This window comes from Sphingomonas sp. BL-S-29 (assembly GCF_055521495.1).
On sequence record NZ_CM145482.1, the window covers coordinates 4,874,697 to 4,990,039 of the forward strand.

Annotated in this window: 95 protein-coding genes, 1 tRNA gene and 1 pseudogene (1 of these 97 only partly in view); 50 read left to right on the forward strand and 47 right to left on the reverse strand. The window is 63.0% G+C overall.

The window, feature by feature from the left end; translation table 11 throughout:
* Positions 1-43: 43 nt before the first annotated feature.
* A complete protein-coding gene (locus ACZ1I2_RS23070; protein ID WP_465175694.1) occupies positions 44-361 on the reverse strand; it encodes a hypothetical protein in 318 nt (105 codons plus the stop codon).
* A 578-nt stretch (positions 362-939) separates the two neighbouring features.
* Here ACZ1I2_RS23070 and ACZ1I2_RS23075 point away from each other — a divergent pair.
* The 3 genes from ACZ1I2_RS23075 to ACZ1I2_RS23085 all read left to right on the forward strand — a co-directional run bounded on the left by ACZ1I2_RS23075 (position 940) and on the right by ACZ1I2_RS23085 (position 5,176).
* Positions 940-3,123, forward strand: a complete 2,184-nt coding sequence (locus ACZ1I2_RS23075; RefSeq protein ID WP_465175693.1) for an AAA domain-containing protein — start codon at positions 940-942, stop codon at positions 3,121-3,123.
* The gene (locus ACZ1I2_RS23080) at positions 3,123-4,157 is read left to right on the forward strand and encodes a DEAD/DEAH box helicase (protein WP_465175692.1); all 1,035 of its coding nucleotides are present in this window, start codon (positions 3,123-3,125) and stop codon (positions 4,155-4,157) included. The genes ACZ1I2_RS23075 and ACZ1I2_RS23080 overlap by 1 nt, the downstream gene beginning before the upstream one ends.
* A 245-nt stretch (positions 4,158-4,402) precedes the next feature.
* Positions 4,403-5,176, forward strand: a complete 774-nt coding sequence (locus ACZ1I2_RS23085; RefSeq protein ID WP_465175691.1) for a hypothetical protein — start codon at positions 4,403-4,405, stop codon at positions 5,174-5,176.
* Between the two features lie 25 nt (positions 5,177-5,201).
* Here the strand turns inward: ACZ1I2_RS23085 and ACZ1I2_RS23090 are convergent, their stop codons facing one another.
* The 7 genes from ACZ1I2_RS23090 to ACZ1I2_RS23120 all read right to left on the reverse strand — a co-directional run bounded on the left by ACZ1I2_RS23090 (position 5,202) and on the right by ACZ1I2_RS23120 (position 16,159).
* Positions 5,202-6,818: an alpha-L-fucosidase gene (locus tag ACZ1I2_RS23090; RefSeq protein ID WP_465175690.1), complete on the reverse strand. Its 1,617-nt coding sequence runs from the start codon at positions 6,816-6,818 to the stop codon at positions 5,202-5,204.
* Entirely contained in the window at positions 6,815-8,113 is a 1,299-nt protein-coding gene (locus ACZ1I2_RS23095) for an L-fuconate dehydratase (RefSeq protein WP_465175688.1), read from the reverse strand. The genes ACZ1I2_RS23090 and ACZ1I2_RS23095 overlap by 4 nt, the downstream gene beginning before the upstream one ends.
* Positions 8,114-8,388: 275 nt before the next feature.
* Positions 8,389-9,180: an IclR family transcriptional regulator gene (locus ACZ1I2_RS23100; RefSeq protein ID WP_465171840.1), complete on the reverse strand. Its 792-nt coding sequence runs from the start codon at positions 9,178-9,180 to the stop codon at positions 8,389-8,391.
* An 85-nt stretch (positions 9,181-9,265) separates the two neighbouring features.
* Positions 9,266-9,925 carry a hypothetical protein gene (locus tag ACZ1I2_RS23105; RefSeq protein ID WP_465175687.1) on the reverse strand — a complete coding sequence of 220 codons (660 nt, stop codon included), beginning with the start codon at positions 9,923-9,925 and terminating at the stop codon, positions 9,266-9,268.
* Between the two features lie 10 nt (positions 9,926-9,935).
* On the reverse strand, positions 9,936-11,441 hold the full coding sequence (locus tag ACZ1I2_RS23110) for a tryptophan halogenase family protein (protein ID WP_465175686.1): 1,506 nt from the start codon (positions 11,439-11,441) through the stop codon (positions 9,936-9,938).
* Entirely contained in the window at positions 11,438-12,949 is a 1,512-nt protein-coding gene (locus tag ACZ1I2_RS23115) for a tryptophan halogenase family protein (RefSeq protein ID WP_465175685.1), read from the reverse strand. Before ACZ1I2_RS23115 ends, ACZ1I2_RS23110 begins: the two co-directional genes overlap by 4 nt.
* A gap of 84 nt (positions 12,950-13,033) precedes the next feature.
* Positions 13,034-16,159, reverse strand: a complete 3,126-nt coding sequence (locus tag ACZ1I2_RS23120) for a TonB-dependent receptor (protein WP_465175684.1) — start codon at positions 16,157-16,159, stop codon at positions 13,034-13,036.
* 531 nt (positions 16,160-16,690) lie between these two features.
* On the opposite strand from ACZ1I2_RS23120, the gene ACZ1I2_RS23125 reads away from it, so the two are divergent.
* Positions 16,691-17,650 carry a cupin-like domain-containing protein gene (locus ACZ1I2_RS23125; protein WP_465175683.1) on the forward strand — a complete coding sequence of 320 codons (960 nt, stop codon included), beginning with the start codon at positions 16,691-16,693 and terminating at the stop codon, positions 17,648-17,650.
* A gap of 6 nt (positions 17,651-17,656) precedes the next feature.
* On the opposite strand, the gene ACZ1I2_RS23130 is transcribed toward ACZ1I2_RS23125, so the two are convergent.
* Together ACZ1I2_RS23130 and ACZ1I2_RS23135 are read right to left on the reverse strand one after the other, a co-directional pair.
* A complete protein-coding gene (locus tag ACZ1I2_RS23130) occupies positions 17,657-18,451 on the reverse strand; it encodes a GDSL-type esterase/lipase family protein (protein WP_465175682.1) in 795 nt (264 codons plus the stop codon).
* The gene (locus tag ACZ1I2_RS23135) at positions 18,448-19,416 is read right to left on the reverse strand and encodes an alpha/beta hydrolase (protein WP_465175681.1); all 969 of its coding nucleotides are present in this window, start codon (positions 19,414-19,416) and stop codon (positions 18,448-18,450) included. The genes ACZ1I2_RS23130 and ACZ1I2_RS23135 overlap by 4 nt, the downstream gene beginning before the upstream one ends.
* Before the next feature lie 191 nt (positions 19,417-19,607).
* Here ACZ1I2_RS23135 and fucP point away from each other — a divergent pair, with 191 nt between their 5' ends.
* From fucP to ACZ1I2_RS23165, 6 genes are all read left to right on the forward strand, one after another.
* Positions 19,608-20,879, forward strand: a complete 1,272-nt coding sequence (fucP, locus tag ACZ1I2_RS23140) for an L-fucose:H+ symporter permease (protein ID WP_465175680.1) — start codon at positions 19,608-19,610, stop codon at positions 20,877-20,879.
* Complete coding sequence (locus tag ACZ1I2_RS23145; protein ID WP_465175679.1) at positions 20,876-21,694, forward strand: amidohydrolase family protein; 819 nt, start codon at positions 20,876-20,878, stop codon at positions 21,692-21,694. The genes fucP and ACZ1I2_RS23145 overlap by 4 nt, the downstream gene beginning before the upstream one ends.
* Positions 21,691-22,662 carry an aldo/keto reductase gene (locus ACZ1I2_RS23150; protein ID WP_465175678.1) on the forward strand — a complete coding sequence of 324 codons (972 nt, stop codon included), beginning with the start codon at positions 21,691-21,693 and terminating at the stop codon, positions 22,660-22,662. The genes ACZ1I2_RS23145 and ACZ1I2_RS23150 overlap by 4 nt, the downstream gene beginning before the upstream one ends.
* Positions 22,659-23,390, forward strand: a complete 732-nt coding sequence (locus ACZ1I2_RS23155) for an SDR family oxidoreductase (protein WP_465175677.1) — start codon at positions 22,659-22,661, stop codon at positions 23,388-23,390. The genes ACZ1I2_RS23150 and ACZ1I2_RS23155 overlap by 4 nt, the downstream gene beginning before the upstream one ends.
* Positions 23,391-23,735 carry an L-rhamnose mutarotase gene (locus ACZ1I2_RS23160; protein ID WP_465175676.1) on the forward strand — a complete coding sequence of 115 codons (345 nt, stop codon included), beginning with the start codon at positions 23,391-23,393 and terminating at the stop codon, positions 23,733-23,735.
* A 103-nt stretch (positions 23,736-23,838) separates the two neighbouring features.
* Positions 23,839-26,322, forward strand: coding sequence for a PAS domain-containing protein (locus ACZ1I2_RS23165; RefSeq protein ID WP_465175675.1), 2,484 nt, complete (start codon positions 23,839-23,841; stop codon positions 26,320-26,322).
* Positions 26,323-26,392: 70 nt separating this feature from the next.
* Here ACZ1I2_RS23165 and ACZ1I2_RS23170 read toward each other — a convergent pair whose 3' ends face one another.
* A complete protein-coding gene (locus ACZ1I2_RS23170; RefSeq protein WP_465181542.1) occupies positions 26,393-26,719 on the reverse strand; it encodes a hypothetical protein in 327 nt (108 codons plus the stop codon).
* 14 nt (positions 26,720-26,733) lie between these two features.
* The gene (gene kdsA, locus ACZ1I2_RS23175) at positions 26,734-27,582 is read right to left on the reverse strand and encodes a 3-deoxy-8-phosphooctulonate synthase (protein WP_465175674.1); all 849 of its coding nucleotides are present in this window, start codon (positions 27,580-27,582) and stop codon (positions 26,734-26,736) included.
* A 158-nt stretch (positions 27,583-27,740) separates the two neighbouring features.
* On the opposite strand from kdsA, the gene ACZ1I2_RS23180 reads away from it, so the two are divergent.
* The 5 genes from ACZ1I2_RS23180 to ACZ1I2_RS23200 all read left to right on the forward strand — a co-directional run bounded on the left by ACZ1I2_RS23180 (position 27,741) and on the right by ACZ1I2_RS23200 (position 33,168).
* The gene (locus ACZ1I2_RS23180; RefSeq protein WP_465173869.1) at positions 27,741-28,736 is read left to right on the forward strand and encodes a KpsF/GutQ family sugar-phosphate isomerase; all 996 of its coding nucleotides are present in this window, start codon (positions 27,741-27,743) and stop codon (positions 28,734-28,736) included.
* Positions 28,729-29,559, forward strand: a complete 831-nt coding sequence (locus tag ACZ1I2_RS23185; RefSeq protein WP_465175673.1) for a 3-deoxy-manno-octulosonate cytidylyltransferase family protein — start codon at positions 28,729-28,731, stop codon at positions 29,557-29,559. The genes ACZ1I2_RS23180 and ACZ1I2_RS23185 overlap by 8 nt, the downstream gene beginning before the upstream one ends.
* The gene (locus tag ACZ1I2_RS23190) at positions 29,550-30,158 is read left to right on the forward strand and encodes a histidine phosphatase family protein (protein WP_465175672.1); all 609 of its coding nucleotides are present in this window, start codon (positions 29,550-29,552) and stop codon (positions 30,156-30,158) included. Before ACZ1I2_RS23185 ends, ACZ1I2_RS23190 begins: the two co-directional genes overlap by 10 nt.
* A gap of 143 nt (positions 30,159-30,301) precedes the next feature.
* Positions 30,302-31,975: a capsular polysaccharide export protein, LipB/KpsS family gene (locus ACZ1I2_RS23195; RefSeq protein WP_465175671.1), complete on the forward strand. Its 1,674-nt coding sequence runs from the start codon at positions 30,302-30,304 to the stop codon at positions 31,973-31,975.
* On the forward strand, positions 31,975-33,168 hold the full coding sequence (locus ACZ1I2_RS23200; RefSeq protein ID WP_465177094.1) for a glycosyltransferase family 4 protein: 1,194 nt from the start codon (positions 31,975-31,977) through the stop codon (positions 33,166-33,168). The genes ACZ1I2_RS23195 and ACZ1I2_RS23200 overlap by 1 nt, the downstream gene beginning before the upstream one ends.
* A 21-nt stretch (positions 33,169-33,189) precedes the next feature.
* Here the strand turns inward: ACZ1I2_RS23200 and ACZ1I2_RS23205 are convergent, their stop codons facing one another.
* Positions 33,190-33,801, reverse strand: coding sequence for a sterol desaturase family protein (locus ACZ1I2_RS23205; RefSeq protein WP_465181543.1), 612 nt, complete (start codon positions 33,799-33,801; stop codon positions 33,190-33,192).
* A gap of 148 nt (positions 33,802-33,949) precedes the next feature.
* On the opposite strand from ACZ1I2_RS23205, the gene ACZ1I2_RS23210 reads away from it, so the two are divergent.
* Positions 33,950-34,726: an SDR family NAD(P)-dependent oxidoreductase gene (locus tag ACZ1I2_RS23210; protein ID WP_465171821.1), complete on the forward strand. Its 777-nt coding sequence runs from the start codon at positions 33,950-33,952 to the stop codon at positions 34,724-34,726.
* On the opposite strand, the gene ACZ1I2_RS23215 is transcribed toward ACZ1I2_RS23210, so the two are convergent.
* A complete protein-coding gene (locus ACZ1I2_RS23215; protein ID WP_465175669.1) occupies positions 34,707-36,164 on the reverse strand; it encodes an LTA synthase family protein in 1,458 nt (485 codons plus the stop codon). The two genes, ACZ1I2_RS23210 and ACZ1I2_RS23215, sit on opposite strands and share 20 nt — an antisense overlap.
* Before the next feature lie 243 nt (positions 36,165-36,407).
* On the opposite strand from ACZ1I2_RS23215, the gene ACZ1I2_RS23220 reads away from it, so the two are divergent.
* Together ACZ1I2_RS23220 and ACZ1I2_RS23225 are read left to right on the forward strand one after the other, a co-directional pair.
* Positions 36,408-37,751: a capsule biosynthesis protein gene (locus ACZ1I2_RS23220; protein WP_465171819.1), complete on the forward strand. Its 1,344-nt coding sequence runs from the start codon at positions 36,408-36,410 to the stop codon at positions 37,749-37,751.
* Positions 37,752-37,817: 66 nt separating this feature from the next.
* Positions 37,818-38,633 (forward strand): aspartyl/asparaginyl beta-hydroxylase domain-containing protein, encoded by an 816-nt coding sequence (locus ACZ1I2_RS23225; RefSeq protein ID WP_465171818.1) that lies wholly within the window; start codon positions 37,818-37,820, stop codon positions 38,631-38,633.
* 15 nt (positions 38,634-38,648) lie between these two features.
* On the opposite strand, the gene ACZ1I2_RS23230 is transcribed toward ACZ1I2_RS23225, so the two are convergent.
* The 3 genes from ACZ1I2_RS23230 to ACZ1I2_RS23240 all read right to left on the reverse strand — a co-directional run bounded on the left by ACZ1I2_RS23230 (position 38,649) and on the right by ACZ1I2_RS23240 (position 42,312).
* Positions 38,649-39,449, reverse strand: coding sequence for a DUF5672 family protein (locus ACZ1I2_RS23230; RefSeq protein WP_465171817.1), 801 nt, complete (start codon positions 39,447-39,449; stop codon positions 38,649-38,651).
* Positions 39,431-40,900: a glycosyltransferase family 2 protein gene (locus ACZ1I2_RS23235; RefSeq protein WP_465175668.1), complete on the reverse strand. Its 1,470-nt coding sequence runs from the start codon at positions 40,898-40,900 to the stop codon at positions 39,431-39,433. Before ACZ1I2_RS23235 ends, ACZ1I2_RS23230 begins: the two co-directional genes overlap by 19 nt.
* Before the next feature lie 167 nt (positions 40,901-41,067).
* A complete protein-coding gene (locus tag ACZ1I2_RS23240; RefSeq protein WP_465171815.1) occupies positions 41,068-42,312 on the reverse strand; it encodes a polysaccharide biosynthesis/export family protein in 1,245 nt (414 codons plus the stop codon).
* A 119-nt stretch (positions 42,313-42,431) separates the two neighbouring features.
* Here ACZ1I2_RS23240 and ACZ1I2_RS23245 point away from each other — a divergent pair, with 119 nt between their 5' ends.
* From ACZ1I2_RS23245 to ACZ1I2_RS23270, 6 genes and pseudogenes are all read left to right on the forward strand, one after another.
* Positions 42,432-43,601, forward strand: a complete 1,170-nt coding sequence (locus tag ACZ1I2_RS23245) for a KpsE/RkpR family capsule polysaccharide export protein (RefSeq protein WP_465171814.1) — start codon at positions 42,432-42,434, stop codon at positions 43,599-43,601.
* Complete coding sequence (locus ACZ1I2_RS23250; protein WP_465171813.1) at positions 43,601-44,383, forward strand: ABC transporter permease; 783 nt, start codon at positions 43,601-43,603, stop codon at positions 44,381-44,383. Before ACZ1I2_RS23245 ends, ACZ1I2_RS23250 begins: the two co-directional genes overlap by 1 nt.
* A complete protein-coding gene (locus tag ACZ1I2_RS23255; RefSeq protein WP_465171812.1) occupies positions 44,380-45,027 on the forward strand; it encodes an ABC transporter ATP-binding protein in 648 nt (215 codons plus the stop codon). The genes ACZ1I2_RS23250 and ACZ1I2_RS23255 overlap by 4 nt, the downstream gene beginning before the upstream one ends.
* A 328-nt stretch (positions 45,028-45,355) precedes the next feature.
* Positions 45,356-46,315: a phytanoyl-CoA dioxygenase family protein gene (locus ACZ1I2_RS23260; protein ID WP_465171811.1), complete on the forward strand. Its 960-nt coding sequence runs from the start codon at positions 45,356-45,358 to the stop codon at positions 46,313-46,315.
* Positions 46,316-46,381: 66 nt separating this feature from the next.
* Positions 46,382-48,220, forward strand: coding sequence for a glycosyltransferase family 2 protein (locus ACZ1I2_RS23265; RefSeq protein ID WP_465171810.1), 1,839 nt, complete (start codon positions 46,382-46,384; stop codon positions 48,218-48,220).
* Positions 48,221-48,478: 258 nt separating this feature from the next.
* Positions 48,479-49,023, forward strand: a pseudogene (locus ACZ1I2_RS23270) (IS5 family transposase); the annotation flags it as partial.
* 116 nt (positions 49,024-49,139) lie between these two features.
* On the opposite strand, the gene ACZ1I2_RS23275 reads toward ACZ1I2_RS23270, so the two are convergent.
* The 4 genes from ACZ1I2_RS23275 to ACZ1I2_RS23290 form a co-directional block, all read right to left on the reverse strand.
* Positions 49,140-50,171 (reverse strand): hypothetical protein, encoded by a 1,032-nt coding sequence (locus ACZ1I2_RS23275; protein ID WP_465171809.1) that lies wholly within the window; start codon positions 50,169-50,171, stop codon positions 49,140-49,142.
* A complete protein-coding gene (locus ACZ1I2_RS23280) occupies positions 50,168-52,048 on the reverse strand; it encodes a glycosyltransferase family protein (RefSeq protein ID WP_465175667.1) in 1,881 nt (626 codons plus the stop codon). Before ACZ1I2_RS23280 ends, ACZ1I2_RS23275 begins: the two co-directional genes overlap by 4 nt.
* Before the next feature lie 22 nt (positions 52,049-52,070).
* The gene (locus ACZ1I2_RS23285; protein ID WP_465175666.1) at positions 52,071-54,530 is read right to left on the reverse strand and encodes a hypothetical protein; all 2,460 of its coding nucleotides are present in this window, start codon (positions 54,528-54,530) and stop codon (positions 52,071-52,073) included.
* A gap of 285 nt (positions 54,531-54,815) precedes the next feature.
* On the reverse strand, positions 54,816-55,037 hold the full coding sequence (locus ACZ1I2_RS23290) for a hypothetical protein (RefSeq protein WP_465171806.1): 222 nt from the start codon (positions 55,035-55,037) through the stop codon (positions 54,816-54,818).
* 302 nt (positions 55,038-55,339) lie between these two features.
* Here ACZ1I2_RS23290 and ACZ1I2_RS23295 point away from each other — a divergent pair, with 302 nt between their 5' ends.
* Positions 55,340-56,080 (forward strand): class I SAM-dependent methyltransferase, encoded by a 741-nt coding sequence (locus ACZ1I2_RS23295; RefSeq protein ID WP_465171805.1) that lies wholly within the window; start codon positions 55,340-55,342, stop codon positions 56,078-56,080.
* Positions 56,081-56,725: 645 nt separating this feature from the next.
* Here ACZ1I2_RS23295 and ACZ1I2_RS23300 read toward each other — a convergent pair.
* The gene (locus ACZ1I2_RS23300; protein ID WP_465175665.1) at positions 56,726-57,838 is read right to left on the reverse strand and encodes a hypothetical protein; all 1,113 of its coding nucleotides are present in this window, start codon (positions 57,836-57,838) and stop codon (positions 56,726-56,728) included.
* Between the two features lie 142 nt (positions 57,839-57,980).
* Positions 57,981-58,523, reverse strand: coding sequence for a hypothetical protein (locus ACZ1I2_RS23305; RefSeq protein WP_465175664.1), 543 nt, complete (start codon positions 58,521-58,523; stop codon positions 57,981-57,983).
* Between the two features lie 348 nt (positions 58,524-58,871).
* On the opposite strand from ACZ1I2_RS23305, the gene ACZ1I2_RS23310 reads away from it, so the two are divergent.
* Both ACZ1I2_RS23310 and ACZ1I2_RS23315 read left to right on the forward strand, forming a co-directional pair.
* Positions 58,872-59,111 (forward strand): DUF551 domain-containing protein, encoded by a 240-nt coding sequence (locus ACZ1I2_RS23310; RefSeq protein ID WP_465181673.1) that lies wholly within the window; start codon positions 58,872-58,874, stop codon positions 59,109-59,111.
* 76 nt (positions 59,112-59,187) lie between these two features.
* Positions 59,188-59,883, forward strand: coding sequence for a hypothetical protein (locus ACZ1I2_RS23315; protein WP_465175662.1), 696 nt, complete (start codon positions 59,188-59,190; stop codon positions 59,881-59,883).
* Positions 59,884-59,961: 78 nt separating this feature from the next.
* Here the strand turns inward: ACZ1I2_RS23315 and ACZ1I2_RS23320 are convergent, their stop codons facing one another.
* Positions 59,962-60,528 carry a hypothetical protein gene (locus tag ACZ1I2_RS23320; RefSeq protein WP_465175661.1) on the reverse strand — a complete coding sequence of 189 codons (567 nt, stop codon included), beginning with the start codon at positions 60,526-60,528 and terminating at the stop codon, positions 59,962-59,964.
* A 194-nt stretch (positions 60,529-60,722) separates the two neighbouring features.
* Here ACZ1I2_RS23320 and ACZ1I2_RS23325 point away from each other — a divergent pair, with 194 nt between their 5' ends.
* Positions 60,723-61,313 (forward strand): hypothetical protein, encoded by a 591-nt coding sequence (locus ACZ1I2_RS23325; protein ID WP_465175660.1) that lies wholly within the window; start codon positions 60,723-60,725, stop codon positions 61,311-61,313.
* A 157-nt stretch (positions 61,314-61,470) separates the two neighbouring features.
* On the opposite strand, the gene ACZ1I2_RS23330 is transcribed toward ACZ1I2_RS23325, so the two are convergent.
* The 3 genes from ACZ1I2_RS23330 to ACZ1I2_RS23340 all read right to left on the reverse strand — a co-directional run bounded on the left by ACZ1I2_RS23330 (position 61,471) and on the right by ACZ1I2_RS23340 (position 64,874).
* On the reverse strand, positions 61,471-61,797 hold the full coding sequence (locus ACZ1I2_RS23330; RefSeq protein ID WP_465175659.1) for a hypothetical protein: 327 nt from the start codon (positions 61,795-61,797) through the stop codon (positions 61,471-61,473).
* A gap of 98 nt (positions 61,798-61,895) precedes the next feature.
* The gene (locus tag ACZ1I2_RS23335) at positions 61,896-63,068 is read right to left on the reverse strand and encodes a tyrosine-type recombinase/integrase (protein WP_465175658.1); all 1,173 of its coding nucleotides are present in this window, start codon (positions 63,066-63,068) and stop codon (positions 61,896-61,898) included.
* Positions 63,069-63,356: 288 nt separating this feature from the next.
* The gene (locus tag ACZ1I2_RS23340; RefSeq protein WP_465175657.1) at positions 63,357-64,874 is read right to left on the reverse strand and encodes an AAA family ATPase; all 1,518 of its coding nucleotides are present in this window, start codon (positions 64,872-64,874) and stop codon (positions 63,357-63,359) included.
* A 249-nt stretch (positions 64,875-65,123) separates the two neighbouring features.
* Between ACZ1I2_RS23340 and ACZ1I2_RS23345 the strand changes: the two genes are divergently transcribed.
* Positions 65,124-65,333, forward strand: a complete 210-nt coding sequence (locus ACZ1I2_RS23345; RefSeq protein ID WP_465175656.1) for a hypothetical protein — start codon at positions 65,124-65,126, stop codon at positions 65,331-65,333.
* Between the two features lie 1,158 nt (positions 65,334-66,491).
* Here the strand turns inward: ACZ1I2_RS23345 and ACZ1I2_RS23350 are convergent.
* The 4 genes from ACZ1I2_RS23350 to ACZ1I2_RS23365 all read right to left on the reverse strand — a co-directional run bounded on the left by ACZ1I2_RS23350 (position 66,492) and on the right by ACZ1I2_RS23365 (position 68,206).
* Positions 66,492-66,902: a hypothetical protein gene (locus ACZ1I2_RS23350; RefSeq protein ID WP_465175655.1), complete on the reverse strand. Its 411-nt coding sequence runs from the start codon at positions 66,900-66,902 to the stop codon at positions 66,492-66,494.
* Between the two features lie 157 nt (positions 66,903-67,059).
* The gene (locus ACZ1I2_RS23355) at positions 67,060-67,443 is read right to left on the reverse strand and encodes a hypothetical protein (RefSeq protein ID WP_465175654.1); all 384 of its coding nucleotides are present in this window, start codon (positions 67,441-67,443) and stop codon (positions 67,060-67,062) included.
* A 79-nt stretch (positions 67,444-67,522) separates the two neighbouring features.
* Positions 67,523-67,789, reverse strand: coding sequence for a hypothetical protein (locus ACZ1I2_RS23360; RefSeq protein WP_465175653.1), 267 nt, complete (start codon positions 67,787-67,789; stop codon positions 67,523-67,525).
* A gap of 111 nt (positions 67,790-67,900) precedes the next feature.
* Positions 67,901-68,206 carry a hypothetical protein gene (locus ACZ1I2_RS23365; protein ID WP_465175652.1) on the reverse strand — a complete coding sequence of 102 codons (306 nt, stop codon included), beginning with the start codon at positions 68,204-68,206 and terminating at the stop codon, positions 67,901-67,903.
* Positions 68,207-68,358: 152 nt separating this feature from the next.
* On the opposite strand from ACZ1I2_RS23365, the gene ACZ1I2_RS23370 reads away from it, so the two are divergent.
* The 8 genes from ACZ1I2_RS23370 (at position 68,359) to ACZ1I2_RS23405 (ending at position 79,223) form a co-directional block, all read left to right on the forward strand.
* The gene (locus ACZ1I2_RS23370; RefSeq protein ID WP_465175651.1) at positions 68,359-68,577 is read left to right on the forward strand and encodes a helix-turn-helix domain-containing protein; all 219 of its coding nucleotides are present in this window, start codon (positions 68,359-68,361) and stop codon (positions 68,575-68,577) included.
* A gap of 118 nt (positions 68,578-68,695) precedes the next feature.
* Positions 68,696-68,986 (forward strand): HigA family addiction module antitoxin, encoded by a 291-nt coding sequence (locus ACZ1I2_RS23375; protein WP_465175650.1) that lies wholly within the window; start codon positions 68,696-68,698, stop codon positions 68,984-68,986.
* Entirely contained in the window at positions 68,986-71,715 is a 2,730-nt protein-coding gene (locus ACZ1I2_RS23380; RefSeq protein WP_465175649.1) for a DUF499 domain-containing protein, read from the forward strand. The genes ACZ1I2_RS23375 and ACZ1I2_RS23380 overlap by 1 nt, the downstream gene beginning before the upstream one ends.
* The gene (locus ACZ1I2_RS23385; RefSeq protein ID WP_465175648.1) at positions 71,715-72,704 is read left to right on the forward strand and encodes a hypothetical protein; all 990 of its coding nucleotides are present in this window, start codon (positions 71,715-71,717) and stop codon (positions 72,702-72,704) included. Before ACZ1I2_RS23380 ends, ACZ1I2_RS23385 begins: the two co-directional genes overlap by 1 nt.
* A gap of 14 nt (positions 72,705-72,718) precedes the next feature.
* A complete protein-coding gene (locus tag ACZ1I2_RS23390) occupies positions 72,719-73,471 on the forward strand; it encodes a hypothetical protein (RefSeq protein WP_465175647.1) in 753 nt (250 codons plus the stop codon).
* Positions 73,468-75,942: a hypothetical protein gene (locus tag ACZ1I2_RS23395; protein ID WP_465175646.1), complete on the forward strand. Its 2,475-nt coding sequence runs from the start codon at positions 73,468-73,470 to the stop codon at positions 75,940-75,942. Before ACZ1I2_RS23390 ends, ACZ1I2_RS23395 begins: the two co-directional genes overlap by 4 nt.
* On the forward strand, positions 75,939-76,436 hold the full coding sequence (locus ACZ1I2_RS23400) for a hypothetical protein (RefSeq protein ID WP_465175645.1): 498 nt from the start codon (positions 75,939-75,941) through the stop codon (positions 76,434-76,436). Before ACZ1I2_RS23395 ends, ACZ1I2_RS23400 begins: the two co-directional genes overlap by 4 nt.
* Before the next feature lie 9 nt (positions 76,437-76,445).
* Entirely contained in the window at positions 76,446-79,223 is a 2,778-nt protein-coding gene (locus ACZ1I2_RS23405) for a DEAD/DEAH box helicase (protein WP_465175644.1), read from the forward strand.
* Between the two features lie 38 nt (positions 79,224-79,261).
* On the opposite strand, the gene ACZ1I2_RS23410 is transcribed toward ACZ1I2_RS23405, so the two are convergent.
* Genes ACZ1I2_RS23410 through ACZ1I2_RS23420 form a run of 3 tightly spaced genes read right to left on the reverse strand, consistent with a single transcriptional unit; the run spans position 79,262 to position 82,753 of the window.
* Positions 79,262-81,118, reverse strand: coding sequence for an Hsp70 family protein (locus ACZ1I2_RS23410; RefSeq protein WP_465175643.1), 1,857 nt, complete (start codon positions 81,116-81,118; stop codon positions 79,262-79,264).
* Positions 81,100-82,119: a hypothetical protein gene (locus ACZ1I2_RS23415; protein WP_465175642.1), complete on the reverse strand. Its 1,020-nt coding sequence runs from the start codon at positions 82,117-82,119 to the stop codon at positions 81,100-81,102. Before ACZ1I2_RS23415 ends, ACZ1I2_RS23410 begins: the two co-directional genes overlap by 19 nt.
* Positions 82,112-82,753, reverse strand: coding sequence for a hypothetical protein (locus ACZ1I2_RS23420; RefSeq protein WP_465175641.1), 642 nt, complete (start codon positions 82,751-82,753; stop codon positions 82,112-82,114). Before ACZ1I2_RS23420 ends, ACZ1I2_RS23415 begins: the two co-directional genes overlap by 8 nt.
* Before the next feature lie 33 nt (positions 82,754-82,786).
* On the opposite strand from ACZ1I2_RS23420, the gene ACZ1I2_RS23425 reads away from it, so the two are divergent.
* On the forward strand, positions 82,787-83,107 hold the full coding sequence (locus ACZ1I2_RS23425; protein ID WP_465175640.1) for a hypothetical protein: 321 nt from the start codon (positions 82,787-82,789) through the stop codon (positions 83,105-83,107).
* Between the two features lie 412 nt (positions 83,108-83,519).
* Here ACZ1I2_RS23425 and ACZ1I2_RS23430 read toward each other — a convergent pair.
* Positions 83,520-83,595, reverse strand: a tRNA-Thr gene (locus tag ACZ1I2_RS23430).
* Positions 83,596-83,771: 176 nt separating this feature from the next.
* Between ACZ1I2_RS23430 and ACZ1I2_RS23435 the strand changes: the two genes are divergently transcribed.
* On the forward strand, positions 83,772-84,875 hold the full coding sequence (locus tag ACZ1I2_RS23435) for a PAS domain-containing protein (protein WP_465175639.1): 1,104 nt from the start codon (positions 83,772-83,774) through the stop codon (positions 84,873-84,875).
* Here ACZ1I2_RS23435 and ACZ1I2_RS23440 read toward each other — a convergent pair.
* The gene (locus ACZ1I2_RS23440) at positions 84,868-85,827 is read right to left on the reverse strand and encodes a hypothetical protein (RefSeq protein WP_465175638.1); all 960 of its coding nucleotides are present in this window, start codon (positions 85,825-85,827) and stop codon (positions 84,868-84,870) included. The genes ACZ1I2_RS23435 and ACZ1I2_RS23440 overlap by 8 nt on opposite strands.
* A gap of 194 nt (positions 85,828-86,021) precedes the next feature.
* Between ACZ1I2_RS23440 and ACZ1I2_RS23445 the strand changes: the two genes are divergently transcribed.
* The 4 genes from ACZ1I2_RS23445 to ACZ1I2_RS23460 all read left to right on the forward strand — a co-directional run bounded on the left by ACZ1I2_RS23445 (position 86,022) and on the right by ACZ1I2_RS23460 (position 90,842).
* Positions 86,022-87,692, forward strand: a complete 1,671-nt coding sequence (locus tag ACZ1I2_RS23445) for an MFS transporter (protein ID WP_465175637.1) — start codon at positions 86,022-86,024, stop codon at positions 87,690-87,692.
* A 1-nt stretch (position 87,693) separates the two neighbouring features.
* Positions 87,694-88,824, forward strand: a complete 1,131-nt coding sequence (locus ACZ1I2_RS23450) for an HlyD family secretion protein (protein ID WP_465175636.1) — start codon at positions 87,694-87,696, stop codon at positions 88,822-88,824.
* On the forward strand, positions 88,824-90,245 hold the full coding sequence (locus ACZ1I2_RS23455; RefSeq protein WP_465175635.1) for an efflux transporter outer membrane subunit: 1,422 nt from the start codon (positions 88,824-88,826) through the stop codon (positions 90,243-90,245). Before ACZ1I2_RS23450 ends, ACZ1I2_RS23455 begins: the two co-directional genes overlap by 1 nt.
* A gap of 63 nt (positions 90,246-90,308) precedes the next feature.
* Positions 90,309-90,842, forward strand: a complete 534-nt coding sequence (locus ACZ1I2_RS23460) for a DUF6438 domain-containing protein (RefSeq protein WP_465175634.1) — start codon at positions 90,309-90,311, stop codon at positions 90,840-90,842.
* 15 nt (positions 90,843-90,857) lie between these two features.
* Here the strand turns inward: ACZ1I2_RS23460 and mazF are convergent, their stop codons facing one another.
* Positions 90,858-91,244, reverse strand: coding sequence for an endoribonuclease MazF (gene mazF, locus ACZ1I2_RS23465; protein ID WP_465177093.1), 387 nt, complete (start codon positions 91,242-91,244; stop codon positions 90,858-90,860).
* Positions 91,241-91,483, reverse strand: coding sequence for an AbrB/MazE/SpoVT family DNA-binding domain-containing protein (locus tag ACZ1I2_RS23470; protein WP_465175633.1), 243 nt, complete (start codon positions 91,481-91,483; stop codon positions 91,241-91,243). The genes mazF and ACZ1I2_RS23470 overlap by 4 nt, the downstream gene beginning before the upstream one ends.
* A 775-nt stretch (positions 91,484-92,258) precedes the next feature.
* Between ACZ1I2_RS23470 and ACZ1I2_RS23475 the strand changes: the two genes are divergently transcribed.
* Together ACZ1I2_RS23475 and ACZ1I2_RS23480 are read left to right on the forward strand one after the other, a co-directional pair.
* Positions 92,259-92,528 carry a hypothetical protein gene (locus ACZ1I2_RS23475; protein WP_465175632.1) on the forward strand — a complete coding sequence of 90 codons (270 nt, stop codon included), beginning with the start codon at positions 92,259-92,261 and terminating at the stop codon, positions 92,526-92,528.
* The gene (locus ACZ1I2_RS23480) at positions 92,518-92,961 is read left to right on the forward strand and encodes a type II toxin-antitoxin system VapC family toxin (protein WP_465175631.1); all 444 of its coding nucleotides are present in this window, start codon (positions 92,518-92,520) and stop codon (positions 92,959-92,961) included. The genes ACZ1I2_RS23475 and ACZ1I2_RS23480 overlap by 11 nt, the downstream gene beginning before the upstream one ends.
* 38 nt (positions 92,962-92,999) lie before the next feature.
* Here the strand turns inward: ACZ1I2_RS23480 and ACZ1I2_RS23485 are convergent, their stop codons facing one another.
* Genes ACZ1I2_RS23485 through ACZ1I2_RS23495 form a run of 3 tightly spaced genes read right to left on the reverse strand, consistent with a single transcriptional unit; the run spans position 93,000 to position 98,964 of the window.
* A complete protein-coding gene (locus ACZ1I2_RS23485; protein ID WP_465175630.1) occupies positions 93,000-96,221 on the reverse strand; it encodes a type I restriction endonuclease subunit R in 3,222 nt (1,073 codons plus the stop codon).
* Positions 96,218-97,423 (reverse strand): restriction endonuclease subunit S, encoded by a 1,206-nt coding sequence (locus ACZ1I2_RS23490; RefSeq protein WP_465175629.1) that lies wholly within the window; start codon positions 97,421-97,423, stop codon positions 96,218-96,220. Before ACZ1I2_RS23490 ends, ACZ1I2_RS23485 begins: the two co-directional genes overlap by 4 nt.
* Complete coding sequence (locus ACZ1I2_RS23495) at positions 97,420-98,964, reverse strand: type I restriction-modification system subunit M (protein WP_465181544.1); 1,545 nt, start codon at positions 98,962-98,964, stop codon at positions 97,420-97,422. The genes ACZ1I2_RS23490 and ACZ1I2_RS23495 overlap by 4 nt, the downstream gene beginning before the upstream one ends.
* Before the next feature lie 232 nt (positions 98,965-99,196).
* On the opposite strand from ACZ1I2_RS23495, the gene ACZ1I2_RS23500 reads away from it, so the two are divergent.
* The 4 genes from ACZ1I2_RS23500 (at position 99,197) to ACZ1I2_RS23515 (ending at position 108,314) form a co-directional block, all read left to right on the forward strand.
* A complete protein-coding gene (locus tag ACZ1I2_RS23500; RefSeq protein WP_465175627.1) occupies positions 99,197-100,939 on the forward strand; it encodes a DUF262 domain-containing protein in 1,743 nt (580 codons plus the stop codon).
* A gap of 454 nt (positions 100,940-101,393) precedes the next feature.
* Positions 101,394-101,939 (forward strand): helix-turn-helix domain-containing protein, encoded by a 546-nt coding sequence (locus ACZ1I2_RS23505; RefSeq protein ID WP_465175626.1) that lies wholly within the window; start codon positions 101,394-101,396, stop codon positions 101,937-101,939.
* Positions 101,932-103,497, forward strand: a complete 1,566-nt coding sequence (locus tag ACZ1I2_RS23510; protein WP_465175625.1) for a terminase — start codon at positions 101,932-101,934, stop codon at positions 103,495-103,497. The genes ACZ1I2_RS23505 and ACZ1I2_RS23510 overlap by 8 nt, the downstream gene beginning before the upstream one ends.
* Before the next feature lie 206 nt (positions 103,498-103,703).
* Positions 103,704-108,314, forward strand: a complete 4,611-nt coding sequence (locus ACZ1I2_RS23515; protein ID WP_465175624.1) for an NAD-glutamate dehydrogenase — start codon at positions 103,704-103,706, stop codon at positions 108,312-108,314.
* Here ACZ1I2_RS23515 and ACZ1I2_RS23520 read toward each other — a convergent pair.
* Genes ACZ1I2_RS23520 through ACZ1I2_RS23530 form a run of 3 tightly spaced genes read right to left on the reverse strand, consistent with a single transcriptional unit; the run spans position 108,311 to position 111,841 of the window.
* Positions 108,311-108,466: a hypothetical protein gene (locus tag ACZ1I2_RS23520; RefSeq protein WP_465171790.1), complete on the reverse strand. Its 156-nt coding sequence runs from the start codon at positions 108,464-108,466 to the stop codon at positions 108,311-108,313. The genes ACZ1I2_RS23515 and ACZ1I2_RS23520 overlap by 4 nt on opposite strands.
* 46 nt (positions 108,467-108,512) lie before the next feature.
* Positions 108,513-109,265, reverse strand: a complete 753-nt coding sequence (locus ACZ1I2_RS23525) for a tetratricopeptide repeat protein (RefSeq protein WP_465175623.1) — start codon at positions 109,263-109,265, stop codon at positions 108,513-108,515.
* Positions 109,265-111,841 carry a TonB-dependent receptor gene (locus ACZ1I2_RS23530; RefSeq protein ID WP_465175622.1) on the reverse strand — a complete coding sequence of 859 codons (2,577 nt, stop codon included), beginning with the start codon at positions 111,839-111,841 and terminating at the stop codon, positions 109,265-109,267. Before ACZ1I2_RS23530 ends, ACZ1I2_RS23525 begins: the two co-directional genes overlap by 1 nt.
* Before the next feature lie 336 nt (positions 111,842-112,177).
* Here ACZ1I2_RS23530 and ACZ1I2_RS23535 point away from each other — a divergent pair, with 336 nt between their 5' ends.
* Complete coding sequence (locus ACZ1I2_RS23535) at positions 112,178-112,753, forward strand: manganese efflux pump MntP (protein WP_465175621.1); 576 nt, start codon at positions 112,178-112,180, stop codon at positions 112,751-112,753.
* Positions 112,754-112,803: 50 nt separating this feature from the next.
* Here the strand turns inward: ACZ1I2_RS23535 and ACZ1I2_RS23540 are convergent, their stop codons facing one another.
* The 3 genes in view from ACZ1I2_RS23540 to ACZ1I2_RS23550 are tightly spaced (at most 14 nt apart) and all read right to left on the reverse strand, a layout consistent with a single transcriptional unit that may run on beyond the window.
* On the reverse strand, positions 112,804-113,043 hold the full coding sequence (locus ACZ1I2_RS23540; RefSeq protein WP_465171786.1) for a ribbon-helix-helix domain-containing protein: 240 nt from the start codon (positions 113,041-113,043) through the stop codon (positions 112,804-112,806).
* Between the two features lie 14 nt (positions 113,044-113,057).
* Entirely contained in the window at positions 113,058-114,887 is a 1,830-nt protein-coding gene (gene cobT, locus ACZ1I2_RS23545) for a cobaltochelatase subunit CobT (protein WP_465175620.1), read from the reverse strand.
* Positions 114,884-115,343, reverse strand: partial view of a hypothetical protein gene (locus tag ACZ1I2_RS23550; RefSeq protein WP_465175619.1) — the 3' portion only. 320 nt of this gene lie beyond the right edge of the window; only the last 460 of its 780 coding nucleotides appear in the window; its start codon lies beyond the right edge, outside the window — the gene reads right to left on this strand; the stop codon is at positions 114,884-114,886. The genes cobT and ACZ1I2_RS23550 overlap by 4 nt, the downstream gene beginning before the upstream one ends.

Genomic DNA, 115,343 nt, shown 5'->3' on the forward strand with positions numbered 1-115,343 from the left:
GCTTCGTTGATCCAGGGGACGCACTCCACCACATTGGCTAGCATCAAGCGCTCGGTTCCGGCGAGGCGATCCACTCGATTGTCTCAATGCCGCGCGCTACCTCTTGACCGCGCCTCGTCAACCGCAGCACGTGGTAGCGCTCGACCATCTCAGACGTGATAAGTGTCTCGCCCTCTAGCCGACTTAGCAAGTCGATGAGATCAGGCAACGCCACTGTGAGCCCAATCTCCTCAAGCCAGCGATAAAAGATGTTATCATTTCCCTTTCCGCCATTCGCATTTAGTTTCTCAAGGATCTCTCGGGCCTGCAGCGATTGGCGAATCACATTGAATGGGTCGGGTTGATTCGAAAGTCTAAGCATCCTCGCTATCTAAGTGTTATAACGTTGGCCGCAAACGCCGTTCTGGTGCGGGCGCAACAACCGCTCTTTCTCGAACACCGGTGCGGCCTGCCCGCGCATCATCGGGGTACGGCTGACAAGCAGAGGCCTTCCAGACCGTACGTTACCGCCAAGCTGGAAACGGGGGAGTACCCCACTCAAATATATCGGGCTAAGCTTGATGGGGTCTCGGGGAGGTTTGTTTGGCTAGTTCTGTGGTTCGACCTTATTTTAAAAGCTCCATCGCAGAGCTCGAGACATTATTCGCTGCCTCGATAGCCGACGAGAAGCTACTCAATGCGCTTCGGCACGAGTTGCGGCACCGAGATACTCACAGGGCCAAGGGCCTTCACACAAAGGTGGACGCCGCCCTACGAAATGCCCGCGAATCGGCGAGCCCGCATAACCGTCGCGCTGCGATTAAATATTCCCCTGAATCGACACAACCTCCCTCGCCTGCGGGTCAACCGCCCGAGCGTGCGAAGGAAGCGCCGATATCGAGTCCGCGGCCCATTTCGCGACCGACCACCAGACCGTCGAGGCCAAATACGCCCGAAGGGGTGCTGGCCGCGTGGATCGCGCTGGAGGCTCTTTCCCCACAGACCTTCCGGCACCCGGGGGACTTGGCGGCGGGCGATCACCGGTGTGTAGCGGATATCTCGCGCGGCGCGCTGCCATGGACGTTAAATGAAAGGTCTCGGCCTAAGCGACAACTCTATTATCAAATCATCCTCGGCACCGTTCCGATGGACCGGGCAACTGAAGCGCTAACGCGAGCCTTCGGCGAAAATGAGGAGCAAGTATCCCGCATCCGGGAAAAGGCGGCCATCGCCGCAATTCTCGTGGACAAGCAGGGTGTGCCTCTCGAAGACAATGCCATCGCGATTTCGAGCTTCGCCTGGGCGCTGCCGCTGGCGCTCGATCTCAAACTTGGCGAACTCGGGGCCTGGCCCGGTGTCGAACCACGCCTTGTCGAGGGTCTCGATAAGATCGTGCGTCGCACGGACGCTAATGGTCGCCCCATCCCAATAGATGTTCAGACGGTTTCGCGGGCTTTCGACTGGTTGCGCGCCGAGCTGCGGCTATCCGAAGCTATGTCCTTACCACCGTCATTCGCGCTACGGGTGTACCACTATTACAGGGCGAAGAACCCGCCTGAGGTTTCGCTGCTGAACTCATTCTTCCTCCGCGACCTCTCGCGCTCGGCAGATCTTATGGCGAAAGGAACGCTGCCGAAGGGTCTGCGGCGCTATCTGGGCATTGAGAAGCCCGAGGCGACAGTCAGTCTCTCAGACAACGCTGCTGCCGTCGAAGCCTCAGTGGCACCAGCCATGATGCCTCAGTCGCGCTGGCCGAGCGCCGGCGGCCATCCACTGGTTCTGCTCCAGCAGGCCGCCGTCAACCTCGCAAGAGCCCAGTCGGCGAATAATGACGGCATCATAGCGGTGAACGGACCGCCCGGTACCGGCAAGACTACGCTTCTACGTGATATCGTGGCGGCCGCGGTGCTGGACCGCGCCATGGCGATGGCAGCCTTCGTTGATCCCGAAGAGGCATTCAGACCGTCTGGCGAGCGGGTCGCGTCCGGCGAAAATGCGTTTTTCCATCTCTATAGCCTTGCCCCTAGCCTGAAGGGACATGAAGTCCTCGTTGCATCCAGCAACAACAAGGCGGTGGAAAATGTCAGCCGCGAGTTGCCGGCGGCTAGGGCCATTGGCCGCGATGTGAGCTATTTTCGAAGTGTAAGCGACCTCGTGCATGCCGCGCGCGATGAAGCGGACGATGAAGAACGCGCGGTCGTACACGTCGAACCGATCGAAACGTGGGGCCTCATTGCGGCGGTGCTGGGTAATGCGCGCAATCGCGCGACATTCCAGCAGCGCTTCTGGTGGGACAACGAGTTGGCATTCCGGCTCTATCTGAAGGCAGCGAAGGGCGATTCCGTCGTCCGGGAAATCAAGGACGAGAGCGGTAAGGTAATCGAACGGCGCACCCCCGCCATTGTGATCAAAGAACGCCCGCCAACGCCGCGGATGGCGAAGGCAAACTGGCGACAAGCGCGGGAGAAGCTGCTGGCGCTCAAGCGCGACATAGATGCCGATCTCAAATCGCTTGAGACCATCCGACAACAATGCCTGAACCTAGCCGAGCTGCGAAAAGAGATCGCAGAGGAGGAAGCCTCAATCGCGCAGTATCGAGCAGTTGAGACTCAGTTTGCCGAACAGAGGGCCACGGCCGAATCCGAACTCAGTGCAGCGGGAAACGAAGAAGAGCGACATGCAGAAGCGGTTCGGCACCATCAGCTGACGCGGCCCGGCTTTTTTGCACGGCTATTCCGGTCGGCCTCTTGGAGGAGCTGGAAAGCTGAGCACGCACCTTTAGCCGAGGCACTGGCGATTGCGCGACATCTCATGCGCGAGGCTGAAGCCAGAACGGTGCAGGCCGCCACCGCCATCGCTTCCGTCGCGGACAATCTTAAATCCGCCGACGCCAGACTGGGTGATTTGCGCACCAAGGAAGAAGAACTTGCCAAACTCGTCGCGCAATACCGTGCGCGGCTCGGCGGCCGGCTGGTTGACAAGGACTTTTTCGCACGAGGGCACGAAGCGTCCAATCTCTCGGCGCCTTGGTTGCCTGTCGCAGTTCATCGCAAGCGTGAGGAGCTGTTCGCGGCTTCAATGGAAGTCCACCGGGCTTCATTGATGCATCGGCCCAGAAGGTCCTGCACAATCTCAGCATCCTGATGGATGTCTTCTCCGGCGGAACGCCTGCCGATCCGACGAAGCGCAAGTTGCTACCGGATCTCTGGTCGACGCTGTTCATGGTGGTACCAGTGTTGTCGACCACCTTTGCCTCCGTCGATCGAATGCTTGGCGAACTACCATCGGAAAGCTTTGGCTGGTTGTTGATCGACGAAGCAGGACAGGCTCTGCCTCAGGCAGTTGTCGGCGCGATCATGCGGGCGCGCCACACGATCGTGGTCGGCGATCCGTTTCAGATTCCGCCGGTGGTGAGCCTGCCCGAGCGGTTGAATGCTGGCATCTGCGAATTCTTCCGGGTGGATCAGGTAGCGTGGGCCGCGCCCGAAGCTTCGGCTCAGACACTCGCCGACAGTGTTTCGCGTTTCCAGGGCTCATTCCGGGGAGATCACGGTGACAGAATCGTGGGAATACCGCTTCTGGTGCACCGCCGCTGCCAGGAGCCAATGTTCGGCATCTCGAATAGAATAGCGTATGATGATCAGATGGTGCATGCGGTGGCGCCCGCCGATCCCGGTCGCATGGGCGAAGTGCTCGGACCTTCGGCTTGGTTTGATGTGGATGCCGATGCCGATAGCAAATGGTGCCCGGCGGAAGGCGAGTTCGTGGTGGAGATGCTGAAGGCGCTCGCGTCTGGCGGTATCCGGAATCCCGATCTGTTCATCATCACGCCTTTTCGTATCGTCGCGCAAGAATTGCGCCGACGCCTAAGCGAAGAAAAAGCGCTATTTGCTGAACTCGGCATCGCACTCAGCGAGTGGCTAAAGGACCGAGTGGGCACTATTCACACCGTGCAAGGTCGCGAGGCTGATACGGTGTTTTTGGTGCTGGGCGCGCCTAAAGCAGCGCAGAACGGCGCGAGGAATTGGGCCGCAGGCACACCCAATATCTTCAATGTCGCCGTCTCACGTGCAAAGCAGAATCTCTATTTGATTGGCTCTCATGGGGCATGGGCGGGTGTGGCGCACGCACGCGAGATGGCGTCTGCGTTGCCTAGATTCACAGAGATGCGACGATGAAGGTGAATGAGAAGGAGGCTCATGTACGTGATAGTCTTGCTACATGCCTCAAGAAGCTGGGAATTCCGGTGAGGGAATTCCGGTGACAGTGCACTCGATTGCCCACACGCATTCATGAGAATGGCGTAATATCATACACTTATCGTCTTCTCACCCCATCCAAAAAAATGTCAGCGACCCTCATGACATTCTGACCACCCACCCCATCGATTCAAACCTCACCTCACCGCCGCTATTCCGGCACCATGATCTACAAACCAGAATTCGCCGATCAGGCCCGTCTCCTGTGCCGCCTCGGCGCCACCGACGAGGAACTCGCCGAGCATTTCGGCGCCTGTGTCCGCACCATCTATCGCTGGCGCAACGCGCATGAGGCATTCGCCGAGGCCGTCGTCGTCGGCAAGGGCAACGCCGATGACCGCGTCGAGCGCGCGCTCTATGCCCGCGCCGTCGGCTGCACGGTCGAGCGCACCAAAGTCTTCAAGAGCGCTGGCGAAGACCCGGTCTATGCCACCTACCAGCATCATTTGCCGCCCGACACCACCGCCGCGCTGAACTGGCTTCGCGTCCGTCGGCCAAAGAAATGGCGCATGGCCGAAAAGGAGGAGGAGATGAGCGAGAGCCGGATGGCCCTTGCGGCGTTCGTCCGCCGCTGCGAGGCCAGAGACGAAGAGAAAAGGCTGGCGCAACAGCGGGAGCAGCAGGCGTCGGCACCACCGCCGCCGTCAGAAGCCCCGGATACGGACCCCGATCTGGAGCCCGACCCTGACCTGGACACCTGTCCGGATGACGAGCCGGCCCAGGGGCCCTGCTCATCCCCGGACGAAGAGCCGGCCTCCTATGCACGGCCGGCTGCGCCGTCGACGCCAGGCCTCTGGGAGCCGACACCGACGCCGAATCCGCCACGGCCGCCGCTCTCGCCGCCCCCTTTCGCACCCGCACAGCCACCGGTCGCCGCCCCACAACCGGTCGCACCCCGCTTCCCGGTCCTTAACTTTACTCCTCGTGGCTATCGTTAGCCCCACCGCCCGTCCCGGCCGCGCGTCAGACCAGCCCCGCACCCTCCAGCGCAATCACCGGCACCATATCCCCCGCTCCCGCGCGCGGCAGGGTCAGCCTCAGCCCCGAGCCATCCCGCTCGAACGCGACCGGGCCGCCGCCGACCAGGCTCGCCCGCTCGATCCGCGCGCCCGGCATCGCGCGTGCCCCCAGCGCGGCGATCGTCACCGGCCCCTCGGGCCAGCGCAGCAGCGCGGCGAACAGCGTGCCGTTCTTCACCGTGAAGCGCACATCCCGCGCGGTGAAGGCGCCGGCCTTACCTTCGTTCATATGGCCCGCGCTGAGTTGAGTCGGCCCCTCGCCATAGAGGCGCCAGGGCCGCGATCCGTAAATCGCCGCGTCGCCATTGCGCGCCATCCAGCGCGTGATGCCGGCGACGATCGTCTCTTCCTCGCTGTCGATCGTCCCGTCGCCGCGCATCGGGATGGAGAGCAGCAGGTTGCCGTTCTTCGACACCACGTCGCACAGCCGCTGGATCACCTGCTCGGCGGGCACGTAGCTTTTGTTGTCGAAGCGGGCGCGGTTGTAATGCCAGTCGCCGATGCAGGTGCAGGTCTGCCACGGCTCGGGGCGCAGCCGGTCGCTGAAGCCGCGCTCCACATCCTCCACCATCGCACGCCGCTGATAGGGGGTGAGCAGCTTGCCCGTCGCGACCACGTCGATGCTGCCATGCTCGCGCTGCGACTGAGCGTAAAAATGCGCCAGCGCCTCGACCCCGGTCGCGCCGAACGGCAGGCCGGTATCGTCGAAATAGACCATGTCGGGGCGGTATTTCTCGACCAGCTCCTTCTGCCGGAGCAGCCAGGTGGCGACAAAGGTCGGCGGCGCGGGCGGCGATCCTTCCATCCAGCGCCCGTCATGCACTTCGTGCCACGCGTCCATCGCCGCGATCGAGCCGATGCCGTCGGGCGGCACGAAGCTGGGGCCGACATAGAGCGCCTGCGGGTCGAGCCCGTCCCACCAGCTGCCCGTGCCCTGGCTCTTGCGCAGTCTGAACGCGTCGTACCGCTGCCCGGCGCGCGGGCCGACCGCGTCATAGCCATAGGCCGTCTGCCACCAGTGCCAGGCATGCGCGCTATGGTTACTCACCCCGAAGCGCAGCCCCTCGCGGCGCACGATCTTCTCCCACGTCCCGATGATGTCGCGTTTCGGCCCGACCCGCAGCGTGTTCCAGGCGTGGTGGCTGCTGTCGAACGTGTCGAGATTGTCGTGGTGATTGGCGATCGCCATGAAATATCGAGCGCCGGCTTTCTTGTAGAGCGCGATCAGCGCCTCGGGGTCCCAATGCTCCGCCTTCCAGCGGTTCTCGATCTCCATGAAGCCGGTGTCGGCCGGGTGGCCATAGGTCTTCAGGTGATGCTCGTAGAACGGGTTGCCCTGCACGTACATCAGCCGGCCGTACCAGTCGCCGAACTCGGGCACGCACTGCGCGCTCCAATGCGCCCAGATGCCGAACTTCGCGTCGCTGAACCAGCGCGGCGTCTCATAGTCGCGGATGATCGAGGACCAGTTGGCCTCGACCTGCTTGGCCTGCGCCGTCGCGGTCAGCGAGGCTCCCGCCAGGCCGGCCGCCCCGCCGAGAAAGCCGCGCCGGTCGATCATGCCGCCGAGGCCGTGCCGACCGGGCTGAAGGCGAAGCCCGCCAGGGTCGCGGGCTTCATCTCGATCGAGAAGCCCGGCGCGGTCGGCGGCATGTACGCCGCGCCCTTCACCACACAGGGCGTCACGAAATGCTCATGCAGATGATCGACATATTCCGCCACCCTGCCCTCGGTCGTGCCCGAAAAGCAGAGATAGTCGATCATCGACAGATGCTGGACATATTCGCACAGCCCGACGCCGCCGGCATGCGGGCACACCGCAAGCCCCTGTTTGGCCGCCATCAGCAGCACCGCCAGCACTTCGTTCACCCCGCCCAGCCGGCACGCGTCGATCTGCACCACGTCGATCGCGCCGCGGCTGATGAACTGTTTGAACATCACCCGGTTCTGGCACATCTCGCCGCTCGCCACTTCGATCGGCGCGATCGCCTCGCGGATGCGGCGATGCCCCTCGATATCGTCGGGGCTGGTCGGCTCCTCGATGAACCACGGGTCGGCAAAGGCGAGCGCCTTCACCCGCTCGATCGCTTCGTCCACGTCCCAGATCTGGTTGGCGTCGATCATCAGCTTGACGTCCGGCCCGATCACCTCGCGCGCGATCGTCACGCGGCGGCGGTCGTCCTCCGGGTTCGCGCCGACCTTCAGCTTGATATGGCCGAAGCCGTCGCTCACCGCCCTGGCGCACAGCCGCCGCAGCTTCTCGTCCGAATAGCCGAGCCAGCCCGCCGAGGTGGTGTAGCAGGGATAGCCCGTGGCCCTGAGCGTCTCGACCCGCTCCGCCTTGCCGGCCGATCGCTCCTCGAGCAGCGCCACCGCTTCCTCGGGCGTGATGAAGTCGGTGATGTAGCGGAAGTCGATCAGCCCGACGATCTCGGCCGGGCTCATCTCCGCGATCAGCTGCCACAACGGCTTGCCCGATTGCTTGGCCAGCAGGTCCCACACCGCATTGACGATCGCGCCGGTCGCGAGATGGATCACGCCCTTTTCCGGCCCGATCCAGCGCAACTGGCTGTCGCTCGTCACATGCCGCCAGAATCGCGCGCCGTCCTCGCGGATCCAGTCGAGGTCGAGCCCCACCACCAGCGGCGCCAGCGCCGCGATCGCCGCGCAACAGATCTCGTTGCCGCGCCCGATGGTGAAGGTCAGCCCATGGCCGCTCAGCCCCGGCTCGTCGGTGTCGAGGATGCAGTAAGCGGCGGAATAATCGGGGTCGGGATTCATCGCATCCGACCCGTCGAGCATCAGCGCGGTGGGAAAACGCAGGTCGACGATCCGGACGCCGGTGATGGTCGTCATGCGCGGCCCCGATACGCGGAACGGCGGTCACTGCAACACCTCACTCGACCCCTCCCCGGCACGCCGTACCAGCCCCTCTCTTGCCCGACACTTCGTTCGCGGGTGATGAGCATTTTCATAGGTGGGAATAGATCGAAGCGCAAGCGCACAGTGGCGAGAGTGGCGCTTTGATGGTCTTGTGCTCCCGCGAAGGCGGGAGCCCAGACTGGGCTCCCGCCTTCGCGGGAGCACAAGGAAGTATGGAGCGGCCTCAGCGTCCCGAGGCCCCACGAAAATCAGATCCGGCTATCGCCCTCGACCAGCTGATCCGAGATCCGGTCCGCCGCCGCACGCACATAGGCGCCGGCATCGGCCCGCGGCAGATGCGGCCCCAGCTTCTTCAGGAACGGCACGGTCAGCGCCGCCGCCGCCACGCCGCCGCGCATCACCGGCGCGGAGATGTCGGTCACGCCCGCCACGAACTTGCTCGGCGTCAGCTCGACGCGGCGCTTGCGCACCTCGTCGGCATGCGCGCGAAAGCTGGCCAGTTCCTCGTCGCCGAGCGGCGGGCTGAGCAGCTTTTCCCAGCGCCGGCGCACATCCTCGGGCTGAAAGGCATAGAGCACTGCGCCCGATGCCGCCTGGTGCAGCGGCCGCCGGTAGCCGACGCGCACCGAGAAGCCGAGTTGCTCGCTCGACTCCATCCGCGCCACCACCACCATCTCGCCCAGCGTGTGCACCGCGAGATGGCAGGACTGGCCGAGATCGAGCGACAGCTGGCGCATCACCGGCAGCGCCAGCTCGACCAGGCTGTACATCCGCGGCTGCTGCATGCCGAGCGAGAACAGCCGGTCAGTCAGCAGATAGCCCTCCGCCGCCGAATCCTGCTCGATATAGCCGCGGAACTCGAGCACCTGGACCATGCGGAACAGCTCGCCATGCGACCGGCCCAGCTCGTTGACGATGCCGGTCAGGGTCATCGGCCCCCGCGCGGTCGCCAGCAACTCAAGGATGTCGAGCCCCTTCTCCAGCGCGGGCGCCTTGTAGCGGCGGTCGTCGTCGTCGATGGTGGTCTCGTCTGATGGCACGCCGCGCCTCGCTGCTCGATCGGGGGATGCGATCAGATAGGACCGTCGATGGTCGGGCGGCAACCGTTTCGTCACGGGGGTCCGCTCAGCGCCTCGGCACCGCGATCTCGAACCGGTGCGGCTCGCCCGCGACCAGGATCGTCGCGGTGACCATGGCGGTCTTGCCGCGCTTCAGCTTCGTGGTGACGACCTGCCCGCCATCGGCCGCGCCCGGCTTCAGCGTGATCGGCTTGAGCAGCACGGCGTCGAGCGCCGCCACCGCCGCCTCGGCCCTGGGGTCGCGCCGCTTCGACCGGTCGATCGTCCCCTGCGGCACGCCGGCGGTGGTCGTGCCCATGCCGCCGGTGAAGCCGGTGACGTCGGTCTGCCCGTTGGGCGTGACCAGCAACGCGGCGCCGGCATGGCCCTGGCTGGTGTCCTCGGTCGCGCTGCCCGGCCGGCCGCCGCCCTGCTCCGCCAGCAGGGTCGCGCGCGGCACCAGCGGCACGGGCGTGCCGTCCGCCGTCGCCACCGCGACATCGCCCGGCCCGAAGCTCAGCGGCGCCGTGCCCCGGTTCAGCACGACGATGCGCAACACCAGCCGCCCGTCCGACAGCGTCGGATCGGCCACGACATGCACCTCGCCGCTCGCCCGGCGCGACACCAGCTCGGCGCCCGCCTCTCCGCGCACCGGCGCGGCGTCCTGCGCCACCACCGGCGCGGCGCATCCCAGCGCCACCGCGAATGCCCATCCAGCCTGTCTCATCCGTCTCTCCTCACCCGGCGCGGCAATGGCGGTCGATGAACTGGGCATGCCCCGGCATGCCCGCCGCCGTGGTCGCGATCACCTTGCGCATCCCGCCCAGCACTGCCCGCGCCTCGTTCAGCGGCACCACTTCGGCCAGCGTGTCGTAGCGTTCGGGGCTGATGCCCTGGCCGAGCAGCACCGCGAGCCAGCTCGCTTCGTGGAACAGGTCCTTGTCGCGCTCGATCAGCCGGCCGCTATGGCGGAACATCTCGATCTTCGCGGCCAGCGTGTCGGGAATGTCCATTTCGCGGCATCCCTGCCAGAACGGTCCCTCGCGCTCGGTCGCCCGGTAATGCAGCACCAAGAAATCGCGCACTGATTCAAATTCCCGCGCGACCAGGCGATTATATTCGTGCCGGACGCGCGGATCGAAATCGCGGTCGGGAAACCAGGCGAGCAATTTGGTGATGCCGCTCTGGACGAGGTGAAGGCTGGTCGATTCGAGCGGCTCGAGGAAGCCCGAGGCGAGCCCGAGGGTGACCACGTTGCGTTCCCAGGCGACCTTGCGCTGCCCGGTGGTGAAGCGCAGCCGGCGCGGATCGCCGGTCGCGGGCGTGTCGAGACTGGCGAGCAGGATGCGCTCGGCCTCGTCATCGTCCATATGGCGGCTGCAATAGACATGGCCGTTGCCGGTGCGATGCTGCAGCGGGATGCGCCATTGCCACCCTGCCGGCCGCGCGGTCGACCTGGTATAGGGCGGCAGGTCCGCCATGCGTTCGCTCGGCACCGCGATCGCCCGGTCGCACGGCAGCCACTGGCTCCAGTCGTCGTATCCCACTCCCAGCGCCCCACCGATCAGCAGCGCGCGAAAGCCGGTGCAGTCGAGGAACAGCTCGGCCTCCAGCCGCCGCCCGTCCTCCAGCACCAGCGCCTCGACGAACCCCGTCTCCGGCGTCAGCGCCACCTCGGCGATCTTGCCCTCTACCCGGACCACTCCCCGTGCCTCGGCATAGGCGCGCAGATAGGCGGCATAGAGCCCGGCGTCGAAGTGATAGGCATAGGAGAAAGTCGAGAAGACCGAGCGCGGATCATTGGGCGGCCGGTCGAACCGGTTGAGGTACGCCGCGGCCTCAGTCAGCGAATAGGCCGAGAGCGGGGTCGCATCGCCCTCGGCCCGCGCGCGCAGCCATTGCTGGTGGAACGGCGTCATCCCGAAATCGTCGCCATAGCGCCCGAACGGATGGAAATAGCGATGCCCCGGCCGCAGCCAGTCGGCAAACTCGATGCCGAGCTTGAACGTCCCCTGCGTCGCGCGGACGAACGCCGCCTCGTCGATGCCGAGGATGCGGTTGAACGCCTGGATCGGCGGGATGGTCGCCTCGCCCACCCCGACGGTGCCGATCTCCTCGGACTCCACCAGGGTGATGCGGCAACCGGTGCCGACCAGCGCGGCGGACAGGGCCGCCGCCGCCATCCACCCCGCACTGCCGCCGCCCGCGACCAGGATCGAGCGGATGGCGTTGCCGTCGCTCATGCGGCCAGCGGCGCCGGGCAGCAGCGGGCGAGGAAGGTCGCATGATCGGGCATCGTCTCCGCCGCCCGGGCGATCGCCGCGCGCCGCTGCGCCATGCCGCCGCGCAGATGCTCGAGCGGCAGCTGGTCGACGATCGGGTCATAGCGCCGCGGCAGCACGCCATTGCCGAGGAAGATCGAGACCCAGCTCGGCTCCTGATAGGATTCCTCGCTGTAGAGCGGCACCTTGCCGCCCGCTTCCCACACCGCGATCTTGCGCGCGAGCGTCTCCGGGATCTCGGCCGCGCGGCACTGCGACCACATCGCCTCCGGCCGGCGGCTGCGGCAATAATGCAGGATCAGGAAGTCGCGGATCCGCTCATATTCGTTCGCGGTGACGCGGTTATACTCGTCGATCAGTACCGGATCGAAGCGCTTGTCGGGCAGCATCTCCACGAGCCGCGCGAGTCCGGTCTGGATCAGCTGGATGCTCGAGGATTCGAGCGGCTCCAGGAACCCGGCGGCGAGCCCGATCGCGACGACGTTGCGATGCCAGAATTGCGCGCGTCGCCCGGTGGTGAAGCGCAGCAGCCGAGGCTCGCCGAGCGCGGCGCCGTCGAGATTGTCGAGCAGGGTAGCCACCGCCTCGTCATCGGAGATAAAGGCGCTGGCGTAGACGTGCCCGTTGCCGATCCGGTGCTGCAGCGGGATGCGCCATTGCCAGCCCGCGGCGCGCGCGGTCGACCGGGTGAACGGGGTCATCCGCCCCCGCCGTTCGGACCCCACCGCGACAGCCCGGTCGCACGGCAGCAGATGCGACCAGTCGACATAACCGACGCCGAGCGCCCGCGCGATCAGCAAGCCGGCAAAGCCGGTGCAGTCGATGAAGAAATCCCCGGCAATGGCCTCGCCGCCATCCTGCATCGTCAGGCTGGCGACATTCCCGGTCTCAGGATCGAGCACGACATCGCCGATCCGCCCCTCGCGCCGCCGCACGCCCCGCGCCTCGGCATAGCCGCGCAGGTAGCGGGCATAGAGGCTAGCGTCGAAATGATAGGCATATTTGTAGAACGCCGCTTCGCCCCGCATCGCCTCGGGCGGCGCGAAGCGGTCGCGGCGCGCGGCCGCATAGGGCATCGACCAGTCCTCGATCGGCGCGGTCTCGCCCGCCTCGTGCAGCTTCAGCCAATGGTGATGCGGCGCCACGCCCTGGATGGCGTCGCCATAATCGCCAAAGCCATGGAAATGGACATTGCCCGCCTCGCCCCAGTCGCGGAACTCGATGCCCAGCTTGAAGGTGCCGTTGGTCTTCGCGACGAAGTCGGGCTCGTCGATGCCGAGCAGCCCGTTATACTGGGTGATCAGCGGTACCGTCGCCTCACCCACGCCGATCGTGCCGATCTCGTCGGACTCCACCAGCACGATCTCGGCAAAGGGCGGCGGCATCAGCCGCGCGAGCAACGCGGCCGCCATCCAGCCCGCGGTCCCGCCGCCGGCGATCACGATCCTGCGGACGGGCGCCTCACTCATGGAAACGGTCTACGCAATCAGGAGGGTCATAGTAGCCAAAAAACGCCCCCGGATCGCTCCGGGGGCGCAAGGTTACAGGAGGGGCTAGAAAACGCCACGCACAAGGAATGCGAACCGTCTATCGGTGTCCGTCCAGCTGTAGCGCGGCTTGAGATCGGGATCGCCGACATCAAGGAAAGTCCGCGCGTTCAGCAGGTTCGTGCCCTGCACACCAATCTTGAAATGCTTGTCGATCGAATAGAGGATCGACCCGTCGAGCTGGCCGTATTTCTCCGACCAGACCGGGAAGTTGATGTTCGCCGCCGAGGTCGTCAGCAGATAGCTCGACCGCCAGTTATAGGCGAGCCGCGCCGATATCCCGTATTTCTCGTAGATGCCCGCCACGTTGAACGAGTATTTGGAAAGGCCCTCGAGCGGCAGGTTCGGCCTGATCGCATTGGTCGTCTGGTTCGAATCGAACACATTGACCGCGGTATTCCTGCCGCCGGAGCTGTCGACATAGGTGAAGTTGCCCTGGAAGCCGAGGCCGCTGAGCGGCCCGGGCAGCATGTCGAAAAACTGGGTATAGGCGACCTCGAAACCCTTGATCTTGCCGTGCGCGCCATTCGTCTGTTGGGTCACGTCGAAGGTCAGCGTCTGCCCGCCGCTCGTATAGGTCTGCGAGGCGACGCCCGCGAAGATATAGTTGCTGATGTCCTTGTAGAAGCCCGCCAGGGTCAGGCTGTTCGATTTCGAGAAATACCATTCCAGGCTGACGTCGAACTGGTTCGATCGTGTCGGCCTGAGATCGGGATTCCCCGCCGTGCCGGTGAAAGCCGTCACCCGGCCGCCCGCGCCCGTGCCGTTGGCGATGCCAGTGGCGGAGTCGAAACTGAACCCGAGGGTGGTGAAGGGATTGAGCTGCGCGAAGGTCGGACGGACGATCGCCTGGGCGGCCGCCAGGCGGAGCTGCAGATTGTCCTGGAGGAAGAAGCGCAGATTCAGACTGGGCAGTACATCGGTGTAAGAACCGCTATGCGCCTGAGTCAGTCCGCCGATATTGCCGCCGGAAAAGGCGACGGCGCTGGCCAGCAGGTTGCAATCGGCCTGGGTGACCGTCTGCCCCGCCCTCGGCCCCGACGTGATCGGAGTCCCGACGGTGCAGCCCGCCGTGGGTGCCGCGACCCGGATCGCCGAACCGGTCGCGCCGGTGTCGGTGTTGACGACGCGAACGCCGATATTGCCATCGAAATGAAGGCCGCCATCCGAGCCGAAACGGAGCAGGGCGTAACCGGCCCTGGTCTTCTCGCTCTGGTTGTTGATGCCACCGCTGACATTGTCGGCGCCCGGCGCGGCGAGCGAATAATCGCTGCTGAGCGGGGTCCAGCCCCAGCCGCCGGATTCAGTGCTCTTCAGGTAATTATAGGCATTGGCGGTGCCGTTGCTGACCAGCGCGTTGCTCGGGAACCAGAAACTGCTACCGATGGCCGGCACCTTGCCGCGGAAGAAATTGCTGTAGGTGAACAGTTCCGACTGGCCCGGAAGACCCGGCGCCTTGGGGCCGCCGGCATAGCCTGTCTGGTTGAGATAGACCGGGTTGCCGGTCGCGCCCCAATATTGCTCGCTGAGCAGCGCCCAATTGTAGCCGGTCTGGCGGGTGATCGCGGTACGATCGGTGCCGCGCGCGCCCAGCCGGAAGGATTTCAGGAACGGGTTGTCGATGAAGCTATATTCCACATCGGCGCGCTCGGCCCATTCATGCGCCTCATTGTCCTCGATATGGTCCATCGCCGCGGCCCACCAATAGCTGCTCTGGTTGGCCCAGGTGCCGAAGCTGGCGCCCGGCCCGGCGGTGGGCGTGACGGTCAGCGAGGGGTCGTCGCCGCGGAAATCGAACTTGAAGGTGCCGAGCGTGTTGGTCTGGGTGAAGGCGGTCATGCTCACCACCTGCGCCGTCGACTTCACATATTGGACATCGGCGCTGAACGCCCAATGCTCGTCGGGCGTCCAGCGCAGATTGAGCGAATAATCCTGCGTCTTCTTGTGCTGCGACCCGAACCGCGTATCCGGATTGATCTGGCGATTGGTGATCGTGCCCGAGGAGAGCTCGCGGTTCGGACCGAAAGTATAGGTTCCGATGTCGGGTGAATTGGCCGCGACCGACGGCCCGGCATAATCGCCGACCGCATGTTCGATATCATGCGGGTCCGCCTGGCTGATCAACGCTTCGCCGGTCAGCAGCAAGGTCTCGCTCGGTTTCCACTGCACCGATCCGACAAAGGCCGTCCGCTTCTGCTCCCAGTCGATCTGGCGGAAACCCATGCCGTTGGGAACAAAAACGGTCGTCCCCGCGGGCACGCCGTCCTGCGCCTTGCCGAGGGGCGCCGCATCGTAACGGCCGGCCGAGATGCTGTCGGTGCGATTTCCGATATTGCCGATACTGTACGACAGCAGCACGCCGATCTCGCCGAGCGGCGTCGACCAGCGATCGCTGGCCAGCACATTGCCCGACCAGAAACCTTTTTTCCGAAGATCGGCATAATTATAGTCGCCCGACGCCGCGAGGACGAGGCCTGTGGAATCGAACGGCTTGCGCGTGCGCAGGTTGACGATGCCGCCGATGCCGCCCTCGACCAGTTCGGCCGATGGGTTCTTGTACACGTCGACGCCGGCGAGCAGGTCCGACGATACATCCTCGAAGCTCAGCCCGCGACCGTTGTTCGCCGAGAAGACGTCACGGCCGTTGAGCTCGGACCGCACCCAGGAAAGACCACGGATGAACACGCCGCCGCCTTCGGACGACAGGCGGGCAGGGTCGCGATTCTCGTTGGTGCGCTGGAGCGTGATGCCGGCGATACGCTGCAACGCTTCCGACACCGAACGGTCCGGCAGCGCGCCGATATCCTGCGCGGTGATCGAATCGACGATCTGCTCGGCATTCTGCTTGCGCGCCTGGGCAGTCTGCAGCGAGGCGCGAATGCCGGTGACGACGATATCGCCCTTGGTGTCGGTCGAGAGCGCCGAGTCCTGCTCGGACGCCTGGGCATCGGGGCCCTGGCCTGCGCCACCCCCGGCGCCGGCCTGGCCGGCGGCATCGGCGATGGCAGTCTGCGCCAGGGCAGGCATCGGCAGCATCATCGCCGCGATCACCAGCGAGGACGCGCCGAGATGCCGGCGCCTGGAGGCACCCATCGACCGGGCCGGTCCAGAAGCGATTTCATCGAATACCATCAAAAGGGTCCCCTCCCCGTGAAGTCGGCGCCGTTCGCGACGCCCGTCATCCATTGGTCTCGTCGACAGGATCGTTGCGATCGAAGCACGTCCGTCCACCGGAACCCGTCCGGCGCATCTGACAGCGGCAATTCGATTGAGCCTTCGATCCTCCCGATATGCGACGCTTGAGCGCTCTTTCTGCCCGCATTGTCTAGCACTGGTAAAAATGATTTTCAAGCATGAGACGTACGTTGTCATATTGCAGCGCAGCAAAATTGAGCCGCCGCAATGCAGCAGACTGCATACCGGGAAATGTCCAAGGACACCGGTGTCTATCCCATGGCTGAGCGATTCATCGCGAAAAATAGCTCGCATGTGCAGCATAGCTGAATATGCGATTATTTTTACATGTGCGTGTCTTTTTCACAGAATTGCGCAGGTTTTCTGGCGAAATTCATTCCGAAGGAGCTATGTTCGTCCATCACGAGTCCCGGGCAAAAACCGGGAGGGAGCAGGATCATCAGGGCAATCCGCGAAGTCGACCCGGCCATGTTCCGATCGGTGATCGCCGAGGCGCGGCCCGCCGTGCTGCGCGGGCTGGTCGCCAACTGGCCGGCCGTCGCCGAGGGTCGGCGCGGCGCCGCCGACCTCGCCCGTTATCTGTCGGCGATGGACAGCGGCAAGTCGGCCGGCTGCGTGGTGGGAGCGCCCGCTATCGGCGGCCGCTTCTTCTACCGCGACGACATGGCCGGTTTCAATTTCGGGCGGCGCGATGCCCGGGTGAGCGACGTGGTCGGCCAGTTGCTCCACCAGGCGGCCACCGCCGAACCGCTCGCCATCGCAATGCAGTCGGCGCCGACTGACGAGGTGCTCCCCGGTTTTGCCGACGCGAATCCGATGCCGCTTCTGCCAGAGGTGCGCCCGAGGATCTGGATCGGCAACGCAGTCCAGGTCGCGACGCACTATGACTCCAACGACAATCTGGCCTGCGTCGTCGGCGGGCGGCGGCGCTTCACGCTGTTCCCGCCCGATCAGATCGCGAACCTCTATGTCGGCCCGCTCGAGATGACGCCAGCCGGCGCGCCGGTCAGCATGGTCGATGTCGAGGCGCCCGATCTCGACCGCTATCCGCGTTTCGCCCAGGCGCTGGAGGCAGCGGAGACGGCGGAGCTCGCGCCCGGCGACGCGATCTTCATCCCCTATTTCTGGTGGCATGCGGTACGCTCGCTCGATCCGCTGAGCGTGCTGATCAACTATTGGTGGAACGACATCCGCGAAGCAGCCTCACCGCTGAACGCGCTGCTTCACGCGCTCCTTGCGATGGGAGATCTGCCGGCGGAACGGCGCGCGATCTGGAAGGGCATGTTCGATCATCTCGTCTTCCACGCGAACGGCGACCCGGCCGGGCATCTGCCCGAGCATGTGCGCGGCGTGTTCGGCACGCTCAGCCCGGAGCAGCGCCGTGACCTTACCGCTCACCTCGCCCGCTCGCTGGCAGACAAGCCCTGACGGCGCTCAACGGCGCGTGCGGGCAAGAACGCGGTCGATCGCCGCCTGCGCGATCGGTACCATGCGGGCATAGCCGTTCGGCAGCGGATGAAGGCCATCGCGCGTCAGGTCGCGCTGAAGCAGGCCATGCCCGTCAGTCATCGCAGCATGATAATCGGCAAAGCCATAGCCGCGCGTCCGGCAGAACGCCTTCAGCCAGGCGTTGAGCGCGCGGATCACCGCAGGATCGCGTTCCTTCAGCATGTCGCGCGCATTGTCCGTGTAGTTGTTCACCGGCATGACCGATCCGAACACGACTGCGATGCCGTGCCGGTCGGCGAGGTCGGCCATCGCCTCGTAATTGACTTCGATCTGTTGCTCGGTCTCCTGCTGCAGCACGCCGTGCAGATCGTTGACGCCCGCGAGGATCACTACCGCCGAGGGGCGCAGCGCGATGACATCCTGATGGAAGCGCAACAGCATCTGCGCGGTGACCTGGCTGCCGATGCCGCGATTGACATAGGGCTTGCCGGGAAAGGCCCTGGAGAGGTCCCAGAGATCCGTGATTGAATCCCCGAGGAACACCACACGATGCTCGCCCGGCCGGGGCGGCGGCAGCGCGCGGTTCGCCGCGGCGTAGAGATAGCGCTCACTGAAATCCTGCATCAGGCTCGGCACCAGCTTCGCGCGGAATGGGCCGAGCCAGGGGCCCCAGTCCTTCTCGACGACCGTCCGTCGTTCGGGCGAGCTCTGATAATGGTCCTGCGCCGACACCGGCGCCGCGATCGCCAGCGCGGCCGCCAGCCAGACCAGCATCCTCATGCCGGGAACACGCCCTTGCGCGCGGCATAGGTGGCGAGCAGCCGCGGCCAGCTCATCACGGGCAGGGCCTGAGGAGCACGCACGCCGAAGCCGTGCCCGCCTTCGTCGAACACATGCAGCTCGGCCGGGCGCCCCGCCGCGAGCAGAGCCGCGTACAGCGCCAGGCTGTTCTGGACCGGGACCAGCCCGTCGTCCGAGGCATGGACGAGGAAGGTGGGCGGCGTGCGTGCATCGACCCGCATCTCGATCGAATGGCGCTCCCGCTCGGCGACCGAAGCGCCCTTGCCCAGCAGATCGTCTCGCGATTCGATATGCGTAAAGGATGCGGCCATCGACAGCACCGGATAGATCAGCGCGGCGAGATCGGGGCGCGCCGGCAGCCGGTCAGCCTCATCCACTGGTTTGTAGAGCGGTTCGGCATGGCGTGTCGCGAGCGACCCGGCGAGGTGACCGCCCGCCGAGAATCCCAGCACCGCAACCCGCGCGGGATCGATCCCGAAACGCTGCGCCCCGGCGCGGATGATGCGCATCGCGCGCTGCGCATCCTGCAGTGGCACCTCGCTGCGGCCATTCCATCCCTCCACCGGCAGGCGGTAGCGCAGGATGAAAGCAGTCACGCCGCGCTCGTTGAGCCAGCGCGCCTGCGATATGCCTTCATTGTCATAAGCGAGGAATCGGTAGCTGCCGCCCGGTACTACCAGCACTGCGGCGCCATTGGGCCGGGCCGGACGGCACACCACCAGCACCGGGCGGTCGACCCCGGTCAGCCAGCGGTCGGGATGCGCCGGGTCCTTCGACTGATCGTCAGTCTTCGGCCAGATCACGATACCCCGATCGCCCGGGATCGCGCCGGGCCACAAAGGCACCGTCTCTTCTCCGGCAAAGGGCTGGCCGATGGCGGCGCCGGGCAGCAGCGCAAGCGTCGCCCCGGCTTGCAGCACGACACGGCGTGACATGTCGACCATCCCATCTCTCCCCTTCGCCGCGCCTGGATGCGCGCTTGTCGTGGCGTTTGATAGGGCAGACGCACCGCGCGCCGCAACGCATTTAATCACTGGTGAAAACATGTTTCACATTTCACAATGACGAAACGATCGGCTATCACTGGTCAAAGCACGCCGCCGCGACCGGCGAGCAGGCATGGGGAGGATTGAGCATGCCGTTGTCAGGCACCACCATCGACGGAACGGCCCCGTCGATCGCCGTGGCCTCGGACACCACCGACACCACCAGCCGCCGCGCGCTGATCCTGGTGATCGGGCTGTTCTTCCTCTGGGGCGTCGCGAACAATCTCAACGACGTACTCATCGCGCATTTCCGCCACGTCTTCTCGCTCGGCGATTTCCAGTCGGGGCTGGTGCAGTCGGCCTTCTATCTCGGCTATTTCTGCTTCGCGATTCCGGCCGCCCTGTTCATGCAGCGCTTCGGCTACAAGGCCGCGGTGATCTTCGGGCTTGGCCTGTTCGGGCTGGGCGCGCTGCTGTTCTGGCCGGCCTCGACCGCGCTCAGCTATCGCTTTTTCCTGCTCGCCCTGTTCGTGATCGCAAGCGGGCTCGCCTTTCTCGAGACCGCGGCGAACCCGATGGTGGCGGAGCTTGGTCCAGCCGAAAGCGCCGAGCGCCGGCTGACCTTCGCCCAGGCCTTCAACCCGCTCGGCTCGATCACCGGCGTGACGCTCGGCGCCTTGCTGATCCTGCCCGCCGGCGACAGCGCGCAATCGGCCATCGCCGACGCCCAGGCGGTGCGGCTGCCCTATATGCTGATCGCAGCCGTCGTGCTCGGCTGGGCGGCGTTGCTGGCGATCACCCGTTTCCCAACCCGGGCGTTGCGCCCGCGCGAAACCGGGCCCGGCAGCCTCGCCGGCTATCGCGCCCTGCTCGGACGGCCGCACTATCTGTTCGGGGTCGCGGCGCAGTTCTTCTATGTCGGCGCGCAGGTCGGGGTGTGGAGCTATCTGATCCGCTATGTCGATGCGGCCCTGCCTGGTTTCGGTCAGCGCAACGCCGCCTGGCTGCTGACTGCCTCGCTTGCCTTGTTCATGCTCGGCCGTTTCGTCGGCAGCGCGCTGCTCGCGCGGATCAGCGGGGCGCGGTTGATGCTCGGCTTCGCGGGGATCAACGCCCTGCTCTGCCTGCTCGCCACCGTGATCGGCGGGCCGGTCGGCGTCGCCGCGCTGGTCGCCACCAGCTTCTTCATGTCGGTCATGTACCCGACGATCTTCGTGCTGGCGCTGCGCGACCTCGGGCCGCTGACCAAGCCCGGCGCGTCGCTGGTGGTGATGGCGATCATCGGCGGGGCGGTCATCACGGCACTGATGGGCGTCGCCTCGGACCAGGCCGGCACGATCCGCGCGGCGATGGTGGTGCCGGCGCTGTGCTTCGCGGTGGTGGCGCTGTTCGCGCGGAGCCATCTGGGTGACCGCGTTTGATCGACGCTCATGTCCATATCTGGCGCCTCGGCCGCAACGACTGCACCTGGCCGACCGCCGATCTCGCCGCGATCCACCGCGATCACGAGCTGGCTGAGATCGGGCGGCTGGCTGTGCCGCTCGGCGTAACCGCCGCGATCCTGGTCCAGAGCCAGGCGAGCGACCGCGATACCGACTGGCTGCTCGATCAGGCGGCGGCCTCGCCGTTCATTACGGGAATCGTCGGCTGGGCCGATCTCGCCTCGACCGATATCGGGGCCCGGCTCGACGCGCTGATCGCGGCGGGGCCGCTGGTCGGGATTCGGCCGATGATGCAGGATCTGCCCGCCAATGCCTATGACGATCCGGCGCTGGATGCGGGGCTGACGGCGCTCGCCGATCGGGACCTGACCCTCGACGCGCTGATCCGGCCCGGACACCTGCCGGCGCTCGACCGTCTCGCCGATCGGCATCCGCGCCTGCGCATCGTGATCGATCATGCCGCCAAGCCCGAGATCGGCGCTGGCGGCCATGACCGCTGGCATGAGGCGATCGCGCCGCTGGCCCGGCATCCCCGGATCGCCTGCAAGCTTTCCGGCCTGCTGACCGAGACGGCCCCGGACCAGCCCCCCGAGGCCGTGCTTGACTATATCCGCGCGGTCCATGCGCTGTTCGGCGGCGACCGGCTGATCTGGGGCAGCGACTGGCCGGTGCTCAACCTGCGCGGCGACTATGCCGCCTGGCTGGCGCTCGCCCGGGGTGCGATCCCGACCAGCGAGCATGATGCCGTCTTCGGCCGCAACGCGCGCGCCTTCTATCCCCGGATACGGGCATGAGCATCGCCCTCCCCCGCCTCGGCATGGGCACTGCGGCGATCGGCAATCTCTATCGCGCCGTCTCAGACGAAGAGGCGCACGCGACCGTCAGCGCAGCCCTCGGGGCCGGCATCGGCTATTTCGACACCGCGCCGCATTACGGCTTCGGCCTGGCCGAACGGCGGCTGGGTGCAGCGCTCGCCGGGAATGATGCAATCGTCTCGACCAAGGTCGGCCGTCTGCTCGAGCCAACCTCTGCTCGCGGTACGCGGCACGGGTTCGTCGATGCCGATCCGTTCGAGCCCGTGTTCGATTACAGCGCCGACGGCATCCGGCGATCGCATGAGGCGAGCCTGAAACGCCTGCGCCGCGACCGGGTCGAAATCCTGCTGGCGCACGATCTCGGCGTGGTGACTCATGGCGACCGGCACGAGCATCACCGCCGCGCCTTTCTCGACGGCGGTTATGCGGCAATGCGCGCGCTACGCGATACCGGTGCGGTCGACGCGATCGGCATCGGCGTCAACGAAGTCGCGATCTGCCTCGACCTGCTGCCGCGCGTCGCGCTGGACGTGATCCTGCTCGCCGGCCGCTATTCGCTGCTCGATCGCGGCGCCGATGCACTATTCGCGCTGTGCGCCGAGCACGGTGTCCGCGTGATCATCGGCGGCCCGTACAATAGCGGTATTCTCGCGCGCCATGATCTCGGCGACGGCGGTGGATTGCATTACGACTATGCGCCGCCTTCGCCCGACATGCTGGCACACGCTCGACAACTGGCGGCGATGTGCGCGGCGCACGGTGTGCCGCTTCCCGCCGCGGCGTTGCAATTCCCGCTTCGCCATCCGCAGGTCGCGACGGTTATCCCGGGTATTGTCGGCGTCCCCCAGTTGCGCGACACGCTGGTGCGGCTGGCCACGCCGATCCCCGAGGCGCTGTGGACGGCGCTCGACCAGGCAGACATCCCCCTTCGACAAGAGGCATCATGACTCAGCGACTAGCCGGAAAGACCGCCCTCATCACTGCCGCCGGACAGGGCATCGGACGCGCTTCGGCCCTGTTGTTCGCCGCGGAAGGCGCGACCGTGATCGCGACCGATCGCGACCCCGCCACCCTGGCCGGGCTGGACGGCATCGACTGCCGCGCGCTCGACGTGACCGATCCCGCCGCGATCCTGGCATTGCGCGATGCGATCGGGCCAGTCGACATACTGTTTAACGTCGCCGGCGTCGTGCAGGGCGGCACCATCCTCGACTGCAACGAAGCCGCCTGGGCCTTTTCGATCGATCTCAACATGACCGCGATGTACCGCACGATCCGCGCCTTTCTGCCGGGCATGCTCGACAGGGGCGGGGGGGCGATCGTCAACATATCGTCGATCGCCAGCTCGGTGAAGGGCATCCCCGATCGCTTCGCCTATGGCGCGACCAAGGCCGGCGTGATCGGCCTCACCAAGGCCGTCGCCGCCGATTTCGTCGGCCGCGGCATCCGCTGCAACGCGATCTGCCCCGGCACGGTCGACACGCCCTCGCTCCAGCAGCGGCTGCACGACACGGGCGATTATGAGGCAGCACACCGCGCCTTTATCGGTCGCCAGCCGATGGGCCGGCTCGGCCGCGCCGAGGAGATCGCCGCGCTGGCGCTCTACCTCGCCAGCGACGAGGCGAGCTTCACCACCGGGGCGGTGCATGTCATCGACGGCGGCTGGATCAACTAGGTGCGTCACGTCCTGCTGATCGACCTGATCGACGAGGCGGAAGCGATCGCGCGGTACGAGGCATGGCATGCGGCCGGTGCCCTGCCGCCGCCCATCGGCGAGAGCATAAGGCGGTCCGGCATCTCAGATATGGAGATATATCGCACTGGCAACCGCCTGGTCATGGTGATGGAGACCAATGCCGATTTCGATCCCGCGGCCAAGGCGGCGGCGGACACCATCGATGCTGCGGTACAAGCCTGGGAAACGCGGATGGACAGTGTCCAGCGCCCGCTATCCTGGGCCAGCGACGGCGCCAAATGGACGACCGCCACGCGCATCTTTTCGCTGGCTGAGCAGCCCTGACGGATTCGTGACGCGGCGCTGGCGCAACCAAAACAGTCAATTTAGGTTAAGCACGCTGGCTGGCCGTCGAGGCCGGTGAAAACAAGGGGCGGTCGCTTTACCGATGAATGATGTCGTCGCGGATTCAGAACAGCGCCGGCGCGAGGCCCTGGCGCGGTACGACATTCTGGACACGCCCCCCGAAGCGATCTTCGACGACGTCGCGCGGCTCGCCGCCGACCTGTGCGAAACGCCGATCGCGGTCGTCAACCTGATCGGCGAGGGCCGGCAGTTCTTCAAGGCCGAGGTCGGGCTCGGCGTGCGCGAGACCCCGCTGGAAACCTCCTTTTGCGTCCACGGCCTGCTCGAGGAGGATTTCCTGCTGGTACCGGATACCAGCGCCGATCCGCGCTTCGCCGGCAACCCGCTGGTGACAGGCGCGCCGCATCTGCGCTTCTATGCCGGCGCGCTGCTGAAGACGCCCGACGGCCATGCGATCGGCACGCTGTGCGTCCTCGACACGAAACCCCGCGCGCTTAGCGACCTGCAGCAGCGCACGCTGAAGGTCCTGGCTGGGCAGGTGATGAGCCAGCTCGACCTACGGCTCGCGCTGCGCCAGCGCGACGAGAAGGAAGGCCAGTACCGCACCCTGTTCGATTCGATGGACGAGGGGTTTTGCATCATCGAATTCCTCGACGGGCCGCACGGACCGCTCAGCGACTATGTCCATGTCGAGGCCAATGCCGCTTATGCCCGGCATGCCGGCATTCCCGATGTCGTCGGGCAGAAGGTCCGCGACATGGTGCCGCTCGAAGCCGGCGACTGGGTGGCGCGCTATGGCACGGTGCTCGAAACCGGCGCGCCGATCCGCTTCGAGCGCGAGCTGGAGGCGACCGCGCGTTATCTGTCGCTGTCGGCTTTCCGGATCGAGCCGCCGGAGCGCCGTCAGGTCGCGGTGCTGTTCCAGGACATCACCGCCCGCCGCGCGGCGGAGGTCGAGCTGGTGCGGCTCAACGCCACGCTTGAATCGCGGGTCGACGACGCGCTGGCCGAACGCAAGATCCTGGCCGACATCGTCGAGGGCACCAATGCCTTCGTCCAGGTGGTCGATGCGGACTATCGCCTGCTGGCCGTCAACGGCGCCTCGGCGGCCGAGTTCGAGCGCGTCTTCGGCATCTATCCCAAGGTCGGCGACAGCCTGCTCGATCTCCTCGCCGACCAGCCCGAGAGCCAGGCCGCCGTACAGGCGATGTGGAGCCGGGCGCTTGCCGGCGACGAGTTCACCGCCGTCGCCGAGTTCGGCGATCCCGGTCGTGATCGGCGCCATTACGAGATGCGCTTCAACGCGCTGCGCGACAAGGACGGGCGCCAGATCGGCGCCTATCAGTTCGTCCATGACGTGAGTGAACGACTGCGCGAACAGGACCGACTGCGCGATGCCGAGGAAGCGCTGCGTCAGGCGCAGAAGATGGAAGCGGTCGGCCAGCTGACCGGCGGCCTGGCGCATGACTTCAACAATCTGCTCGCCGGCATCTCGGGTGCGTTCGAGATGATCGGGACGCGGCTGGCGCAGGGGCGTGGCAGCGATGTCGAGCGCTATCTGTCCGCCGGCCAGGGCGCCACGCGGCGGGCGGCGGCGCTGACTCACCGGCTGCTCGCCTTCTCCCGCCGCCAGACCCTGTCGCCCAGGCCGGTCGTCATCAACCGCCTCATGGCGGAGCTGGCCGAACTGGTGCGCCGCACGGTCGGCCCCTCGATCGCGGTCGAGACGGTCGCGGCGGGCGGTCTCTGGCCGAGCCTGGTCGATGCCAACCAGCTCGAGAACGCAATCCTCAACCTGTGCATCAACGCCCGCGACGCCATGCCCGACGGCGGCAGGATCACGATCGAGACTGGCAACAAATGGCTCGACGCGCGCTCCGCCGCCGAGCGCGGGCTTGTTCCCGGACAATATGTCACGGTGTGCGTCAGCGACACCGGGACCGGCATCGAGAAGGACGTGCTCGACCGCGTGTTCGACCCCTTCTTCACCACCAAGCCGGTCGGCGAGGGAACCGGCCTTGGCCTCTCGATGGTCTATGGTTTTGCCCGCCAGTCGCACGGCCATGTCCGCATCTATTCCGAGGTGGGCCAGGGGACGATGGTATGCATCTATCTTCCCCGCCATTTCGGCGAGGAAGACGTGCAGGGTGACGAGAGCGACGCGGCCGGCTCCCCGCAGGGCAGCGGCGAGCGGATCCTCGTCGTCGACGACGAACCGACGATTCGCATGCTCGTCGTCGATGCGCTTGGCGAGCTCGGCTATCACTGCGCCGAGGCGGCCGACGGTCCGGAAGGTCTCAGGGTGCTGCAGTCGAGCGACCGGTTCGACCTGCTGATCACGGATGTCGGCCTGCCCGGCGGGCTGAACGGCCGCCAGGTGGCCGACGCGGCGCGCGCGCTTCGTCCCGATCTGCGCGTCCTGTTCATCACCGGCTATGCCGAAAACGCGGTGCTCAATCACGGCCATGTCGAGCGCGGCATGGAGATTCTCACCAAGCCGTTCGCGGTGAGCGATCTTGTCGCACGAGTCGAACGACTGCTGCGCGGGGTGTTGCCGAGGGCTTGAGTTGGGTAGGTGAGCGGCCGAGATCAGGCAACGAAGTCAGTCCACGCTCCGCTGTCAGGCCATCGCAGTCCTAGGCGCGCTTGCCCACGATTACCGCCAAGGTAACGGACGCGGCAATCGCGACGATCGTTTCCGAAATAGAATGGCTGTTCCATTCCCAGACTTCGAGGCCAGCAAAGGCCGGCATATTTGCGCGGCGGCCGCCCCCGAACTGTTCAATCCATTGATATTCGCGCTGGGTTATCTCACGCATGACGCAGACAGCGGCACCGGCGAAGCAACCGATCCAGATCGACGCCCTGGCAGGTGCCCGGAACAGATGGCCTATGCCCCAACACGCCAGCTGGATACCAATCGAGATCGGAACATGTGCGAGCATGTCAATCGAACGCCTCATCGCAGTGGGTTGCACTATGGAAACATATCGGTTCCGCCATCCTTGACCAGCGCGTCGATCGCCACCAGTCCTTCCAGCAGTCCTTCCAGCCGATCGAGCGGCCAGCTATTAGGTCCGTCGGATAGCGCGCGATCGGGATCGGGGTGGGTTTCCATGAAAAGGCCCGATATCCCAGCCGCCACCGCCGCTCGGGCGAGAAGCGGCACGAATTCGCGCTGGCCACCCGAGCGATCGCCCTGCCCGCCCGGAAGCTGCACCGAGTGAGTCGCGTCGAATACCACCGGGCATCCGGTGTCCCGCATGATCGCGAGGCTGCGCATGTCCGACACGAGGTTGTTGTAGCCAAAGCTGGCACCGCGTTCGCACACCATGAAATTATCGGTCGGAACACGCGCTGCTTCGGCAGCGGCGCGTGCCTTGGCAACGACATGAACCATGTCTCCGGGAGCAAGGAACTGCGCCTTCTTGATATTGACCGGCTTGCCCGATGCCGCGACCGCCGCGATGAAATCGGTCTGCCGCGCCAGAAAGGCGGGCGTCTGCAGCACGTCGACGACATCCGCCGCCATCCTGACCTGATCCTCCGTATGGACATCAGTCAGGACGGGAAGTCCTGTTTCCTCCCGCACCTTCTCCAGGATGCGCAGCCCTTCTTCGATGCCAGGGCCGCGAAAGGACGTTCCTGAACTGCGATTGGCCTTGTCGAAGGAGCTCTTGTAGATCAGCAGAACGCCCAGCCTGTCGGCAATTCCGGCAAGCTTCGTCGCCGTTTCAAGCGCGAAGACCTCGCTTTCGATGGCACAGGGGCCGGCGATGAAAAAAATGCGCCGATTTGGACCAATCTCTTTCCCGCACAGACGCATGTTACCCCCTTCTCGCTTGCCCGCAGGTGGCCTGTCTCTTTAGAGCAACAAGCGATCGCGTTGCGAGGCCTTGCGCTGCAGAAACACTGGAAGTCAACGTGATAGCACTTTAGAAGGTGACCGATCGGTTTGCTGCGCTGTGGGTTTTGGGGAGTTTTATGCAGGCGACGGCTGCAAGTATATTAGACGAGTCGGGTTTGCTTTCCGCACTCCGTACAACGCGGATTGAGATTGATGCGCTTCAGGCCTTTGCTGAGGCGTTGCGCGCGCCGCCGCTACGTTATGGCTTTGTCAACGCAATATCCGCGATCAGCGCCTTGTCGGGACGCCTGATCGTCACCGGCATGGGGAAGAGCGGATTGGTCGGCCGCAAAATTGCAGCGACCATGACATCGACCGGCACGCCTTCGCTGTTCCTGCATTCCAGTGAAGCGAGCCATGGCGATCTCGGGATGATCGGCCTCGACGATATCGTGTTCGCCTTGAGCTGGTCGGGCGAGACGACCGAGCTCGGCGATATCATTGCCTATTGCCGGCGCTTCGGCGTGAAGCTGATCGTCGCGACCGCAAATGCAGACAGCACAGCAGGCCGGGCGGCCGATATCTGCCTCGCCCTGCCCTCGGTTCGCGAGGCATGCCCGAACGAGCTGGCGCCAACATCGTCGACCACGGTCCAGGCGGTGCTTGGCGATGCACTTGCCGTGGCGCTCATTGAGCGGCGCGGCTTCACCCGGTCCGATTTCCTGACGTTCCATCCCGGCGGCCGGCTCGGCGCGCAATTGACAACGGTTGCGCAGTTGATGGCGCGGGGCGACAATGTGCCGATGGTACGGGGCGGCGCCACCCTGCTCGATGCGACGTTCGAGATGAGCCGCAAGCGCTATGGGTGCACCGCAGTCGTCGACGATGACGACCACCTCGTCGGTGCTTTTACCGATGGCGACCTGCGACGCAGCTTCGCGAGCAAACACCTCGGCGACGATATCCGCGAGCATATGAATGCGTCGCCGATCTCGGTAGGCCCGGAAACGCTGACATCGGATGCCCTTCGAATCCTTAACGACAACGCTGTGTCAGTCCTTTTCGTTTGCGAGAATATGCGTCTGGTCGGGGTGATTCATCTCCACGACATCCTGCGTGCGGGCGTTGCCTGACAGCATTTCGCCCGACCTGATTGTGGTCCCCGCGCGGTTCGCGTCCCAGCGGCTGCCGGGCAAGCCGCTTATCCAGATCGCGGGTCGGACCTTGCTGTCGAGGGTTGTGGCCGTCGCCCAGGAGGGCGCACGCCGCGTCGGCAACACCGATGTCATCGTGGCCACCGATGACGTTCGCATCCTGGACCATGCCCGAAGCCTGGGCTGCGACGCCGTCCTGACCGATGCTGCGATCAGCTCCGGTTCTGGGCGCGCCTGGGCGGTGGCGCGCGATCGCGAGATCGCGCCCGCGATTGTCGTGAACTTGCAGGGTGACGCACCCTTCGCGCAGCCGGTGATGATTGCCGCGCTCATCGCAGCGCTGCGTCGTTCGAGCTGTGCGGTGGCGACGCCCGTCGTGCAGCTTTCCTGGGACGCGCTCGATGCGCTACGCGGGCACAAACTGGCCTCCCCTTTCAGCGGCACGACCTGCGTGCGGCACGCGGACGGCCGCGCATTGTGGTTTTCGAAGTCGGTAATTCCCTCGATCCGCGGCGAAACGCAGCTCCGGGACCAGAACCCGCTTTCGCCCGTGTTCCGGCATGTCGGGCTCTATGCGTATCGCTTCTCGGCATTGGACCGCTTCGAAAACACCGCGCCGACGCCGTACGAACTGCTTGAAGGCCTTGAGCAGCTGCGCTTCCTCGAGACGGGCGAAGATATTCTGACAGTAGAAGTAGCCGCATCTCCGCACACCATGTCCGGCATCGACACCAGGGATGATGTCGCTTTGGCGGAAAGCCTCATCGCGCAGCATGGCGAACCTTCTCAATCATGGATCTGATCGTCACGATCGTCCGACATGGCAACACGTTCGGCTCCGATGAGGCCCCCCGCAGGATCGGCGCGCGCACTGACCTGCCGCTCGTGCCGAGCGGTCATGAGCAGGCACATGCGCTCGGCGCGTCGTTCGCCCGGCAGGGCCGTCGATTCGACCGCGCCCTGGCGGCAGCGCTGGAGCGGACTCAGGCGACGATCGCCGACATTCTCGCTCATCTGCCGGATACTCCCGTCGTCGAGTCCGCCCATTGGCTGACGGAGATCGATCATGGCCCGGATGAGGGGCAGACCGAGGACAATGTCGTCAGCAGGATCGGGCACGAAGCGCTCTCTGCCTGGGATGCGGAGGCAAAAGCGCCAGATGGGTGGATCGTCGATGCCGACCAGCGGATCCAGGGCTGGCAGGATTTGTGGCGAGCGGGCGAAGGCCAGGTGTTGATCGTGACCAGCAATGGCGCGGCGCGCTTTGCGTTGCTATCCGATCCGGCGCTGGCGAGTCAGGCGGCTGGGCTTCCCTCACTCAAGCTGCGAACCGGCGCCTATGGCCTGATCGCCCGTGAACGAGGCAAGCTCCGACTCCTCGCCTGGGATCAGCGACCCTGACCATAGCTTGCATCGGAAGCAGCATTGCGGGAAAGCTGGGCGATGACACGCGCCCGATCCCTGCCATCGACGTTATGGACTCGCCGTCGTCCGCAGCGAGGCGCCTGCGCGTGAGCGCGGCGGGACCAGTGCGAGCCGCTGTGATGGAGACGAGCAGGCCGCTGCTTCGCGCGCCGCCATTTCCCGGAGCGGATGCGTCGGTCACCCAGCCATGCGGAGCCGTCACCGCGGACCTCACGCCCGACGCGATCGACCAACTCTTTGCGGTGATCCGCGATGCGCGCGTCGGGGGAGCCTTCTGGGCACCACATAGCCAGGACAGCAGGGCGACCTTGATCCTCCGCGCCCGCTCGTCGACCGAAGTCGATTCCACGCTGGCGGCACTGCCGGAGGCGGAGCGCGCCTCAACATTGTGGGTTCCTCCAGCCAGTGACGCCGGCCGAGTCGTTCCCACCCCCGCCGTTTCCCAGGGGTTCGTTGCGACCGGGCCGATCGACCCCTGGTCCGTCCTGGACCGCGGAGTCGCGCTGGTTGCCCATGGTGACGACGAGTGGGTCGCGCTTGGGGTGATTGCTGGTGCGCGGGTGCATCTCCTGTCAGAGGGCCGGTTCGGCGCGCCTGGCGACGACGTCGCCCGGCTGCGAAGCATTGTCGCCGGAGACCTGATGTGCGTCCGTTATCGGGACCCCTTTTTCGCAAGGGAAACGAGTATCGAGGCGGTGGTGGCATTGCTCTCCGAATGGCGCGGAATGTTCGAAGCCAATCGCACGATCATCGCGGCATGCGGATTCAGCTGGTGGAAGCGTCCGGAAATTGCGCGGTTCCTGTGGACACCCGAGCACGCGCTGCGGTTCTTCTGGTCCGAAAGGCGAGCACTCGCTTACGCCGCCCGGCATGGCGGTGCGGTCGCGATATGGCCGTCGCGCGTATCCGGTAACATGGCCGCGACGGCGGCGGCGAAGAGCGTGGCGTTGATCCGCGTCGAGGACGGATTCATTCGGTCGGCGGGCCTTGGCAGCAATCTCGTGCCGCCGTCCTCGGTCGCGGTCGATCGGCGCGGCATCCATTATGATCCGGGTGGGCCGAGCGACCTCGAAGCCCTTCTCGCCGACTCAGACTTCCCGCCCGCGTTGCTCGCCCGGGCCGCGCGATTGCGTACGACGATTCTGGAGGCGGGAATCAGCAAATATGGCAGCGACGCCGGCCATGCCTTCCCTGCTCGCCGGAATGGAAGCCGAGTGGTACTCGTACCGGGTCAGGTTGAAGACGACATGTCGGTCCGCCTGGGCGGCGGGGGGGTGTCGACCAATCTGGAGCTGTTGCGCCGCGCCCGCGCGCGGGAGCCCGATGCGGAAATCTGGTTCCGTCCACACCCCGACGTGATTGCGGGGCATCGCAAAGGCGCAGTCAGCGAAGCGGATGCGCTCGAATATGCCGACCGCATCGTCCAGGGCGGCGGTATGGCCGCGTTATTGGATCAGGTCGACGCCGTCCACGTACTGACGTCGCTGACCGGATTCGAGGCGTTGCTGCGCGGGCGCGAGGTGGCGTGCCACGGTACGCCCTTCTATGCCGGCTGGGGACTGACCCGCGATTTCGCACCTGTGCCAGGTCGGCGCGGACGTCATCTGACGCTGGAGCAACTGATCGCAGCGGTGCTGATCGTCTATCCGCGCTATCTCGACCCGGTGACCGGCCTGCCCTGCGCGCCCGAGGTCCTGATTCAACGCATCGGCCAGGGAGCGGCCCGCAATCGCCTGGGGTGGGTGACGCGTTTTCGTCAGATGCAGGGCCGGTTGCGGGGGCAACGGGCCTGATGGCCAGGCAAGTCGTCCTCGACCTGTCTCGCCTGGTGTCGCGTGCGCGGCATCACACGCCATCGGGCGTCGATCGCGTTGAGATGGCCTATGCGCGCGGGCTGCACGCGCGGCTCGGCGACGGGCTCCGCTTTGCGGCGGTGCACCCGTTTGGCCTGTATGGCAGGCTGCCGAATCCAAAGGCACTGCGCTTTCTCGACACGTTGGAAAGGCGCTGGGAAAATCAGGAGGGTGGCGTCGAGAGGCGTCCGCTCGTTGAAGTGCTCCCGACATTGCTGGGACTTTTGCCGGAGGTGGCACGCGGATCGCCCGGAAGCGTCTATGTTCAGGCGTCGCCCCATCATCTTACCAGGCCGGCGTTGGTCAGGCGCATTCTGGCGCGGGAACGGGCGCGATTCCTCTGCCTGGTGCATGATTTGATTCCGATCGAATATCCCGAATATGCGCGTACCGACGGCGCCAGGTTGCACAGGCGCCGGATCGAGACGATCGCAGAGCTTGCCGATAGCGTCATCGTAAATTCGGGCGCGACGGGCGAGTCGCTGCGCCCTTGGCTCGATCGGACCGGCCGAAATGTCGCGATGCGCGTCGCGCTGCTCGGCACGCACGACATTCCCATTCCTTCGCTTACCCCGGCAACGCCGACCGAGCCCTATTTCATTTGCGTGGGCACGATCGAGCCGCGCAAGAATCACCTGCTGTTGCTCAACTTGTGGCGGGCATTGGCGGTCGCGCTGCCGCCGGGCAGCGTCCCGCGCCTGATCATCGTCGGCCGACGCGGCTGGGAGAATGAGCAGGTAATCGATATGCTCGAACGCTGCACCGCGCTCCAGGGACATGTTGAGGAGCTCAACGGGTGTTCAGACCAGCGCATGCGGGCACTGCTGCGCGGCGCGCGCGCGCTGCTGCTGCCCTCCTTCGCGGAAGGCTATGGGATGCCGGTCGCCGAGGCATTGTCGATGGGGACGCCGGTGATCTGCAGCGATCTGCCCGCGCTGCGCGAGGCAGGGGGCGGAGTGCCCGACTTTCTCGATCCGCTGGATGGCCCAGCCTGGAGCGCACACATTCTCGATCACTTCCGTGCTGGCCCGCTCCATGCCGCACAGATGCAGCGCCTGGTGCCGTGGCGCGCGCCCACTTGGGATGATCACATCGCCACCGTGTGCGATGCCATCCGGGAACTGCAGCAGTGAGCGATCGCCCGGTGCGTTCGCTCAGGGCCGTTTTGCTGGAATGTCCGTTCCGAAGACACGATCCCAGAATGTGGCCGTGATCGAGAAATTGCCTTCCTGCTTGGCGTAATGGTGCCGGATATGGTGGCGTCGCAGCTGGCGCAGCACTGGGCTCCGCATCGGCAGCTGGTGGCATGCATAATGAATGGCGTCGTACACGACATAGCCGATCCCGAAGCCCAGATAGACCACTGATCCCGGCGGTCCCAGGAGCATCCAGAATCCGAGCCAGATCAGGGCAGACAGGACGACGCTGACCATCGGCGGCATGATGTTGCGGTATCGATCGCCCGGAGCCTCATGGTGGTTGCCATGCGTCAGAAAAATCAACCAGCGCCCAAATTCCGACTTCAGCTTCAGATGGAAGATGAAACGGTGCATCGCATATTCGAACAGGGTCCAGATCAGACCGCCAAGAAGCACGAGCGCGAGTGACGCCGGCAAGTTCGCGACCCCCCAGCTCGCATAGAATGCAAGGCCGAGAAATACCGTCCACGTCAGCGCGAACGCAAGCGGCGATACCAGGGTCAGTCGTTCCAGCAAATCGTTGCGAAACAACCTGATACGCGGTGAGGCAGACCTGTACTTCATCATTCGCAGGTCTCGTTTTCTCCCGTCGGAACATCGGCATGCGCACAGGGGCACGGCCGCTGTCAAGTTTCAATGCGTCGGAAACTGCCGCATCTGCGAAAAAGCGGCAGATTGCCTGGAAGCCTTGCCGCGAGACCGCCATAAGCTTCTCATGAGGGCCCCCGAACCGAATCGAATCCTGATCACGGGCGCTTCAGGCGGCCTGGGTGGAGCACTCGCGCTTCACTATGCGCAACCGGGCCGAACATTACTGCTTTGGGGTCGGGACCATAAGAAGCTGGAGACGATCGCCGTTGCGTGTCGCGCGGCGGGCGCAGCAGCGATCCCGCGCTCGCTCGATCTTTCCGATGGCGCGACAGCCGTCGCCGCACTCGAGCAGGAGGACGATGCAGGCGCGATCGGCCTGGCGCTGTTCGTCGCAGGCGCCGGCGATGTACAGGCATCGGGCGACTTAGTGGAGGACCCGACGCAGGTCGTGCGACTGGGGATGGTGAATTTCGTAACTGCCAGCGCCATGGCCGCGGCCCTGGCGGGGCGCATGGCGCAACGCCGGCAAGGCCGGATCGTCCTTGTCGGATCCGCGTCCGCCTTTCACACCCTGCCCTTCGCTGCAGCCTATGCAGCGTCCAAGGCCGGCCTTGCCCATTTCGCCCAGGCCCTTCGGATCGGCGTGAAGCAATATGGTGTGCAGGTCACGTTGGTCTCACCCGGATTTGTCGATACTGATGCGGGGCGACGGGTGGTCGGCCCCAGGCCGTTCCTGCTCCAACCGTCGGACGCCGCGACTCGAATCGCCCGGGCGGCCTCCCGGGGCAAGTCTCATCTCATCTTTCCCTGGCCGTTCGCGCTGCTACGCTGGATCGATCTCCTCCTACCGGCGGGAATACGCGATCGGCTCCTGCTCGGGCTCAGACCTCCGAGCGACTGAACATGGTCGCGCCGTCCTCCTGCACGCAGCGAAGAATGGCGTGATGAAGCGCAGCCGGAGAAAGATCTGTGCGGCCCGGGCCGCCCTCCCATAGCGATCCGCCGGCACCGAATCGAACGATCACATAAGGCGTATGGCGCGCTCCGCCTGGCGCCGTCGCGCCAGGGATGCTCGGCCGGTGGTCGCCGAAAAACACGAGCAGCGCGGACCGGCCGTCCTTGCCGAGTCGCTCGACCAAGCCGCTCAGCATGGCGTCGCTGCTCTGGAGACGGTGGAGATAGGCTTCCAGCCGCCCGCGGGCGTCGCGCGCATTGTCGCTGTCCCAAGGCCCGTGGTTCTCCATGGTCACGGCGTAGATCAGCGTGGGGCCAGCGGCCTTGTCCAGAAGCTCGGCCAGCGACGCACCGAGAGTGCGGTCATCGACATAGCGGCCACCTCGCGACGAGGTCGGCGGGAACCCTTCTTCGCCTATCATCCGATCGAAACCGAGCGCAGGCATCAACCTGTCGCGATTGTAGAATCGCAGGTCGTGCGGATGGACAAAGGAACAATGATAGCCGGCCTCTCGCACCCGCGCCGGCAGCGCATAGGACGTTTCGCCCTGCGCGCTCAAAAACGGGTCGTAGCGACGGAAACCAAGCTCGTCCTCGCTGCGGCCAAACAGGACCCCATATTCCGTGCGCATCGTATAGGCACCGAAGCCGCTGACATCGAGGTCGCCCCATTGCCACGCGACCTTCCGCGCGCTGGCAAGGCCGGGCAGCGCGTGGTGCGCCTCGCCGGTAATCTCCACCGGATCTCCGAACGACTCGCATTGCACGATGACGATCAGTTCGGGGGGGGCGGGATCGGTTTCCCAGGTGACGCTGAGCGGAGGACAGGGTTGCGGGTCCGGACTATGCCGCCAGCGCCGCCAATAGAGAAACAGACTGGCGATTAATCCATATCGGACAAAGTCGCCTGCAAGGTCGGGCGTCTGAGCCACTGACTCGAGCCATTTACTGCGAGCGAGCAATAGCGCTGCTCCGCTCCCTACCGCCAGCAGCACGGCCCCCACAAGGTGAGGTTGAAACGACATCGAGAACAGCAAGAGCAGAACGATGAGCGCGATCGCCGCGCCGATCGCCAGTAGGGCGCGCTGGCGCACTGAAAGCGCGGTAAAATAGAAGCGGGGATGCCGAAACACGGCAATTATTAGCGCCAAATCGGAGAAGATTAGCGGCTCGCCCAGCATTTTGTGCTTGGCATTGGAAGCGCCCGCAAGGAGCGCCATCAAGGCGCTCGCCAGAATGGCCGCGACCGGGGCATTGCCGGAGACTGCGAGCCAGAAGCCGAAAAGAGCCGTCATGACCAGCAGGTGCAACGCAAGCCCGCGCCGGTCCCGCAGATACGCGCGCGGCCGCACGGCCGCGTCGAGCATCAGCGATGCGACCAGCATCGCCAGGAGAGAGATCACACCATTCGCCACAGAGAGTCGCCGCGTTGCCAGTCTCGATTAAGCCGTGCCCTCTGGCCGCGAAAATGAATCGTGACCTCGTCCTCTAGCGGAGCTTCGCGGCACTGTCACTGTCCCGGCGCATCACACCGCAACTTGGAAAAATCCAACGCGATCTGTATGCGTTGTCGGAATGGCGGTCTGGTTGACGAGGCCGCCATTGGAACCCGAAAGTGAAATTCGCGAATGCCAGACATGTTTGCCGAAGGCCCGGTCCTGATGCCGCAAGTCGCAGCACCAGGACCCGCGCAGCCGCTGGCGAACCGCAACATCTTGCTGCTCCAAGGATTGATGGGTCCGTTGTTCCACAAACTCGGTCGGGCGCTGCGGCGAGACGGCTATGGGGTCCACAAGGTCAATTTCAACGGCGGCGACCGGCTGTTCTGGCGCCTCCCGAACGGAATCGATTACCGCGGCTCACTGGCGGAATGGCCGGATGCGCTGAGGCAGTTGATCGCCGATCGCGAGATCACGGATGTCGTGCTGTTCGGCGACTGCCGCCCGATCCACATGGCGGCCACCGCCGTTTGCCGGGACCTGCATGTGCCGGTCCACGTATTCGAGGAAGGATATATCCGCCCGGACTGGGTCACGCTCGAACTGGGCGGCGTGAACGGCCATTCGACATTGCCGCGCGACCCCGCCTGGTATCGCGCCGAAGCCGCAGCGCTGCCGCCGGCGCCGGAACATCATCCGGTGCCCTCCTCTTTCCGCCGCCGCGCGACTGAAGGCGTGATCTACAATGCCGCCGATGTGCTGACACGGTGGCACTATCCCTATTGGGACAATCATCGGCCATGGCACCCGCTGATCGAAGGGATGGGATGGGCGCGTCGGCTGTTGCGACGCAAGGCCGCGGCAGCAAGGACGGCTGATGTCCTCATAAGGCTCGAGTCAAGCGACGCGCCCTACATGATCTTCCCGCTGCAGCTCGATTCGGACGCGCAGATCCGACTGCATTCCTCCTTCGCAGGCATCGCTGACGCCCTCCGGCTGGTAATCGCGTCGTTCGCTGCCAATGCGCCGCCTGAGATGCGGCTGGTGGTGAAGGAACACCCGCTCGACAACGGCGTACGCGACTGGCGGCTCGAAACGCAGGCGCTCGCCGAACTTTATGGGGTGGACGGCCGGATAGACTATCTCGAAGGCGGCGACATCGTCCCGGTCGCGCAACGCTCCAGGGGCATGGTGACGATCAACAGTACCAGCGGCACCCTGGCGCTCGCGCTCGACGTGCCGGTGATCGCGCTCGGCCAGGCGGTCTATGATATCGAGGGGATCACCTTTCAGGGCGGGCTCGACAATTTCTGGCGCGATCCGGGAAAGCCCGATGCCGAGACCTTCGCCGCTTTCCGCCGCGTGCTCATCGATCGCTGCCTCGTGGCGGGTGGCTTTTTCTCGGACGAGGCACTCACCAAGGTGACTGAAGGCGTGATCGCGCGTCTGGAGGCGGCAAGTCCGCTTAAACTTGCGTCCGGCGGTCAGAAGAGCGTTCCCAAATCCTGGAAAAGGGTTCTGGTCCGGGATTGAGTGGATTGATTTCGTCCGGTAGGACGCAAGACATCAGGCGCCGGGCGCCTTGACACTCCGGCGTGGATGCTGACGGAGGAAGGTTTGAGCTGGAACGACACGGTTAACGCGCGCGGGTGGAAAGTCCCTTTCGTGCGCAAATCCCCGTACCAGATCGGCAAGGAATTGCGCCCCCGGATCGATGCGATCATCATGCGTCGGTCACCGGTTCCGGACGAACCGATCATCGACAAGGCATTTTTCCCCTGGATTCCAATTCTTGAAAGCCGCTGGCGCGACATCCGAACCGAAGCGACCCGAATCCGGACCGAGGATATCCCTTCACTCGGTGACATCTCGTTCGACCATGGCCGGATCGCAAAGGATCGCCGTTGGAAGTCGTTCTTTCTCAAAGGCTATGGCTACCGGCTGGAAGGAAATTGCGCGCGTGCGCCGATTACAGCGTCCCTGATCGAACAGGTGCCTGGCCTCGTTACCGCGACATTCTCGGTTCTCGAGGCCGGCGGCCATATTCCGCGCCATACTGGCATGACGAAAGGAATGCTGACCTATCACCTCGCGCTCAAGACGCCCGTCGAGCGCGAGAAATGCCGCATGAACATCGAAGGCGCCGACCAGCTTCACGTTTTGCCGTGGGAGGAGGGCCAGTCCTTCGTCTTCGATGACCTGTACAACCACGAGGTGTGGAACGAGACGAGCGAGGATCGCTACATTCTCCTGATTCAGGTCAAACGCCCCTGTCGCGGACTGGGCAATTTCATCCAGAACCTGTTTCTGTTCTGCGTGCGCTACTCGCGCTTCGTTCAGGATATCGTGCGCAATATCAATGATGCGGGTCATAAGCTCTCGACCACGGGAGCTCCGGCGTCGCCCGTGCATTGATCGCGTGTCCAGGCGTCAGCGTCGCCGCGCCTCCCGATGGCGCAATCGTTTCCAGACCACCCACGCAAGGCGCAGGTTCCGCCTGCTGAGAGCCTGGCGAAAAATCTCCTGGTGCTCGCGTCGATTCAGGAGACCGGGTTCGATGCCCTTGAAAAGCGCGACGAGCTCATCGGGCGATACGTGGTCGAGCATATTGAGCGCACCATGAAAGCCGAACTCGTCGCCCGTCGGTATCATGCGCTCATAGGCAAAGCGCCGCGCCACCTCTTCGGGCGCAAAGCGTAACCCGAAGCGCTCCTCCAGCAACCGGCGATGGGTGCGGCAAATTGCAATATCTTCGGGCTCTTCGGAAATCGGAAGCGCCGCGCAGGCCTCAATAAGCCTACGAGATCGCAGGGAAAATCCCCCGTTTCCGACCCGCGGTCCATCAGCGAAATGAGGCCAGGGCGCACCGATATAGTCATAGTCGAGAAAGGCGGAGTCCCACCGGGTCGAGTCGAGAACATAGCCGTCCCACTGCACACAAAGGGCATGTGGGGTCGTGAGATGCGCCGCGAGCTGATGCAACATAAAGCGCGAATATCCGGCTCGCGAACCGAGGGGCGGAATTGGCCTCCACTCGGCCCGCGTACCCGGCGGCGGTGGACGATCGCTCAGGAACAATACTTCGCCGAAGCGTAGCCCTCGCTGCGAGAGCTCCAGCGCATGCGCGGTCGCCGCCAGGCCGACGTCCGTCACCGTGAGCAGAGTTACCTCCGGCAAGGGGCGAGTCGGCGGCACCGCCGCTTCCTGCGAGGTCAGAATGCCAGCAGGCATCGTTCGGATTGTCGGCGAAACAAGGTGCTGTGGTACGGATCGACAGCCGTTTCCGTGCCCCAGCGGGAACGCAAGGCGCCAAGTTCGCGCTCGAATCGAACAAGGCTGGCGCCCCGGCGTATCTTGCCGCGTGAGCGGGACTCATGATGGATCAGCGTCGCGTGCGCGCAATATACCGTTCGCCATCCTCGCGCGGCCAGTCTCAGGCACAGATCGACATCGTTGAAATCAATTGCGAAGTGTCGTTCGTCCATACCGCCGACCGCGACGAACTTTGCCCGGTCGACGAGCAGGCACGCGCCGGTGACAGCGGATACGGTGCGGGTTTCGTCATGCCAGGGCGCGAACTTTCCCGGAACGGGCCGAACCCCCTTGTCGACATGCCCGGCGGCGCCGCCGATCCCCAGCGCGACTCCGGCATGTTGAATCGCGCCGTCGGGATATAGCAGCCTGGCACCTACTGCGCCGACCTCATCGCGCAACGCCAATACCGTCATCTGTTCAAGCCAGTCGGACGAAGCAATTTCGATGTCGTTGTTGAGCAAGCAGACCATATCCCCGCTCGCCGAGGCGACGCCGACATTGGCCAGCGCCGCGAAGTTGAAGGGACCTGGCTGTGCGACGATACGCGCGGCTCCCGTTGCCTCCAACTGCTCGAACAGCACCCTCGTGCGGGGTTCCCTGCTATCATTGTCGACGATGATGATTTCGCGGGCACCAGGAAACCTGGTTCTTGACAGGCCGTCCAGGCAGATTTCCAGCAGATCCGCCCCGTCGCGCGTCGGAATGATCACGCTGATCGCGACTGGCGACGCGGCGGCCGGGGGGCATATGGAAGTCATGCGCGCCCCTCGCCGGTGTGTCAGGACGAGCGGAAGATGAAGCGGGGCACCGTCCCTCTCCGCAATGTCCCGCAAAAGTGCAGCCCAGTCCTCGACCTGCCCAGCGATCACCGCATCCGCCCGCACCGCGCAACTGCCGACCAGACCATCATGCGCTTGAAAAAGCAGCGAGTCCCAATCAGGCTTGATCCAGGGCGCGCACCGGCGGCCCGAATCCAGCTGATCCTCGTCCCAATAAACGAGCTGCGAGTCACAGCTCTTCAAGCGCGTAGCCAGCACAGCGCCCAGTGCAGGGGCCACGCAGTCCCCAGCGCGGATCGGCAGGAGCCAGGGCGGATGGCCGGATAGGGGAAAATCGGTGGACGCGTTGAAAATCGGGAGATCGTGACCGAAGGATGCGGTGAGGCTCGCGCGCGTCACGGCACTGTCGCCGTCCAGCAGGACCGCGCCGACACGATCGGACACGGCACTGTCCCTGGGTGGCAACATCCCCGGTTCGACCGCCTTGATCCAGGCGTCATAATGGCCAGGGTGCTCGGCGGCGGCCAGGCAAAGCCGATTCCAGCCCCGCACCCTTAGGCCACGCAACAGCGCGTAGAGCCCGCTCAACGCCAGGCCCGGCCTGGCCGCAAGCGCAAGGCGCAGAACCGTCAGCCACGCCCGCGGCACTGTTCCAGCTGGCGCAGCTGGCATGTTCCTAAACGTGGCCGCCCATCATAACGCGTCGAATCGCTGAGGCGTGATGCTGGGGGCGGTGTCACACTTGGTCATTGTGATCACTTTAGCAGCTGAACCGCGCTCGTGGCTGTCACGATCGGCGAGAACAACTGACTGATAATCTGAACGAGCTTGCTCGGCTGATTCGCGCGCGCATTGCCAATATACAGTACATCTTTGTCCTGCGTCATGAACCGCTGCGCCAGGAAATAGCTGCCGGCTTTCATCATGTTCACGTGATAGACGACGGGGCGCAATACGCCATCCTTGTCGAGAACGTAGCGAAATACGAAGATGGCAGCGGGGTCGCCGAATGCTGGGCTGGAACCGCCCGCTTGCGCCACGGCTTCGACCAGAGAAATATTGGGTGCGCCGAACGGAAAAAGCTGGACCTGCCCAGGCGCGCCCATCACCGAAAAGCTTCGCGGCGCGCGAACAATCGACAAGCGGTCGCCGGGATAGACCCGAAGCTCCGCTTGAATGCCGCTCACCGCATCGCTCAGGCGAAACTCTTCGGTCACGTTTTGACGTTGCAGCCGGACGGCAAGATCCTTCACGTCGCCGCGGTATCCACCAGCAAGCGCGATCGCGTCTGCGACAGTCTCACGATTCGTCGGCAGCACCAGGCGACCAGGCCTGTTCACCTCGCCGCCGACGATGACGCTGTTGGTGATCACGTCGCGCATCGTGACGAGGACTTGCGGATTCTGGGAATAACCCTGCAGCGCACCGCGGATCTGTCGGGCTACCTCGCCGACCGTACGCCCGGCCACGTGCAAGCGACCGGCATAGGGAACCTGGATATCGCCGGAATCGTCCACACGGCTACCCGGCAGACGCTCCACCTTCGCGGAGGAATCGAACGACGCCGTATCGGACGAAAGCTTCGTCGCACCGCCGCCGAACAACGTCACCCCGGACTCGTAGACGGATATATCGAGAACGTCGCCAGGTCCGACCAGATCGGTGGGCGGGGGCGCCAGGTTCATCAGCGCCAATGGTGTAGGGACCGGAGGGGGCGGCAATGATGATGCGTCTTCGAGCTCGACCAACTGGATGCCCGAGTCCGGCGCGGCGACGGCACGTTCGATCTGATGGCCAGTCGGGCCGCTCGACGGCAGCGTCGCGCACGCCGACAGACCGATCACGCTGAGCGTCGCCAGAGCGGACCTGTTCAGGCCGCAAGCCCATCTAAAATTTCGAGAAAAACTCATGAGCTCCAGGCAGTCAGGTGTATGCGCCATTATGGGCACAGGCCCTAGCACCTCCATTTGGCCCAAGGCAATGATGTGCAGGATCGGCATCGAATACGGGATGGGCCGAAGCGATGCCAGAGTTGCCCGCCACGCCGCTTGCCCCTAGAGCGATCGTCATCGACGTGGCCCGTCTTCTGGATGTGTCCGTCCTACCGAGGTGCGTACGAATGTTGATGGAAGCTTTGGATGCAAGTGCCGCTACGGAGCGCGAGCCGGGACTCGGCGCGCGTACGCGGCGATGGATCAGCCGGCAGCGATGGTTCATCCTGCTGGTTGTGCTTCCGGTTCTGGCCAGCACGATTTATTATGGTTTCATCGCATCGGACATCTACGTCTCCGAGGCCCGCTTCGTCATCAAGTCGCCCGACCAGAAGCGGTCGACATCATCGACACTTGCGAATCTGATCCAGACAACCGGACTGTCGGCCGGCGAGGAGCAGACCAACGAGGTGCTCGATTATGTTCGTTCGCGCAATGCGCTCGGTGATTTGTCCAAGACCATTAACGTACGCGCTGCGTTCGCGCGGCCCGAAGCGGACTGGTTGAGCGGTTATCCGCCAGTGTTCCGGCGCGATTCATTCGAGAGCTTGTATAAATATTACAACCATATGGTCGGTGCCAATCTCGATCATGATACCAACCTGGCCGTCCTGAAGGTAAAGGCCTTCACGCCACGGGACGCGCACGCCATGGCCGCTGGCCTCCTCGATCTTAGCGAAAACCTTGTCAATCGTCTCAACATGAGAGCGCAGGCCAAGCAGATCGCCGAGGCGGAGGGACGCGTGCGCGAGGCGGAAGGGCGGGTTCGCAAAGCCCGCATCGCCATGCGCCAATATCGCAACACGGAGCGCCTGCTCGACCCGAGCAAGGAAGCCACCGGCGTCCTGCAGGTCTCGACGGAACTCACCGCACAGCGGGCGGCCCTTCAGGCACAGTTGCAGACGATACAGGCCGCCGCGCCTCGCAATCCTTCCATTCCGGCATTGCGGAGCCGGATCGCGGCAATCGACACCCAGATCAGCGGGCAGGCCGGGCGTGCAACGGGTACGTCCAGCGGACTTGCCAGCAAGCTCTCCCAATATGAAAATCTGCTCGTCGAGCAGGAGTTCGCGACGCAGATGTTCAGCACGGCCAATGCTTCGCTAGAGCAATCCCGCGCTGAGGCGCTTCGGCAGCAATTCTATCTCGAACGCGTGGTGGAGCCGCACACCCCCGACATGGCGCTCCTGCCCAACCGCCTGACCTCGATTCTCACCGTGGCGGGCGTCTGCCTGTGTCTCTATATGGTCGGCTGGATGCTTGTCGTCGGCATCCTCGAGCACAGGCCCGAGAGCTGATGTCGGCGCTTAGCGAAGGCTGGGAAAGCCAGGTCAGGGTCGTCAAAGCCCTCATGATCCGGGAGCTGACGACGCGTTTTGGACGTGAGAATATCGGCTTTCTGTGGATCATGGCCGAGCCATTGCTGTTCGCCGTGCTGGTGGGCGTTATGTGGACGTACCTCAAGGGGCCTGAGGAACACGGCGTGGGCATTATTGCCTTCGTTGCGAGCGGCTATATTCCGCTGACCTTCCTGCGCTCATCGTTCACCAGGAGCACCAGTATTTTTTTAGTCAACGGCAGCCTGCTGTATCATCGCCAGGTTAAGATAACGGACTTCATCCTGGTGCGTGTGATAATTGAATTCATCGGTGCGACAATGGCGTGGCTCTTCATCGCGCTTGCCCTGGGCCTCTTGGGATATATTCCGGCCCCGGCCAACCCAGGTATGATGGTCGCGGGGTGGGCGCTCTACGGCATACTCATCCTGTCGATCTGCTTCGTACTCGCGCCGCTTTCCGTGATGTCCGAAGTCGTCGAAAAGATCATGCCGGTTTCAGTTTATATTGCCATCCCGCTTTCCGGTACCTTCACCATGGTTTCGTGGGCTCCTCCATCCATTCGCGAGTATCTCCTGATGTCGCCGATGGTGAACACGATGGAGATGATCCGCTACGGCTTGTTCGGCGACTATGTGGAGCCCTATTACGACGTTTGGAATCCAATCCTCGTGTCAATCGTGTTCATGATGATCGGCCTCGCTCTGTGCCGGCGGGTCCGCCGGGATTTGGTGGTAGAATGATCGCCTGTGAATCGCTCTACAAATCGTACCGCGCCGGTCATGGGCGGAAGCGTGTGCTGGAAAACATCAACCTCACGTTCAATCGCGGTGATCGCGTCGGCTTGCTGGGTCGCAACGGCGCCGGCAAGACGACGCTGATCAAGATGATCGGCGGTGTCGAAATGCCGACGTCGGGCAGAATTTTGCGCAAGATGAGTTGTTCGTGGCCACTCGGGTTCAATGGCGGTTTCCAGGGCAGCCTCACAGGATATGACAACGCCCGCTTCATTGCCCGTATCTACGGCCGGGATTACAAGGATCTGCGGAGTTTCGTCGAAGACTTTACGGAACTCGGTGCGCAATTGCGCGCGCCGGTAAAGACCTATTCCGCGGGCATGCGCGCGCGCCTGGCCTTCGGCCTTTCGTTGGCAATCGAATTCGATTGCTACCTGATCGACGAGGTTATCATGGTGGGCGACCGCAATTTCCAGTTGAAATGCCACGCCGAGATTTTTGAGAAGCGGCACGATCGCGCCTTGGTGCTCGCCACACACGGCGTGGATTATATTCGTGAGTATTGCAATCTGGCGGTGGTTTTACGCAACGGCCAGGCGGAAGTTTACGAGGACATCGAAGAGGCACTGGCGATCTACCAAGCGTTGTAGAAGCCCGCACCTTAATCCAGTACCGCGCCAAGGTTGACGAGAGGCGTCTCCGCAGTTCATTCACGACAAGAATCATAACCCAGCCACGACGCCAATCCAGTCGCGTGTAACACCGGCCCGGGCGGCGAAGTCGACTCGGGGTACTGTTATCGCACGACGCTTTGCCCGGTTGCTAGCGACGGCGCTTGCACCTAGAAAGGGTTCGGAAAAGCGACGCATTTCAAGATAATGACGGCACCTCCGGATGCCGGGCGATGTCGGTGCAAGCTTAGGATGCGATTGTCGGCAGTGGGTAATTCCCCTGGCGGCTTCAGATTAGACGGCGGGCATGAACGAGACGGTTTATAAGTCGGCATTGCCCGGCGTCCCTAGAATCGAGTCGCCGGCCTTCCGCGCCGAACTCCCGCATCTCGGCCTGTCTGAAGCCGAACAGGCGATTGCGACCAAGCTGCATGTCGATGGCTTCGCCGTCGTAGATTTCGAGGATGTCGAATTCGACCATCGGGTGGATCGAATCCGCGCGTCGCTGATTCCTCGCTTGGGCGCCCATCTGAACGACCCGGAAAGCGACAAGACCCAAGGCCTGAGACGCATCCAGGATGCGTGGAAGTTCGACGAGGATGTCCGGGCGATCGCAGTGAATCCTGCCATCCTGGATTTGCTCTCGCGTCTCTATGGCCGTCGCGCATTCCCTTTCCAGACGCTCAACTTTCCCGTCGGCACGCAACAGGCAGTGCATGCCGACGCGGTTCATTTTTCAAGTCTGCCAGAGCGATTCATGTGTGGCGTCTGGGTCGCTATGGAAGATGTACCTGCCGAGGCGGGACCGCTCTTCTATGCACCGGGATCGCATCGCTGGCCGATCGTCAGCAATTCCATGATCGGACGCCGCGGCTATGCCAGCCATCTGGAATCGGCGCAGGACCCCTATGCGGACGCGTGGAACGCAATGATGGCGGCCAACGGCACACCCACCGAAACTTTTCTGGCGCGCAAGGGCCAGGCGCTGATATGGTGCGCAAACCTGCTTCACGGCGGCGCGCTGCAGTCCGATCCACGCCTGACCCGCTGGTCGCAAGTCACGCATTATTATTTCGAGGATTGCATATATTATACCCCGGCCTTCTCGGATGAGACGCTTGGTCAGTTACAACTGCGCGACATCGTCGGGATCGACGATGGTAAGCTACGCCCGAACTCCTATCTCGGTGTGCCACTGCCATCACAGCGAAAGCGCTCCCGGATGGGTCAGATGCTTCGTAAGCTCGATCCCTGGCGCAACGATTGATCGCAAAGTATCGTTGACGCGCGCCTCGTCGTCGCGCGTTGCACGGAAAGGGACGCTGCAGCGGTGATGATCGCGACGGTCCTGGAATCATTGCTGCTGCTGTTGCTGAGCCCCGGGAAGGCGCTGAAGATCATTTATTGGCGAATCACCGGCAGACGCTTGCGCGCGCGCCTGCAATTCGGAGAAGCAGTCGCGGCTCTGCCCTTTGCCTATGCGCAATGGAATGGCCGATGTGCGCGCGCCGATCGTCCTGCGCTGGCGTCGGTCGTCGCCGAGGCGAACGCTATCGCTGTGCATCTGCATTTTGCCCGGTCAGTCTTACCAGGGGACTTCGCCCGCGCCGTGCGATCGGTTATCCGCCAGACATGGCCGCACTGGCGCCTGCTCGTCACGAGCCAGGACGGGAATGTGCCCGACTTGCCGGATGATCCGCGCATTTCGGCGCTCGATGGCGCATTCGACAGCTATGGAGCTGGGCTCAAGGCCGCGTTGTCCTCGGCGGAAACGCGGTATCTGGTGCCGTTGCGGCGGGATTGCCGCCTGCCGCGCATGGCGCTGGCCGCCTATGGCATTCATCTGAGCACGATGCCCGCCGGCCATTTTCCGATCCTCTATGGCGATCAGGATGAGTTCGACCGGTTCGGCTGGAGGCGCAATCCCTGGTTCAAGCCGGCATGGGATCCGGAAATGTTTCTCGCCCAGGATTATCTTTCGGCAGCAATCGCCGTTCCAGTTGCCATAGCACGTGAGCTTCGCGTCGATGAGAGCGACGAGGCTGCAATTTACGGAATGCTGCTCCGCGCGACGCTGCGGCAAGGTCAGGCGGTGCAGCATCTCCACCGGATAACCGCATCGACTCCGCCGTGCCATTGGCGGCGCCCCGATGCGAGGCGGCTCGCATTGCTGCGCGACGCATTGGCGGGGGTGAATGGAACCGCGGTCGTCGCAGGCCCTTTCGGCACCGCATCGATTCGCTGGCCACTGCCCGTATCGGCGCCGCTGGTCAGCATCATCGTACCCACACGCGATCAGGTCGCCTTGCTGAAGACCTGTATCCGGGGCCTGCTTGACCGGACACGCTATCCCAATCTTGAAATCGTGATCGCCGACAATGACAGCCACGAGCCGGCGACCCACGCCTTTTTGTCCGAAATCTGTGCCGATCCCCGGGTGCGGGTGGTGACCTGGTCGCATCCGTTCAATTATTCGGCGATCAACAATTTCGCCGTCAAAGCAGCGCGCGGCGCGTATCTCTGCCTGCTCAACAACGACATCGAGATCATCGACGACCACTGGCTCTGCGAACTCATGCGTTACGCGGTGCGGTCCGACGCGGGGGCGATCGGCGCCCGGTTACTCTATCCCGATCGCACCATTCAACATGCTGGCGTAACCGTGGGAATGGGCAACGCTGCGGGCCATGCGCATCGCGGCCTTCCCGAACACGCCGCAGGTCATTTCGCGCATGCCCTAATCGCGCACCGCGCGATCGCCGTCACGGCCGCCTGCCTCCTCGTGCGGCGCGACAGGTTCGAAGCGGTGGGCGGATTCGACGAGGTGGCGCTTCGTATTGCCTATAACGATGTCGATCTGTGCCTGAAGTTGCACCATGCCGGCTTCGAGAATTATTACGTGCCGAGCGCCGTCCTGATCCATCACGAGAGCAAGTCGCGCGGCCTCGACATGGCGCCCGAACACATCGAACGGTATCGAACGGAGCTCGCTACGCTACAGGCGCGATGGGGAACCGAAACCTATCAAGATCCGACGCACCATCCGGTGCTGAGCCGCAGCAGCGAAGTCTACAAACCAGAATTCATCTTCTATGCGTCACCGTTTGATCGGCCTATCCCGACAAAGGGTCTCGCTGCCCACCGGCATAGTCCGAAAGCTGACGTATCGTAATCCGCCGGGTGCATTCGCAATCGAGTCGACCGCTCAGGTTGCCCGAAAATGAAACCGCGCGTGTGGGCACTGTCGGTGTCTTGGTTGCGCCCTACCCGCGTTCCAGGCACATGGCTGGTGCGAATCGCTGAACTGGCCATCACGGCGCTACAACCCGACAGATCGACACGTAAGCGTTTGTAAAAACGCTAAGATAGAGCCTGGTCCACCTCTCACTCCCCGCATTCACCCCGAATCCTGCCCGAACAGCTCATACAAGGCTTGTTCGACCGAATTTTCGAGGCGGTGTCGAGCGACCCTGACATGGAGTGGATCGCGATCGATGCGACCCTCATCCGCGCTCAGGCCCAAGCCGCTGGAGCGCGGCAAAAAAGGGGGGCCAGGAAGCCCAGGCTCTTGGCCGGTCACGCGGCGGGTTCGGCACCAAAATCCATGCCGTAGTAGATGCGCTCGGCCTGCCGGTTCGCTTCGATCTCGGCCCTGGGCAGCAGAACGACATGGTGCCCGCAAACGACCTGATCGATGGCCTCAAGGCCGAGCAGGTTCTCGCTGACAAGGCCTATGATGCCAACAGCCTATGCGAGAAGATCGAGGCGCAGGGCGGCATTGTCGTCATCCCGCCACGACGCCATCGCAAACAGCCGCGCGACTATGACCGCATTGCCTACAAGAACCGGTGGGGGATCAAGGGCTTCTTCTTTAAGCTCAAGCAATACCGACGCATTGCCACGCGGTACGACAAGCTTGCCGCTAACTTCATCGGCTTCATCAAACTCGCCAGCATCATGCTATGGCTTAAATGATCAATTTGTCACTACAGCCTAAAAACGGCAACTAGATTACTGCCCGGGGTGCGCCAATCTCCCATGAAACGGATCGTTTGGGCCGTAGCGCACGATACACTTGATTACAGTGTATCCTACAACAACCCTTCGGCTCTCAACCAGGCGGAGAAATCGCCCGACGGCCCACGTCCGAACGGATCGGGAAAGGCCTTCTGTAAATCCATTCGTTCACGATACAATAGACGGTGCGAACGCTGGATTGGCGTACCATCGGCAAACTGACTGAACGCCCAGTACCGATCAGGAATGTCTTTCGAGGTAGCTGCGACAACCTGCGCGCGGTACCAGCGCCATAGCTCGTAAACGACGATCTGATCCCTCGCATAGCGCCGCGTCATTGTGTCGCCGAGCGGGCCCAGCTTGGTGAAGTGCCAGAATCGTAAAAGACTGTCGTTCGAGCGTACATTGCCCATATCATCGACTCGGATACGGCGCTGATTGATGTTCCAGCTGGCCGTATTGTAGCCCGGATCCTTCAGGATCTTCACTTTGTCGAAGAATACCGGCACGTGGTCACACCATTTCTGGTCGACGAAAAGGCCCTTTGCCGGCGCATCGTGGCAGAATTCCAGCAGGCGGTCGCTCCACCATTGCGCGAAGCGGGCGCCTTCCCCGGTGGTGCGGATTGCCACGAAACCGAGATTGAAGATGCCCGCCCACATCGGGCAGATTTCGTTGTCGACAATGGCACCCAGTTCCTTCTCCGGCTCAAGCAGATGTGGAGTAAGGACGATATCGTGATCCTCGAGCAGTTCCAGTAACGGGGAGAGCGGGTTGAACAGACATGTGTCGGGATCGAGGTAGATTACTGCGTCGAAGTCGCGGCGGGTCGCCTCGGCCAGAAAGGGGCCCTTAACTGCCGTACAGATCTCGACGATGTCGTGTTTGAACAACCAGCCCTCGACATTGTCGATCCCCAACTCGTCATGCCAGACTACTTCATCGAAAGGCTCGTCGGCGACATCGAAAGCAAAGCCAGCCGGCACCTTATCGGTCATCAGCGCGACGAGGTGCCAGTCGGGATGATGACGACGCAAGCTCTGATAGAGTACGCGCGCGCGATTAAGGTAGCTGAAGCTGAAGCTGGAGAAGCAAAGGACTTTCACGCGCCACCCTCCAGAAGCTCGATGGTCATCGCGCTGTATTCCAGATAAAAGTGTTGTACGCTGCGGCGCGCACGTGCGAATCTGAGTATGTCGCCCGTATCAAAGGCGGCAAAGAGGTCGGCCTCACTCTTAAGGACTATGCCCGGGCCGATTCCTTCAACCAGATCGACGACGTTGCCGGCGCATTCGCTGGTAACGATCGCGGCGCCGCCGGCCAGCGCCTCGTACGCGGTGAGGCAAAACGTCTCGGGCCAGATCGACCACATGATCGCCACGTCGAGACGCGTGGCGGCCGTCGCCTTGCGCATAAGGTCAGGTTCACTCTCGCAAGCGACGACCTCACGATAGGTCACCGGGAGCCCGCCCCGGCGGCCCTTACCCAGGTGGTGGAATTCATAGCGCGGGTCATCGCCCAGCTTAAGGACCAGTTCCTGGAACACCGACCAGCCCTTGTGATCGGCAGGATAGCCGATAAAGCCGACCCGTAGGGGTTGCCCCTCCTCGGTCTCGCCAAGTCCGGGTGCGCCAGCTTCCCGTAGCATCACATGCGGGATAACCTGGCTGGAACGCGGCACATGGATGCCCGCTTCCTCCCAGATCGCCAAGGCTGACCGGGAAGGTGAGAGGAGGTCGATCGCAAACCTGCCGAACAGCTTGGCGAATTCAGCGCGGTGGGAAAAATCGGCTTGTGTGTATTCGCACAACTCCCAGGCCAGAGTGCCCGGTTTCGGCACACCGGTATATTCCACATCGTTCCGCAATAGTTTGAAATTATTATATAATGCAGCGAAATCGTGAATCCAGAAACTGCCCTGATGCGCGCCGCTTGCGGTGATGATGGCAATCACCTGATCCATGTTGTGGCCAAGCAGGTTATGGATCACGAACTGCCGATCATGGGCAGCGGTATCAGCATCGGTCAGGCATGCGATGATATCGTGCGGATGGAAGACTCCAACCAGTTCGCCATCCAGCAATACGCCCAACTGTACCGGATCGCCCAAAGTATCGAGAAATGGCAGGGGATGCACTGGGTAGAAGTGCATTTGCAAATAGCCGTGACTCCGCAGCAGTTCAACCTCACGGCGGAGCAGAAGCTGTACCCCGCCAACGTTCCGCGTATAGTCGTCATGCGAGAACGAGAGAAGCAGTTTCGTCCGATATTTCGTCAACGCCTGTACAAGTTTGCTTTGCAGCAGCGCGCGTGGATCGCTGGAGACTGGGCTGCGGTGCGACCTGTATTCGGCGATCTGATCGGCCACGGGCTTGAGACGCGAAAGAATATCCCAACGAAATCCAAGTTCGTGTCGCCCGACGCGCCCTTCGTCCTTTCCTGCCGTCAGATAGTGGTAGAAAGGATTGACCTCCGCGGCAGCCACGTCTGGATTATTTTCTAGATAGAATCTGGTCGAGAACGCCAGCGACGGGTTTCGTCCCTCACGCCAGCCGTGCTGTAGATAATGTTCGAGCGGATCGACACCAGCCTCTGCGATGTCGGGATATGCGGTAATGTAATAATCGACGTCAAAGCCTTTTTCGGCCACATCGCGCAAGTGTGGGTCGATGTCGCTATCACGGCGTTTGAACCGCGACGTCGCTTTTTTGACCAATCGGGCAGCAAACGAGGCGGTGTCCGAATCCGAAAGGACGGCAGCACGGACCATGGTGACCTCTCCTTCGGCCAAGACTGACGTGACCGCTGCCAATGTATCCCCTGCGGAAGGACGCCGCCCCAACCGCCGACCGATCCACAGGTAATGCCGCGCTGGATCGATACCGGTGATCGCGACGTCGGGATATTCGGTCAGGTACCACGACGCATCGAATACCCCCGATGCCCGAAGGGCGGCGACGTCTTCGTCTGAAACATCAACCACTATTTAGCCCCCAGAAAAACTGTCACCATGACCGGCCTTCGAAAATGCCATGGCGGGTATAATGTACCAGCGGATCCATCCGAGATTGGGCAACATCTGGATGTTTCGAGAGATATGCCGCTGCGTCAAACATACCCGACGCCTCAACCCTGGCAAGCAGCCGGCGGGCCCGCTCTTTGGCCGGCAGCAGCGCCCACCACCGTGGAAATCGTCGCTGCAGGTCGTAAAGGTCCCGCAGCCATTCGACGCGCCCCTGCAAATGGCTAACGCGCTGCGCCTCTTCCGCAACCATGTTCGTCAATTGCGCGATCTCTCCATGCTGTCTCGCGACATCGGCTAACGCCGCTTCGCTTGCGGTTTCGACCAAGGGATCGGTAGCGGTGGGCGAGGAAATGGATGCCAGCCCGGACGGGGCGTCTGGTGGTGGTGCGGTAGCGGCTGCGCGTTCGGCAGAATCTGCCCGTTCAATAGCAGCGCGCAGTGCAGCTTCCAGTTCCGACTGCAGTCTGACCAAATACGCCACTTCGCCCTCGTACCGAGCCAAACGGCCCAGGTGGTCGCGCTGGTTCAGCGTGAGCTTGTCCAGTTCCTCCTCCTGGCGGGCAATCAGGTTTTGTGCCTGCGTCTCCCGGAGAGTGGTTTCCTTGGCGGCCCATCCGGCTTCTAGTATCCGCACCTCGGCTGCCAGGACGGCCTCTGCCTGTTGGCGCGATCGCCTTTCCATCTCGGCGGAATGGAGATCAAGGGCGTCACAGCGGGCACGTGTGCGGTCGAGCTCGCTACGCAGCAGTTCGTTCGTGCGCCGCTCGACAGTGACGTCCGCCCAAGCCTGCCGCGCCTCTTCCTGGCGCTGGATAAGAGCGCTTTCCGATTGGGAAAGGCGGTCCTTCAGGGTGCCGATCGTCTCGGCCGCCTGTTCTTGCTGACGCGCGAGATTATCTTCGTATGCGACAACCGCCTCGGACGCCTTGGCGAGTTGGTCGCGCAGCGCCTCCACCTCACTCTGAGCCAGTGCCAGCTGCGTGCCAAAACGTTCCTGATCGTGCGCACGAAGAGCTTCCGTCTCGCCCTGGATTTGCACGATACGAGCCGCCAGTCGTCCTTGCTCCTCTTCCCCAGCCATCTGCAGCGACACTGCCGAATCCCGATCCGCTGCGGTTTCCTCCAGAACCCGCTTCAGTGCCGCACATTCGTCGCGCGCCAATTCAGCTGCGTGCTCGGCCGCGGCGAGACCTTGGTTCGCGGCCTCACGACCCTGTACTGCTGAATCCCGATCCGCTGCGGCGTCCTCCAGAACCCGCTTCAGTGCTGCACATTCGTCGCGCGCCAATTCAGCTGCGTGCTCGGCCGCGGCGAGACCTTGGCTCGCGGCCTCACGACCCTGTACTGCCGAATCCCGATCCGCTGCGGCTTCCTCCAGAACCCGCTTCAGTGCTGCACATTCGTCGCGCGCCAATTCAGCTGCGCGCTCGGCCGCGGCGAGACCTTGGCTCGCGGCCTCACGACCCTGTACTGCCGAATCCCGATCCGCTGCGGCTTCCTCCAGAACCCGCTTCAGTGCCGCACATTCGTCGCGCGCCAATTCAGCTGCGTGCTCGGCCGCGGCGAGACCTTGGCTCGCGGCCTCATGACGCTGTTCAGCCTGCGACAACTCCTGAGCCAGTCGGGCGACGTCCTCCTCCAATCGCTGACGCTGCCGGACTCCCTCCCCGACACCGTCACCGCGCACCGTACCTTGCGTTATCAACTGGGCGAAAGTCGGCGCCGAGGCATCGAAGTCACCGCGGATGCTGTCCAAGCGGGCGCGATCCTCACCGTCCTCGCCCTGTTTGCACCACTTTGTCAGAATGGCATAAGTGTCACGTACCCAAACCGGCGTACGCGGGCCGAGCGCGATCTTCTCGTTATATTCCTGATGCCGAGCATGAGGCGTCAAGAAGGCATCTATTTCCGAGGCTGTCAGTACCGACTTGCGGGGCCAGGTGATTCCGGTCGCGTTTCCCATCTCTTCTGCGACCGTGCTCCAGTCGCTCAACAGATCCTCATAGCTGAACACAAAGCGCGGCAGGTCACGGCTTGCAAATTCGGCGTCGAGCACGTTGCGCAGCCAAACCAGCAAGCCGTGCCCTGGCGCGGATCCATCTCGTGCCGCCAGCGATTCGGCCACTTCGACCGGGTTTCGCACCGGAATGGCCACCACCGGCCGAACATCGAGCACCGTCAGCGCTTCCAGCCACAACGGCAATAGGCGGCAAATTCTCGGGTCCTTGAGAACGAACAGTGACGATTCACCGTATTCCTCACGCAATGCATCTACCGCGCGATCAAGGAATTCTTCGCGCAATACCGAGCCATTCCAGTCGTTGCTCAGCGAGAGCCAGTCGTCCCAGCGGCTGCCGGCTGACGCCAGCAATTGGTCGTTGAGTGTGGTGACGACATTCGATTCCCAATGACCGAGCGCGTTCCCCTCGCTGGCAGCCATCAGATCTCTGGGCAACGCGCATCCGAGCAAGTTGGCCACACGGGCAAAGGCGCTGGTGCCAGATCGGTGTGCACCCAGCACGACGATGCAGGTTCGACGGCGGCCTGCTGCTTTCGTGGCCTTGCGATCCGCAACCGATCGTGGCCCGCGGCTGCTCGGCACCTCCGGCCTGGAATGTGTCGTGTTCAGAACCACCTCACCTTAATCTTCGCCACCGAAGCTTGGCCGCGCGTTGCTTGGCCGCACGTTCGAGCAACCTGCAGGCGCGACGCCCAGCGCCCGCGATTACACGGCGCGTGCGACTTCACGCCGCCGAGTCCGCCCTATGTCAACAACGGAGATGCCGGCCCCCACATTACTGAGGCGCGTATGAACCATCTTCACTTCAACCTCAAGGACCATACCCTCTGAAATGTCAGGCGGAATGCCTTTTTGCAACGAGGCACCGCTCGTCTCGATCGGCAGCGCAAAGTGATTGAACGTCACCATATCGCCGGTCTTCGCCACCGGTTTCTCCGACGCTATAAGAGCTGGATGTTCTTATATTCTCCGAGCCGGAAATTTGAATTAGAGTCTTGATTAGAAAGGAATTTTAGCAAAATAGGCGTCACAAAATGGCTAACTTGCCAGCAACGATCGCACCGCCATATTCCTCGATTTGACGCGTTTGATTTTGGGCTAGAACCGAAAGTCAGGCGGCGATCGCCTGAGGAAACAGCGCGCGCAGCGGCGAGGCAAAAGCCTGACCAACAGCTTGACGCTGCAACCGAGGGTCAGGCAAGGCGATGGAGATTAGGTACGGGGTGGTCATGGCCAATTTGATGCAGCATCTTCTCGCGCGGGCGAATCGCGCGCATTCGGTGCGATCATACAACGCGCTGGTCGCGCGGTTCCGACGACAGTATCGCGGCGATTATGACATGGCGATGATCGCCTCCATCGGCGCATTGTCGGCGTCTGAATTTGAACGGCAGGGCGATGGCCACGTAGCGGTGCTGCAGCATCACGGCCTGCGGGACGGAATGTCGATCTACGATCTTGGCTGCGGTTCTGGGCGCACCGCAATGGCGCTGCAACGATCGGGCTGGCAGGGGCAATACAAGGGCGCCGATATCGTCAAGCCGCTCGTCCAGTATTTACGGTCCAAATGCCCCGGCTACGATGCGGTAGTGCACCGGCAGCTGACTATCGCGGCACCGGATGCGTCGATCGATATGGTTTTCCATTGGTCTGTATTTACCCATCTTTATCCGGAAGAATGCTTCCTCTACATGGAAGACACCTTCCGTGCCCTGAAACCCGGTGGCATCTTGGTATTTTCTTTTCTTGAACTTGAAGATTCCAAGCACCACGCAGTCTTTCAGAGCCGGCTGGGCCGTTTTCGTAAATTTGGCTGGTCCGATACGCTGGATGTGTTCCTGCACCGCGACTGGATACGCTTCTGGGCGCAATCGATCGGTTTTGAGGATATTTCCTTCACTGACGGCACTGACGGAACCAATCATCCCCAGTTCTGGCAAGCTCTGGCGTCAATGAAAAAGCCAGCCTGACGCCCGGGGTCTGGCGCCGCCTCTGGCGGCATCGTTGCGACCTCCAGATCAATGCCATCCCGACGCCAATCTTCCCGGTTCCGAACATGTCCGACGGTCGTGTCCCGGTTGGTGGTGTAGCTCGGCGGTAGCGGAGCTGACGGGCCGCTCGCCGTGCAGTACCGTTCTTCCAGCTCGATCGCGACGAATCCCGCCTCGAGGTGAACCGCGTTCTGGCAAAATCGGTGAAGACGGCGCTATTGGACGCGCCGCTCAAATCATACCGGCCAGCACTGCGACACAGCGCACCCGCGAAAATTCGGCTCTCATATAGAAGGATTCGAAAGGCCTTCTGCAGCAGGCCGGGATTTCCCTCGTGGAAGGAATGGTGCCGCTTACAGGACTCGAACCTGTGACCCCCGCATTACGAAGGCTACTCAGGATCGATCCAAGACGGTTGGTTTTCCGCCAATTTTGAGAACAAAGCCGCGCTGAAATTTGGACCACCCAAGCCCTACCCAAACCCAGCTAATCAACGCCGTCCGATCGTTCCTAGCGAACGCACTTTGGCAGGAGCGGGCGCGCCGATTAACCTCGCGCAGACCCACTGGAGCGACTGACAGACCGCCATCACTTCAGTCCTTCGGGTTGTCGGGCACGCGGCGATCATCCAACCCGGCTCGCCCCCGCCCGTTGCCTGCGCTTTGGCGGAGTGCATACGCGATCAAGAAAAGCCGCGGCCTTGCTCCCGGGCGTAGCTCGAACGGATCGCATCTCGGAGTCAAATCGCGGAAGTGATTCAAATGAGCTATAGTAAGAAACAAACCCGTGTCCGCATTCCCTGTAGACGGGGCCTGGTATTACAAGAACCTTAGAGAACGGGAAGGTCAAGGTCGCGTAAACAATCGGCAGCTGCTTCCAGCACGTGACGATTGGACCCTCATTCTGACACAAAAACTCAGCTCTTAGTTGGTCCGGCATTGAAATAGCCGTTACGCTACCAGGAATAATATCGATTAGCGATTCCACACCAGACTGACTCAATACCTCGCGCTTTATAGGGAGCTCTGAGAACCTCAGCCCAATTTCATCGGTGTCGGATTGATAAGTTATGCTGCCATATTTTGCCAGCTCCTCCGCACCCCACTCAATTCTAATTTCTCGTTCGAGCGCCCTGCGTTGCGGCCCATCCACGTTTGGCAACGTACTTCCTGGGAGGAATCGAAGTGTTACTACAGGCTCGAGTAGCAGCCTGAACATCTTAGATGCTCGGCTAGGAAATCTGGGGTCATTTCTGCTGATTAGCCTCGGAAATACCACAACATATTTAGCCTCGTTCTTATCCAGGGCCTTCTTCTTCAGGCCCGTTGCCTTCATGAAGTCCTTCACGACCCCGTTACGTTGGTCTAGAACTATTTCGAAGGTGATATTAAGCGGCTGAAACGGGTACGCTGCCCGAGTACCCATTCGTATCAGCGAGTCTGATTTAGACAGCTGCTGCTTCAAGGCATCCCGCTGTGCCAGTGCTTCTATTCTTCGAGCGTCATCAGCCTTTCGCGCACGGTGAAAGTTATATATCTCCGCAGTAAGCGCTAGCGTCCCCATCGTCACAAGGCCCGTCAGCGCGATTTTTCCGGCCTTCGTCAGCTTTCCTGAGTCGTCTCGGCTCTTATTTCCAAGGCCCATGATTCCGAACGCGCCGCCGGCAAGAATCGTTAGTATCTTCAAATAGAAACCGAAATCCTGAGAGAGGACGAACTCCCAAATTGGTGACGTCACATTACCCCTCCCAAACCTAACGGACTAAAAAGGTTGGCCTGCTCTGATACGCTAGTACTTTCGCTGCAATCATTTGTATCGCCTAGGTGATCACGTTGTCGATGTCGGGGGCGAACAGCGCTCTGCCATCCTTTTCAGGTGTTTAGTCGCGGTCAGGTTCGTTGCGCCACAGGTTCATTTCCTCCGCGAATAGCTTATGGAGATTGTCCTTCTTAGCTCTGAGCTCTTCTTTAAGCTCTGCCTTCGGTCTCAGGTCATCATCATTAAAAAATGGGGCTTGGCCTCTAGCATCATCGACGTCATTCATTGAGTGCATGATTAGCTCATTTGCCATATTCGCGATGTCAACAATCTCGTTGGTAACGCGTGGCGGAAAGAGAAACCTGCTGTGGCGCTCATGCTCCAAGAACTCTTCCGCGATCTCGCTAGTGACCGAGGGGTTTTCCTCCAAAACATGATCGATCAGCATCTCAAGCACGGTATAAAGCTTGAGTCGACGGCCATATAATTCGCTATTGAGACGAATTTTTTCAATCTCGGTTTGGCTCGCGAGAATTTTGGTCTGGGCTTTCGTGATTGCGACTTGCCGAAGTCCCACGAAGGTTGCACCACCGACCGCCGCGAGACCAGTCGCCAAGGTCGAAAAGCTCGGCCAATCGAACTTACTCCACTCAAGATCCATCATACTCCCCGCGATCTGACGTGACGAACTGGCGCTCTGCGCCAGACGCTGCGTGCCTGTGAAAATCGTACTGCTGATCTTCGCGCCTTAGATCGTTATACCGCAACAGTCCAAGAGAGGTATGCCAGACTGTTGCGGGAACGCGCCCGCACATATGCTGCTTTGAGAAGATCCTTGCGCGACGAAAGGTAGCCCAAGCGCGCGGCAGGCTGGTCCACGGCGGACAGCAATGCCCTGGGCTCTGATTGCAACTCACATGGGATTCCCCCAGCCCAATCCAACCCTCGGAGCGCGCCAGCCTTGCCTTCCGCGTCCTTCCGATCGTACTGCATGAACACACGGGGAAACTATATGGTTTGGCAACCTATCGAAACGGCGATCAAGGACGGCTCTCGGATTCTGCTGTATGATCCGCACGTCAAGTCAGTCGGCCACAACAGGTTCGTCGGATCGTGGGTGGCTGCCGATGGCTGGGTTTCGGTACCTGGCTCGTACAAGAAAAACCCAACTCACTGGCAACCTTTAGAAGCGGCTCCTGACGCCAATCACCCGGCGCAGCGAATCGCGCGACGACGGAGCAATGACGTCTAGGCCAGTGGGCTCCGTCCATCCTTCATGGACGAGCGCTCAATGACAGGTACACAAGGCTTTAGTTGGGGGGACAGGCGTGAAATTTGTTTTGGGAATGACAGTGGCACTCGTCAGCGCTTCGCCCGCCATCGCGGGCACAAAGCTCTGGGGTGAATTTGAGGCCGGCATGACTCCTCAGCAAGTAGTTGATCTCGCTCTCAAGTTGCCGGGGATCACTGGAGCGAAGGTCAAGCAGGGCAAGAGCGGCGCCACCGTCGATGTGAACTACGGCATGTATTCGAAGTTCGTCGTTGCAGGGAAGAAATCGCGCCTCGGCTTCATGTTCCGGAACGGTATCTTGTCAGCAGTGAATATCATTCCCGAGGCCTACGAGTTCGGTGCCGGGGGCTGTATCACCGGCGGAGTCTCAGCTTTTCACTACTATGACCAGTTACTCAGCACGAAGTACGAGCGCAATTACGACGTCGCGCCTGATGTTACTGACGCCCAAATACAATTCATGATAGCGCGAGCAAAACTCGCTACCGATACCAAGGAACGCTACTCAATTCCGGTCGACAGCATGGCGGCTGGCTACACGGATGGCGCGGTGCAAATCGTGAACCGCGTACGCTTCAGCTATTCGCCGGTAAGCATCTTATGCGCCCGACAAGGTAATCTGAGCGGGTCGGCCGTCCTCAGCTACATGGATAAGGCCGAATTCGAGGCAGCATCGAAGGAGACCAAAGAAGGTCGTGAAAAGGCGATCACTGACCTAAGCAAGGATCTCTAGTCGTCAGCATACGGGCAACTGCCACGGCGGCGTAAAAACGCCCATCCGAAAATTGGCAGCCGAAGTCGATAAGCGACCTTATGTAAAATCCACCGGCTTTGTCAGTGAATGCGGTCGGAGCAGGAGCTTCGCCACGATCGCGGAAACTTGGTTGCTGTAACCCCCGTTAGCGTGCAGCCGAAGGCGCTCTCTGAGCCAACCAGGCCCCAAGAATATCCAGCCCTTACCTGCCATGTGCTCCGCTAACAGTTCATCATCTCCTCGCTTGACCTTTCCCGCCACCATGACGAGACGCACCGTCGCACCTTCCCTGCATCGCCCGGCTTCGGTCATTTGGGCCCGCAACCTGTTCAGGACGATGTCGCGCAACTCGGGCTCCCGAAACAGCTTGTAGCGCTTGCTCTTGTGACCGTCTTGGAGTTCCGCCCACTGCACCCCCGTGGAATCTAGGAAGCTCTTGCATTCAACCGCGAGAATTTCGTCGGAGGCGGCTTTGTAGGCGACGACATCGATCCCCCAACGAGGTGACGACTGGCGCCCTATGTGAACCTTCTCCTCCTTCGTCAGCTCAACCTTAAAGGACGTCTGAACCCAGTACCCGTCGGCGAAAAGCAACTCCGCCACGAGCTGCTCAAATGCGTCCATGTTGGCATCCCCTTTTTACCGGCAAATTAGCAGCTCAACGCTCCCCCGATATCGGACAAACGCAGATCTCCCAAACCGGGCATGCGCCACTCCGCTACCGCCACTTGCAGACGCTCAGTCTGGCTGTACGCTGTAACGCTCATGGTTCCGAGGCGGTACGCCGGCGGGGCGCGGTAGCTTGGAGTGAGGAGCTGGTGAGCAACGAAATTGTTGTGGCCTATCAAGAAAGCAATCCGACGAGGGCGACCTCTCGTGAAATAGTCAAACGACTCGCGCAAAAGCATGACCTAACTGAATCCAAGGTCCGGAGCATCCTGTCACGGGCGGGCGTCTATATCGCTCTCCCAAAGGACAAGTCGACGATTGAGCCCGATGACTACGATGCCATCTTTAGAGAATTTATTTCCTACGACGGTGACGACGGCGATCCCGTTTTCGGTCCAGACATTCTTATTTCATCTATCGCCCAGGAGTTTGGGTATGGAAAATGGGCATTAAGTGGCTTCTATAGAGATTGGACATCACTTGGTCGCCCGGTGAATTATCGGCATTTCATTCTGTTGCGAAAGAAGGCGACCGAAGAGGCTGATGTCGCGTTCAAAGAGGAGGTTGATCGAATAGCTGCGCCCCGTATTTCTGCTATCGAGAAACGGTACGAGATGAAGAGGATGCTAGTTAGAGCGGATCGGCCACGATCCGGATCCGGCATCTTCAACCCGATCGTAGCGGTGATCATATTGTTCGCACTGACCGTAGCCGGATTTGCCGCGCTGGTTGCCTCGTAGTGGATGGTCGCCTCTTTTCCAAAACGAGACGCCTGAGGCTAGCCTAGTCGGAGCGAGCAGTGACGCCGGGCATTGCTAGCCCCACTCCGATTCTTATCCTTTTTGAGAAGGCACGACCTAGCGCCGCCGCGCGCTCCCCCGCCTACCCTCGGCCTGATCACGTCAGCAGGCTATATCTGCCCTTCCCATCCAGGCACCAATGATCCTGCGATGGATCATTGCCGGTGTACTGCGTGAGCACGATGACAACATGCTCACGCTTGAGACCCAGCTTTTCAAGCGCCTTCACGATCCGCAAACGGGAGTCGAAACCTTCTGCGATGCATGCACCAATCAGGACGAAAGCGACGTCGTGTTTGTTGGGTTTGAAGCCGAACTCCGCCTTCAGAGCACGGAGACGCTCGAAGGTAGCGGTCGTTTCAGCCTTGGATCGGTCGGGGTGCACAGGCATCAGCCCTTCGGCGACAGCGTCATTGTTATTCATACGAATCCTTCGTTGAGAGCAGCACGGCGAACCGCGAACTGCGAAAAAATAAATAGGAAAAGGCCCCCACCCGGCGCGAGCCAGATGGGGGATAGTAGTTAGGCAGCACCGGCCCAATCGACCTGCTGCTTCTTTGCCCCGGCCTCTACGGCAGCGAGGAGCGTGTCATTGGCAAGGTGACTGTAGCGCATCGTGCTAGCGTGGTTGGCGTGCCCTAGGACGCGCCCGACGGCGAACAGATCGACGCCACTGTTGATCATAAACGACGCCGCTGAATGGCGCAGGTCATGTACTCGGAGGTCGCCCAGCTTCGCCTCTCGGCGGGCTGTCTGCCAGGCATGCTTGATCGAAGAGAGATGCCCGTTGGGGTCGGTGCGGCTAGGGAACAGGTAACGAGCACCCTCCTTCCGCTTGATCTGTCGGATCACCTCGATTGCCTGCTGCGACAACGGAACGTGCCGCGCCTTGCCGGTCTTCGACATCGGGATTAGCCAGCTCTGCCGATCGAGATCGACATTAGCCCACTCGGCAGACAGTACCTCCGATACCCGCGCCCCGGTCAACAGCAACATCGCTACGATGGGCGGAAGCAGCCGATTGCGGGACATAGCTACTGCCTGACGCAGACGTTCGGCTTCCTGCGGATTGAGAAACCGTTCGCGAGCATTGGCAAACCGGCGACGAGGGATGCCCCTCACCGGGTTACGCTCTGCCCCAGCAATGCTCCACTGCATCGCCAGCTCGAACGATCGCCCGAAGATGACGCGGATCTTCTCGACGGTGGCAGGAGCCAATCCCTCCTCCATCTTCTCGGCCAGCCACTTGGCGACCTCGGGCTGCGTGATGTCCGTCAGATGCTTCTTCCCCCACTTCGGAAGGATGTGCCGGCGGACGTACATCTCGGTCGTGTCGTAACTGCGTTGATAGGTCTTGGCGTGAGCGAGGTGCTGGACGGCCAGCTCGGCATAGGTCGGGATAGCTTTAATCGAAGCCTTCTTCTCGGCCGGATCGCCGCCCAGGGTGACTTCGGAACGGAGGCGTTGGGCCTCCTTGCGCACCTTCTCGACAGTTAAGTCACCATAAGCGCATATCTTATGCTGTCGCTGCCGGTCGTGCTGATCGACATACCGTAGGTAGAACGTTTTTCCGCCCGTTGGTCTAACTTCAAGAACTAGCCCTCTTATATGGGTATCCCACCAGTCCGTTTTCTTTCTGCCTTGCTCGCATTGAGCAATTGCGGCGAATGTATTGTCTATTTTCACTTTGGGCATCTTCGTTTCCCTTACTTTCAAGTTACTAGGTTGAAGGAGTGGGCCAGGTCGACGGCGCACAGGGGCTCCCGACGACGCGGCGGGCGCGTCGCCAGTGACGGGAGGCAGCAATGTGGTCGTTTGGGGCTAGGCGGCGTTCTGACTTAGCCGCCGGGGCAGTCGGCGGCGGGGGTCAGCGGGTGCCGATGGAGCGAGCCGGAGCAGGTCCGCAGAATTTCAGTTTCGCAGCCTCCGACGCCGTGACGCTGCAGCCGAAAACGTGAGAACCTGAAATCCTGCCCGCCCACCTCACGCAGCGAGCTGCCGGTGCCCCGAATCTGGCTCCAGCCTGACCTGAGGCTTGGGCAGCACCTCGAAGATCTTCGCGCCGCGATCACGTACGGCGTAGGTCCAGTGATGCTGAGCGGGATCGTTGCCCGTATAGGCTTCGATTAAGCGGATTGCGCCCCGTTCACTGATCGCCGCCCGCCGTGCTACTTCCTTGGCAAGAGCCATCTTCGCCGTGACGCCATCGCCGATGCTAGCAAGGACGGCGGCGATCACTTCGTCATCGGAGCGCTTGGCTTCAATCCGCTGAAACTCGTCAATGGCCTTGGGATCGACCAGCCGAACCGACGCCAGCTTTTCCTCATAGGAAATGTCGCCTTCGCCAGCGTACGCATAGGCAACCAGCTCCGGATTGTTGCCTCGGCGCTTGATTGCCTCGAACAGGACCACCTTCTCGTCCTTGAAGCCCTCGCCTTCGAGAGGTGTGATCACATAGGCGGCATCGAAGTCATCCACCATGTCGGTCGTTCCGGCATAGCGCAGCTTGCCATTTGTATTTGGGCTCTTGGTCGTATGGGCAAGGCCTACGATCGTACCGCCGCGCATCACGACCTGCCGGCACACCTGCGTGAACGCGCTCGCCTTGTTCTTGTCCATCAGCGACACAAACTTCTTCACCGTGTCGAGGATGACGAGAGAACCACGCGCCTTGTCCTTTGCGGCAACGTCGTGGAGCAGGTTGATCAAATTCTCCGCCTGCAACCCCTTAAACCCCGGGGCCAGGGTGTGTACGCCCACATCGTCCATCAGGCGCATCTTGGTTGCGAAGCCTGAACTGCTGTCATCGGCATTCACATAGTAGATGTTGGCAGGGTTGATCCGACCGGCGCCGACTGCATCGATCACGAGTTTCAAAGTAACCAGCGTCTTCCCGGCATTGGGAGGCGCGTACAAGATGGTTGCCTGCCCCGACATGCACAGGTCGCCGAGCAACGGTTTGGTTTCTGCCGCCATACGTTCAAATTCGGCGGCCTGCCCTCTTAGGCTGTAGTGCGCCAAAGGGCTGTTTGCGATTTCAGCCGCCGCCTTGGGTGCGAGGGCGCGGTTGATGACCTCCGCCGTCAGGATCGCCATATCATCGAGCGACCTGACACGATCACTATCGGGTTTGCCCGGAAGCGGTACGAGGTCGCCCGACTGAAGGAGACGGACGGTTGGTGGGAGGGTCTGGCTGTCGAAGCGCTCCACCTCTGCCGCGACGCGAACGTAGAGGAAATTCCGCTGCCCCACCGACACGGCGAGCATTTTCTCAATCGGAAAGCCCTCCAGCACTACCGCAATGTCCCTTGCGTCGTTCTTCAGACAGGAGAAGCTGATCATCCCGTTTGGGATACGACTGCCAAGCACGTGGCCCGGTGGCGCAAGGTCGGTGCATTGCATGATCGGATCGAGCGCCGTTGGCTCAAACCCAAGCGCCTTCCAGCGGCCATGCTCGGCCGAAATCGGCGGTGGTGAATCGGGCGGCAGATCGAAGTCCATGGTAGGCCCTTTCATAAATGGTTGAATCCGAATAGATTTAAGCTGAGGGCGCCGTCGAGTTGGCCCCGACCCGGGGCAGGCAAGGCAGCTTTTCAGTTCCGCAGCGCCGCACAGGGCCCCGCGACGCAACACTGCCTGCAAACCTGAAATCGTGCGGGACTGATGGAAGCGCCCGGCGCAGCCGGACACCTCCACCATTCGCTAGATCTATAGGAGCGCGTACATTCGGTCCTCGCCACGGACCCAGAGATGCTCGCGTGGATCAGCCCCGGTGTGCTGGCCCAGCAAATACCCGATCATTCGGCCCGACGCGGGGTGATGCCGCTGCACCGTCCTGACGATATCGTCCCGCTTGGTAATGCCTGCTTCGATACAAGCCGCGATCGTGGCAAGACATCCCTCTCGAAGGAATGTATTTTTCTGTTCGGGCAGGAGCGCTTTCCGACCCAAGACGAGTAGAGCTTGTTTATAAGCCAACCTATCGTGATCGACCTGCGTTTGACCGGAGGCGCCAAATGCATCGTTCAAATGTTCGATCAGAATGCGCCAGGACGCAGTAATCTGCTGACTGAACGATAGTTAGTTCTTCATTTAATATTCCCAGGTTTGATAGACGCAAGGGCTCGACGAAGTAGGCCTACGAATGAGTCCTTCCCTCTCCGACTTTCCGTTACGTCAGGCTTAAATCATTGACTGTCGGACGCAAACCAACGGCAAGACATCAAGAATTTAGTTCCGCGACCCGCTCAGTGTGTTGCTTGCCCACCGAGTTATCAGTCATGACTGTTCAAAATTCCTAAGCAGCTCTTCCGCTTGCCGTATTACGTCGCGTAGCCGTTCTGCCTGCTCACGGTGCCGCTTTGGCAGATTGTCAGGAAAGTCGAAATCCCCATGTCGGCGCCGTGGCAAATTGAGGCAGGCCATATTTTCTTCTCCCCGGCGGAATTGCCGGTACGCCATAGCTAGGCGAACACTGCATCATATTATAGATTAGTTTTCAGTACTTAGGTTTTTGCAGGGTCAAGGCTTAAATGCCGTTCGCGTGGGCCTTGCAAAAAATAGCGACCGATGGAGACCGTTTTTTTCGAGTTCTGGTGTGGTCGGCTTCCGGAGCGCCAGTGTACCGCGTACATCTTCACTGGGGCGGCAACCCCGTGTCGGCAGTAGAGAGGTCCAAGCTTGAGTAAAAATGAGGATAGCGCTCGCCTTCTTTGGTTGGATTCCTTCATGGCCGCCGCTGTCTCGGGAAATTACGAGACGGCCGGGAAGGAGATCGGGCGCGCGGCCACCACGGTCAAACGACAGGTTGAACAACTTGAGCTTTGGCTTCATCGCGTGCTCGTAACGGACGATGTGCCCCTGATCGTCACTTCGGATGGAAACGATTTTATCCCCACCGCTTACTCTGTGCTACGACTCATCGACGAAGCCGATTTGAGAGCCGGCCTCAGCCTTACACGCGTTCAAGCCGAGGGGTCAGTAACGATCGAGGGCCTTAAGATCGGATCAGGCGCGGCGCTAGAGATCGGGCAACTCATGGTTGCCAGCCGCGCCGCCGTAAGTTCGATGTATGTCCCGCCGCCGCCAGTATCCCCCAACGATATTGATATGTCATTTTCACGAGCAAGGCCTGATCTTCCCTGCATAACGATGGCACAGGGCGAGAAGATCGGGCGGGACGCCGTCCATGTTTCGGATTAGCAGTACGTAGGCGAACGTCGCGCCATAGGTCACGATCATTTCGAAGACGCCGCCGTGATCGCCTAGCCAATCCCAGAACGGGTGGAACCCCGCGCCGCCGAACCGCGCCCCGTCGATCGGTTCAACCAGCGGTGAGAAACCGACATGGCGAACGATATCGGCTTCTGTGTCTCCCGGCTCGATGATTAGATACTCGGTGTCGCCAGTAAGGTCATAGTTGGCGGTGACGAGGGCGACGATCCGTGCTGCCAAAAGGGTGCGTAGCTGTGGATCAAGGTCGAGCGTGAGGGCGTGCGCGATCGTGGCACGGTCGTATAGGTGCAGCATGGTGTAAGCCTTTCGGGCACAAGGACGGCGCGCGCGGCGGGATCGCCGGGACGCTCGGGTGCGATTGAGGGTTTGTTGGTTTTTCGAGCGATTGCGCTTTGAGACGTGGCGCAAGCGCGGGTAATCTCGATGGCTTCGCGACTACGGCCTAGCTGGCTCAGTCAGATCCATCGGCGGCGACCGCGTCGCGGCGCAGCAGTGCCAGGAGAACGGGTTCAATGCCTTCCTCGTCCGGCACGATCAGCACGGCTCCAAACCCATCGTCGCTGAGGATTATCGGCGCTTCCAAGACGAAATTGTGGTCGAGCACCCATTCCCATGGCGGGTCGGGCAAGATCGGACGGCTCACGGCAGTCTCTATCGCTGCCAGAGGGTCGCCCGGCTCGACGATGATCCAGTGGGCGAACTCGCCAAGGTCATGGTCGCCGCCGGTATCGAACAGCATTTGGTCGCGCCGCATTGCCAGCAGCGCCTTGATGGTGGGTGAGAGAGATGAGTGCAGCGCCATGTCCATGGTCGCTGTGTCAGTGATGGTCAGCATGGACTTTCTCCAATGAAATAGGGCCCCGAATCGCTTCGAGGCCCTGCAGGGTTGGTGAGGTGAGTGAGCGAAGCGCGGGCTATTCCTGTTGGTCGGTGATGGACTCCACGGGTTTGTCAGGCGCCTTCATCCACTTGATGAGAGCGATAGCGATAACGACGACGAGCAAGGTCAGTGCCGTCGCTGGGAAACGGTCCGCGAGCGCAAACGCGCCCAGGATCAGCAGCAGGCCCAAGGTTTCCTTTGTTCGGAAGATTATGCCGAGACAAAACGTTGCGATGATTGCCAGCTTGAGGACCACGACCGCCATGGCAATGACGAGCAAGATTGCGATGAACTGCCACATATCGATCTTCTTTTATCAATAGAAAAAAGCGCCCACGGATCTCTCCGTAGACGCCCAATTTTCCGCCTATCTTGTAGTAAAGATATTTTGCAAATACGTCTTTTGCGTTCGTCACTGCTCCTGCTCATACTCGATGATTATTTGTCCGCCGTCACTGACGTGCGCCCCATATTTAACCCAACCCTCCCCCTGACTCCATTCCGCGTTTCCGCGACACACAATATGATCTCTTGTGGTCTCAGGCAGCTCCCGCTGGTTTGATATCTCTATGATGTGAGCGTCTTTCTCCTTCGACATATCGATGACCGGCTGCATTAATGAGTCACAGGTCCAGCTGCCTGGCTGAATGTCCGCTCCTATGCCGCGCGAACATGAAATTAGGCCGAACAGCCCAACGGCAATTGCTAGCTTCTTCATATAAATTCCCTTTCTTATCTCTGGTTGGAGGGCGGAGTAGGATTGTCCCCGCATGGACCGCGCCCTTCGTTCCCGCCCGCGTCTAGCAACGCAAACGCAAATGACACGATTAGTATACAGACCCGCGAGCACGGTTGCGGCCAAGTCCGAGCATGGATGTGGTCCAGCTCCTTGGCGTGAATGTCCGACACCATCGGAAGCTGAAGGGCATGTCGCAGGAGCGTCTCGCGCTCGATGCGGGGATGGAACGCAGTTATGTCAGCGATTTGGAACGCGGGATGCGTAACCCGTCAGTCTGGGCGCTTGGACGGTTGGCTGACGCGCTGGGTGTTGAACCCAAAGCACTTCTTGAACTGTCAGATGCCGGGTAGGCTCGGTTCCATATAAGATACCGAGTTTATCGCGCTCGAACGTCGCCCCGATCGCCTTGTCGAGCGTCGATTATCACTCTACAGGCATGAGCTTGATTTGAGGGTAAATCGGTAGGCGATGCATCCAGGAACGAAGGTTCGGCAGGACTGCCTTGAAAAGAATGGGTTGAGTGTCACCGACGCGGCCCGCCTCCTTGGGGTTGATCGGCAGACGCTCAGCAATTTGTTGAACGCCAAGTCCGGTATATCGCCCGAGATGGCCGTCCGGTTGGAAAAGGCGTTTGGCACGCCCGCGCGTGAATGGCTGGTGCTGCAGCTCGAGTATGAGCTAGCCGAAATCATGCGGCGAATCGAGAAGATCAATGTTGAGCCTTTCCGCGCGTCAATCACGGAAAGCAGGGGGAAGTAATGCTGGGGCTGACCTTACGGGAAGAATTTCGGGGAAAGCGCCTTAAAGGCACTGCCATCGAGCTGGCTAACGATCAGCAGACGGGCGCAACCCAGGTCACAGCCAACCAATTCCTCGAAATCACTTATCCCACGCATGATCTGCTGAAGGGAATTGAGGCCATCGGCCCTAACCACGGGCGGCCCGTGGTGGTGATTGGCGAACGCGGCCTCGGTAAATCCCACTTGATGGCTGCGCTCTATCACGTAGTTACGAACCCTGCATCGACTGGCGCATGGCTCAATGCGTGGGCGACCACCCTAAACGATCCGTCCATCGGCAAGATCGCACTGCGCGATGGGATGCACGTCATCGCCGAAAGCCTACATCGCCACCGATACAAATTCCTGTGGGACGTGCTGTTTGAGAACCACCCGCACGGCGCCTTCATCAACGGCAAATGGGAAGGCCAAGGGGCATCCAAGACCGAGATTCCGTCCGACAAGCTCATCATCGAGCTGTTGGAAAACAAGCCGACGATGTTGCTGCTCGACGAGTTTCAGACATGGTACGATGGCCTCACCAACACCAAGCAGTACCCTTGGAAAAATTGGGCGTTTAACTTCATCCAAATCCTTTCGGAGATCGCGAAGGAGCGTCCCGATCTGTTGGTGCTCGTGATCTCGGTACGCAACGGCGGCAGCGACGCCTATCAACAGGTGCATCGCGTCAATCCGGTCGCGATTGACTTCAAGGCCGCCGGCAGCGCCGAACGCATCCAGCAAGACCGCCGTCGCATGCTGATGCACCGCTTATTCGACAACCGTTTGCAGATCGCCGGCGGCACAATTGACGCATTGGTCGCGCAGCATGTTGCCGAGTCTTTTCGCTTGCTGGATGTGCCGCCTGCCGAGCAAGAGCGCAAACGGCAGGAGTTCACAGAGTCCTGGCCCTACGCGCCCCATTTGCTGCGGTTGCTTGAAGAGCAGGTGCTGATCGCCACGGACGCGCAAGAAACGCGTGATTTAATCCGTATCCTGGCCAACTTGTACAAAAGCCGTGGCGAGGTCGTGTCTGTGCTCACCGCTGCCGACTTCAGGCTGGACGATGACGCCTCGGGCATCAGCGCATTGCTGGAGGCCGTAGCCAACCAGCACCATCGCACTCTGCGCGAGAAGGCTCAGCAAAATATCATTTCGGTGCAGGAGGCGCGGCACGACCACGCCAGTATCGCCCCGCACCTGCAAGAAATCGTCAGCGCCTTGTGGCTGCGCTCGATCGCTGTGGGCAACCTCGCCGGCGCCGAACCGGCCACGCTGCAGCTCGACATCACCCGCAACAAGCCAGTCGACGACAATGCCTTTCAGGTCGAACTGGCAACCATCATCGAGAACAGCTTCAACATCCATCAGGAAGGCACGAAGCTGCTCTTCCGCGAGGATGAAAACCCGCGCGCCAAACTGATAGCTTACGCGCGCAATGACAAACTGTTCGCCGATGGCGCCGATCAGGCGCAGCTAGCCAAGCAGGTGCGCTACGTCATCGGCGGCAGCGACGAGGTGGCGAGGACCTTTCGGGTGATCGCGCTGCCGAAGGCTTGGATCAACGATCCGTGGACGTCGCTTGACGAAGCCGAACAGCCAAACAACTGGGATGACCGTTTACCCGTCCTTGTCTTGCCTGAAGAACCGGACAAGCTCGAAGCCACACTAGGTCGCTGGCTCAAAGACCAGTTGCAGAAGCGCCGAAACACCGTTCGCTTCCTGCTGCCGCGCGCAGGCAGCACGAACGCCTTTCAAGATCGCGACCTGCTTATCCTCGCCCGCGCCGAGATGAAAGCACAGGAATGGAGCGGTCAAAATCCGGAATACAGGAAACTCCACAGGGAATTCGAGACCACTCTACGCGACAATCTCAAGAAGCGGTTTGACCGCTTCGCGGTGCTGCAGCGCTGGAATTTTGCCGACCCAGCGCAGTGCAAGTTCAGCGTCGAGCGTCTGGACAAGCAAGGCTCGCAAATTCCCGAGGCCATCGAAGATGCGCTGACCAACGATCTCTTCGTGCCTGAGGATTTCGAGGATTTGGTGCTCGAATTCGCCGACAACAACGATGCGGTCGGCAAGCTGCTACGCGAACTCCAAGAGCCGCGCCCTGCCGGACAAGACTGCATCCCGTGGCTGGGCGAGACGGCGATGAAGGAACGTCTGCTGCGCCTATGCGCTAGGGGCAAGATCGCCCTCAACGTGCGCGGAATGGAATATCTGCAAACCCATCCTGGCGAGGACGAGGACACCGCATGGCGGCGGCTGCGGCCCAAGCTCTCGCTCACGGGCCGTCACCTGGACGACGTATTCGTCATGCGTCCTTCTGCGGCGCCTGCAACGGGCGGCTCTGCACCGACTCCGCTCGTGCCAATGCCAACACCGGTCGGCGGAGACCTGCTTGGCGGAGCAGCATCGACCTCCGGTGTCGCTGAACCTACACCGGGTGATTTTCTGGCGACGGGTCCTGCGACGAGTGACATCTTCGGCGGCGCTACAGCGAAGAGGCGCACCGCTCTGTCAAACCCGGCTACGTCGCCGCTCAACCTGATCGGCAAGATTGAAGGCTGGGGGATCGGCCCCGCCACGCGCTTGGACGAAGTGTCGATCAAGGTGTCCACAGCGACCGGCGCTCAGCTCAGGGAACTGCTTAAGAAACTGCCTGAGGGTATGACTTTCGAGCTGAATCTTGAGAAGGAGGATGACTAGTGGCCCTGACCGTCAGCGCCCTCCGCAGCTTGACGCAAGGCACGGACGCTGACGCTTGGCGCGTCATTGTCGCCCAGGCCGTCGAGATTGCCTCCAAGCCCTTGGCGATGGGCAACGCAATCAGCGAGGTCGTTAAACGCGACCGCGAAATCGGCGGACTCGACCTGTTCCTTTCCTCCAGCGGTTGGGATTTGTGGCAATCCTTCGGCGACAGCGTTGAACGCACCTCGGACCGATTGTTGCGCTGGTGGGCCGAGCCCTTCAGCGCCAAGGCGGTGCTGATCCTCGACGGCCTGTCGTTGCGCGAGCTGCCATGGCTGTTGCAGGGCGCGAGGGAGCGGGGTTTGACCCTCCATGAGGTCAGCGCCAATGGCTCTGAACTGCCCGGCGAAACCAATGAATTTGCCCACGCGCTTGGTTTCGCCAGTAGGAGCAAGCTCCAGAACAACGGCGGCGGCGGCGCGCACAAACTACAACCGGCGCAGACGGAAACCGTCGATCTGCCTTGGAAGGACTGCGAAGCGCTGGTCGGCAGTACGCCGAACCAAGTCTTCTGGCATCACTGGCCCGACGCCAAGCTCCATGACGGGTCCGGCGCCGGCCAAGGGCTGGAGCCGCTAACGAAGGACGTGGCCGAGCAACTAAGTAGCGACGACTTCTGGGTCTTCGTCGAGCGTCTCGCTACCGGACGGCGGCTGGTCATTACCTCAGACCACGGCTACGCGGCGACAGGCTACTTTCCCGACGCGGACGGTGAGGTCGGCCAGTTCCTGAAGCAGACATTTTCCAGTGGGCGGAGCAAGGCGGGTACGGGCGAGACGGGCCCCTTCGTTCCACCTGTTGCCTTGCAGATTAATAGCCCACACGGCGCCAACCTGTTGGCCTTGGGCCGCAGGAAGTGGCGCAGTCAGGGCGGCTACCCGACGCTCACCCATGGCGGTCTGTCACTGCTGGAAGTGTTGTCGCCGTTCGTCGAGCTGACCAAGTAAGGATTGCGGTAATAGTGGCCACCCAGAAAGAACAAGTCGCATTAGAGGTCGCCAGGGCCGTCGGCGCAGGCAAGGCTGCCGCGCTGGAAACTGTTGATTTCGGCGACCCAAACCGCCCCAAAACTTGCCTGGAAGTGGATTTCCCCATCCTGCCGGTCAATCAGGTCGCGGTGATCGAGGGCAATGCGGGCAAGCCCATCTATCAGATGTCGAAGTGGTGGGCGCGGCGGCGCTCCAGCGTGTTTCGTTCTATGCTCATCGCGGCGGCCACCAAGGCACCGGAAGACCCTTCGCATTCGGCGAAACTCGTGTGGGACAACTACTACGCCAATCACCAGAAAAAGGGTGCGTTCAAGCATCTCAAGGTCGCCGATATCTTCATGGGCGGTGGCACCACACTGGTGGAAGGCTCACGCCTCGGAATGCAGATGGTCGGTAACGACCTCAACCCCGTAGCTTGGTTCGTGGTAAAGCAGGAACTGGCCAATGTTGATCTGGAGGAGGTAAAGAAGCTCCTCGCGGACATCGAGGCTGAGGTAAAACCTCAGATAACGCCATACTATTATTGCGACGGCCCTGAAGGCGAGAAAGGTAAATGGACGCATTTACCTAGCAACAAGGTGATGTCTCCCGCCTTTGACCCCCTCTCTCTTCCCCAAGATGAGCGCAAGGACTACAAATATGATGGTCCAGAGCTAATTTATACATTCTGGGGGAAGCACGGCCATGCCAGGTCACCGGCTGCGGTCACCGCACGCCGATCATGACGAGTCCGGTGGTGGCGGTGAAGGCGATCACCGTAAAACATTGGGACCGCACGTGCGGCAAATGCGCCGCCGACTTCCACGTCGAGGAAGAAGCTGCGCGAATGGCTCCCGATGCGCCGCTCTACGTCGCGCCTTCCGAGCATGCGTTCTCCGTCCTCGACCGCAAGAAGGGCGTGATCTGCCCGCATTGCGGCCACGCCGCGCTGGTGAACCTTGGCAAGGGTAAGAACAAAAAGGTGGAACTGAGCCTGCTAGCACATCCGCAGTGGCTGGCGGGCGAACCGAAGCAGGACGCGAGCGGCCAGCCCTACGGCGGCTCGGCACAGGACGGCGTCGCCGCAACCACGCGGTGGGATCAGGCACGCGCCGCAAAGATTCGCCTGCTGGAAGTGCGCGGCACGCTACCGGATGAAGTGACCTGCCCTGAAACGAACATCACCTTCGCTCCGGAGAACGGCACGGTGCCGAAGAGGTCGCACTACGCCTGCGCGGCCTGCGGCACGGTGCAGGATGTGCTCACCACCATCAAAGCGACAGGTAAGACTGGCCCAACGGCGGCGTATGCCATCCAGGGCTATGCGCCCAAGCGAGATGCTGCGGGCAAACCCTATGGCGGGCGGTTCTTTGCCGCGTTCGATTTGGCGCACGCGCGACAGTACGACGCTGCTCTTGTGGAGTGGGAAGCGCGCAAGGACGCCGACCTCAAGGACTACTGGCCGCGCTCCGAACTGCCTTTCGGGTTCATGACTCACATGAACAATGGGGGAATTCCCAATCATGGGCACACGCACTGGTGGACAATGTTCAATCCACGCCAGATGCTTGTCCATACGCAGATGCTGAAGGCCATTGCGACGCTGGGAAACTACAGGAATGCCGAACGGGAGTACGTTTTAGGAGCATTTCAGCAATACCTACGGAATCAGAGCCTGTTTACACTGTGGAACATCCAGGGCGACAAGTTGGAACCGCAATTTGCGAACAACAACTATCACCCGAAATCGACAACCGTGGAGAACTGCGTTTTCGCAAAACTAGGCCGAGGCAATTGGGCGTCGTGCGCAGAGGGTATCGTTGAGGGGCGAAGTTGGGCGATCCAGCCCTGGGAAGCCGTCAGTGTCGAAGGCCTACGGAGGACAGATGCGACTCTTGCGTCAAATATTAGCGGCAAAAGCGAGAAGGTATTCCCTGGAGACGCAGTTGATGGCGCCGAGGTGTGGTGTGGCTCATCCACCGAACTGACTACACTCTCCACTGGCAGTGTCGATTTGGTTATTACTGATCCACCGTTCGGCGGGCTGTTACATTACTCCGAGTTGGCTGATTTTTTCTATGTTTGGCTGCGCCTCGTGTTGAAAGATAAATACCCTGATTATTTCAACGCGGAATATACGCCCAAGTCACTGGAGGCAGTCGCTAATCGTGCGCGTGAGCCCGAAGACCCGGATGGGTTCTACCAGCGTCTCCTCACGCAGTGCTGGCGCGAGGCGCACCGCATATTAAAGCCGGGTGGCATTCTCGCTTTTACGTTCCATCATAGCGAGGACAAGCCTTGGGTGGCTGTTCTGGAATCCCTGTTTGACGCGGGATATTATCTAGAAGCTACGTATCCGATCCGCTCCGACGAAACCAAGGGTGAAGGATCGAAACCGGGAACGTTCGGCTCTCAGACTATCGAGTACGACATCATCCACGTCTGTCGGAAGCGCACGGAGGAACCCAAGCCGGTAAGCTGGGGCCGAATGCGCCGCGAAGTCATGGCCGACGTACACCAGCTGCAAGCCATGCTGGAAAATCACGCCAAGGAGGGTCTGCCCGCTGCCGACCTTCAAGTCATCCGGCGCGGCAAAGCACTGGAATACTTTTCCCGCCACTACGGCAAAGTCTATGTTGACGAGGGGCGCGCCATCTCGGTCAAAGATGCGCTCGTGGGTATCAATCAGCTCATCGACGAGGACGCCGACAAAGGGAAGGAGGCGCCCCCGGTCAACGCAGAACCGATGACTCGTCAGTTCCTGCGTACCTTCGGCAACGCGGTGGAGCTGAAACGCGACCAGCTTCAGAAATTCCTCAAAGGCTCGATCACCACGCCCGACGAATTCGTGCAGCGCGGCTGGTGTGTGGAGAAAAACAAGATCTTCACTCGCGCGGGTCCGCTTGAATTTGCGCGCGAATGGTCCGGCAGGCACCGCAGCCGCCTGACTTCCGACTTTGACCAGGCGCTAGTGCTGATCGGTGCGTGCTTCGACGGCAGCGGAATCAATGCGTCGGATACGTTGAAGAACGAGAACTTCAAGCCGCATGTCGCGCTGAAGCCGCTGCTGGAATGGCTGCACCGCAACGGCCCAGATCAGGCGGCGCGCAACGCGGCCTCACGCGCGGTGTCGATCTTCAACGGATGGCAGGCTAGCCAGGCGCCACGGCTCGCACAGGGATCGTTGTTCGATGACGACGAGGATTACCAACGATGAGGCAATTGCTGGACTCGGTGTGGCAGCGGCGTGGCACCAGTTGGGTGTGGGACGAGGAAGCGCGCAACCAAGTCTGCGCGGCCAGCGAAGTCTGGAGCTTGCGTCAGTTTCTGCGGGCAGTGGGTAGATGGCCAGAAGACCTACCGAGCAACGGCAGCAATACCTTGGTGGTCGCCGGTCTGGACGGTAGCCTCGACCTGCTCGGGCCGACAGATGCCGAGGCATGGCTCGGCGATACAATCAAGCCCACCATTCTATCGTTCCAGGACGAGTATGGGGGCGATGCAGCGCTTGTGTTCTGGCTGCCCGGCGGAAGCACTCGCATCAAGGCGCAGGCGGCCACCGACGAGGTGAGATGGTTGTGCCACACGCCCCACGGCCATCAGATCGACCTCGGTCGCATTCTGTGGGGGCAGGCGAACGAGTATCCGCAAGAAATCCTGCTGCGCGACGGCGGTAAGGCCGCCGGCCTGTTCCATCTACGGATTACGTGAGGGCGGCAAGTGACGGCAGAGGCTCAGTTTCAACCCGGCGAGCGCATCACCCATCATGAATATGGGCAGGGCGTTGTGCTCGACCCGGCGCGCGATGGCTATCTGCGCGCCTTTTTCGGTATTGGCGAGCGACGGGTTCCCGCCGTTTCATTGCGGCGCGAACTTACGCGCACCGAGCGCATATTGCGCGCTGTCGATGGCGGCTCAGAGCGCGGGCACAAGGCGTGGCTGTCCTATGAGGCGCACGCGCTTCCGGTGATGGAAAGCGCCTCGGCGCTGACCTCGGCCAAGATAGACCTGTTGCCTCACCAGGTGGTGCTGACACATCGCATCGCGACCGCTTCGCCCCGGCGCTACCTGATCGCCGACGAGGTAGGTCTCGGCAAAACCATCGAAACCGCACTGATTCTCCGCGAGCTTGCCAGCCGGGGGGAGCTGAGGCGCGCATTGATGGTCGTGCCCGCCGGGCTCGTGAACAACTGGCACCGCGAATTGAACGAGGTGTTCAATCTCGACTTCGAGGTGTTCGGCTCCGAGGGCGATATCACCGATCGGAGGACCAACGCATTCGCCAAGCATGATCGGCTGATCGCCAGTATCGACACGCTGAAACGTCCGGCGCGCATCAAGCGCCTGCTCGATGCGCCGCGTTGGGATTTGGTGGTGTTTGACGAAGCGCACCACCTGACCGCCTATCGCACGGGCGGCAAGGTACGCAAAACCGAAAACTATAAGCTGGCCGAAGCGCTCAAGGACCATTCCCGCGACCTCCTGTTGCTTTCGGCCACGCCGCACCAAGGCAACCATTTCCAGTTCTGGATGCTGGCGCAGTTGCTCAACCCGACGCTATTCCGCAGCCCGGAAGAGATGTTGGAGAACCGCCACCGGCTCAACACCGTAATGTTTCGTCGCACCAAGGCCGATGCGTGTCAGCCGGATGGCTCACCGTTGTTCGCGCGACGGTGGGTTCATACAGAATCCTTCGTGATGTCGGACGGTGAACGGCTTTTCTACGAAAAGCTTCGCGAGTATCTAGAGGACGGCTTCGACCTTGCGCGCCGCCAGGGCAATCAAGGGCGCGCTCTGGGCTTTCTCATGGCGATCTTCCAGAAGATCGCGGCGTCCAGTTTCGCCGCCGTGAGGCGCACGCTCAAACGTCGTCTGCTGATGCTCACGCTTCACGAGGCGCTCCTGCGCGACAAAGAACTGGATATCGAGGGTCGCGAACGGCTGACCGAGGAAGCGCGCGAGCTGATCCACGAGGAGTTCCGCCTGTCGCGCGACAGCGTTGGGCGTAGCGAAGTGGATCGCGTCCTGGCCGACCTGAAATACCGCTTGGTCAAGAAGCTGGACGAGGAGGCGCTGGAGATGGCCTCTGATCCCTACGATAGTGAATTTGCAGCCGTGCATGCGGAAGAAGCCGCCTCGGCGGTAGTGAACCTCCATCTTCCCGAAGAGCGCCTGCGGATCGGCGACTTGCTGAGTGTGTTTCCGGCCCAGCGTGAAACCAAGATGCAAAAGTTGGTCGATGGCTTGGGCACTTTGTGGAGGCAAAACCAGAACGAAAAGATCGTAATCTTCGCTACCTACCTCGGTACGGTGGACATGATCTCCCGCGAGATCGAGCAGAACTTCCCCGGCCAAGGCGTGGTTGTGCTGCGTGGCGGCGATCACGGCGCCAAAGCGGCGGCTGAGCGTCGCTTCCGCCAGAAGGATGGTCCGCGTGTCTTGGTCTGCACTGCAGCGGGGCGGGAAGGCATTAACCTTCAGTTCGCGCGGATCCTATTCAACTTCGACCTGCCGTGGAATCCGATGGATATGGAACAGCGCATCGGGCGCATTCATCGGTACGGCCAGAATCACACGGCGCAGGTTTACAACCTGGTGCTCTCGGACACGATCGAGGGCCGTATCTTCCTGCTGCTGGACGAGAAACTGACCGAGATTGCGCGCACCGTCGGCAAGGTTGATGAGCAAGGCAATGTTGCCGAAGACCTACGCGCGCAAATTCTGGGGCAATTGTCTGAGCGGCTGAACTACGACCGCTTATATCAAGAAGCCCTATCTGATCCCGAATTGAAGCGCACGCAGGTGGAGCTGGAAGCGGCGCTGTCGAATTCTCGCGAAGCGCGGCAGGTTGTGTTCGACCTTTTCCAAGATCTCGATGGTTTCAGTTTGGACGACTACAAGCCGTTCTCGGACGTATCGAGCAGTTTGGATCGGTTGGTGCGTTTCATGGCGGCGGCGGTTGCAGATCGCCAACAGAAATTGGTGAAGGTGGACGGGGTCACCTACGACCTGGTTACTTCGGAGGGCACGCGCCGGGCCCGCTTCAGCCTGAGCCGTGAAGCTGCGACAAACCAGGATGAGCTACAACTTCTGGGCTTAGATCACCCGTTGGTCCTGGAGGAGTTGGGGCGGTGGCGAGGCCTGGCGCCGGAGGAGATCGGCATTGCCGTGTCCGGCGACATGGATGAGCCGGTTCTGCTCTCCCTTTGGATGGTCGAAACGTCGGCCGGCAACGGCGAGCGGCGGGTGGTGGTGCAGCCGATCGCAGTCAAGCAGGACGGCACGCGCATCCCGGCGGTCGAACGACAATGCGAAAAATACATACAGGCGCCTGCGGGGACACCGCCCTTCCAGCCTGAGCAGCGCAGCGATCTGTTCGTCCACGCGGTCGAGCCCACTTTGCAGCGAGAATTGAAGCACAAAGGAACTGTGAACGGAGACGGTAGCTATTCGGCGGAACTGATTGGATATGTCGAGATTGCCAGTCGCGGCGTCTGACACTTCGGAGCGCGTAAGATCATATACTATCGGTCGAGTCACAACGGCGCGCGCATCTCCGACCGGCGCCGCGCCGCATCCGCGACCGAGAGGACGCCTGGACAGTCGTCGCAACCGCTGAGTTCGATATTGTAAGCGTTACGCTTGCAGATCGCACAGGGGACGTAATAAGCTCGCTCCGCATGCTGACGTTGGGTCGCATTATCCGACCGACGATCAAACCAGGCCGGCCGCCATTGGTCTACCAAGTCCCCTGGAACCAACGTCCACTGCTCTGGTACGCTCGTTATGTTGGATCGAAGCCGCACATTGCCATTGCCAGACATTGGCGCACTGGCCGCTTCTTCGCTCTCGACAACGTCAGTCGGTCCGCGTGTTACACCCGGCAAATCAAGCGCGAACTCCAAATCATGGATTTCGACGCTGCTTTCATCCCCGCATCCGGTAGAATGTGCGGTTATACAGACGATATAATCGTGATCGATCGTCAGATTGATCTTGAGGCGCTCAAAAAATGGTTGCTTGAACGGGTCAACCTTCACGGAGAGGGTACGATAAGACTCACGCGGAGAAGTTTTTGAGCCGTATCCCAGCTTCCTAGGGCGTACGAAATGGAAATGCGCGACGCCGTCACGCGGATCAACGCAATAGAATTGAGTGGCGGCGATGGGTTGCACCTCATTTTCGACTGGTAAACGATGCCCCTCCGGCACCAATTCAACATAGCCGCCGTCCGGCTGCTCCAACTCGATTGGCTTCGCTAAGCTGAGCCTGAGCGCGTCATGTGCGATCCAGGCCGCTCCTTCGGCTATGATGCTATCGCCATTAGCTATCGAAGGGCACCGCGCTCCGAATCGCTCGACAAGCCCCGCACGGACTGAGGGTATGCTGACTATGCCGCCGGTAGGGAGGCACAGCTCGATATCCTGGAAAGTCAGCTCGTTCCGCTCAAGAAGGCGGTCGATCTGCGCAAGCCCTCTGTTAATGAGAGGGGTAACCCATTCGCCGAGTTCCGCACGAGTTACGGTCAGCCTCAAAGTTCGACCGATATCGCCCCGTAGATAGTTACGTAGCGCAATGCTGTAGCTATCCCTTTGGGACAGCTGAATCTTCGCGGTCTCGCACTGAACGAGTAACCGCCGGCGAGATTCTGCTGTCTCCAAAGCCATGATATCGGAGACACCATGTTCTGCAGCATGACGTTCTCTAACGTAATTACGAACAGCCTCGTCGAAGTAATCACCGCCGACCTCGTTGTCTCCGGCGTTGGCGATTTGCACGAGGCGACCGTTACGCACGAGACATAAAGTTAGGTCGAGCGTGCCGCCTCCCCAGTCAAATACGAGGACTCTACGGCCTTCAAGTTCGGCTGCCACGCGGACGGGATCGGGCTGCGAGCGAATCCAAGCATAAAGCGCCGCCAAAGGCTCGTGCACAAATTGCACCACACTAATGCCAGCTTTACGTGCAGCTTCTCGCAAACGACGCCGCCCGGCGCCATCCAAGTCGACCGGAATCGTCATGACTACCCGGTCTACCGCAAGCGCTGCGGCCGCACGGGCCGGGTCATCCGCGTCCTTTCGGAGAAACTCGAGCACTTCCGCCACGATCATCTCCGGATTCATCGCGGTCCCATCAACGCTGACACTTCCATCATGAAAAAGCAGTCGTTTAGGTGAACGTACGAAGCTCCCGGCCGCGACATCATCGCCTTCCAGTTGGGATCGCGCTTCGCGGCCGACGATCACTTCACCCGCCCGGTACCATACTGTCGAGGGATGCGGCCGCTCATCGACGATGTTCTTGTAAACCCGTGCTCGCTGCTCACGCGCATCGACGTACGCAATCAAGCTGTTAGTCGTGCCAAAGTCCAAGCCTACGATCGATCCAGCCATGCGACCCCCTCTCTGATATCGGCTCCTATCATTTCCAGTCGTTCGCGCGCGATCTCGATGAAATAGGGTTCTTCGCCGAGTGCCTCTAATGCGTCCACTACATAGGCGGTGAGCTTGCCTTGCAGCAGGCGGCGCATCTGACCCTTGAGGGAAAGTTGATCGTGCGCGGCACCGCCTGCCACACTGGCTATGCTCCCTTTTGCTTCGGCAAGTTGCTCCTCCAGTTCGGTAACTCGCTGTTCGGCCGCGACTGCGCGTTCGGCCTGGCTTCGGGCGTCCTCTTGCGCCGAACGCAGCCGGTCGCGGACCTCGGCGACTTGAGCAATATTTGCACGCGCCTGACTGCGTGCATCGTCAAGGTCTGCACCGATGACGCGCCTGAGTAGCGCGAAGCCTTCTACCGATCGCACAGACCCTCTGACCAGGGTTCGGCGCATCTTGGCCAAATCGGCTGGAAGAGAAGGCAAGGGCGCATTCAGCCCGCTATGAATACTGGCGAGCACGCCGCCGGTATTAAAATCTGCTCTATCGGCCACTATTATCAAGCCTGTTAGAAACAGCATTTCCGCTTGCGTAAGCACTTCCTTGTCGCGCGTCGATCGCGCCTTCCTCAGCTGGCGTGCCAAGGGTTCGATAAGCATTTCCGGTGTCGAGTCCGCAAGCAGCCCCCATCGTTCCTGGTCAGGCGCGAGTACCCTTATGATTTGTCCGCCGAAAGCGAGAAGCATCCTTTTGACACCTGACGGTGTCTTTTCCGCCGCCGCGCTGCGCATCAACTCCGGCAGACGCGTTAGCAGTATCGCCTCCGCCTCCACAGCGCTCACTGCTGCGGTTCGCTCGGCTTCGTCCGGCCGCCGCGCTAAGTTTTTGTCTATCGCGTCGATGTAACGGCTGGCCGGCGCTTTTCCGCGTAGATATTCAATCAACGACCGAGGAGGTGCCTGTTGCTCCGCTAGGTCTTCTACGGCAATTTCTTTTTTATCTGGGTCGTCTTCAGTCATGCGTTATTTCCCCAAGGGCAACTTCGGCCCAGTGCCCGAAGCAGTGATCACCCTCCAGCACGCCTAGTGGCTCAAGCGCCAGATGGGGCTTACCGAGTGCGAGCGCGCGTGCTGCCCACAATGCGGCAAGTTTGATTTGGTCCAACCTCTCCCAGTCGGGGCTCTCCAAATCATACCTCAACTGACTGCTGAGCCGATCTCCCCAACGCACTACACTGGCGAGCTGCTCGGCACGTCGCATCACTATGTCGGAGCCATTGTCGATAGGGCAAATCGGCGTTTCAGCTCCAACTTGCTTTTGTTCGTTGTGGACGGAAGACTCTGGCGACAGGCGAACTAAAGGGCCTAACGATCGGTTTATCGCGTCGAGGCGCTGCACGCCGCTAGCTTCCCACCAGCGAGAAAAGTCGTTTTCACAGAAGCGGATTACGGCTGCCAAAACCTTCGGCAAAGGGCGCTCGAAAGATTGGAGCGTACGAAGAGCGCCATTCAACTTGGGTCGGTAGTCACGTACCGAACTCAAGCCGGAGGCGGGATCTCCGTCTTTAATTAGGATTCCAAGGACATAATTCGCTAGCGCATCGACGTACTCGCGGACATCCCCTGACGGACAAACTTCCGTGAAGCGGACCACGTCGGCGACCGTAGGATCGGTCTTTCCGAGAATATGAACGAAAGCGCGATCAACTTTTTCCAGTTCGTGGGGCTCAGGCGCACGGAACTGGATGTCGTAGTTGGATCGGATTGGCTCAACGGCTCTCTCAAACCGATTCTCCAGGAGAAGCCAAACGCGCCCGTTGGCTCGCTCGAAAAGATCCTCCAGCGCGGTTTGGTCACATTCGAAAAAGCGCTGGCCGTCCACGCTAAACTTCGCTGTCGTACAGTTGAACAAGCGAACGGCATCGGATGGGTGCTTGCGTCGAACCGTCTCATGCTCGCCGGGCTCGACGCCAGCCAACTGGAGAAATGGACGCTGCCCTACGTGTGACGTGGCCAAGTGATCCGAGAGTTCGATAGGGAGCGAAAAAAGGGAGAAACAAAAGGGACATGAATGCCCCGGCACATGCGCTGCTCTCGTCCCATCCACTTGCGTCGTGCCGGCGAGAAATCGCTCGATATCACCTTCTAGGACCCACCCCAATGTCGGCATTGGTCAGCTTTCCTCCAATCGTAGTAAGCTGAGAAACGGCAACCGACCAGGTTTAGTACGGAAGCTATCTCGCAATCACATTGTGGGCGACACTGGACAACGGCCTTCTAGCAAATTGGAGTGCCGCTAAAGAGGTATAGCGTCGGTCGAGCCAATTTCACTACCCTAAACCGCCCCAAGCTGGACCCAAACGGTTTCCCGACCCAAAGGCCCTTCCGCAGCAAGTTTCGGATTTCCCTCGTGGAAGGACTGGTGCCGCTTACAGGACTCGAACCTGTGACCCCCGCATTACGAATGCGATGCTCTACCAACTGAGCTAAAGCGGCATATCCCGGTGCGGCCCGTGGACGGGCGTTCGCGAGGGGGCGGCGCTTATCATCTGGTTCGACGGCTGACAAGCGCTCACGCCAGCGAACGGTCGCCGCTTTACACAAGATTTACCACATCCGGTGCACACCGCTTGGGTAACGGGCTGGGACAAGCCCTTAAGGGTGGCAATCGCATGGATAAGGTCCGCGGTTTCGAAGACGGTCGGGCGCCCGGGCGCGATCCCGATTCGGCGGCGGGCGGCGTCGACCGTCCGCGACCCGCGATCGGCACCGACGAGCGGCGCCTGCATGTCCGCGCCTATCATCGCTGGGTCTCGCTGCTGCGCGGTCGCGCCTGTCCGTCGATCGAGGATCTCGATGCCGCGACGATCGCCGATTTCGGCCCGCACAGCGTATTGCTCGATGTCGCGGGGGGCGCCGCCGATCCGGCGATCGTCTGGGTTGGCCGGCGCCTGCGCGAGGAATGCGGGCTCGACCAGGACCTCGCGCACATCGCCGCGATACCCGACCGATCGCTGCTGTCGCGCCTGACCGACCAGTATCGCCGGATCATCGCCGATCGCGCGCCGATCGACTTCGAGGAGGAATTCGTCGACTGGCGCGGTCACGATACGCTGTGCCGCGGCGTCCTGATGCCCTTTTCGTCGGGCGGGAGGTCGGTCGACTATATCTATGGCGTGATCAGCTGGAAGCAGCTGGTCGACGCCAGGACCCAGGCGATGCTGGATGCCGAGCTCGGCGCCGCGCGCCGCGCCGTCGCCGGGCCGTTCGCGACGGCCATGGCCTGGCCGGGCGACGCGGAAGAGCGGGTCGGCCGCGGGATCGGGTCGAGGGCCCCCGCCGGCCGGCTGGCCGAGCAGCTGCTGCGCGCGCGACAGGCCGCGGCGGCGGTCGGCGACAGACGGACGGGCGCCACGCTCCACCACGCGCTGGGCCTGGCGCATGACGTCGCGCTCGCCGCCGATGCCGATCCCGCCGCCTATGCGCTGCTGCTCGAGCGTGCCGGGATCGCGGTTCAGCTGCGCGCGCCGATGATGCCGGTGGTGACGCTCGTCTTCGGCGCCGACGGCGACAGGGCACGGCTTGCCGACTATGCCGCGATCCTCTCCCATGCCCGTCGCCTCGGCGTAGCCCCGGGGGGCCTGGCGGCGTTCCTCGACGGGTTCGAGGGCGGGATCAGGGGCGTGATCAGGGCCGAGCGCCGGGCGACAAGACCGGTATCCGCCACACCGATCGCCGCGCGGTCGCGCGGCGGCGACATGGTCTCGCTCAGCTGATCGCCGGCGGATCGCTCGCCGGGAAACTCTCCTCCAAGGCTTCGTCGAGCTGCTCGTCGAGGTGGCGCGCCCGCGCCGAGCCGCCGAGCCAGCGCGCCAGGTTGGCCACGTAGAGCCGCGCCGAGCGCAGCGCCTCGGGGGTCGCGACCAGGCTTCCGCCGGGCGGCTCGCTGACGAAGCTCGGCGCGCCGAGCGCCACGTCCCAATTGTAATCGACGAAATGATGGAAGGTCGATTGCGCGACCGCCGGGCCGGCGCCGCCCTGCGGCTCGAACGCCACCGCGATCGCGAACTCCGCCCCGGTCACCTTGCTGCGCCCGGTGGCGATGACGCGCGCGCTGTCGTCGTCGGACGGCGCGGAGACATCGCCTTCGTGCGGATGCGCCGGCAGATAGCGCAGATGGCCGTCCGGCGACCCGGGATCGGCGAGCAACGGATGGACCGGCGCCACCGGCTCGATCTCCTGATAATCGCCGTTCGCGCCCGAATGGAAATTCGGCCACAGGATGCTCGTCGTATAGGGATCGTCGACCGCCTGGCGCGCCGGATCGGGATCGACATTGTGCGTGTGGAAATGATGCGCCGCACCGACCCCGCCCAGGTCGCAGACCGAGGAGCCCAGGTCCATATGATCGCGCGAGACGAGCAGCCCGCCGCCGGCGGCGCGAAAGCGGCTGATCGCCGCGCATTCGGCCGCGTTCAGCCCGTCGCCGACATCGACCGCGAACAGCCAGAGCTGGTCGAAATCGCTCTCGTCGATCCGCGCCAGCACGGGATCGTCGGTGCCGGGCGGGGCGGCGCGGTCGCGCGCGGTCACCTCGTAGAGCGGCGCGCCGTCATAGTCCCGCGCGCGCTCGAGCAGGTCGCGCAGCACGGAGAAGCGCGCGATGCTCCAGTCGTCCTCGGCGGGTTCGATCGTCGTCTGCAACAGGATGCGAAGGGGGGTCGTCACTGGCTCGCTCCTCGGTGGATCGGCGGAGGCCAGCAGCCCCCGCCCAGGGCGAAGATAGGATGCACGATCCGCATTTCATCCTGCACCAAGGTGTTAATTGACGCTGGCAACACGCTGTCCCTAGGCGCACCCTGCCGTGCCGGCGACAGTCGCGGGCATCGAGTCGGGCAAAACGGGGCAAGAAAGACAGGGACGTGGCGGAATATGTCTTCAAGCCGCACGAACGGCCCACCCTGCCGGGCTCCCCGGCCAATCCCGATCATCCCGCGCGCCGCCGTGTCCTCTACTTCCTGATCGGCTGCCTGGTCGGCCTGACCGGCGGGCTGGGCAACGCGCTGGTCACGGTCAATCTGAACTTCGCGCAAGGGACGCTGGGCCTCAACAGCGACGAGAGCGCCTGGCTGACCGGCGCCTATTTCATGACCAACATCACGGCGAACCTGCTGCTGGTGAAATACCGCCAGCAATTCGGGCTGCAGCCGTTCATCCGCTACACGCTCGGCGCCTATGCCGCGATCACGCTGCTGCACCTGTTCGTCCATGGTTTCTGGACCTCGGTCGCGGTGCGCGCGGTGAGCGGGGTCGCGGCGAGCGGCCTTTCCACGCTCACCATCCTCTATTTCTTCCAGGCGATGCCCGCGCCGAAACGGCTGGCGGCGGTGATGATCGGCATTTCCATCCCGCAGCTCGCCGCGCCGCTCGCGCGGGTCTTCTCGCCCCGGCTGCTCGAATGGGGCGACTGGCACAATCTCTACTGGTTCGAATTCGGGCTGGCGCTCGCGACCCTGTCCGCGGTGATGAGCCTGCCGCTGCCGCCGAGCGAGCGCGAGAAAGTGTTCGAGCCGCTCGACTTCCTCACCTTCGGCCTGCTCGCGCCGGGGCTGTGGCTGCTGATCGCGGTGCTGTCCGAAGGGCGCATCGAATGGTGGACGGAGCGGGCCTGGATGGGCTGGTCGCTCGCCGCCAGCATCGCGCTGATCGCGGGCGCGCTGATCGTCGAGCATCGCCGCGCCAACCCGCTGATCAACACCCGCTGGCTCGCCACGCGCGAAGTGGTGCGGCTGATGGCGGTGGCGGCGTCGGTGCGCGTGCTGCTGTCGGAACAGGCCTATGGCTCGGTCGGGCTGCTCACCGTTCTCGGCATGATCAACGACCAGATGGTGGTGCTGAACGTGATCGTCGTGCTCGCCTCGATTGCCGGGCTCGTCACCGCCGTCCTGACCTTCCGCCCCGACAATGTCGCCCGCCCGATCACCATCGCGGTCGTGCTGATCGTCATCGCGTCCTTCATGGATGCCGATGCGAACAACCTGACGCGGCCGAGCAGCTTCTATCTCAGCCAGGCGCTGATCGGCTTCGCTTCCTTGCTGTTCCTGGCGCAGGCAATGGTCATCGGCATCGCGCGCACGCTGCTGGCGGGCGGGCGCAACTTCATCAGCTTCGTCGTGCTGTTCAGCATCAGCCAGAGCATGGGCGGGCTGGTCGGCAACGCGCTGCTCGGCACGTTCCAGGTGGTGCGCGAGAAATATCATTCGCATGAGCTGGTCCAGCGCATCGTGATGACCGACCCGCTGGTCGCGGCGCGGGTGCGCGCGGGCGGCGGCGCGGTGACCGGCGTGGTCGGCGACCCGGCGCTGCGCAGCGCGGAGGGCGCCGCCATCCTGGCACAGCAGGTCGCGCGGGAGGCGAACATCCTCGCCTTCAACGACGTGTTCCTGCTGGTCGGGGTGCTCGCGATCTTCGTGGCGCTATGGGGTTATGCGATCCGCTGGTCGATCCGGCGGCGGGGCGAAAAATCGCCGGTCGTGCTGCTGCAACAGGCAATGCTGAAGGCACAAGAGGCACAGGCGCAACAGGGGCAATGAGATGAGCGACACCGAAGCCAAAGCGCCACCACCCGAAGCCGCGCCCGCCGCGGCGCTGCCCGCGGAAGCGGCGCCCAGCGCCTGGCGCCCGGCGACCAAGTCCACCCCGGTGATCGTGGTGATCCTGGTGGTGGCGATCGCCGCGATCCTGACCATCCTCTATGCCTGGCGCCTGCCGCCCTTCGCCGGGTGGAGCGAGCGGACCGACAATGCCTATGTCCGCGGCCGGGTGACGATCATCAGCCCGCAGGTCAGCGGTTACGTCACCGAAGTGCCGGTGCAGGACTTCGCCGAGGTGAAGGCGGGCCAGGTGCTCGCGACGATCGACGACCGCATCTACCGCGCGCGCGTCGCCCAGGCCGAGGCGAATGTCGCCGCGCAACAGGCCGCGCTCGCCAATTCGAGCCAGACGCAGCGATCGCGCGAGGTCGCGATCCAGAGCCAGGATGCCGGCATCGCCAATGCCAGCGCCCAGCTGGTCCGCGCCCAGGCGGACATGAAGCGCGCCCAGGCGCTGGTCGCCGATGGCTCCATCTCGACGCGCGAATTCGACCAGACCCGCGCCACCCTGCTCGCCGCGGAGGCGGGGGTGCGCCAGGCCCAGGCGAGCCGGTCGATCGGCACGCAGGACGTGCGCACCGTGGTGGTCGGCCGCGGCGGGCTGGAGGCGTCGGTCGAGGCGGCGCGGGCGCAGCTGCGCCTCGCGCAGATCGACCTCGACAACACCATCATCCGCGCGCCCGAGGCGGGCCAGCTGTCCGAGATCGGGGTGCGGCGCGGCGCCTATGTCACGGCGGGCACGCAATTGCTGTTCCTCGTGCCGCACAATGTGTGGGTCGTCGCCAATTACAAGGAAGCGCAGACGCGCGACATGGCGATCGGCCAGAGCGCGCGGTTCAAGGTCGACGCGCTGGGCAATGCGGCGCTGACCGGTCATGTCGAGAACATGGCGCCGGCCGCCGGATCCGAATTCGCGGTGCTGAAATCGGACAATGCGACGGGCAATTTCGTGAAGGTGGCGCAGCGTATCGCGGTGCGCATCCGCATCGACCCGAACCAGCCGCTCGCGGCGCGGCTGCGCCCCGGCATGTCGGTGGAGCTGAGCATCGACACGCGCGGCGGCAAGCGCTGATGATGCGCCCCTCCCCCCCGGTCGCACCGCTCGCCCTGCTGCTGCTCGCCTCCTGCGCCGGCCCGGCGGTGGAAACCGCGAGCGTCGCCCCGCTCGCCCCGCCGCCCGCCTGGCGCACCGATGCGGGGCCCGTCGCCCCGCTCGACCGCGCCTGGTGGCAGGCGTTCGGCGACCCCGTGCTCACCGCGCTGGTCGAGAAGGCGCTGGCCAACAACCCGGACATCGCCATCGCCGCCGGCCGCATCCGCGAGGCGCGCGCCAATCTCGCCCTTGCCCGGTCGCAGATGCTGCCGGCGATCGATGCCGGGCTCAGCGGCGGCCGATCGCGCTCGGTCAACGCGTTCGGCCAGCCGGTCGAGCAGAATGCGGCGCAGCCCCAGCTCCAGGCGAGCTACGAGATCGACCTGTTCGGCCGCCTCGCCGACCAGCGCGCCGCCGCGCGCGACGCCTGGCTGGCGAGCGAAGCGGCGCGCGACACCGTCCGGCTCTCGGTCGCGGCGGCGACGGCGAGCGGCTATGTCACCCTGCGCGGGCTCGACGCGCGGCTGGAGGTCGCCCGCTCCACCCTTGCCGCGCGCACCGAGTCGCTGCGCATCGCCCGGTCGCGCGTCGGCCGGGGCTATTCGCCCAAGCTCGAGCTGCAACAGGCCGAGGCCGAATATGAGGCTACCGCGCAGATCATCCCCCAGATCCAGCTCGGCATCGCGCGCACCGAGGATGTGCTGAGCACGCTGACCGGCGAGACCCCGCAGGCGATCGCGCGCGGCCTGGCGCTCGACGCGCTGGCCGAGCCCGCCATCCCGGCCGGCCTGCCGTCCGAGCTGCTGCGCCGCCGCCCCGACGTGGCGCAGGCCGAATATCAGCTCGCCGCGACCGACAAGTCGCTCGCCGCCGCGCGCAAACGCTTCCTGCCCCAAATTCGGCTCACCGCCGCGGCGGGCGCGGCCTTTTCCACCTTGCTGCAGGACCCGATCACCATCTGGTCGCTCGGCGGCAGCGTGCTCGCGCCGATCTTCGAGGGCGGGCGCCTGACCGCCCAGGCCGAGGCGGCGGGGGCGCAGCGCGACCAGGCCGCCTTCGCCTATCGCCGCGCCGCGCTGACCGCGTTCCGCGAGGTGGAGGACGCGCTGGCCGCGGCTGCCCGGCTCGACGAACAGGCCGCCTCCGCCCGGCGCCAGCGCGACGCGCTGGCCGAGGGGCTGCGCCTCGCCACCAACCGTTACCGCGAGGGTTATTCGCCCTATCTCGAACAGCTCGATGCGCAGCGCGGGCTGCTCGGCGCGCAGCTCTCGCTGCTCCAGGTCCGCACCGACGCGCTGACCGCGCGCATCCAGCTCTACCAGGCGATGGGCGGCGGCTGGTCGATGTGCCTGCCCGATGCCGCGACCTGCGACCCGGCCAGGCTGAACCCGACCCCCTGATACCCGTCGCGCGCGGTTCATCTTCGCGGCGCTATCGGGGGCCGAACCGAGATTGGAGACAATATGGTTTCGTTCCCGAAGATCGCCCTGGCCGCGGCCTTGCTGAGCCTCGGCGCCTGCGCCGCCCCCGGCACCCCGCCCGCGACCGAAACCCCGCCTGCCCCCCACTCCGCTAACGCAGAGACGATCGCGGTCTCGGTCGGCCCGTGCTTCGGCTTCTGCCCGGTCTATAGCGTCGCGGTGAGCCCGGCCGGCACGGTGACCTTCACCGGCGAGCGCCACACCGCCGAGCTGGGCGTGAAGACCCGCGAGGCCGGCCCCGCCAGCTACCGCGCGCTCGCCGCCGCGCTCGCGGCCTATCGCCCCGCCACCGGCACGACCGCCGACACCCAGTGCGACACGCGGATCAGCGACCAGTCGCACACGCGCATCACCTGGACCGCGCCCGACGCCGGCGTGACGACCCTGCAGCACGACAAAGGCTGCCGCTCCGCCGCCAACGACCGGCTCAACGCGCTGCTGCAGGACCTGCCGGCGCGGCTGGGCATCGAGCCCTGGACACGCCAGACGACCCGGCCGGGGGTGTCGCGGGGGTGAGCCCCTTTTCGGCGGCTATAGGCCCAGCAGCGCGCGAAGCTTGGCCTGCACCTCGGCGAGCGCCGCCGGCGAAATCGCACCCTTCCGGGTCGCCCCGCGCGCACGCCAGTCAAGGCTCTTGATCTGGTCCGCCAGGACCACGCTCGGGGGGTTGTGGCTTTCGACGACTTCGAAGGGATAGCCCTTGATCTTCGACGTCATCGGGCAGCAGATCATCATCCCGCGCGGACCATTGTAGCGGGCGGGCGACAGCACCAGCGCCGGTCGATGACCAGCCTGCTCATGCCCGGCCTGCGGATCGAAGCGGAGCCAGACGATGTCGCCCATATCCGGCACATAGGCGCGGGCACTCGCCCGCCCTTTGACGCCTGGCTTGCCGGCGGCCGAACCGGCCGGCTTCACCAAATCTCCTCTCCCACCGGCTGCCCGGAATCGATCTCGTCGGGGAAGGTATCCGGCGTCATCCGGTCTAGGAGCGAATCCAGGTCGTACGACGGCGTCGACACCGGCTCGATGACGATACGGCCGTCATCTTCCCGGATATCCACCTCCTGGTCGACGCGCAGCGCCGCCGACGCCATGATCGACGCCGGAATGCGGACGGAGGCACTGTTGCCCCATTTCTTCACCTGAACACGCATGGCCAACCTCACGTATCTACATTCGTGATACATAAGCCATCGCCATCCCGAGTCAATCGATGCGCGCCCGGCCAACGTCGTCTGCGGCGGTTCCGCAGGCGGAGGCGCCGACCTCCGCTTGCGGAAGGGGCGTCTCTCTTTCCCCGGCGAAGTGCTGGAAAAAAAATCATGGCCGACAACCAAACAGCCCGAATCGAAAGGGCGCCAAAGCAGGTCCCTCCGACGTCATTCGTAGCTGATAAGCCGCCACAGCGAACCCTTGCCAAAGGCGTGAAAGCGACTCCCCTTTTCGTACCGGTGCGTCGTGGTCGGCGTGGCGCCCACTTTCCAAATGCCGGTTTCGGGACAGATTTCGCCAGCACGCCCGGTGGTTCCGATAGGCATCCTCATTGGGCCTTCTCCCGCGACGGATTGTCGGACATTGCCCCAGGGAGCAGCCTCCTGGCGTTGCGGCCTGGATGCGCCGCGAGGCGATCGGCCCTGATGGTGCCGCGAAACCACCAGGACCAACCGGAGGGACCAGGCCGTTGGTGCGGCCTCGCCTTCATCTGTTCTACCCCCGCTTTGTTTGCCGGCCCGGCAGAGTCAGTTTCCAACGGATAATGTCCGTCAGAATTGGGGAAATGTCGATTGCTCAGCATTCCCCGCACAGGCGGGCACGCAAAGCGACGGGTGCAAATCTCTGCAACAAGCGCGCCCTCCCGTATAGCCACTTTCCATTCGGGCTAGACACTCATCTAGCGCCACCCTATCTTCCCCATCGAGGAACCACCCAATGTCACGCGCCGATCACATCCAGTTCAACGTCCGCTCGGCCTATGCCCGGGCCCGCGCGCACGAACTCGCCAAACTGACCGGCATGACCGCCACCCAGATCGTGGAGGAGGCCCTGCGCGGCTATGTCCCCCCGGGCGCCGCGGCGACCGCCGGCCGGCTCGTCCGGCGCGGCCCGCTGATGGTGCAACCCGCCACGGGCAGGAAGATCAGCCAGGCGGAAGCGGACGCGGCGCTGGACGTGGTGCGCGGCGGCGATCGTGAAGATTGACGCGCTGCTCGACACCAATGTCGTCATCGCGATGCTGGTCGAGGCGCACGAACACCACGCCCCTTCCCTCGCCCTGTTGACCAGCGACAAGCCCGCCCGCTACGCCGTCGCCGCGCACAGCTATGCGGAGGCCTATGCCACGCTGACCCGCACCGGCCCGCACGCCCCCTTCCAGCTCACCGCCGCCGAGGCGTGGGCCGCGCTGGAAAGCGTCCGCGCCGTCACGGCGCTGGTGGGGCTGACACCGCCACAGAGCTTCGAGGCGGTGCGAGCCTATGCGCAAGGCGGTGGGATCGGGGCACGGCTCTACGATCGGCTGATCGGGGAGGCCGCCGTTGCGCATGATATTCCGGCGATCGTGACGTGGAATGTGCGGCATATGCGCGGGCTGTTTCCGGGGTTGAGCGTGGTCACGCCCGGTGAGCGGAGGTAGGGTTCAGCTGTAATTTCACCCGTCATTGTTTCTCGGGATTAGTTCTGCGCGGCATCACCGGGATAGTGATCGAAGATCCACTCGTACGTCCGAGCCGCTTTGGCTTCCCAGATTTCATCGCCATAGGCAGGCGGCAGAGCATCTAGCGATTGCTGGATGGCGCTGCGGACGGCAGCCTTCGCCCGCTCCTTGAGGCGCCAGTCCAGCACCAGTTTTTCGCGCTTCAATGTATCGAGCATTGTCTTTGCGACCTGCTTCACCAGCCCAAGCTCATCCGCGTTCAGCTCTGGCTCCGGCTTGGTGAGGATGTCGACGATGGCGAGTTCCTCTTCGGTCAGCCCCTCGCGGATGGCCCGGCTGTCTTCTTCGTCCAGGTCACGGATGAAGTTCATCAGCGCCTCGAACAGGCGCTCCACGTTGAGGCTGCCGGCATTATATTCCGCAATCAGTTCCTGGAAACGTTCGACCAGCGATGACCGGGTGGGATTGAGCGCCGCCAGTTCCTCCAGCTTCTGCTCGATCGCGGTCCGCAACCGCTGCGTCTGGGTTCGTTTCTGCCCCTTGGCGAATTGCTCACGGAGCTTGTCAAAATCGATGCGCGAGAGGTCGAAAAGCCCTGTCATGTCGTCGCCCGAGCGCACAGGCGCGTTGATCTCGATACCGAGAATCGCCTCGTCCAGCAGAGCCTCGATAGCCTCGGCCACACGCTGCACGTTCGCCTTCTTCGCGGGGTCTTCGCGCAGCGAGCGGACCTTTTCGGCCATGACATGCAGGACGGCTGCCTCCACGCGCCACTGATCGGCCGCCGGATCGGGAAGCACCGACTTGAACAAGGTCCAGACAGTCCCCGCGTGCCGCAGAAAGGCCTGTTGCTCCGGATCGGTGCCCATGACCGCTTCGACCGCTTCGGACAGCTTCGCAATCCGATCGAAACCCTTCGCCTTCACCACGGCATGCGGATCGACGCCCCGGACGCTGCAGAAGGTCATCGCGTCGTCCACCGCTTGCTTGAGACGGGTGACCAAAGCAGCCTTGTCCTCGATCGGCTCGGCGCCCTCGGTCGAAGGCTGGGCATAGATCGCCAGCGCCTTTTGCAGGTTCCGGAACACGCCGACATAATCGACGATCAGCCCGGCCGACTTGCCCGGCGCGGTGCGGTTGGCGCGGGCGATGGTCTGCATCAGCGAATGATTCTTCATCGGCTTGTCGAGATAGACGGTCGAGCACGTCGGCACGTCGAAGCCGGTGATCCACATCGCACAGACGAAGACTAGGCGCAGCGGATCGGCCGGCGCCTTGAACTTCTCGTCCAGATCCTCCTTCACCATCCGCTCGCGGTGCGGCCGGATATCCAGCCCCTTCGCTGCCATGTCGGCGATCTCGTTCTGCCCCTGGCTGACGACCACCGCCATGTCGGTTTCGTGCAACCATTGGAGCTCGGCCTGTGCCGCCTCGCGCACCTCACCGGCCAGCGACCCGATCGCCTTGGCCTTTTCGGCGAGCGCCGCGTCCCAGGCCGCCCGCACCTTGCCGTGCATCCGCACGGCGGTTTCCTTGTCGATGGCGATGAACATCGCCTTGCCGCGATAACCGCGCCCCATGAAGTGGCGGACGACATCCTCGGCGATCCGGTCGAGTCGGTCCTCGCGCTTGATCAGGCTGTACTGGCGGGCCAGCTTGCGTTCGAGCGCCTTGTCATCCTCGTCATCGAGGTCCGCCTCGGCAACGATCGCCTCGACCGCTTCGTCAAGATCGTCGACGGCGAGCTGCAATTCGGGAATGCGGTTCTCGTAATAGAGCGGAACCGTCGCCCCATCCTCGACCGACTGGGTGAAATTATAGACCGAAATGTAGTCGCCGAAGACCTCCCGGGTCTTTTCCTCGCCCGCCATCAGCGGCGTGCCGGTAAAGCCGATAAAGGCAGCATTGGGCAGTGCCCGGCGCATGTTCGAGGCCAGCACGTCATATTGGCTGCGATGCGCCTCGTCGGTGACGACGATGATGTCGTCGCGCAGCGACAGCTCGGGATAGGTCTCGCCCATCTCCGTCCCGAATTTCTGGATCAGCGTGAAGATGAAGCGCGCATTGCCCGCCAGCAGCGTCTTCAAATGCGCCCGGCTCTGCGCCTGCACTTGCGGCAGGGGCAGCGAGAAGGCGCCGCAGGCCTGGAAGAATTCCGCGATCTGGGTGTCCAGTTCCTGCCGATCGGTGACGATCAGGAAGGTCCAGCCGCCCGGCCGGGTGCGTAGCACCTTCTGGGTGAAGGCAAGCATGGAAAGCGACTTGCCAGAACCCTGCGTGTGCCAGAACACGCCGAGCCTGCCGCCCTTCGCCCTGCCGATCTCCGCGACGGCCTTGTTCACGCCGAGATATTGGTGGTTCTGCGCGATCTTCTTGATCAGCCCGTCGCGGGTTTCCTCGAACACGACGAAATTCTCGACGATGTCGAGCAGCCGTTCGGGCGAGCAGGCGGCGGCGAGCACGGTATCGAGGCTGACGATACCCTTCGCGCCCTCGTCATCGATGCGCTTCCATTCCTTGAAATGGCCCCATGTGGCAAAGGGCGCGCCGATCCGGGCATCGTCTCCGTTGGAAAGCAGAACGATGCCGTTGCCCGAGAAGATGTGGGGCACGGCATCGCGATAATCGCGCAAATTCTGGTCATAGGCGGCGTGGGCGTTGCGGTGGCTGGCCTTGAGCTCGATGAACAACAGGGGGATACCGTTGACGAAGCCGACCAGATCGGGACGGCGCTTGTGGATCTCGCTGGCGATCCAGAATTGCTGGGCGATCAGCATGTCGTTGGCGCGTGGATCGCGCCAATCGATCACGCGGGCGATACGGGTCTCGCTGGTGCCGTCGGGCAGCGTGGTGCGCACGTCCACGCCGTCGCGCAACAGACCCATGACTTCGCGATTGGCGGCGACGGGGTTCATGTCTCCCCGGTTGCGCATCAGCTCATCGAGCACGGCACCGACGGCATCCACGTCGAGGTTCGGGTTCAACCGCGCGATGGCCGCGCGCAGTGGGCCGGGCAGCATCGCCTGGCGAAAGCTGGTGCGCCCGGTGCGCGGATCGGGCGCAAGGGCGAGCGGGTTCTCGGTGTAGAGGTTTTCGTGCCGCCATCCCAGCTCGACTAGACGCGCGACCGCCGGGTCTTCGACCATCGGCCCTTCACCGAATGCCGATAGCACCCGACCGAACGATTCCTCGCGCGTCGGATAGCGACCAGGATCGTCAGGGTCGGTCGGCGGCATCATCTGGCGGCGGTCTCCAGGGCTTCCTCGACGGCGCGGACTTCGATTTCACCAGAGATCAGCTTGGGCAGAAGCAGGTCGCGTGTCGTGCGGAGGTCGGTATTGGCGTCTGCCAACGACCTGATCATCGCAAACATGGGGCTTGCAGCATCGCCGAACTTTCCGAGTTGCTCTAGGTTGGGGGCAGAAATCTCGAATTGCGCGACCGCTGCACTGCTCACGCGTTGCCGCCCAGTTGCACCGCTCATGCTCTTGATGGCGTGCTCGCGGAAGGCGTCTGAGCGCGCAAGGCAATAAACGAACTCGGGCGGCACGGACCGTCCGCGCATCACAATGAATTCCGTCGAGCCGAATCCCGCTTCGCCGTCTGAAAGGAAATCGACAAAGGCAGTCTTTCCATTTTCAAGACACGGCGTGATCCTGGCTAGTAGCGTGTCACCATTCAAGAACTTGGAACCCGCGTTTCCTGCACGCTCTTCCCATTCCGATACTACCATAGAATTGGTCGGTACACACGGCATCGGAAGAAATGGCTTATGCCCTTCTTTGAGCAATTTTGTCTTTGGATCGAAATCAATTAGAGTATCGACACGAACTAGTGCGGCATCTCTGACATCACCTTCCCGACCAAACCACCCCTCGAATAGGCGGCGCGCCATATCTTCAAGGATGGCGATGCGCCGCGTGTTGTTTTCGATCAGTTCGTCATAGGCGGACAGGATGTCCGCAATGCGGTGTTGGATTGGGAGCTTGGGAAGCCGGATTGGGAACCTTGGAAATGAGCTCAGCGGGATTCGATCCACCGTAGCTCCAGACAGCCGATTACGTTCGATGGTTTCCCGCCATTCCCTGGAGAAAAAGCTGTAGAATATGAAACGGTAGTCAGCGACGTCTGGATTCGGCCGGATCAATGCTACTCTTCTTCCCAGACAACCATCGAAATCGTCGGGGATGATGGCATAGCGATTCAACGTGGCTTCGTATGTAAAGACAATATCTTTGGGCTGCGGCGTAACTCGCTTTGTCCATTGTGCAAACTGGTCGTCGGCGATCCGGCGTGCGTTGGACAAATCGAGATGGCCATCATCTGTGATGTTCCCGATGCCCAAAAAGATTCGGCCGTCCTCGGTCGGCCTCGGCGTTCCATGAGGGCCGTCATATAGGCCCAAATATGTATCGGCCATTTTTGCGATCGGCCACTTCACGCGAGCAACTCCGCCACGTTCAGCGCAATCCGCCCCTGCAATTCCGTTGCCTCGCCGTTCAGCCGCTCCAGTTCTTCCTGCAAGGCTTCCAGCCGTTCCTTGAAGTCCTCGGTGCCCGCCTCACCGTCAGCAACGCCGACATAGCGGCCGGGATTGAGCGACCAGCCCTGCGCCTCGATATCCTTGTGCGAGGCCACGCGGCACAGGCCGGGAACGTCGACATATTTCTCCAACCCGCCCAGCCGTTCGCGCAGCAAGGCAGTCGAACCGAACGCCAACTCCGGCTCGTCGCCGCGCCACAGGCGGACGATATTGGCGAGGAACTCGATCTGCTCGTCGCGGAAATCGCGGTGGGCGCGGTCGACCTGGTTGAACACGTGGCGCGCATCGATGAACAGCACCTTGTCGGCACGGTTCGTTCGCGGCTTGGCGCGGTCAAAGAACCACAACGTACAGGGCAACGTCACCGTCAGGAAGAAATTGGGGCCGACCGAGACGATCACGTCCACCGCCCCGCTTTCGATCAGCTTGCGCCGGATTTCCGCCTCGCTGCCACGCGCGTCCGCCGCGCTGTTCGCCATGACGAAGCCGGCGCGGCCATGGTCGTTCAGCGCCGAATAAAACTGGCTGATCCAGATGTAATTGCCGTTGTCCGTGCTGGGCAGGCCGAAGGGGAAGCGTGGTTTGACCACCTCGGTCCCGCTCGCGGTCACGGTTTTCAGCTTGGCCTTGTCCACGCCCGCAACGTTGAACGGCGGGTTGGCCATGACGAAATCGAACCCGCCGACCAGCGGCACGCCTTTGAACGCCTGCGGCGCGTCATCATAATAGCTGTTGGTATCGGCGATAGTGCCGGACAGGCCGTGGACCGCCAGGTTCATCTTGGCGAGGCGGATCGTTTCCTTGGTCTTTTCCATGCCGAACAGGCTGATCTCCTTGTCCGGCGCCCGCTGATGGCGCTTCACGAAATCCGCCGAGTGGACGAACATGCCCGCCGATCCGCAGGCCGGATCAAGGATGCGGCCATGGAAGGGCTCGATGATCTCGACGATCAGGCGGACGATAGAGCTGGGGGTGTAGAACTCCCCGCCCTTCTGCATCTCCTGCTTGGCGAACTCGCCCATGAAATATTCATAGACATGACCGAAGGCATCGCCGTCGATCTCGAGCGGCTGGAGCAGGCGGACCAGCTCGATCAGCGTGTCCTTGGGGATTTCATTGAAGTTCTTCGGCAGGACATCCTCAAGCTCGATATTGTCGCGTTCGATATCGCGCATCGCATTGTTGAGCGCGCGGCCGACATCGGCATCCTCGGGCAGGCCGAGCAGATAGGAAAAGCGCGCCTCGGGGGAGAGGTAGATCACGCCCTGCGCCTTGTAGTCGTCAGGCCCCGGCTTGAGCCGCGAGCCGGGGCGCGGCGCCAGCGTCTTCTCCACCTGCGCAAACTGTCCTTCGGCATAGCGCAGGAACAGCAGGCCGAGCACCGGGCGGCTATATTCGGAGGGTTTCAGACCGGAATTGGCGCGGAGCTGATCCGCCATCTTGAACAGGCTACGCTCAATAACGCTTGCTTCGGTTGCCACATTTCCCCCGGGGTCAGGTCTCGTTGATGAAGGCTCTAACGGGCCGTGAGCGAAGCGGCAAAGGCTGTCTGAGATTCCAGCTGAACCGTTTTAGCTGGTGGCCTCAAAGCGCTTGTTGACGGCGGGTACAAACTCCCGTCCAACGGAGACGGCGAGTCGAACTTGACCAAGCCGGGCGGGGATAGCGAAAATGTATAAGCCAGGCGGAACAATTGCGGCAGCGCTCGAGAAAATTCAGCGTAAGACTTATGTTCTTCCGGCCATCCAACGTGAATTCGTTTGGAAGCCGGAGCAGATCGAGCGACTTTTCGATAGCTTGATGCAGGGCTACCCGTTCGGAACTTTTCTATTTTGGACTGTAAAGCCGGAGACAAGCGGTAAGTTCAAATTCTATGATTTCGTGCTCAACTTTCATCAGCGTGATGCGGCGCATTGCCCGGAACTGCCGCCACTGCACGATCAAACCGTAACTGCCGTTCTCGATGGGCAGCAGCGCCTGACCGCACTTAACATCGGCCTGCGTGGATCGATGGCGATGAAGCTACCCAGCAAATGGTGGAACAACCCGGACGCATTTCCAAAACGATCCTTGCGGCTCAACCTACTCGCCTCGGCCGAGCCGGATGAGGACGGACTCGTCTATGATTTTCGGTTTCTCGATGACGCACAAGTGGAACGGGACGAAGGCGCGTTCTGGTATAAAGTTCCCGATATCATGGCGGTTAATGATTCCGCCGATCTGAACGATTTTCTGGTGGACGCCGGGCTTTCAGGCGACGCACTCAAGGCCGCATTCCGGATGCTTACCAAGCTGTATCATGTGGTGAAAACCAACCAACTCATCAATTACTATGAGGAGGAAGGGCAGGATGTCGAACGCGTACTCAACATTTTCATTCGCCTGAATTCGGGCGGGACTATCTTGTCCTACTCCGACCTTCTGCTCAGCGTCGCCGTGGCGCAGTGGAAGAAAATCGATGCGCGATCGGAGATCCACTCACTCGTGGATGAGATCAACCGTATTGGGACCGGCTTTGCGCTGAGTCAGGACTTCGTGCTCAAAGCCGGACTGATGCTCTCCGACATAGCGAGCGTTGGGTTCAAGGTAGAGAATTTCACACAGGCCAATATGGAGCGGCTGGAAGCCAATTGGCCCGCGATCCGCGCAGCGCTGGTTCGAACAGTCGAACTCGCCTCTAGCTTCGGGCTGAACGGTCAGACGCTGCGCGCTGACAGCGCCCTGTTGCCGATCGCCTACTATCTCTATCATCGCAAAGCACCTGCAAATTACTCGCTAAGCAACCAGTTTGCGACCGACCGGGCGACGATTCACTCATGGCTGATCCGCTCATTGCTGAAAGCCTCGGGCATCTGGGGAAGCGGCCTCGATACACTCCTCACGGCGTTGCGCGACGTAATCCAGCAGAAGGGCGACGACGCTTTTCCGGCCGTCGAGCTGGAGCAGGTCATGGATTCCCGCGGTAAGGCGCTTTCATTCTCCCCAGCCGAGGTCGAGGACATGCTGTCGCTGCAATATGGCGATAAGCGAATGTTTGCGCTCCTCTCCCTCCTGTTTCCGTTCGTCAATCTGCGGAATCAGTTTCACATGGACCATGTGTTCCCGATTTCGCGTTTTACGGAGGCCCGCTTGCGAAAGTCGGGTGTACAAGAGAACCAAATTGAGGCGCTGGCCCGAAAGGCAAATGAATTGCCGAATCTGCAGCTCCTTGAAGGGACAGCGAATACTGAAAAACGCGATGCGCTACCAAAGACCTGGCTTTTAGCCCACTACCCAAACCCCGGTGACCGCGCACATTACAGCGCAATGCACGATCTTGGCGAGGTGCCAGAAACCATGGAGGATTTTGAACGGTTTTACACCGATCGTCGTGAGCGGCTTCGCTCACGGATCGCGACCGTTCTTGGCGTGTAAAAGGGGCCGGACCATGGCGAAACATGATGAGCCATACCTATCGGTTGTTGTGGAGAGCTTTGTCCCGCGATCCACTGCAGGAAAACATGGTAGGGTTCACATCCGGCCAGTTGTCGGTGGGCCCTTCTCACCGACATTAGCTGTCGAATGCGCGAAGTCGCTATGCACCGATTATCCAGTCGGTACGCGCTTCAGGCTGCAAGCCAAATTGACAGATCGCGAAGGCGGCGGGCAGTACCTTTATTCTTCGTGGCGGTGGCGCGTCGAGGTGCTTCCTGACTAGACGTCCCGCGCTCCAGAGAATCTCTGGGCGCTCGCCCTAACCCTTCATCATATTGATTTATATCAATAATTTTGTCAGACATCAAATGCCACAATGTCACCAACCCTCCTGACATTCCCAACACCCACCCCTTGATTCAAACCTCCCCCCACCAGCGCTATCCACAGCGCCATGACCTACGAACCCGCCTTTGCCGATCAGGCCCGCCACCTCTGCCGCCTCGGCGCCACCGATGACGAACTCGCCGAGCATTTCGATGTGTGCGTCCGCACCATCTACCGCTGGCGCAACACCCATGAGGAGTTCGCCAAAGCTGTCGTAGCGGGCAAGGAGCATGCCGACGCCCGCGTCGAGCGCGCGCTCTATTGCCGCGCCGTCGGGTGCAGCGTGGAGCGCACCAGGGTGTTCAAGCACGTCGGCGATCCGGATCCCGTCTACGCGACCTACCAGCTCCATCTGCCGCCCGATCCCAACGCCGCGTTGCAATGGCTCCGCGTCCGCAATCCGAAGAAATGGCGCATGGCCGAGGAGGAAAGGAGCGATTTCAGCGCCGCCCGGATGGTCGAAAAGGCGCTCGCCCGCGTCGCCGAGCACAAGCGCGCCCAGTTCCCGCCGCCGCCGGGCGGAGAACAGCCGCCCGGGCCCATTGCCGGCCCTGTCCCCGCCCCCCTCTACATTCCCGTCAAAGCTCATATGAGGAGTCGCCGCGATGGCTGACGATGCCGGCTGTGACGCGCTGTTCGAACAAATGCTCGATTATGCGCATGATCCCCTCGGCCATGCCCGGATGGCCTATTGCTGGGGCGAAGGTCCGCTCGCCGGCGTCTCGGGCCCGCGCGCGTGGCAGCGCGAGGTGATGGAGACGATCGGCGCGCATCTGTCCGATCCCGCCACGCGGCACATGCCGTGCCGCATCGCGCGTGCTTCCGGCCACGGCATCGGCAAGTCGGCGCTGATCGCGATGCTGATCAAATGGGGGCTCGACACCGGCATCGACACGCGCATCGTCGCCACCGCCAATACCGAGGTGCAGCTGCTGACCAAGACCGCGCCGGAGATCGTAAAATGGCATAATCTGTCGATCACGAAGGACTGGTTCAGCGCGACGGCGACGTCGCTCGTCTCCACCGTGGCGGGGCACGACCGGAGCTGGCGGTGCGATCTCGTCACCTGGAGCGTCGCCAATACCGAGGCGTTCGCCGGGCTGCACAACCAGGGCAAGCGCATCATCCTGATCTTCGACGAGGCATCGGGCATCGCGCCGAAAGTGTGGGAGGTGGCGCTGGGCGCGCTGACCGACGAGGGGACCGAGATCCTGTTCCTCGCCTTCGGCAACCCGACGCACAATACGGGGCCTTTCCGCGACTGTTTCGGGCGGCACCGGCATTTGTGGAACGGGCGGCAGATCGACAGCCGCTCGGTCGAGGGGGTGAACCGCGCCTATCTCGACGAGCTGGTCGCGACGTACGGCGAGGACAGCGACGTGGTGCGGGTGCGGGTGCGCGGGCAATTCCCGTCCAACTCCTCGATGCAGTTCATCGGGCATGACCTGGTCGCGGCGGCGCGGGCACGCGAGCTGTTCGGCGGGGTGACCTGGGATCCGGTGATCTTCGGCCTGGATTGCGCGCGCTTCGGCGACGATCATTCGACCCTTGCCATCCGCTGCGGGCGGGATGCGCGGACGCGGCCGTGGAAACGCTGGCAGGGAGTGGACGCAATGACCATGGCGGGCGACGTCGCGCTGCAGGTGCAGGGCTTCCATCCCGATGCGATCTTCGTCGATGCCGGCAATATCGGCGGCGCGGTGGTCGACCGGCTGCGCCAGCTCGGCGTGCCCAACGTGCATGAGGTGTGGTTCGGCGGCAAGGGCCGCGAGGCGATCTGGGCCGGCGAGATGCGGGTGCAATGCGCCAACAAGCGCTCCGAGATGTGGACCAACATGCGCGGCTGGCTGTCCGGCGGGGCGATCCCCGACGAGGAGGCGCTGGCGGCCGATTTGACCGGGGTCGAATATGGCTATGCCGCGGACCAGGTGTCGATCCTGCTCGAGAAGAAGGAGCATATGAAGGCGCGCGGGCTGGGCTCCCCCGACGATGCCGACGCGCTGGCGCTGACCTTCGCCGAACCGGTGCTGCACCGCGATCCGAGCTGGCTCGACCCGTCGCGCTACGGCGTGACGGAGCAAAGGCGGAGCCGGGACGAGGAGGAGGACCTCTACCGCGACCTGGACGACGGCTACGATCTCTACCGCGAGCTGCGGGAGGACTATTACTAACTCCTCCCCGACACGGGGAGGGGGACCATTCGCTTCTTCAGCGAATGGTGGAGGGGGCTCTCCACAGCCGTACCGTTTGCGGAAGCCCCCCTCCACCGCGCAAGCGCGGTCCCCCTCCCCGTTCCGGGGAGGATACCCTCCCCCCGAATCCATTGTGCAGCGCCACAAGGGTTGAGGTAATTTTCTTGCGGGAGCATAGGGCCCGCATGGCCAAGACCACGCTGAAATCGCTGTCGGACGCGCTTGCCGCCCGGCTGACCAAGGGCGCACTTCCGGGGGAATTGCAGGGGTTCGGCAAGGCCGAGCGGGCCGATGCCGCCGCCTTCGTCGCCGCCACCGCGGAGACGCGGCCGCCGGGCAAGCCAGTGCTCGCGCTGGAGCCGATCGCCGGGTCCGAGCCGCGCCGCACGATGCGACTCGCCATCGTCAATGACGACATGCCCTTCCTGGTCGATTCGATCGCGGCGACGATCGGCGCGCAGAACATCGTGATCGATCGCATCATCCACCCGGTGCTGAGCGTCACGCGCGATGCGGCCGGCGCGCTGACCAGCGTCGGCGGGGCGAGCGGCGAAGGCGGCAAGCCCGAATCGATGATCTATATCGAGATGGAGCGCGCCGATTCGCGCGAACGCCGCGACCTGCTCGCCGCGCTCGAGCGCAACCTGGCCGATGTCCGTTCCGCGGTGGACGACTGGGCGCCGATGCAGGCGCGCATGGCCTCCGACGCGGAGGCGCTGGGGACGAGCGAGGGCGGCGAATTGCTGCTGTGGTTCCTCGACCGCAACTTCACCCTGCTCGGCCATGAGCTGTGGCAGGGCAAGAGCGACAAGCCCTTGGGCATCGCGCGCCACCCGCACAGCGTGCCGATCCTCGCCGAGGCGTCGCGCGCGCTCGCCATGGCGTGGTTCGAAAAGGGCGGGGAAGCGCCGCTGCTGCTCAAGTCCAACCAAATCTCGGGCGTGCACCGCCATGTCCCGCTCGACCTGGTGCTGGTGCCGATCCGCGAGGGGCGCAAGGTCACCGGTCTCTCGATCCATGCCGGGCTGTGGACCAGTTCCGCGCTCAACGCGCCGCCGCAGGACGTGCCGGTGCTGCGCGCGCGGCTCGCCGCGCTGGAGGCGAAGTTCGGCTTCGATCCCAAGGGGCATACCGGCAAGGCGCTCACCCATGCGCTCGCCTCGCTGCCGCACGACCTGATCACCGCGTTCGACGTCGCCTCGCTGGAGGATGTCGCGCTGACCGCGATGTCGCTGGCGGACCGGCCGCGCCCGGCCCTGGTGCTGGTGCGCTCGATCCTGGGGCGGCATCTGTTCGCGTTCGTGTGGTTGCCGCGCGACGACCTGACCACCGCGCGGCGCGTCGCGATCGGCGACATGCTGGCCGAGGCGGCGCATGGCGGGCTGCTCAACTGGGGCATCTCGATGGAGGGCAGCGTGGTCGCGCAGATCCGCTACACCATCGATCTGCGCGGCGAGGGCGTGATGCCCGATACGGCGGCGCTCGACGCGCGGATCGCGCGCATGGTGCGCGGCTGGGTGCCGGCGGTCGAGGCGGCTTTGGCCGAGGCAGTCGAGCCGGCGCGCGCCACGCGCCTCGCGCTGCGCCATGCCGCGACCTTCCCGCAAGGCTATCGCGCGGCGGGCAGCGCCGAGGAGGCCGCGCGCGACATCCTGCGCCTGTGCCGGCTCGATACGCCCGGCGACCGCTCGGTGCGGCTGTTCCGCGATGCGAAGGGCGCGACGCGGCTCAAGATCTACCGCGTCGGCGGCGCCCTGCCGCTGTCGGACGCGGTGCCGGTGCTGGAGAATTTCGGCTTCCGCGTGATCGAGGAAGTGCCGACCGCGTTGAACGACGACGCGCAGGGGTTCGTGCATGAGTTCCTGGTCGAGAGCGCCAACCCGGCGCGCGGCGAGCCCGCGGTGCTGGAGGGCGCGATCGCCGCCGTGCTGGAGGCCGGGGCGGAGAATGACGCGTTCAACCGGCTGATCGTCGATGCGGGCATGGCGCCCGCCTCGGTCGTGCTGTTCCGCGCCTGGTTCCGCTATCTGCGCCAGGCCGGGCTGCCCTATTCGCTGGCGACGGTGGTCGATGCGCTGCGGCGTGCGCCGAAAGTGGCCGCCGCGCTGATCGAGCGCTTCGGCGCGGCGCATGATCCGGCGCGAAAGGCAAAGATCGAGGCGATCCTGGCGGCCGACGCGGCGATCGATGCGGGGCTCGACGCGGTCTCGGCGATCGACGACGACCGCATCCTGCGCGCGCTGCGCAATGTGATCGCGGCGACCTTGCGCACCAACGCCTTCGCCCCCGCAGGCCAGACGGCGCTGGCGTTCAAACTCGACAGCCACCTCATCCCCGGCCTGCCCGCGCCCGTGCCGTGGCGCGAGATCTGGGTCTATTCGCCCCGGGTCGAGGGCATCCATCTGCGCGCCGGCCCGGTGGCGCGCGGCGGCCTGCGCTGGTCGGACCGGCGCGACGACTTCCGCACCGAGATCCTCGGCCTGATGAAGGCGCAGCGCGTGAAGAACGCGGTGATCGTGCCGACCGGCGCCAAGGGCGGCTTCTATCCCAAGCAATTGCCCCCCGTCGCCAACCGCGACGCGTGGCTGGCCGAGGGGACCGAGAGTTACCGGGTGTTCATCCGCTCGCTCTTGTCGATCACCGACAACATCGTCGAGGGCAAGGTCGTCCATCCCGCGCATGTCATCGTGCATGACGGCGAGGACCCCTATTTCGTCGTCGCCGCCGACAAGGGCACCGCGACCTTCTCCGACGTGGCCAATGCGATCGCGCTCGACCATGGCTATTGGCTGGGCGATGCCTTCGCGAGCGGCGGCTCGGTCGGGTACGACCACAAGGCGATGGGCATCACCGCCAAGGGCGCCTGGATCTCGGTCCAGCGCCACTTCGCGGAGCGCGGCGTGGACGTGCAGCGCGAGTCGATCCGCGTGGTCGGCTGTGGCGACATGTCGGGCGACGTGTTCGGCAACGGCATGCTGCTCTCGAAGACGCTGAAGATCGTCGCGGCATTCGACCACCGCCATATCTTCCTCGACCCCGATCCCGACCCCGCCGCGAGTTGGGAGGAGCGCAACCGCATGTTCGCGCTGCCGCGCTCCAGTTGGGCTGACTACAACCCCTCGCTGATCTCCAAGGGCGGCGGCGTGTTCCCGCGCACCGACAAGACGATCAAATTGTCGAAACAGGTGCGTGCCGCGCTCGGGCTCGACGCGAGCGAGATGGAGCCGGGCGCGCTGATCTCGGCGATCCTGAAGGCGCCCGTCGACCTGATCTGGTTCGGCGGCATCGGCACCTATGTGAAGGCGGCGTCCGAGAACAACATCCAGGTCGGCGATCCGGCCAATGATCGCCTCCGCGTCAACGCCGAGGAGATCCGCGCCACCGCGATCGGCGAGGGCGCGAATCTCGGCGTCACCCAGGCCGGCCGCATCGCCTTCGCTTCGCATGGCGGGCGGATCAACACCGACTTCATCGACAATTCGGCCGGCGTCGATTGTTCGGATAACGAGGTCAACATCAAGATCGCGCTCAACCGCGAGATGATCGAGGGCCGGCTGGCGTACGAGAAGCGCAACAGCTTCCTCGCCGCGATGACCGACGATGTCGCATTCATCGTGCTGGAGGATAACCGCCTCCAGACGCTCGCCTTGTCGATCGCGGAGAATGACGGCGCGCAGGCGGTGCCGAGTTATGTCCGGCTGATCGAGATTTTCGAGGCATCGGGCAAACTCGACCGCGCGGTCGAGGGGCTTGCCTCGAACGACGATCTGCTGCGCCGCTCGCAGGAAGGCCATGGCCTCACCCGGCCCGAACTGGCGGTGCTGCTCGCCACCGCCAAACTGGCGCTGCAGGAAGCGATCGAACTCGCCGATCTCGGCCTCGACACCGAACTGGCGCCCGATCTCCACGCCGCCTTCCCGCCGGCGATGCGCAGGAAGTTCGGCAAGGCGATCGACGAGCATCGCCTGCGCGGCGAGATCGTCGCGACCAAGCTGGCCAACCGCATCGTCAACCGGCTCGGCGTGCTCCACCCGTTCGAGCTGGCCGAGGAGGAAGGCGCCGCGATGAGCGACATCGCCGCGATGTTCGTCGTGACCGAACGGCTGTTCGGCCTTCCCGCGCTCTGGGCGGAGATCGAGACCGCGGTGATGCCCGAGGGTGCGCGCATCGCGCTGTTCGAGGAAGTGGCGGTGGCCACCCGCTCGCAGATCGCCGACCTGCTGCGCGTCGTGCGATCCGGCACTGGACCGGGCCCGGCGCTGGCGCGGCTGGCGAAGGGCACCGCGCAACTCGACCGGCAGACCAAGGCCCTGCTGCTAGAGGAAGCGAGCGCGCAGAGCGCGCGCATCGCCGCCACGCTGGAGGCGGCCGGCGCGCCGAAGAAGCTGGTGCAGAAGGTGGTGCGGCTGTTCGAGCTTGACGGCGCGGTCGGCCTGGCCGATCTCGGCGAGCGGCTCGGGCTGGACGAAGCGGTGCTGACGCGCGCCTTCACCCGGCTCGGCCAGGCATTGGGGCTCGACTGGGCGCAGGCCAATGCCGCGCGCATCGCGTCGAGCGATCCGTGGGAGCGGCTGCTCATCGCGGGCCTCGCGCGCGATTTCCAGCAGCTGCGGCTCGAATTCCTCGGCCGCGGCGGCGGCGATCCACAGGCGCTGGTCGAGACATGGCTCGCCGCCAATGCCGGCCGCGTCGCGCAGTTCAAGTCGGTGGTGGACCGTGCCCGGCACGCCCCGGCACCGAACGCCGCGATGCTGGCGCAGATCGCCGGCCAGGCGCGGGTACTGCTGGGGCGCTAGATCAGGCCCAGCAACGGCCAGAGGATGATGGCCCAGATCGTCAGGCTGATCGGCACGGCATATAACAGGCCGCGCATGGGGTCGCCGTGCTCTTCGTCATCGCGGGCACCCACGCGCGCGCGGTCGAACAGGTCGTGCCGTGTCTGGAACATCTCGCTCTCCTGAGCCGAGATGTACGCGCGACCGCTTGCCCAAAGATTAAGAGGAAATGCGGTTTGCGCCCGTGCGCAACGCCTGGACGCCGCGCACCCGGAAGGCGGGCAGGTCGGCACTGGCCAGCCAGGCGCTCGCCTTGTCGACAAAGGCCGGCGTCGCGGTCTCGCCGGCGCGCTTCAGCCAGTCCATCGCCTCATCAGCCCTGCCCGCGGCGCCGAGCATCCGCGCATGGTTGAAACAGCCGCGGAAATCCCCGCCGCGCGCGGCACGGGCATAACAGCGCGCGGCCTTCGCCATGTCGCGCGGCACGACCCAGCCATCCTCATGGAAGCTGCCGACGAAGTTGATCGCCTTGGCATTGCCCAGTTTCGCGGCGCGCTGGAACCAGTCGAGCGCCGCGGCCTTGTCTTCCGCCACGCCGGCACCCAGCGCGAGCAGCGTCGCATAATTATACATACCCCAGTCGAGCCCGCGCTCGGCGGCGATGCGGTAGCATTCCGCCGCGCGCGCCTTGTCCGGCGCGGTGCCCCAGCCGAGATCGTAGCAGCGGCCGACCATGTTGATCGCTATCAGGTGATGCTGCGCCGCCGCCCTGGTGAACCAGGCGAGCGCGGCGGGCTCGTCCTTCGCCACGCCGGCGCCGTCGAGCAGCATCTGCCCGTACACCGCCTGCGCTTCCGCCATACCGGCCTCCGCCGCCGATCGAACGAACGCCGCGCGCTCCTCGGGAGGACCCGAGAGGCGCGCGGCGATGTCGTCAGCGGTCAGCCCGTCGAGATCGAGGGCCGCCGTCATCAATAACGGACGTTCAGCGTCGCAAAGGCCGAGCGGCCGGGCGCGATCGCGGCATAATGCGAGGTATAGGCCTGGTTGAAATAGGTCTTGTCCGTCAGGTTCTGGACGTTGACCGACAGTTCGAAATTACGGTTGAACCGGTAGGAGGCCCGCGCATCGAAGCGCCAATATTCCGGGATCGTGCGGTAGAGTATCTTGGTCGCGGGGCTCACCGTGACCACGCCCGCATTGGTCTGGGTCGCCGCGCGGTTGTCGGCATAACCACCGAACACCCGGCTGGTGTAGAAGGCGCCTCCACCGATCGAGAAACCCCTGACCGGTTCGACCGTGGTCCACATCGTGAAGCTGTCACGCGCGGTCTGGGTCGCCTGCTTGCCATTGTTGACCGACGGCACCAGCACCGTCTTCGCGGCCTGGATGGTGGTCGTCACGCCGCCCACCGTCTGCGTGATCGCCGCCGCCGTCAGCGCGGTGAAACCGCCATCGACGATCTTGGGATCGAGATGGGTATAGCCGCCGAAGATCGTCCAGCCGGGCAGGATCTGGCCGCTGGCGGTGAATTCGACACCGCGGATGCGGCGTTTGCCGATGAATTCCACCGTATTGCCCGGGCCCGTGACGCGCGCATTGTCGGTATCGGTCTGGAAACCGGCGAGGCTGAGCGCGAGCTTGCTGTCGAACAGATTGGCCTTGGCGCCGACCTCATAGGATTTGGTCTTCTCGACCTTCAGCGAGTCGAGCAGCAGGAGATTGGCCGCCGTATCGGTCGTCGGCAGCGCGTTCGCCTCCTGTCCTTCGCCCAGCAGGGCGTTCGGCGGGGTCGCCGCGGTGGCGTAGGATGCGTAGAGGCTGGTCTCTGACGTCGGCTTGAACACCAGGCCCGCCTGCCAGTTGAACAGATTGTCCACCCGCTCGAGCTGCACCGTCTGCGTCGCCGCATAGGCCTGACCCGGCGTCAGCACCGATTTGAAGCGATCGTAGCGCGCGCCGAGGTTGAGGATCAGCGACGGCAGCAGCGTGATCGAGTCGAAGCCATAGACGCTCTGTGTGTTGGCGTCGTTCTGGGTTTCCTCGATCGGGATCATCTTCGAGATAGGCGCCGACACGGTCGACGTGTCGCTCGCATAGTTCACCCAGGGATCGTTCGGGTTGGGATTGAAGATGCTCGTGCAATAATAGCGCGACACCGTGGCGGTGTTGCAGCGCGGGCTCACGGTCGACCCGGTCGACAGGATCTCGACGCCGGTGGTGGCGTTGAGATAGCCGCGTGTGACGAAGGCGCCGCGCCGCGCCTTCTCCCAGGAGAACTCGGCGCCGATCGAGATGTTGTGCTTGACGCTGCCGGTGTTGAACGAGCCGTACAGGTCGGTCTGATTCACCATGCTCTGCGAATAGCCGTAGCGGGTGTTGGCACGCCGCCACAAATAACCGCCGGTGAGGATATCGCCGCGTGTCGCAGCGGCGCTGCCGGCGGCCGGCGGGGTCGCCGACGTACCATAGACGTTGCCGGTGCTGTCGTCGGGCAGCAGGAAGATATAGGCCTGATAATTGTGGGTGAAGCGCGAGGTGTTGCGCAGGGTCAGCCCGCCGAAATCATGCTCGACGCGGATCGTCGCCTGATCAGTGGTCGCGTCGCGGAAGTCGCGGTCGACCAGGCCGTAATAGGTCGAGCGATCGACATGGCCCTTGGTGCCGCCGATGGTGGTGATGTCCCCAAGCGCGGGCGCGCTGTAGATGTCGCCGGTGCCGGGCGCGTTGCCGATCGTATAGAGATAGGGGATGCCGCTGTCGGGCAGCTCATGGCTGGTCAGGTGGTAATAGGATGCGGTCAGGCGGGTGTCGGTACCCAGCCCGATCGTGACGGACGGCGCGACACCCCAGCGGCGCTGCCAGATCGCGTCGCGGCCGGCGACGTCCTGGTCGTGCCACATTCCCTCGATGCGGAAGGCGATGGTGTCGTTGAGCTTGTAGTTCGCATCGACGGTCACGCGCTTGTAGTCGGCGGTGCCGAAGCTCGCCGATGCGTTCACGAAGGTGCGGTCGGTCGGCAGCTTGGACACGATGTTGATCGAGCCGCCGGCGCTGCCGCGACCGCCGAGCGTCGAGTCCGAGCCGCGCACGACCTGGATCTCTTCGACCGCGAACACTTCGCGGGTCTGCGCCGCAAGATCGCGCACGCCGTCGACATAGGTCGAGCCCTGGCTGTCGAAGCCACGGATGAACGGGCGGTCGCCGATCGGGTTGCCGCCCTCGGCCGCGCCGAAGGTGATGCCGGGCACGGTGCGCAGCGCGTCCTGCAGGCTGGCCGAGCCAGTCTGCTCGATCACTTCCTTGGGCAGGACGACGATCGACTTGGGGGTGTTCACCGGGGCTGCGACCTGCTTGGGCGCTTTTTCGCGCGCACCGGTAACGAGCACGTCATCGTCGCGGCCCTGCTCGTCGGTTGCATCGGTCGCCTTGGGATCGGGGTCATCGGCGGCATAGGCCGTGCTGCTGGCGAACGCGCCAACGCACGACAGCGCCAGGAAGGCCGGCTTGGCGATGGGCGTGCGGCGAGAAGTGCTGGAAGTACGCAATTTCTGTCCCCTTTGGTGTCGAGGTCCGGCTATTGCGAGTCACTCTCATTGTCAACGCTATTGAGAGCTATTCTCACTCGTATTTCCGCGGCAATTCGGCTTCGTGAGGGCAACGCTGGTTGACCGCTGCATCGATGGTGCTATCGCGACGCTTCCTTGGGGAGTAGCCACCTGCTTCGAGCAGGGCCTTCGTCAACATACTCGGACCCGGCCTTTGGCGCGGTTCGTGGCGACGGCAGCGGCGCATGCGCCAGCCCGGCAAGACCAACGATGTGATTCCTCTTTCAGGCCAGAGGTGACTCCACATCGTTTGTCGACGGCCTCGGGAAGAATGATATGACTGGAATTCTCACACTGGGCGGTCTTGGCCTCAGCCTGTCGGTCGACGCTTTCGCCGCCGCGATCGGCAAGGGCGCTGACGGCAATTCGACCCGGTGGCGCGACGCGCTACGCATTGGTGTCATCTTCGGTTTCTTCGAGGCGATCACGCCGGCAATCGGCTGGGCGGTCGGGCTGGTGTTGAGCGCGTGGATCGCCGAGGTGGATCATTGGGTGGCCTTCACCCTCCTGGGCGGCGTGGGCCTGCATATGCTCTGGCAGGCAAGCAAGCCCGCAGAGGAGACGGACGGTATGGATCGGCCGAACCGGCCTCATGGGCTCCTGAGCCTCGCGGCCACGGCGATCGCGACCAGCATCGACGCGACAGCGGTGGGTGTGAGTCTTGCCTTTCTCGACATCAATATCGTCACGGCATGTCTGGTGATCGGCGGCATCACGACGATCGTGGCAACCACCGGCGTACTGATCGGCAAACATGTCGGCAGTTTTCTCGGCCGGTACGCTGAGGTGCTGGGTGGGCTCACACTGATCGTGATTGGGAGCCTGATCCTGTACACGCATCTAACGGCCTGAGGGCGACCGTGCCGACACGGACAGGCGAAACGTTTGTGGTGACGGTTGGGTTAGTGCTGCGCCAGCAACCACGTTCGCAAGGCGCTAGCCAGATTGGGCGGGTCATCGACCGTGATGCGCAGCGCGTCGATCTCCGCGATCAAGGCATTGAGCGGCAGGGTGCGTGCCTCGGCCGCGCCCTCCAGCGCCTCCCAGAACAAAGGCTCCAGGCTGATCGACGTCGCGTGACCGGCGATCGTCACCGATCGCTTGACCGGGCCGACAAACCCGCCAGGCGGCGCGGCGATCATTCGTCCCCGCTCTTTCAGTCAGTGTCGAACAGCGCGGCGAGCTGCTCGATAATCGTGCCGCCGAGCTGTTCGGCATCCATGATCGTCACCGCGCGGGCATAATAGCGGGTCACGTCATGGCCGATGCCGATCGCGGCCAGCTCGACCGGGGACTTGGTCTCGATCCAGTTTATCACCTGGCGCAGATGGCGTTCGAGATAACTTCCGGAGTTCACGCTGAGCGTCGAATCATCGACCGGCGCGCCGTCCGAGATGACCATCAGGATCTTGCGCTCCTCGGGCCGCGCAACCAGTCGGCTGTGCGCCCAGAGCAGCGCTTCGCCGTCGATATTCTCCTTGAGCAGCCCCTCGCGCATCATCAGGCCGAGCGAGGTGCGCGCGCGGCGCCACGGCTCGTCGGCTTTTTTGTAGACGATATGGCGCACGTCGTTGAGCCGGCCCGGCTGGGGCGGACGACCCGCGGCAAGCCAGGTCTCGCGCGCCTGCCCGCCCTTCCACGCGCGGGTGGTGAAACCGAGGATCTCGGTCTTCACGCCGCAGCGTTCGAGCGTGCGGGCAAGGATGTCGGCGCTGATCGCCGCGATCGAGATCGGGCGGCCGCGCATCGACCCCGAATTGTCGATCAGCAGGGTGACGACGGTGTCGCGGAAATCGGTTTCGCGTTCGATCTTGTAGCTCAGCGACTGAGTCGGGTTGACCACGACGCGCGCGAGGCGAGCGGCATCGAGCAGCCCCTCCTCCTGATCGAAATCCCAGCTGCGGTTCTGCTGCGCCATCAGCCGGCGCTGCAGCCGGTTGGCGAGCTTGGTCACCGCGCCCTGGAGATGGACGAGCTGCTGGTCGAGATAGGAGCGCAGGCGCGCAAGCTCTTCGGCGTCACACAGGTCAGTCGCGGCGATCACTTCGTCGAAGCTGGTCGTCCACGCCTTGTATTCGAACTGCGGCGAGAAATCGGAGAAGGGGCGATTGGGGCGGACGGGCAGCATGCCCTCGTCGCCGTCATCGCCCGCTTCGCCGTCCATGTCCTGGAATTCGTCGTCGCTGGCGTCGGCGCTCTCGCCGTCCTGCGACTCGGCGTCGCGATCGGAACCGCGGGCCTCGATCTCGCCCTGGCCCTGCTCGCCTTCGCCCTCGCCGTCCTCGCCTTCGTCCGAATTCTGTTCGTCCGTGCCTTCGTCCTCGGACCCGCCTTCATCGGCTTCGTCGGGGATCATGTCGCCCTCGACCAGATCGAGATCCTCGAGCAGCCGCGTGACGAGGCCGGCAAAGGCGCGCTGGTCGTCGATCGCCAGCGCCAGCGCGTCGAGATCCTTGCCTGCCTTCTGCTCGATCCAGTCGCGCACCAGCGCCATGCCCGGCGCGGTGACGGCGGGCGCCTCAGCGCCGGTCAGCCGCTCGCGCACCATCAGGCCGAGCGCGGTCGACAGCGGCACTTCGTCGCGGTTACGGGCACGGGTAATCGGATCGGCGCGCAGTTTCAGGTCGAGCGCCGTGGCGAGGTTGGCCGCGATGCCGGCATAGCCGCGCGCGCCCAGCGCTTCGACCCGGGCGCCCTCGACCGCGTCGAACACGGAGCGCGCAACTGCCTCGGCCGGTGCCTGCCTGGCATGGATCGCGGCATTATGGTGGCGCAGGCGCAGCGCGAAGCCATCAGCGAAGCCGCGCGCCTCGGCGACCTGGTCTGCCGGCAGGGTGCGCGCCGGCATCGGCACCTTGATATGCTTGCCCGACTGAGTCGGCGCGTCGGCGGTGAAGGCGAGCTCGATCTCGGGCTCATGCGCGATCGCACGCGCGGCGCCGCCGAGCACGGCCTTGAAGCGATCGAGGGGCGTTTCCGTCGTCATGGCTTCTGCTCTGGCACCACCAAACGCCCCGGCGCAAGATCGCGGTCGATCCTGACCCGCGCGATCTTCGTTTCCGGATCGAATTCGAGCACGGTCACCACCGCGCCCTGGATCACGCCATAGGCCGGCAGCTTCGCGATCGAGATCTTGTGCCGCGTCTCGGGCAGCGGGCGGTTCATGCCGTAGAGCACCAGCTCGGCATCGAAGGACAGGCTGTCCTTCTCGCCCGCCGTGCCGGCATAGCGCAACCTGAGCTCGCTGCCATTGCCTAGCAGCATGCCGCGGATCAGGCCGTAATGCGCGGGAGCGATGGCGAAGGGCGCCCGGCCCGAATCGCCCTTGGCGCCGATCAGGATGGCATGGTCGAGCGTCTCGTCGTCATTGGTATCGTAGAGGCAATAGCGCGTCACCAATTTGGTCGGCCTGAGCAGACCGACCAGGCCGAAGCCCATCGAG

Bases quoted from the DNA above. Each gene is read 5' to 3' on its own strand.
- ACZ1I2_RS23210 (WP_465171821.1), top strand. From the start codon at position 33,950: ATGAGGGCCCCCGAACCGAATCGAATCCTGATCACGGGCGCTTCAGGC.
- ACZ1I2_RS23130 (WP_465175682.1), bottom strand. From the start codon at position 18,451: ATGAGGATGCTGGTCTGGCTGGCGGCCGCGCTGGCGATCGCGGCGCCG.
- ACZ1I2_RS23370 (WP_465175651.1), top strand. From the start codon at position 68,359: ATGGATGTGGTCCAGCTCCTTGGCGTGAATGTCCGACACCATCGGAAG.
- ACZ1I2_RS23305 (WP_465175664.1), bottom strand. From the start codon at position 58,523: ATGATGGATCTTGAGTGGAGTAAGTTCGATTGGCCGAGCTTTTCGACC.
- ACZ1I2_RS23320 (WP_465175661.1), bottom strand. From the start codon at position 60,528: ATGGACGCATTTGAGCAGCTCGTGGCGGAGTTGCTTTTCGCCGACGGG.
- ACZ1I2_RS23340 (WP_465175657.1), bottom strand. From the start codon at position 64,874: ATGGACTTCGATCTGCCGCCCGATTCACCACCGCCGATTTCGGCCGAG.
- ACZ1I2_RS23135 (WP_465175681.1), bottom strand. From the start codon at position 19,416: ATGGTCGACATGTCACGCCGTGTCGTGCTGCAAGCCGGGGCGACGCTT.
- ACZ1I2_RS23285 (WP_465175666.1), bottom strand. From the start codon at position 54,530: ATGGCTGCCAGCGAGGGGAACGCGCTCGGTCATTGGGAATCGAATGTC.
- ACZ1I2_RS23510 (WP_465175625.1), top strand. From the start codon at position 101,932: ATGGCTGACGATGCCGGCTGTGACGCGCTGTTCGAACAAATGCTCGAT.
- ACZ1I2_RS23260 (WP_465171811.1), top strand. From the start codon at position 45,356: ATGAACGAGACGGTTTATAAGTCGGCATTGCCCGGCGTCCCTAGAATC.
- ACZ1I2_RS23240 (WP_465171815.1), bottom strand. From the start codon at position 42,312: ATGCCGATCCTGCACATCATTGCCTTGGGCCAAATGGAGGTGCTAGGG.
- ACZ1I2_RS23360 (WP_465175653.1), bottom strand. From the start codon at position 67,789: ATGTGGCAGTTCATCGCAATCTTGCTCGTCATTGCCATGGCGGTCGTG.
- ACZ1I2_RS23150 (WP_465175678.1), top strand. From the start codon at position 21,691: ATGAGCATCGCCCTCCCCCGCCTCGGCATGGGCACTGCGGCGATCGGC.
- ACZ1I2_RS23255 (WP_465171812.1), top strand. From the start codon at position 44,380: ATGATCGCCTGTGAATCGCTCTACAAATCGTACCGCGCCGGTCATGGG.
- ACZ1I2_RS23345 (WP_465175656.1), top strand. From the start codon at position 65,124: ATGCTCGCGTGGATCAGCCCCGGTGTGCTGGCCCAGCAAATACCCGAT.
- ACZ1I2_RS23085 (WP_465175691.1), top strand. From the start codon at position 4,403: ATGATCTACAAACCAGAATTCGCCGATCAGGCCCGTCTCCTGTGCCGC.
- ACZ1I2_RS23415 (WP_465175642.1), bottom strand. From the start codon at position 82,119: ATGACTGAAGACGACCCAGATAAAAAAGAAATTGCCGTAGAAGACCTA.
- ACZ1I2_RS23070 (WP_465175694.1), bottom strand. From the start codon at position 361: ATGCTTAGACTTTCGAATCAACCCGACCCATTCAATGTGATTCGCCAA.
- cobT (WP_465175620.1), bottom strand. From the start codon at position 114,887: ATGACGACGGAAACGCCCCTCGATCGCTTCAAGGCCGTGCTCGGCGGC.
- ACZ1I2_RS23455 (WP_465175635.1), top strand. From the start codon at position 88,824: ATGATGCGCCCCTCCCCCCCGGTCGCACCGCTCGCCCTGCTGCTGCTC.
- ACZ1I2_RS23195 (WP_465175671.1), top strand. From the start codon at position 30,302: ATGGAGACGAGCAGGCCGCTGCTTCGCGCGCCGCCATTTCCCGGAGCG.
- ACZ1I2_RS23330 (WP_465175659.1), bottom strand. From the start codon at position 61,797: ATGAATAACAATGACGCTGTCGCCGAAGGGCTGATGCCTGTGCACCCC.
- ACZ1I2_RS23485 (WP_465175630.1), bottom strand. From the start codon at position 96,221: ATGATGCCGCCGACCGACCCTGACGATCCTGGTCGCTATCCGACGCGC.
- ACZ1I2_RS23105 (WP_465175687.1), bottom strand. From the start codon at position 9,925: ATGAGACAGGCTGGATGGGCATTCGCGGTGGCGCTGGGATGCGCCGCG.
- ACZ1I2_RS23375 (WP_465175650.1), top strand. From the start codon at position 68,696: ATGCATCCAGGAACGAAGGTTCGGCAGGACTGCCTTGAAAAGAATGGG.
- ACZ1I2_RS23355 (WP_465175654.1), bottom strand. From the start codon at position 67,443: ATGCTGACCATCACTGACACAGCGACCATGGACATGGCGCTGCACTCA.
- ACZ1I2_RS23495 (WP_465181544.1), bottom strand. From the start codon at position 98,964: ATGGCGGATCAGCTCCGCGCCAATTCCGGTCTGAAACCCTCCGAATAT.
- ACZ1I2_RS23190 (WP_465175672.1), top strand. From the start codon at position 29,550: ATGGATCTGATCGTCACGATCGTCCGACATGGCAACACGTTCGGCTCC.
- ACZ1I2_RS23460 (WP_465175634.1), top strand. From the start codon at position 90,309: ATGGTTTCGTTCCCGAAGATCGCCCTGGCCGCGGCCTTGCTGAGCCTC.
- ACZ1I2_RS23225 (WP_465171818.1), top strand. From the start codon at position 37,818: ATGCTGACGGAGGAAGGTTTGAGCTGGAACGACACGGTTAACGCGCGC.
- ACZ1I2_RS23350 (WP_465175655.1), bottom strand. From the start codon at position 66,902: ATGCTGCACCTATACGACCGTGCCACGATCGCGCACGCCCTCACGCTC.
- ACZ1I2_RS23380 (WP_465175649.1), top strand. From the start codon at position 68,986: ATGCTGGGGCTGACCTTACGGGAAGAATTTCGGGGAAAGCGCCTTAAA.
- ACZ1I2_RS23180 (WP_465173869.1), top strand. From the start codon at position 27,741: ATGCAGGCGACGGCTGCAAGTATATTAGACGAGTCGGGTTTGCTTTCC.
- fucP (WP_465175680.1), top strand. From the start codon at position 19,608: ATGCCGTTGTCAGGCACCACCATCGACGGAACGGCCCCGTCGATCGCC.
- ACZ1I2_RS23155 (WP_465175677.1), top strand. From the start codon at position 22,659: ATGACTCAGCGACTAGCCGGAAAGACCGCCCTCATCACTGCCGCCGGA.
- ACZ1I2_RS23095 (WP_465175688.1), bottom strand. From the start codon at position 8,113: ATGACGACCATCACCGGCGTCCGGATCGTCGACCTGCGTTTTCCCACC.
- ACZ1I2_RS23110 (WP_465175686.1), bottom strand. From the start codon at position 11,441: ATGAGCGACGGCAACGCCATCCGCTCGATCCTGGTCGCGGGCGGCGGC.
- ACZ1I2_RS23215 (WP_465175669.1), bottom strand. From the start codon at position 36,164: ATGCTGGTCGCATCGCTGATGCTCGACGCGGCCGTGCGGCCGCGCGCG.
- ACZ1I2_RS23450 (WP_465175636.1), top strand. From the start codon at position 87,694: ATGAGCGACACCGAAGCCAAAGCGCCACCACCCGAAGCCGCGCCCGCC.
- ACZ1I2_RS23410 (WP_465175643.1), bottom strand. From the start codon at position 81,118: ATGGCTGGATCGATCGTAGGCTTGGACTTTGGCACGACTAACAGCTTG.
- ACZ1I2_RS23230 (WP_465171817.1), bottom strand. From the start codon at position 39,449: ATGCCTGCTGGCATTCTGACCTCGCAGGAAGCGGCGGTGCCGCCGACT.
- ACZ1I2_RS23500 (WP_465175627.1), top strand. From the start codon at position 99,197: ATGTATAAGCCAGGCGGAACAATTGCGGCAGCGCTCGAGAAAATTCAG.
- ACZ1I2_RS23120 (WP_465175684.1), bottom strand. From the start codon at position 16,159: ATGGTATTCGATGAAATCGCTTCTGGACCGGCCCGGTCGATGGGTGCC.
- ACZ1I2_RS23090 (WP_465175690.1), bottom strand. From the start codon at position 6,818: ATGATCGACCGGCGCGGCTTTCTCGGCGGGGCGGCCGGCCTGGCGGGA.
- ACZ1I2_RS23540 (WP_465171786.1), bottom strand. From the start codon at position 113,043: ATGATCGCCGCGCCGCCTGGCGGGTTTGTCGGCCCGGTCAAGCGATCG.
- ACZ1I2_RS23335 (WP_465175658.1), bottom strand. From the start codon at position 63,068: ATGCCCAAAGTGAAAATAGACAATACATTCGCCGCAATTGCTCAATGC.
- ACZ1I2_RS23295 (WP_465171805.1), top strand. From the start codon at position 55,340: ATGGCCAATTTGATGCAGCATCTTCTCGCGCGGGCGAATCGCGCGCAT.
- ACZ1I2_RS23125 (WP_465175683.1), top strand. From the start codon at position 16,691: ATGTTCCGATCGGTGATCGCCGAGGCGCGGCCCGCCGTGCTGCGCGGG.
- ACZ1I2_RS23400 (WP_465175645.1), top strand. From the start codon at position 75,939: ATGAGGCAATTGCTGGACTCGGTGTGGCAGCGGCGTGGCACCAGTTGG.
- ACZ1I2_RS23220 (WP_465171819.1), top strand. From the start codon at position 36,408: ATGCCAGACATGTTTGCCGAAGGCCCGGTCCTGATGCCGCAAGTCGCA.
- ACZ1I2_RS23170 (WP_465181542.1), bottom strand. From the start codon at position 26,719: ATGAGGCGTTCGATTGACATGCTCGCACATGTTCCGATCTCGATTGGT.
- ACZ1I2_RS23080 (WP_465175692.1), top strand. From the start codon at position 3,123: ATGGATGTCTTCTCCGGCGGAACGCCTGCCGATCCGACGAAGCGCAAG.
- kdsA (WP_465175674.1), bottom strand. From the start codon at position 27,582: ATGCGTCTGTGCGGGAAAGAGATTGGTCCAAATCGGCGCATTTTTTTC.
- ACZ1I2_RS23425 (WP_465175640.1), top strand. From the start codon at position 82,787: ATGAACGAAAGCGCGATCAACTTTTTCCAGTTCGTGGGGCTCAGGCGC.
- ACZ1I2_RS23115 (WP_465175685.1), bottom strand. From the start codon at position 12,949: ATGAGTGAGGCGCCCGTCCGCAGGATCGTGATCGCCGGCGGCGGGACC.
- ACZ1I2_RS23525 (WP_465175623.1), bottom strand. From the start codon at position 109,265: ATGACGGCGGCCCTCGATCTCGACGGGCTGACCGCTGACGACATCGCC.
- ACZ1I2_RS23535 (WP_465175621.1), top strand. From the start codon at position 112,178: ATGACTGGAATTCTCACACTGGGCGGTCTTGGCCTCAGCCTGTCGGTC.
- ACZ1I2_RS23475 (WP_465175632.1), top strand. From the start codon at position 92,259: ATGTCACGCGCCGATCACATCCAGTTCAACGTCCGCTCGGCCTATGCC.
- ACZ1I2_RS23165 (WP_465175675.1), top strand. From the start codon at position 23,839: ATGAATGATGTCGTCGCGGATTCAGAACAGCGCCGGCGCGAGGCCCTG.
- ACZ1I2_RS23395 (WP_465175646.1), top strand. From the start codon at position 73,468: ATGACGAGTCCGGTGGTGGCGGTGAAGGCGATCACCGTAAAACATTGG.
- ACZ1I2_RS23310 (WP_465181673.1), top strand. From the start codon at position 58,872: ATGGTTTGGCAACCTATCGAAACGGCGATCAAGGACGGCTCTCGGATT.
- ACZ1I2_RS23205 (WP_465181543.1), bottom strand. From the start codon at position 33,801: ATGATGAAGTACAGGTCTGCCTCACCGCGTATCAGGTTGTTTCGCAAC.
- ACZ1I2_RS23505 (WP_465175626.1), top strand. From the start codon at position 101,394: ATGACCTACGAACCCGCCTTTGCCGATCAGGCCCGCCACCTCTGCCGC.
- ACZ1I2_RS23250 (WP_465171813.1), top strand. From the start codon at position 43,601: ATGTCGGCGCTTAGCGAAGGCTGGGAAAGCCAGGTCAGGGTCGTCAAA.
- ACZ1I2_RS23200 (WP_465177094.1), top strand. From the start codon at position 31,975: ATGGCCAGGCAAGTCGTCCTCGACCTGTCTCGCCTGGTGTCGCGTGCG.
- ACZ1I2_RS23265 (WP_465171810.1), top strand. From the start codon at position 46,382: ATGATCGCGACGGTCCTGGAATCATTGCTGCTGCTGTTGCTGAGCCCC.
- ACZ1I2_RS23435 (WP_465175639.1), top strand. From the start codon at position 83,772: ATGGATAAGGTCCGCGGTTTCGAAGACGGTCGGGCGCCCGGGCGCGAT.
- ACZ1I2_RS23245 (WP_465171814.1), top strand. From the start codon at position 42,432: ATGTTGATGGAAGCTTTGGATGCAAGTGCCGCTACGGAGCGCGAGCCG.
- ACZ1I2_RS23520 (WP_465171790.1), bottom strand. From the start codon at position 108,466: ATGTTCCAGACACGGCACGACCTGTTCGACCGCGCGCGCGTGGGTGCC.
- ACZ1I2_RS23515 (WP_465175624.1), top strand. From the start codon at position 103,704: ATGGCCAAGACCACGCTGAAATCGCTGTCGGACGCGCTTGCCGCCCGG.
- ACZ1I2_RS23470 (WP_465175633.1), bottom strand. From the start codon at position 91,483: ATGCGTGTTCAGGTGAAGAAATGGGGCAACAGTGCCTCCGTCCGCATT.
- ACZ1I2_RS23365 (WP_465175652.1), bottom strand. From the start codon at position 68,206: ATGAAGAAGCTAGCAATTGCCGTTGGGCTGTTCGGCCTAATTTCATGT.